The sequence below is a fragment of the Nocardia carnea NBRC 14403 genome, assembly GCF_000308515.1.
Taxonomy (GTDB): Bacteria; Actinomycetota; Actinomycetes; order Mycobacteriales; family Mycobacteriaceae; genus Nocardia; species Nocardia carnea.
Map to the genome: position 1 here is coordinate 1 of NZ_BAFV01000070.1, position 111,223 is coordinate 111,223.

Here is a 111,223-nt window from a genome sequence, read left to right on the forward strand (position 1 = left end):
CGACGGTGACGCCGCGCGCGCCGCGAAGGTCTACGAAGGTATCGACCCGCTCGTCGCCCAGGACATCGCCGAAATCGTCGCCTTCGCCGCGAGCCGGCCCCCGCACGTGAATCTCGACCAGATCATCGTCAAACCCCGCGACCAGGCGGACCCCGGCCGCTTCGCACGGCGTAGCTGACCGCTCGGCAGGCGCGCAGCGGGGCAGTTCCCGCTCGCGCGTAGGCCGGCCGGTGGGCGTCAGATTTCCACGCCGACCGTTACCGGTTCCGGTGTCAGGGTTACGCCGAACCGGTCGGCCACGCCATCGCGCACGGTGCGAGCGAGCGCGACGATATCGGCCGCGGTGGCCGCGCCGCGGTTGGTGAGGGCCAGCGTGTGTTTGGTCGACAGCCGGGCGGCGGCATCCGGGCCCGGGAAGCCCTTGGCGAACCCGGCGCGTTCGATCAGCCAGCCGGCGGAGAATTTCACCCCGTTGTCGGCGGGAAATTCGGGGACCTTCACCTCGCCGAGCTGGTCGCGGATCGTGGCGCGCACCCGGTCCACCCGGTTGTGGGCGATCACGGGGTTGGTGAAGAAGGAGCCGGCGCTCCAGGTGTCGTGGTCGGCGGGATCGAGCACCATCCCTTTCCCGGCGCGCAGGCCGAGAACCGTTTCGCGGACGGCGGCCGCCGGACGGCTCTCGCCTTCCGCTGCGCCCAACCGTTGCGCAAGCTCCCGATAGCGCAGCGGAGCACTGGCCCCGGAGGGATCGAGGACGAACTCCACCGCCAGCACCACCGCGTCGGATCGGTGTTTGAGCCGGCTCGTCCGATACCCGAACCCGAGGTCACCGGGTTCGACCCAGTGGATTTCGCCGCTCACCCGGTCCAGCAACCGCACCCGGCGCAGCAGATCCGCGACCTCCACGCCGTACGCACCGACGTTCTGTACCGGCGTGGCCCCGGCCGACCCCGGAATCCCCGATAGGCATTCCAGCCCCCCGAACCCGGCGCGCACGGTCTTCGCGACCACCGCGTCCCAATTCGCACCCGCATCCGCAGTCACCGAATCGGCTGCGAGTTCGACGCCCTCGGTCGCGATCCGGACCACCACCCCGGGCACCTCCTCGTCGGAGACGAGCAGATTGGATCCGCCGGCGAGCAGCAGCACCGGAACCCCGGCCGCGTCCAGCGCACGGACGGCCGCCACCAGGGCATCGGTACCGGCGCATTCGGCGATCGTGGCCCGGCCCCCGACCCGCAGCGTCGTCAGCTCCGCCAGCGGCACCGCGGAACGCACCAGCGCACCCGTTCCGGCCAGCAGCTGCCGTAGTTCGTCCGCGGGGACAACCCGAGAAGTTCGCACGACCAGACGGTAGCGTGTTCGGTCATGGCTACAGCGCTGGCGTACACGGCTCGCTACTCTCACCCGGTTGCCGCGGTGCGCGAAGCGTTCCGCACCGAGAAGTACTGGCAGGAACGTATCGCCGCGGTGGGCGGGCCGGGCGCCCGGTTCGTTTCCCTGGAACTGGACGGCGAACAGGTTCGTATCGAGGTCGTGCAGTCCATTCCGGCCGATCTGCTGCCGCCCGCCATCACCGCCGTGCATCCGGGCGATCTGATGATTCCGCGCACCGAACTGTGGTCCGGGACCACCGGTAGTTTCGAGGCCCGGGTCGAGGGCGCGCCCGCGGAGGTGCGCGGCACCATCACCGCCACCGACGAGCCCACCGGCGCCGTCGCCGAGATCTCCGGGTCGATCGAGGTGAAGGTCCCGCTGTTCGGTCGCAAGATCGAGGAGGCCATCGGGGAACGTCTCACCGAACTGCTGGCCGAGGAGACCGAGTTCACCAACGGCTGGATCGCCGAACAGGGGTAGCGGCGGCTGCCCGGCCTCCGGGCCGCACCGGTGCAACCGGACGGTAACCTACCGCGCATGGCTCGCCGACTGGACTATTCCGCCCGCTACCCGCTGCACACCACCAAAGAGGTGTACGCGGCGCTGACGAACCGGGATTACTGGGAAGCCCGGATGGTCGAAATGCGGAAGTACTCGCCCAACGAGGTGGTCTCGATCGATGCGAGCGAGGACGGGATCGACGTGGTGCTGCACCATATCCTGCCCCGCGAAATGCTGCCCGAGGTCGCGCAGACGGTGATGCGCAAAGATATGGTCATCACCCGTAAAGAGAGCTACGGCCCGTTCGGCCCGGAGGTCGAGGGCACCTACTCCGCTTCCATCCCGGCCGGCCCCGGCAGCCTCACCGGGACCATGCGCCTGTTCCCGACCGATACCGGCTGCACCATGCGTATCTCCTCGAATGCGAAGGTGTTCATCCCGATGATGGGGCCGCGGCTGGAACAGCTGATGCTGGTGAATCTGGTCGATCTGTTCCGCGCCGAGGCCGAAGTGACCCAGCAGTGGCTGGACGACCGAAAACTCTGACCATCCCCCTCGGCACGGTCACCCGGGGTACCACCGGAACGAACCGGCTCCGCCGCAGTGACCGCCGGCTCGTCCACGATCCACAGATCAACGGTGTACTGCACCGCGCCGCCGACCCGCTCGTCGTGGATCTCGGCTACGGCGCGCAACCGTGGACCACGCTGGAACTGGCCGCGCGCCTGCGCACCGTCCGCCCCGATATCCGGGTGGTGGGCCTGGAAATCGACCCGGGCCGGGTCGTACCTGCCCGCGACGGCGTGCGATTCGCCCGCGGCGGCTTCGAATTGGCGGGCCTGCGACCGAACCTCGTGCGCGCATTCAACGTGCTGCGCCAATATCCGGAATCGGCAGTCGCCGAGGCCTGGGCGACGATCCTGTCAGGACTGGCACCGGGCGGGCTGCTGGTCGAGGGGACCTGCGACGAACTCGGCCGGCGCTGCACCTGGGTCCTTCTCGACGGGTCCGGCCCGCGGAGCCTCACGCTGGCCTGGGACCCGCTGACCGTCGAACGCCCGTCCGACCTCGCCGAACGGCTCCCCAAAGCACTCATCCACCGCAATATCCCCGGCGAACGTATCCATGCACTGCTGTCGGCGGCCGATCTGGCCTGGGCACATACCGCACCGCTGGCCGTATTCGGCCCGCGGATCCGCTGGCGCGCCGCCGCCGAACTGCTGCGTGAACAGGGCTGGCCCGTCCACGACCGGCGCCGCCGGATGCGCGACAACATCCTCACCGTCCCCTGGACCACCGTCGCGCCTTCCTGACATGCGGGCCACGTCGTGTGCTCCATCTCACAAATTCGACCACCCGACCGCCGCTGACGTCGCCACGTTCACCATCTGCCCACACCCGGGCCTCAGAGCCGGCACAGAATAATGCGGAACAATCGCGTGCATGCCCACCAAGAGCCTGTCGGTACCGAAGGTCAGTCGCCGGACCGCGGTCATCGCCGTGATCACCGCCGCCGTACTGGTGGCCGCCGCGCTCATCGGCGGTGAAGCCTATGCGCGGCACCGGATCGCGAGCTGTATCAGCAGCCAGTTCGAGAAAGAGATGGGCTCGCAGATCAACGTCGGCTTCGGCGCCAAACCACTACTCGTCACCATGGTGGACGGGCAGGTTTCGCGGATGGACGTCGACAGCGAGGGAGCCGAATTCGGCCCCGCGGTCGATATGCAGGTACATGCGCAATTCCACGATATCCAGATGCCCGAGGGCAGTAACAGCGGTAGCACGATCGGCAGCTCGAACGCCGACGTCAGCTGGAGCAACGAGGGAATGACCCAGACGCTGAAGGGCCTCGTCAGCGAGGTCCGGTCCGATCCGGACTCCGGGAAACTCACCATGGCGGTCCTGGGCGGGCTGGGCGAACTCCAGATCACGCCGCAGATCGTCGACGGGAAAGTACAGCTGGAGGTCGGGCAGGCGCAGTTCCTGGGGATCGGGGTGCCGGAGGATCTGGCCGAGGGGGTGGTGAACCTGATGACCGAGAGTATGCAGGTCTACCCGCTGGGCCTGGAGCCGACGGAGCTGCGGGTCACCGATAACGGTGTCGAAATCGACCTGAAGGGTGGGCAGGCGGAGTTGCCGGCGCCGCCCGAGGGCAGCACTTCCTGCTGAGTGTGGCTTCGGCAGCGCCGTGCTTATTCGGGAAGGCCGTCCAGGACCGCTCGGCTGCGAGAAAGTCCTAGGCGGGTGGCGCCGGCGGTGATCAGTTCGGCCGCGGCTTCGGCGGTGCGGATGCCACCGCTGGCTTTGATTCCGAGGCGGCCGCCGACGGTTTCGGCCATCAAACGGACTGCATGAGGGTCGGCACCCCCGGCGGGGTGGAAGCCGGTGGAGGTTTTCACGAAATCGGCGCCGGCCTGTTCGGCGGCCCGGCACACCTCGACGATCGCTTCGTCGGTGAGTGCGGCCGATTCGATGATCACCTTCAGTACCGCCCGCTGGTCGATCGCCTCGCGGACCACGATGATATCGGCAAGTACGGCGGCATAATCGCCGGCGACCGCCGCGCCGATATCGATGACCATATCGACCTCCGCCGCCCCCTGATCCACCGCGAGCCGGGCCTCGGCCCCCTTGATCAGCGAATGGTGTTTCCCGGACGGAAATCCCGCGACGGTGGCCACCACCACGCCCGGCGCCCGCACCGGCAGCATGGCCGGCGAAACGCATACCGCGTACACGCCGAGCTCCCGGGCCTCGGCCACCAGGGCGGTAACATCCGCGCTGGTCGCTTCCGGGGCGAGCAGCGTGTGGTCGATCATTGCGGCCACCTCGGACCGGGTCAGCGATACGGAATCGGCCATGGCACGAGAGTCTGGCACACCCGGTCCGAATTCCGTTGCGGGCCTCCGGCCCGTCGGGAACACTCGTATCGCAATCGGGCCCATAGGAGAGGACGACGTTGCTGATCCGTCGCGAACGTGGCGTCGATACCGCCGCTGTGGCCGCCGTACACCGCAGCGCGTTCGCTGCCCAGTACGCCACATCCGGCGGAGGTGGCGCGCAGGATCCGCCCGAAGTGGCGCTCATGGAGGAATTGCGCAGCGATCCCGGCTGGATTCCGACACTGTCCATGGTGGCGGTGGCCGGCGATACGGTGGTCGGCCATGTCTGTGTCACCCGGGCCACGGTGGGCCCGTTCCCGGTGCTCGCGCTGGGCCCGGTCGGGGTGCTTGCCGACCGGCACCACAGCGGTATCGGTTCCGCGCTCATGCATGCCGTGCTCGGCGCCGCCGACGCCCTCGACGAACCTCTCATCGGCCTGCTCGGCAGTCTGGACTACTACCCGCGATTCGGCTTCCAGCCGGCCGAACGCCTCGGCATCACCCCCGACCGGCCCGAGTGGGCCAGTCATTTCCAGGTGCGCCCGCTGACCGCCTACGACTCCCAGATCCTCGGCGAATTCCGCTATGCCGATCCCTTCTACGCCCTCTGAGCGCAGCCGGTCACAGTTGCGGCCCGCGCGCCGAGGCAGCGTCGAACGACTTGGCTAGGCTCACCTCATGGTTTCCGCCGTGTCCGACGATCGCCGATATGTGCTGACCCTGGGCTGCCTCGACCGCCCGGGCATCATCGCCGCCATCACCTCGTTCATCGCCGAGTTCGGCGGCTCCATCCTCGAGGCCGGTTATCACTCCGATCTCGAAACCGGCTGGTTCTTCACCAGACAGTCCATCAAGGCCTCGACCGTGCCGTTCGGGGTCGAGGAACTGCGGGAGCGGTTCGGGCAGATCGCCGATGAGCTCGGCCCGGACACCGAATGGCAGGTGCACGATTCGGGAGTCCGCCGGCGGGCGGTGGTCCTGGTCAGCAAGGAAGGTCACTGTCTGCACGATCTGCTCGGGCGCGCGACCTCGGGGGAACTGCCCGCCACGATCGAGGCGGTGATCGGTAACCATCTGGATCTGGCCGCCATGACCGAGGCGCACGGTATCCCGTTCCATCATGTGCCCTTCCCCAAGGATCCGGCCGAACGCGGCCCGGCTTTCGAGCAGGTCCGCGAACTGGTGGACAAACACGACCCCGACGCGGTGGTGCTCGCCCGGTTCATGCAGGTGCTACCGGAACGACTGTGCGACCACTGGGCCGGCCGGGCGATCAATATCCACCACAGTTTCCTGCCGTCCTTCGTCGGCGCCCGCCCCTACCATCAGGCCTTCGTACGCGGCGTCAAACTGATCGGCGCCACCTGCCACTATGTGACGGCGGAACTGGATGCGGGCCCGATCATCGAACAGGACGTGATCCGTGTCGATCATGCCGACGGGGTGAACGATATGGTCCGCCAGGGGCGCGATATCGAACGGGTGGTGCTGGCTCGCGGGCTGCGCTGGCATCTGGAGAGCCGGGTGCTGGTGCACGGTAAGCGCACCGTCGTGTTCTCCTGAGCGCTCTGCCGCCGGTTGCGCAGTCAGCCCACGGCTTCGGCGGGCGCGCGCACCGAGGCGAGCACCTCACCGAGGATCTCGTTGAAGCGATCGATCGCTTCCACAGTGCCCAGATGCCCGGTGGGCAGCAGCACGAACCGGGCAAGGTTGCCCGATTCCCGTAGCCACTCCGCGATTTGTTCGGCGTGGACGGCCGGCGTCATATCGTCGGCGGTGCCCGCGACGACGGTGGTCGGCACCATCAGTTGACGGGCGGCGTCGCCGAGATCCATCTCCGCCAGCAGCCGGCCGAATTCCGACCGCACCCAGGAGCGGCAGGATCGCGCGATATTCAGCCCGAAGTCGATGGTTTCCGGTTCGGCGTCCAAGCTCATGATCTGCCGTGCGAACACCCAGCGGACAGGTGCGATCGGCGGGAAGACGATCCGGGCACTCAGACCGCCCCGCCCGAGCCACATCGGCAGCGGCACCTTCCGGTTCAGCAGCGGTAGCGGCCGGTTGAAGAACGGCACCACAGTGGTCTCGTCCACCAGGGCATACGGGCCGGTATTGGCCAGCACCACCGCCGCGGCCTGATCGAGCACCCGCTGCGGATACTTACCCGCCCACGCCTGCACCGTCATCGCGCCGAGGCTGTGCCCGACCACCACCGCCCGCTGCCCCGGCCGCAGTACGGCGTCGAGGACCGCGCAGAGATCGTCGGCGAGCAGGTGACAGTCCAGTTGATCGGGATGGCCGAATTCGCTCTCCCCGTGTCCACGCAGATCGAAGGCGATCACCCGGTATTCGCCGGCGAAGGCGTTGATCTGCGGGTTCCAGTATTCGAGACAGCAGGTCCAGCCGTGGATCAACACCATGGGCTGCGCGTCTTCCGGACCGTAGGCGTGCACGCGCAGCCGGGCTCCGTCGGCGGCCCGCACATCGATGACCTGATGTTCCGCGCTCGGCGGGTTGAGCGCGGGGTTGCGGTATCCGCCACGGCTGCGCAGGCCGGCCCGGTGCACCTCGAAGATTCCATCGATCTGATGGGCGAGGGCGCTCCAGCGCTCCGACATCATCGCACGCATCGACACTCCTTTGTGTTACCAACTGACACAGTAACGCGCAGGAGCACACCTCGCCAGCCGGACACGGCAACCCCGGAAGACGCCCGACAGGCGCGCCGAATACCGGCCGGACCGGCACCGGCCACCAGTTGTGAAAGATCGAGACACCCCGCCACCAGCGGGGACCGAGATATCGCGCTACCAGCGCGGACCGCGCTGAACCTCGTCCACCTTCGGCCGCACATCGGCGAGATAGATACCGGTCGCGATGATGGCGACGAAACTCAGTAGCCCCAGCCGAAGCGGAGGCAGCATCAACAGCAGCACGGCCACGCCGAGAATGCCCAGCCAAATCGGTTTCGTCAGTTTGTCGACCGCGGTGAACGCGTCGGAACGCTGGCGCACGGCATGCACCAGCGCGAACACAGTCGCGCTGATTGCCAGTAGCCACAGCGCGGCCATGATCCAAGCGGTCAAGCCATACACCTGCTGCACCCCACCATGATAGGAGCAGCGCCCCCGCGCACCACAGGTGCACGGGGGCGCGAGCCCACATCGGCAGGTCAGACCGACTTCGGGGCGGCTTTCTTGGCCGGCGTCTTCTTCGCGGCGGCCTTCTTGGCCGCGGGTGCCTTCTTCACCGGTTCCGGCGCCGGAGCGGGCTCGGGCGCGGGGGCCGGTTCCACCACTTCGGCGTCGACGACGTCGGGTGCGGACGGAGCCTCGGCCTCCACCACCGGCGCGTCCGCTGCCGGCGCCTTGCCGGGCCGGGCGATCAGGCCCGAAAACCGGTCGATTACTTCCTCGGCCCGGCCACTGGCGTCCTTGTACAGGTTCTCGACCCGGCCCACCTGCTCTTCGACCAGATGGTTCGCGCGCAGCCGCTCCACGGTTTCCTCACCGCGGACGGCCAGATCGGAGTAGATGTCGACTACCTGGCGGTAGTACTGCTCGGCCAGTTTGCGCAGTTCCTCGGAGGTGAACTTCTCGCGCAGCTCGGCCAGATCCTCCGGCAGTTCCGAGGGCAGCTCGGAAAGCCGCGCACGGATCTGCTCGAACTGGGTCTGCACATCGGCGGGCAGACCGGCGAACCGCTCGCGGGCCTCGTCGACACGGCCGTTGACGTCGGTGGCGCGTTCCCGCACCTGGGTCACCGCATCGAGAACAGCGGTGTAGACGGCGTCCGTGGCACCGACGGTGGCGAACAGCGGTTTCACAGTGGTGTTCTTCTCGGTCATTTATCGTTCTCCTGGCGTGGCGGAGCATCGGTGTTCGGTGGTGGAACAACGCTGTCCCGGGCGATCGTTTCCTCCGGCCCGTTCTCCCGGCGGAACGATTCGTAGATGTCCAGGAGCACCTGCTTCTGCCGCTCGCTGATCGCGGAATCGGCCAGCAGGGCATCCCGGACGGGACTGTGCGCCCGCTGCTCTAGGTAGCCGGCGCGCACGTACAACACTTCCGAAGAGACCCGCAGCGCCTTGGCGATCTGCGTGAGCACTTCGGCGGAGGGGTTTCGCAAACCGCGCTCGATCTGGCTGAGATACGGGTTGCTGACCCCTGCCAGCTGGGCGAGCTGACGCAGCGAGACCTGCGCGGCCTCACGTTGCGCCCGGATGAACCCGCCGATGTCCTGCGCCGCGTTCACCACGCGGGCTGCCTTGTCGCCGGCGCCGGCGGTGGCCGCCGGATCGTCGGTGTACTGAGCGGAAACGTGGGGCTCTTCGGCCATTACTCACCTTCTGGCTTGTACGTACGCAACGATAGAACAGGGTGCTAGCAATTGCAAGCACTTCTGCTAGCAGGTTTTCGGGCACTCCTGCGCCGGCGTCATCCGCCGAACATCAGATGCGAGACCGTGTAGATCAACAGGCCCGCGAGACTGCCCACCACAGTGCCGTTGATCCGGATGAACTGCAGGTCACGACCCACCTGGACCTCGATCTTCTTACTGGCCTCCTCCGCATCCCAGCGGGCGACGGTATCGCTGACGATGGTGGCGATCTCGTCGGCGTAGTTGGCGGCCAGATAGCGGGCGCCGCGTTCGATCCACCCGTCCACCTTGGCGCGGGCATCGGTATCGTCGCGCAGCCGCTCACCGAGCTGCTGCACGTTCTCCGCCACCTTCCGGCGCAACGTGCTGTCCGGATCGTCGGCGGATTCCAGGATCAGCCGTTTGGCGGCCCGCCATGTGGCCTCGGCCAGGCCGGTGATCTCCTCCCGCCCCATGATCTGGGTCTTGATCCGCTCCGCCTTGGCGATCATCGCCTCGTCGTACTGCAGATCGTGGGCGAACTCCTCGAGGAACCGGTTCGCGGCCAGCCGGACCTCGTGATCCGGGGTCGAGCGCACCTTCCAGGTGAATTCGACCAGCTCGCGGTACACCTTCTCCGAGAGGAGCACGTTCACGAACTTCGGCGCCCACTGCGGCGCCTCCCCCATGACGATCCGGTCGACCGTCTCCTGACTCCCCAGCGCCCACTGGTGCGCACGCTCGGCCAGCAGGTCGACCAGCGGCAACTGCCGGTTGTCGGCCAGCAGTTCGGCCAGCACCCGGCCGATCGGCGGACCCCACTGCGGTTCGGCGATCCGCTTCACGATCGTGTTATCGATCACCTGCTCCACGTCTTCGTCCCGGAGCACGCCGACCACCGCGCGCAGAATCGTCGAACTCTCGTCCGCCACCCGCGCGGCATTGGCCGGATTCGCCATCCAGCGCCCCACCCGCCACGGGATCTGGGCGGAGTTCACCTTTGCGGTAACCACCTCCGGCGAGAGGAAGTTGGTGCCGACGAAGTTACCCAGACTGGCGCCGAGCTGGTCTTTCTTACGCCGGATGATCGCGGTATGCGGAATCGGCAGGCCCAGCGGATGCTTGAACAACGCCGTCACCGCGAACCAGTCGGCCAGCGCACCCACCATCCCCGCTTCCGACGCGGCCCGCACATAGCCCACCCAGTCACCGGCACCACCGCGTGACTCCAGCCAGCGGCACACCAGGTAGATGATGGTCGCCACCGCCAGCAGCCCGGTGGCCACAACCTTCATCCGCCGCAGGTCACGCCGTTTGGCCGCGTCATCGGTGAGTGTCGAGAAGACGCCCGGTGGTTGCTCCGAACCGCCGGGGCCGGGAGTCGCGGGAGCGGAATCGAGCACCGCACTGCTGCCGGTCGCTTTCTGCATAGCTTCCATTCTGCTGTGTGTTCGGTAGCGGCTCCGGTGGCGCAGGTCGAAGTCCTGCCTACGCGCGAGGTCCGCCTCCGAAGAACCCGATGCGACCAGCGGCGGCGCCGAGTTCAGCGAGACGCGCCAGGTTGGTCCACCCCTGCGGACCGAACGTGACCAGCGGCGCAGCCGAGTCTTACGAGGCCCTTGGAGGTTTTGGCCCGTCCCTGCTGTCAGTGCTCGATGCGATGCGGCGCAGCCGCGAGTGTCGAGTGCTGACAGCAGGGACCAAGGGGGGCCAAAACCCCGCGCGCGCCAGCGCGTAGAAATAACACAGCCTAGAGTGGAGGGCACCGAACCGTACGGACCGAGGAGCCCCACGCTGTCCACCGATGACCTGCTCGATATCGGGAATCCCGCCGATCGATCGGCGCCGGTGCGTGCCCCGCGGACCGATGGGCGGAAACGCCGCTGGCGTCAGCACAAGATCAATCGGCGGGAGGAACTCGTCGACGGCACGCTGGCGGCGGTGCGCACCCGCGGCGGTAGCGCCGGAATGGATGAGATCGCCGCCGAGATCGGCGTCTCCAAAACCGTCCTGTACCGGTATTTCGCCGATAAGAACGATCTGGTCAATGCCGCTATGCAGCGGTTCATCGAGATCACCCTGATGCCCCGGGTGTACGGGGCGATCAGTTTGGACGCCGACGAGTACCAGCTGGTGCGTTCCGCGCTGGCCGAATATGTGGGCGCAGTCGACGAAGACCCCGAGGTCTACCGGTTCATCATGGGCACCGGCTCCGGTGACCCGTCCTCGCTCGCCGATTTCGAGCGGCTGTTCGCCGAGGTGGTGGCGGCGGCCATCACCGAACGCGGGAGCGCCCTCGGTATCGAGACCGAGGGGGTGATGCTGTGGTCGTATGTGATCGTCGGCGGTATCCAGCTCGCCACCCACTGGTGGACCACCAACAAGTCGATGAATCGCGACGAAGTGATCGACTACCTCACCATGATGGTGTGGAGCGCCATCGAGGGGATGGCCCGCGCCGGCGGTTCACGCGACAAGTTCGGCGCACAGGAGCATGTGCTGCCGCCGATCCCCTCCGGCGACCAGGCCGTCTGAGCCACCCGGCTCGCCGGGCTCGACAACCCCGCCGGTTTGGCTAGTCTGATTGCCGTGCGGCGGCGGAGAACCGGCTGAGTTCTCCGGCCACCGTGGGCGCGCGTCGGCACCAACGGAGGTACCTCGATGGCGAAACAAGTGCCGACTTCCCGGCTGGCCCGCGGCACCAAACTGGGTGCGGTGGCAGCGGGGTCGATGGTGCGCACCCAGCGCGCCCGGCTCTCGATGCGCGGCCGTTCGGAGGCCGTGCGGGCGCGGATGGCCGAGGAATCGATCCTGCGCAGTACCGAACAGCTGGTCATGGTGCTGGGCACCATGAAGGGCGTGGCCATGAAGCTGGGCCAGATGATGTCGGTGCTCGATCTCGACCTGGTCCCGCCGGATCACCGCGAACGCTTCCAGAAACGACTGGCGGTACTGCGTAATGCCGCGCCGTCGGTGTCGTTCGAGGCGATGCGCGCGGTGATCGAGGAGGACTACGGGCAGCCGTTGGACGCGGTGTTCGCCGAATTCGAACCGGAGGCCATCGCCGCCGCGTCGATCGGGCAGGTGTATCTGGCCCGGTTGCACGACGGCCGGCAGGTCGCGGTGAAGGTGCAGTACCCGGGGATCGATGCCGCCGTCCGCGCCGACCTGAAGAATCTGACCATGTTCCGGCGGGTCCTGCAGTCGGCCATGCCCTGGGTGACCCCCGCGGTGCTCGACGAATTGCGGCTGAACATGGAATCCGAACTCGACTATCACGTCGAGGCCGAAACCCAGCGCGATATCGCGGCGCTCTACGCCGGCCACCCGTTCATCGTGGTGCCGCAGCCGGTGCTCGAGCACAGTACGCAGCGGGTGCTGGTCACCGAATATCTGGCCGGAACGGCCTTCGAGGATGTTCGTGCCATGCCGCGGGCCGAACGCGACCGCGTCGGCGAGATCATCTACCGCTTCTATGTGGGCTCGCTTTTCACATTCAACGAATTCTGTGGCGACCCGCATCCCGGGAATGTCCTGCTCGCCGAAGACGGCCGCGTCGGTTTCCTGGATTTCGGGCTGTTCAACCGGATGGATCCGGAGCATGTGCGGTTCGAGGCGATCTGCCTGTGCGCGGCGGCCGAGGATCGCGGTGCGGATTTGCGGGATCTGATGGTCCAGCGCGGGGTCATCGATTCGACCGATGAGATCGGCGTCGAGGAATGCCTCGAGTATGTGCTCTCGGCGTCCGAATGGTGCCTGGTGGACCAGGAACTCACCATCACCCCGGAATTGGCCAGCGGCGCGTTCCTCCTCGCCGTCGACCCGCGTTCGAGCGAATTCACCGGCATGAAACAGCAGAACCTGCCCCCAGAGCATTTGTTCTCCCGGCGTGCCGATTTCCTGACCTTCGGGATGCTGGGACAGTTGGAGGCCACGGCGAACTGGCATCGGATCGCCCGGGAATGGTTGTACGGCGACGAGCCGGTCACCGAACTCGGCCGGATCCACCGAGAATGGCTGGACCGGCGCCGGCCGCGTAAACGCGGTAGGCGCCGTACCAGCTGACCGCGTCCACGACAGCACATCCACAAGGGGTTCATTTCATGACCGATACACGTGAATTCGACCTGGTCGTTTTCGGCGCCACCGGCTTTGTCGGCAAACTGACCGCCCAGTACCTGCTGGGCGCTGCCCCCGCGACGGCGCGTATTGCGCTGGCGGGTCGCTCCGAACACAAGCTCGCGGCCGTTCGCGACGAGATCGGCGCGCACGAGTGGGGTTTGGTGGTCGCCGACAGTACAGACCAGGATTCGCTGGACGCGCTCGCCGCCCGGACGACCGCGGTGATCACCACGGTGGGCCCGTATCTGCGTTACGGAATGTCGTTGGTCGCCGCCTGCGCGAAAGCCGGCACGCATTACGCGGACCTGACCGGTGAACCGCTGTTCATCCGGGAAGCGATCGATTCGTATCACGAGGAGGCCGCCCGGACCGGCGCCAAGATCGTGAATTCCTGCGGCTACGATTCGGTGCCTTCGGATCTGAGTGTCTACCAGCTCTACCGGCGTACGGTCGCGGACAACACCGGCGAACTGGGCGATACGACGCTCATCGCCACCCTGCGCGGCGGGGTGAGCGGCGGCACGATCGATTCGGGGCGCGCGATGATGGAAGCCGTCGCCGCGGATAAGTCCAAGGGCGCGATCCTGAGCCATCCGTATTCCCTGAGCCCCGATAAATCCATGGATCCCGATGTCGGCCGGCAGTCCGATCTCGTCCTGGAACGGGCCCGCGAGATCGACCCGAGTCTGGACGGCTGGGTAGGCACGTTCGTCATGGCCGCCCACAACACGAAGATCGTGCGCCGCAGCAACGGCCTGCTCGGCTGGGTGTACGGCAAGAACTTCCGTTACCGCGAAACCATGGGCGCGGGTAATTCGCCGCTGGCACCCGTGGTCGCGGCCGGTATCTCCGGCGGCGTGGTGGCAGGTATGGCGGCCGGTGGCCTGCTGTCCCGGTTCCGAACCGGCCGTGCCCTGCTGGACCGGATCCTGCCCGCTCCCGGCACGGGCCCCGGTGAGCGGACCCGGGAGAACGGCTGGTTCCGGATGCGCACCTACACCCGCACCACCTCGGGCGCACGCTATCTCGCGACCTTCGCCGGCCAGGGTGACCCGGGGTACAAGGCGACCGCGGTCCTGCTCGGCGAGAGCGGGCTGGCGCTGGCGTTCGATCCGAAACCGGAGATCGCGGGCATCCTCACCCCGGCCGCCGCCATGGGCGATGTCCTGACCGAACGCCTGCGGGCCGCGGGAATGACCATCGACGTGGAGCCGCTGTCGTGAACCTCGCCCGGCGCACGATGAACGCCCCGGCGCTGGCGGCGGTGTACGAGCGGGCCTGGCGGCCCACGCTGTTCTACCTCGCCTCGGGTCGCAGCACCGGGGCCGATCGCCGCTTCGCGGTGGACTCGCTGCGGCTCGATACCGCCCGGCGCGTGCTGGATATCGCGTGCGGTCCGGGTAACTTCACGCGCCATCTCAGCGAACACGTTCCCCCGGACGGATATGTGACGGGTATCGATTACTCGCCGCCGATGCTGGCCCGAGCACTCGCCGACAATGCCGGGCCGCGAACGGGTTACGTGCGCGGTGACGCCCGGTACCTGCCGTTCGCGGACGGAACTTTCGATGCCGTCTGCTGTTTCGGCGCGCTGTACCTGATCCCCGACCCCCTGGTCGCGGCCCGGGAGATGATCCGGGTGCTGGCTCCGGGCGGCCGGCTGGCGGTCACCACCAGCTACCGGCCGGATAACGCGTTCGGCGAGTTGACCCGCCGCACCGCGGCAGTCAGCGGGTTGCGGATGTTCGGCGGACAGACCTTCCCCGAACTGTTCGCCGCAGCCGGGCTGACCGATATCGATCAGCAGGTACACCGGTTCCTGCAATATCTCACCGCGGTCAAACCCGCATCGGATACACCGCGGCACAACGGACGGTCCGCCACCTCGAACAGCGGGGTCGGATAAGCGACGACTGCGTCCGAACGCACAATTGTGCAAAGTCCCTGTCCGGTGCGCGATTTCACAGTGCGTTCCCCCGCCACGGCATGTTTCCGCGGGCAGTGTGGGCTACCCGTCGGTAGAGTCACGGGTCGTACCAACGGTCCGGAAGGGGGTTCCAGATGTCGCTCCCGGAACTGGGCCAGGGTGTGGCCCGCCGGTTGTACGCCGCGGCGACGGCCGAGGGCACGGATTCCTTCACCCTCACCGAGGATGTCGCCGTGCGCCTCGCGGCCGCCTGTGATGCGCTCGTCGCGGACCTGGAAGCAGCCCGGGCCGGCGGCCGGCAGCTCGCCGCGGCATCGGGTACCGCCGGTTTCCCCGATCTGCCCACCGGGCACGCTCTCGCCGCCGGTTTCGCCGGTAAGGCCGTCGAATATCTGGACACGCTCACCGCATTGCAGGAAACCGCCCTCCGGTTCAAAGCGGCCTATCTGGCTGCCGGGGGCCGGCTCGCCGAGGCCGACCACGCGAACCGGGCCGCGCTCGCCGTCGCCGCGCAGGCGGAAGGGGACGGAAATGACTGAATTCGCCGAACTGGATCCGCCTTTCGCGCCGGAACGCGAATGCTTCGGCAGCTTCACCCACCAGGAGATCTGGGACCGGGTCCACGAGGTACTCGACCCCGCCGCCCTGGGGGCGTCGGCAGCGGCCTGGAAATCGAACGCCGACGCCGTGGCCGCTGCCTTCGCGACCTTCGCCGATACCGCGCGCCGGGAATTCGGCGGCTGGTCCGGGCATACCGCGACCGCCGCCTGGCAGGCCACCCAGGATTTCATCCGCACCGGCGAGGCGGCCCACGATGTCTGCCGGGCGCTGCAGCGGATCATGACTGGCAATTCCGATGCGGCGCAAACATTGCGGGCCGCTCTGGTCGCCCCGCAACCGTACCGCCCGCTCGACGACCCGGCGGCCGAAGCCGTCCACGGCGGCCGGCGCCGGATGGACCACGATATCGCCTCGGCTGCCGCGACCGCCGACGCGCAGGATGCGATGACCACGATCTACCTCCCCACACTCCCGGCTTCCGGGGATCGGGTGCCCAGGTTCCCCGATACGTCCACCGGCGCCGACCGTGGGAGCCCACACCGGTGAAATGGATATTCACCCCCGACGAATTCACTTATGTCTGGGCCGCCGAGACGGGCCTGGACCGCCGGCCGTACCCGGTGAATCTGGCGCCGGCCAGTGTGGTCCGCACCGAATCCGAACTGGCCGCCCTGCGATTACCTCAGCGGTTCGCCAGACAGGCCGACCCCGATCTGGCAGCCGCGCTCATGCTCTGCGCCCGCCCGGACGCCACCGCCGTCACCCTCTCCGGAGAACGCTCGGTGCTCCCCCGTAACGGCGAATCGCCGGAAACCGAGCAGATTCTCGGCTTCGCCGCCGTGATAGAGCACCACGCCGCCGTCCTACACGCCACCACCACCAGGGTCACCGTGCAGATGTGCCACGCACACGATCTCGGGGACCGGCTGGTCGCGCTGATCGGTTCGGCCCGCCGCGGCACCCACGGACCACTGTGCGAACCACAGGATGCAGTACTCACCGATGCGCCGATTCCCGGTTGCCGCGCGGCCGGTGATGCCGCGCTGTTCCGGAAAACACTGCGCGAACCGGTGGATTCCCGCGGTTTCATCACCGTCACCGTCGCCCCGGACGATCCGATGTCGCCGCCCACCCGGCATCGCAGCTGGCTGGATATCCGCGGGGACGGACGCTATCTGCTGACCACCGCCGACGTCCTGCTCCTGGACCCGGTGGGCGATACCGAATTCGCCGGCAAACTGCTCGGTCTGGCCGGGATCCGCACCAGAGCGCCCCGCCTGTGATACTGCTCCGATGGCCGAGTACTGGAACGAACCCGCGAGTCGGGCACTGCGCGCCGACGGCCTGCGGATCGCCGACCTCGACACCTCCGCCCGTCCCGGTTTCCGGGGCGATAAGCAGGCGGGTAAACGGCTGCTCACCGAACGCGGCCGGGTACTGGCCGGGGAACAGGAGAAGCTCTACGCCAACGGGCGCTCCGGTGACCGTCGCAGCGTATTGCTGGTCCTGCAGGGTATGGATACTGCCGGCAAAGGCGGCATCGTCCGCCACGTGATCGGTTCGGTGGACCCGCAGGGTGTGGACCACGCCGCCTTCGGGGTGCCCACCGAGGAGGAGAAACAACACCACTTCCTGTGGCGGATCCGGCGCGCCCTGCCCCGCGGTGGGCAGCTCGGGGTGTTCGACCGATCGCACTACGAGGACGTTCTGGTCGCCCGGGTGCACGGACTGGTCCCCGAGGAGGTCTGGCAGGGACGCTACGCGGAGATCAACCGGTTCGAACAGGAACTGGTCGACAGCGGTACGACGCTGGTGAAGGTCGCGCTGTTCGTCTCCCTGGACGAACAGAAGGCCAGGCTGCGGCAGCGCCTGCAGCGACCGGAAAAATACTGGAAGTTCAGCCCCGGCGATATCGACGAACGTGGCTACTGGCCCGCCTACCAGGAGGCCTACCAGGCGATACTGGACCGCACCGGCACCGAGCACGCGCCCTGGTACGTGGTACCGGCCGATGCGAAATGGTACGCCCGGCTGGCCGTCACCGAACTGCTGATCGCAGCCCTGCGCGGTCTCGACCTGAACTGGCCGGCGGCCACGTTCGACCCGGCGGCCGAATTACGGCGCCTCGAGCGGGCGTGACCGGCCCGTACGCGGCGGGTTGTGGAAACTCTCAGCAAGCCGGGCAATGATGGGGGGGCGGCGCGCCGGATATCCCGGCCGCCCCCGCCGGGCCTACCACCGGGTGGGGCATCCAGGTAGCGAAAGGCGTGGTGAACGCACGGTGAGCAAGAAACCCGGGCGGCCGAATCCGCTGGCGGCGGCCCAGCGCGCGGAACGCAAGCGCAAGATCGCGATACAGGTGGGCGTCACCGCGGTCCTGGTGGCGCTGGTTGCCGCGATCGGGATCGGGCTGGCCGTGCGCAACTCCGGTTCCGACTACGAAGGGGCGGTACCGGCAGCGGCCACCGATAACGGCGCCATCCGGATCGGGCAGCCAGAAGCTCCCGCGACGGTGCGTATCGTCGCCGATATGCAGTGCCCGGTCTGCCAGCTGTTCGAAGCCGATCACGGCGAGCTGCTGCGCCAGTCCGTCGCCGACGGCAGTGCGCAGATCGAATACAACATCGTCGGCTTCCTGGACCAGATGTCGAGCACCAACTACTCCACCCGGGCCGCGAACGCGTCTTATTGCGTAGCCGACAGCGGCACCGACAAGTACCAGGACTGGCTGGAAGTGATGTTCCAGAAGCAGCCCCCCGAGCGCGGTGCCGGTCTGACGGATGAGGAACTGATCTCCATAGCTCATGAGGTCGGCTACACCGACCCGGCGGTGGACAAGTGCATCGCCGACGGAACCTATGAAGGTTACGTCGCTGCGATGTCGGATGAAGCACTGTCCGAAGGGATCGACGGAACACCGACTGTGTTCGTCAACGGTGAGCAGGTAGATCTGCGGTTCAACCAGCAGCAGCGTTTCGATACCGCGCCCTTGGCCGACGCTATCCAGGCGGCTGCGGGCCGGTGATCACGACCTCGCCGCGGGCCGCCTGGATCATGCTCCTGACCGGCCTGGCCGGCTGGGTGGCGTCGCTGGTCCTGCTGGTCGAAGATTTCAAACTGCTCAGCGAGCCCGGGTACGTACCGTCGTGCAGCCTCAATCCGGTGCTGTCCTGCGGGTCGGTGATGGTCACCGATCAGGCGCAGGTTCTGGGGTTCCCGAACCCGATCATCGGCGTGGTCGGGTTCTCGGTGGCCGTCACGCTGGCGGTGCTCTCGGTCGCGGGAGTCGGCCTGCCCCGCTGGGTCTGGGCGGGGCTGTGGCTGGGTACGGCGGCGGGCACACTGTTCATCTGCTGGCTCGTCTTCCAGAGCCTGTACCGGATCAACGCGCTGTGCCCGTACTGCATGGTTGTCTGGGCGATCATCACCCCGCTGCTCGCGGTGCTCACCGGACAGCTGTGGGGTAACGACCGCGGGGCCCTGCGGGTGGTCGCGGAATGGCGCTGGACCTTCGTGGCGGTGTTCTACGCGCTGGTGCTGGTGCTGGTGTTCCTGCGCTTCCAGGACTACTGGCTGTCGCTGTTCTGATTGCCGGGCGGCCGCGGACGGGGCTCTATCCGGGCGCCAACCGCACCGAGACGACCCGCTTGTCACCGTCGGTTTCCAGTACCCCCAGCCGCACCACGTCGGCCGGCCGGCGGGTATCGATGGCCGTGCGCAGGGCACGGGCGCTGGTGACCGCCCGGCCGTCGATCGAGGTCACGATCTCGCCGCTGGCCAGCCCTGCGCTCTGGCCGGGTAGTCCCGGGATGGCCATATCGATGCGCGCACCGCGCGGGCTCGCATCGGAGATCACCACACCGAGGGTCGCGGCGGGGCCGATATGCACCGATTCGGTGGACGTTCCCGACCGGATCTGGCGTACGACCCGCATGGCCGCATCGATCGGGACGGCGTACCCGTTCGGTGGATCGGCGGCATCTCCCGGCGGTGGGTCCTGTTCCCCGGAGGCCGCGGCGATCACGCCGACCACCGCACCGGTGTGATCGGCCAGCGCACCGCCCGATTGCCCGGAACTGACGGGCGCCTCGATTTCGAGCATTCCGGTGAGCGCCTGGCGCGAAAAATCCTGTTCGTTCACCGCCATGATCGTGCTGTCCAGATCACTGACCCGGCCCGGGACGGCGGTGGCGGCGCCGCTGCCACCGGCATTGCCGATCGCCACGACCTCGTCCTGGAGCCGAAGATCGGACGAGCTGCCGATCCGGGCGGCTGTCAGGCCTGCGGCTCCGGTGAGCGATAGCAACGCAATATCGGCGCGAGCGTCGTACCCGAGGACCTGGGCGTTGTACACCGCCCCGCCGGCGACCCGGCTGACCTGGACCGCTTTCGCGCCCTTCACCACATGATGGCTTGTCAGCACCTGGCCGTCGCCGGTGAGAACGATCCCCGATCCGGCCGCTGCCGCTCCGAACGCCCGGGTGGTGGCGGTGATGTTCACCAGAACAGGTGAGACGTCCCGGGTGACATCGTCGGCGTCCAACGGCGGCCGCGGCATCGGCCGCGCCGGAGCCACCGCCACCTCCGCTCCCGGCCGGGCGAGCCCGGGCAGCTCTCCCCGGTATCCCAGAAGAGCCCCGAGTGCCAGCACGACGGCGAGCACGGTGACGAGCACACGCCCGCCGCCACCCGGCTGCCCGGGACCGGTGCCCTGCCACTGGTCGTCCAACGAGCCTCCTGTGCTTATTTGCGCCGACTCCGTCGGCGCGGGTTTCGGCCCCCCTTGGTCCCTGCTGTCAGCGCTCGACACTCGCGGCTGCGCCGCATCGCATCGAGCACTGACAGCAGGGACGGGCCAAAACCTCTCAGGGCCTCGCTGAACTCGGCACCACCGTTGGTTACGTTCGGTTCGGGCGAAGCCATACCGTCAAGTGTCTCCCAAGTCGGCGGCGGCCGGGAGGATTTATTCGGTCGAGCCGCCCGGCGACCTGCAGGTGGAGAAGTTATCCACAGGCTTCCCCAGTTATCCACAGGGTGCGTGACACCTGGGCACAACCTGCCGCCTGACCTGTGGATTCGTTATCGCGACGCCGGTCACGGTCACGGCCGCGTCACAACGGTGCCCGGCCGAGCGCGGCGACGAGTGCGAAAACAACCCGCTGACAGGTCGTTTTCCGGTACGGAAAACGAAAAAAGCCGGAGCGGAAATCGCACCCCGGCTGTTATCCATCGGTCACCGAATCAATAGATTCGCGGTATCGATCATCGAATGCCCTCGGAAATCCATCCACAACTACCCCCGGCCATCCACAAGCCCGCCGGAGTTTTCCACAGGCTTCTCCACATGCGGAAAAGGGCCTCCGCGAGCGGCACAGTTTGTTCGACAGTGATCGATCCAGGCGGCCCGGGCCCGGCCGAATTCACTCCGGGCAGGGGATCATATGGTCGCGGTATCGATCACGAACCGGTACCGCACATCGCTGGCCACAACCCGCTCATAGGCACCGTCGATCTCATCCGCGGAAATAACCTCGATTTCCGCACCGATTCCGTGCGCGGCGCAGAAATTCAGCATTTCCTGTGTTTGCGCGATACCGCCGATCATCGACCCCGACAGCGACCGCCGCCGCCCGGCCAGCACCTTCGGCTGCACCGCCAGTGGCTGCTCCGGCAGCCCCAGCACGACGAGCGTGCCGTCCAGGCGCAGCAGTTTCATATAGTCGTTGATCGGCAGATCGGCGGAAACGGTGTTGATGATCAGGTCGAAGTGGCTGCGCAGTTCCCGGAAGATCTGTTTATCGCTGGTGGCGTAGTAGTGCTGGGCGCCGAATCGTTTCCCGTCTTCCTGTTTGCTCAGGGAATGGCTGAGAACCGTCACCTCGGCACCGAGGGCCGCGGCAATCTTCACGGCCATATGCCCGAGGCCGCCCATTCCGATAACCGCGACCCGCTTACCCGGCCGGGCACCCCAATGCCGCAGCGGCGAATACACGGTGATCCCGGCGCACAGCAGCGGCGCGGCCACCGACAGGTCGATCCCCTCCGGAATTCCGAGCACGAAGTTCTCGGTCACCACGATCTGGGTGGCGTAGCCGCCCAGGGTGTGCCCGCCGGGCTGCACCTCTTCGGAGACGCGGCTGTTGTAGGTCATCACGGCACCGCGCAGGCAGTACTGTTCCTCCTCCTGGAGGCACGGTTCGCACACCCCGCAGGAATCGACCATACAACCGACACCCACCCGGTCACCGACCTGATGACGGCTCACCGCCGAACCGACCGCCGCCACCGTACCGGCGATTTCGTGCCCCGGAACGCACGGATATCCGGCTCCGCCCCATTCGTTGCGCGCGGTGTGGATATCGGAATGACAGATCCCGGCATAAGCGATATCGATCAGCACATCGTGCGGACCGAGTGCCCGGCGCTCGATGGTGACCTTCTCGAACGCGGCATCGGGGCCGGCCATGGCATACGCGGCAACACTACTCATGAGTCCATGCCTACAGTATTTTTGGCGCGCCGGCGCGCGCGGGGTTTTGGCCCCCTTGGCGTGGTACCACCGTTGGTTGCGTTGGGTTTCGGGTGGGCCCCTCCGTGGCTGTTATCTGAAGGGCTCACAGGCCTGCGCACGCCGCAACCATTGCCCGTCGCAATACGACCCCCATGCGGCGGCGGGCAGCTTGCTACTGCCCGGTTTCCCGTAACCGGCGCCGGACGCGACGGGCGGCGGCGACCATATTGCGCAGGGCCGGATCGAGCTGCCAATGGTGGCGGGTTTTCAGGCCACCGTCCGGGTTCGCCCACAGACGCTCGGGGCCGACGGCGGCTGCCGCGGCGGTGAGCAGTTCGTCCAGTTCGTCGATATCGGGGATCCGGGCCGAGCGGCTCTCGTACACACCCGGGCCGACGCCGTGGCTGAGACCGTGCCCGGAGGCGTAGTCCTCCTCCAGCGCCTTGAGCACCCATTCGATGGACCGTGTGGCGACAATCGCGGTGACATCGGCGTCGAGCTGGTCGATGGCCTCCACGATCTCGGTGCGGCCCGAGTACGGGATATGAGTGTGGATCTGGGTGTCCGGCCGCACCCCCGAGGTCGCCAGCCGGAACGCCCCGATCGCCCAGCGCAGATATTCGGTGCGGCCCTCGGGCCGGGCCGGCCACAGTTCGCGCAGGGCGGGCTCGTCGACCTGGATGATGCCGATACCGGCGCGTTCCAGATCCACCACCTCATCGCGGATGGCGAGCGCCACCTGGTCGGCGGTCTCGTAGAGCGGCTGGTCCTGCCTGACGAAGGAACGCGCCACCATGGTGACCGGGCCGGTGACCATACCCTTGACCGGTTTTTCGGTGAGCGATTGAGCATAGGTGGTCCACTCCACCGACATCGGGGCCGGCCGGGACACATCGCCGTAGATGATCGGCGGCCGCACGCAGCGCGAACCGTACACCTGCACCCAGCCGAAATGCGTGGTCGCGAAACCGTCCAGCAGTTCGGCGAAGTACTGGATCATATCGTTGCGTTCGTGCTCGCCGTGAACGAGCACATCGAGGCCGATATCTTCTTGCAGCGCGATGGTCGCGGCGATCTCCGATTCGATTTTCTTGCGGTATTCGTCGTAGGAGATCCGCCCCTCGCCCAGCTGGTGGCGAGCCTGTCGAGCTTCAGCGCTCTGCGGGTACGAACCCAAGGTGGTGGCGGGCACCGGCGGTAATTGCAGCTTCTCCTGCTGCGCGGCCCGGCGCACCGAATAGGGTTCGCGTTCGCGCATCTGCGGAGTGATCGCATACACCCGCTGACGCACCGCATGCTTCTGTTTGAAATGCACTTCGCCGGGGCGTTTACGCCATTTGTCGGACGGACCCTCGGTGAGCGCTTTCGCCAGCGAAACGACCTCGCCGACCTTCTGCTTCGCGAAAGCGAGCCGGTCGGCCACATTCCCGGCGATATCGTATTCGGCGAGCACGTCGTAGGGCACGTGCAGCAGCGTCGTCCCGGTGGAGACCACCAGGTCCGGGCACACCTCGGCGAGCTCGTTGAGGTATTCCAGGGTGACGTAGCGGTCGGCCCGCCACACATTCGTCCCGCTGATCACGCCCGCGTACAGCCGTTTCCGCCGGATACCGGGGATGGCGGCCAGCACCTCGGGACGGATCCGGTAGGAGGCCAGATCGAGGCCGATCGCCTCCACTCCGGAGGCGGCGAGAATGGTCAGCGCCTCACCGAAATCACCGTACTGTCCGGTGACCAGGATCCGCGGCCGCAACGGGGCCTTCGACAGCCGTTCGTAGGCGCGTTCGAACGCGGCGAGTTCGGCCGGCGAACGCTCGGCGGTGAAACACGGTTCGTCGAGTTGAATGCACGTGGAACCGCGCTGCGCCAGGATCGCGAAGAGTTCCTCGTACACCGGCAGCAGTTTGTCCAGCAGTTCGATGGTGTCGAAACCCGCGGATTCGCCGGGCACACTACCGGCCTTGGACAGCAGCAGCAGCGATACCGGCCCCAGCACCACCGGGCGCAGCTCGATATCGGCCGCCATCGCCCGATCCCATTCGTCGAGCAATGCCTCGGGATGCAGCGAGAATTCGGTATCGGCATCGAGTTCGGGCTGGCGGTAGTGATAATTCGTACCGAAGAAACGCACCAGTTCCAGCGGCGGCAGATCCGGGCGGCCCCGCGCCATCAGGAAATAGAAATCCAGCGGGTCCATATCGTTGCGGTATTCGGCGAACCGGGAAGGTACCGCACCGAACAGCAGCGCGTTGTCGAGCACATGATCGTAGAAGGAAAAGGTGTTACCGGGAACCTGGGTGAGCCCGGTGGCCGCCAGTTCGTGGAACTGCTGCTCTTGGATATCGCGCGCGACCGCACGCAACTCCTGTTGAGTGATCGCCTTCCGCCAGTACGCCTCGAGCGCTCGTTTCAACTCACGATGCGGACCGATCCGGGGGTATCCGAGCACACTCGACCCGTACCCCTCGCTGACGTTGACCATTGCCGACCTCCGTGTCATTTGGGGCCATTACCACCGACGGTACGACCTTGCCCCTGCCCTACCCCGAATCGAAGCTGCCGTTTCCGGCACCATGAACTGCCTACCCCGAACCACCCACATAACCCCCGACCGCCACACCTATCGAGTTCGCCGTTCAAACGTGCCCCGGACTCCACCGACCCGAGAACCAAACGCCGAACGATCCCCTCGCCAACACCGAACCCAACGCAACCACGACGGCGCCGAGTCTTACGAGGCCCTGAAAGGTTTCGGCCCGTCCCTGCTGTCAGTGCTCGATGCGATGCGGCGCAGCCGCGAGTGTCGAGTGCTGACAGCAGGGACCAAGGGGGGCCGAAACCCGCGGCGCCGAAGGCGCCGCAAATAAACACAGCGGCGCCAATATTTCAGTACTGGTAGAAGCCGGCGCCTGTCTTTTTGCCGAGCAGGCCGGCCTCCACCATGCGCATCAGCAGCGGCGGAGCCGAGTAGAGCGGTTCCTTGAATTCCCCGTACATCGAATCGGCGATGGATTTGACCGTATCGAGTCCGACGAGGTCGGTGAGCGCCAGCGGACCCATCGGATGGGCGCAACCGAGGACCATCGCCTTGTCGACGTCTTCCTTGGTGGCGAACCCGGACTCGACCATCCGGATGGCGGACAGCAGGTAGGGCACCAGCAGGGCGTTGACCACGAAACCGGAACGGTCGGAGGAACGCACGACCTCTTTGCCGAGGATTTCGGCGGCGAATTTCTCGGCGCGCTCGGAGACGGCGGCGCTGGTTTTCAGGGTGGTCACCAGCTCGACCAGCGGGAGCACGGGTACCGGGTTGAAGAAGTGCATACCGACGACCCGCTCGGGAGTGTTGGTCGCGACGGCGATCTTCATGATCGGAATGGAGGAGGTGTTGGAGGCGAGCACCGCATTCGGGTCGGTGACCACCTTGTCCAGTTCGGCGAAGATCGAGGTCTTGACTTTCTCGTCTTCCAGAACTGCTTCCACCACCAGCTGGCGGTCGGCGAAATCACCCAGGTCGGAGGTGAACCGCAGCCGCCAGGCCGTCTGCTCACGCTCACGTTCGGTGATCTTGCCGCTGCTCACGCCGCGGTCGAGCGACCGCAGGATGCGCGAACGGCCGGCGGCGGCGAGCTCACGGGTCTGCTCGTACACCAGCACATCGACATGCGCGCGGGCGCACACCTCCGCAATGCCGGCGCCCATCTGTCCGGCGCCGATGACACCGACGCGCTGAATCTTCTCGCTCACAATCCCGCTCCTGTATCTTTGGCGCCGCCTTCGGCGGCGCGGGGTTCGGGGCCCTGTGCCTATTTGCGCCGCCTCCGGCGTCGCGGGTTCGGGCCCCCTTGGTCTCGTTCTTCACTCCTCCGCTCCTCCGCTTCGCTCCCCCGCTCCGTCGCTCCAGAACGAGACGGGCCCGAACCATTGAGGTTGGTCGTACGGAATGGATGCTGGCGGAGTGCGTCGGTGACAAGAGGGTGTGCCGGGTTTGTTCGGGGTGAGTCCTGTGTTGTGTTTCCTGATCCACCGTAGAGGCACCGAAGCCCCCTCGCCGGGCTGTTGCGAGGGGGCGGCGGGTACACCCCTACCGAGGTAGTGGTTGCCGGTATCCGTCACGGATACCACGTCCGGCCCGGGCGAACCCGGAACCGGGCCGGTGGGGTTGTGGCTCTCGCGAGCGAAATCCACAACCCCGCGGCCGATGGCTCAGTGGAACTGGCCCTCTTCGGTCGAACCCTTCAGCGCCGCGGTGGAGGTGTTGGGGTCGACGGTGGTGGCGATGGTGTCGAAGTAGCCGGCACCGACCTCACGCTGGTGCTTGATGGCGGTGAAGCCACGCTCGGCGGCGGCCTTGAACTCGCGCTCCTGCAGGTCGACGAAGGCGGTCATACCCTCGCGGGCGTAGCCGTAGGCCAGGTCGAACATGCCGTAGTTGAGCGAGTGGAAGCCGGCCAGGGTGATGAACTGGAACTTGAAGCCCATGGCGCCCAGCTCACGCTGGAACTTCGCGATGGTGGAATCGTCCAGGTGCGCCTTCCAGTTGAAGGACGGCGAGCAGTTGTAGGCCAGCAACTGGTCCGGGAACTCGCTGCGGACGGACTCGGCGAACTTCCGCGCGACCTCGAGGTCCGGCACGCCGGTTTCCATCCAGATGAGGTCGGCGTAGGGGGCGTAGGCCTTGGCACGGGCGATGCAGGGCTCGATGCCGTTCTTCACGCCGAAGAAGCCTTCGGCGGTGCGGGTGCCGTCGAGGAACTCGCGGTCACGCTCGTCGACATCCGAGGTGATCAGGGTGGCGGCCTCGGCGTCGGTGCGGGCGATGATCACCGAGGGCACCTGGGCGACGTCGGCGGCCAGCCGCGCGGAGGTCAGGGTGCGGATGTGCTGCTGGGTGGGGATCAGCACCTTGCCACCGAGGTGGCCGCACTTCTTCTCCGAGGCCAGCTGGTCTTCCCAGTGCACACCGGCGGCGCCGGCGGCGATCATGGCCTTCTGCAGTTCGTAGGCGTTGAGCGCGCCACCGAAGCCGGCTTCGGCGTCGGCGACGATCGGGGCCAGCCAGTTCGCGACGGAGGTGTCGCCTTCGACCGCGGCGATCTCGTCGGCGCGCAGCAGCGCATTGTTGATGCGGCGGACCACGTTGGGCACGGAGTTGGCCGGGTAGAGGCTCTGGTCCGGGTAGGTGTGCCCGGAGAGGTTCGCGTCACCGGCGACCTGCCAGCCCGACAGGTAGATGGCCTTGAGACCGGCGCGGACCTGCTGCACCGCCTGGTTACCGGTGAGGGCGCCCAGGGAGTTGATGTAGTCCTCGTTGTTCACCAGGTCCCAGAGGATCTCGGAGCCACGCCGCGCGAGGGTGTGCTCTTCGACGACGGTGCCCTGCAGCTTCGACACCTGCTCGGCGGTGTAGTTGCGGGTGACGCCCTTCCAGCGGGGGTTGGTGTCCCAATCCTTCTGGATTTCCTCAGGGGTCTTCGGGGTGCCGGTGGTCGACATCTTCGACTCCACTTCCTTGGTCGGTCGGTCCGTCGGGCCGCGTCGACGATGCGTTTCCGCACCGCACTGCTGGATCGACGATTTGCAGGCTTGCAATGCCCAGCGGGGGTACTTGCACACCATGGCACACGATCAAAACGTCGTCTACCTGTTGCTTCTGTGAATCTGAGCTAGGATCAGCCACAAGATTGTTAAGTCTGCAAAAGTAGCCAGCACATTGCCCCCGGGAAATCTACTGACCAGTAGCGCTGACATGGGATTTCAGCGTAACGCCCGTACTGTTAGCCGAAGCATCGATCCGGCCCCACCCCGACCGGCCCCGACATCCGCTGTGAGGACGTTCATAACTGAGGTCGCTCGCCGTCAGTTCCGGCGGAGTAGGCGCGTAAATTTTTGCCGCCCATTCATATGCCCGCCGGACGAGATTTTCGTAGCCGTGCCAAATTCTTACCGAACAACGCTAGGGTGTCCGTCACGTGCGCGGTCATCGGTGACAGGTGCCGATGGTGAGCGCCTGCCCTCCGCAGCACGGTGGGATCGGAGCTGTTGATGCGCGACATCGTCGACGACCTGCTGCAGGTGTGGCATTCGGGCCGGACCGGCGGGCTGGCCACCATCGTGCGCACGGGCGGGTACGTGGATATTCCGGTGGGAACGGCGATGCTGGTGGACCCGGACGGAATGATCTACGGATCCATGGCGTCCACCGGTATCGAGGACACCGTGTACGAGGCCACGGTTCAATCGGCCCGAACCGGTCAGCGCGCTTTACACCGGCTCACCGTGCCCGGCGCCGAATCGGCGGGCGACGGCGGGATCATCGATGTGTTCACCGAACCGTTCTCGCGCGGCCATTTCCCGGAATTTCCGGCCGTGGCCACCGAAATAGCCGAACATCGGCGGATAACGGTTTTCACCGTGGTCTGGAATCCGGAGCCCGGAATGATCGGGCAGCATCTGATCACCGATAAACGACACGCGACCGAGCTGGTATCGCTACCGCAGTCCGATATCTTCGTCGCGTCGTTCGCCCCGCCGCCGCTACTGGTGATCTTCGGCGCCAATACGACCACCGCAGCACTCGCCTCGCAGGCCCAGCTACTGGGCTACCGGGTGGCCATCTGCGACCCCCGTCCCGCATTCGCCGTACCGGAATCCTTCCCGGGCGCGGAGGTGGTCTGCGATTGGCCGCACCGGTATCTGAACGTGCTCGTCGCGGAGGGGGAAGTGGACGCTTCGACCGGAATAGTGCTGGCCACCCACGATCCGCAGTTCGAGATCCCACTGCTCACGGTGGCGCTGCGCCTACCGGAGATCGGCTATATCGGGGTGACAGGATCGGCGCTCACCTGCGCTCGCCGCCTCGACGAGCTACGTGCCAGCGGCTTCGACGAAGCGATGCTGGCGCGCTTGCACACACCGGCCGGTATGGATATCGGCGCCGCCACCGCCACCGAGACCGCACTAGCGGTGGCCGCGGAGATGGTGGCAGCCCGCAACGGCCGGCTGGGCCGCATCACCGTCGCATTCCCCGCGGAGGCGGCGATCTGATTCCGTACTCGTGCCGGAGCCGCGGCGCCCGGCCACCGACCTCATCCGCGCCCGCCGTCCGCCCGGATTTGCGGCGCGCCGACTCTCGTGGACAGTGGTTCTCGTGATCCTCACCGTGACAATGAATCCCGCATACGATGTGACCTACCGGGTCGAGAATTTCACCTGCGGCCGGACGCATCGGGTCCGGTCGGTGGAGCAGCGTCTCGGCGGCAAGGGCATCAACGTGACGCGGGTGCTGAATCAGCTGGGCCATTACGCCCGCGCCACCGGTTTCGCGGATCATGCGTTCGCTGCCGCGGCCGAAGCCGAGATGCCGGTGGATTTCGTGCACGCCCTGCCATGGGTGCGGCGCACCGTTGTGATCAGCGAATCCGATACCGGCACCGCGACCGCGCTGCGTGAACCGGGCGCCCGGGTCGCCAACCCGCATGCTTCCGAACAGCTCGAGGTGCGGGTTTCGGGCATGCTGCCGCATATCTCGGGGCTGGTGATCGCCGGATCGCTACCCGAAGGTATCGATCCGGGCCTGCCCGCCCGGATCGCCCAGGAGGCGCTGGAGGCCCGGGTTCCCACGGTATGCGACCTGGACGGGCCCGCGCTGCGGATGGCATCGCGGGTGCCCGGTGTGGTGCTGCTGCCGGGGCTCGCGGAGTTCGAGGAACTGACGAAATCGGGTGCCGAGACGACGGCCGCGCTGGTCGCCACGGCCCGGCCGCTGGTGGATCGCGGAGCGGGGGCGGTGATCATCACGCGCGGCCCGCTGGGCATGGTCGCGGTGACCGCCGACGGCGCCTGGGATGCCCACCTGACCGAACCGCTCACCGGAAATCCTACGGGCGCAGGCGATACCGTAGCGGCGGCGGTGATCGCCGCCCTGGCGAACGCGAACCCGCCCGAATGGCCGGCGATCCTGGTGGACGCGGTCGCCACTTCGGCGGCCTCCGTGGTCATACCGGTGGCCGGCGAAATCGACCGCCGCCTACGCGGTCACCTCACCCCCACCGTCGTCGTTTCCGAATTGGAAACGCCGAGTTCTGAATCGCCCCGGACCTGAACATCCGCCGGCAGGCGACTCGGTACGGCCCGTCGGCGGGTTATTTCAGCACATAGGGTGATACCGAGCTGCGGTGTTCGCTGATATCGAGGGTTTTGCCCAGCGGCGGGAAGGCGCGTTGCGGGCAGTTGGCGCGGTCGCATACCCGGCAGCCCGCCCCGATCGGAGTGGCATTGACCTCGCGTGTATCGATTCCGTCCGCGTACACCACGCGCGCGGCGTGGCGGATTTCGCAGCCCAGGCCGATGGCAAAGGTTTTACTCGGCTGCCCATAGCGGGTGGCGCGGCGTTCGACGGTGCGGGCCACCCACAGGTATTTGCGGCCGTCGGGCATCTGCGCGATCTGTGTCATGATCTTGCCGGGAAAGGTGAAGGCCTCGTACACATTCCACAGGGGGCAGGTGCCGCCGCTGGAGGAGAAGTGGAATCCGGTGGCGGACTGCCGTTTCGACATATTGCCGGCGCGGTCCACCCGTACGAACGAGAACGGCACACCGCGTAGTTCCGGTCGCTGCAGGGTGGAAAGCCGGTGGCAGATCGTCTCGTAGCTCTGGGTGAAGAACGCCGAGAGCCGTTCGATGTCGTAGCGGAAGTCCTCGGCGACCTCGTGGAAGTAGGTGTAGGGCAGTACGGTCGCGGCCGCGAAGTAGTTCGCCAGGCCCAGTAGTGCCAGCCGGCGGGCGTCCGGGCCGGAGAAATTTCCCTCGTCCACGAGTTTGTCCAGTAAGGGGCCGCATTCGAAGTAGGACAGTTCGGCGGCGAGTTTGAACAGGCGCTGCCCGCCCGAGAGATGCGGGGCGATTTCGAGCACCTGGTTCTCCGTGTCGTATCGGTGCAGTACCCCCTCGCCGAGGTCGATCCGTTCCATGATCCGCACGCCGTGGCTGCGCAGCACCTTGGGGATCTCGCTGTGCGCATCCCCACCGTGGAAGCGAATCCGGTTGGCCAGTTCCTCGGCGGCGGTATCGAGCTCATGAATATAGTTCTGCCGCTGGTAGAAGTAGTCGCGTACTTCCTCGTGCGGTTTGCTGATCGTGGCGCTGCCCGAACCGTCGGCGAACCGGTCCTCGGTGGCCGCGGCGAGCTGGGCGCTGGTGTTGCGGTAGCGGTTGTGCATATTCACCAGCGCGCGGGCCATGCTCGGATGGGCGGAGACCATTTCCGCGATTTCCCGGGCATCGGCTTCGATACCCAGTTCCTGGTCCATCACGACTTCCTGCAGTTCGGCGATGAGCCGGGTGTCGTCCTGCGGGGAGAAGAAGGTTGCCTCGACACCGAACACCTCGCTGATGCGCAGCAGTACCGGCACGGTGAGCGGACGGACATCGTGCTCGATCTGGTTCAGATAGCTCGCCGATATCTCCAGCTGCTGGGCCAGCGCCACCTGGCTCAGCCCGCGTTCGGTGCGCAGTTGCCGGAGCCGGGCGCCGACATAGGTCTTGGCCATATGTCCAGTTTAGAAGATGTTCGCAAGCTGCGATAGCAGGGTTAGCAACTTCGCGAGCGGGGCGCCGGGCTCATTCCGGCCAGCCCGGCGGATCCAGGCGGGACAGCACGCGCTGCACATCGGTATCGGACGGCATCTCATCGGTGACCTTGGTGATCATCACGCGGATATCGATACGGTCCATCCGGTGCGCGGGAGAATTCAACACCTCGGCCGCGATCTGCTCGACCTCCTCGTCGGTGAGCCGCCGCCGCAGCAGCGCGACCAGCGGAATGTAATCCGCCTCCGGCACCCCGTCCGGATACCCGCGCCGCAACCAATCGATCACGGCGTGCAGCATCCGGGGCATCATTGCGGCTCATCCCCCGGCGCCGGTGCGGCCAGCGGCCATCCGCCGGCGGCCAGATGCGAAGCCACCCGCGCGATATCCTCGTCACCGGCCTGTTCCTTGGCCACCCGCTGCACAGCCGCCTCGATATCGGCGTGCGTGATCTCCTGCCGCTCCACCCGGTCGCGCAGTACCTCCTCGGCCACCAGCAACACCTCGTATTCGGTGAGGTTGCGATGCAGTACCGCGAACAGCGCGACATAGTCGTTCTGCGGCACACCCTGCGGGTATCCGGCCCGCAACCAGCCCACGATCCGCGACAGCAGGCCCGGCCGCGGCGGCTGCGCCTCGCCGGTGGCCATCAGGACTCCCCGAACAGGTGGATACCGAGCCGGTCGGCGAGGAAGCCCTTGGCGACGAACAGCACCCCGGCGATCACCACTGTCAGCACGATCAGCAGGCAGAGACATGCACCGGCCGAAGCGGCCGGGTTACGCCGGACGGTCCCGTCGGGGCCGGTCACCTCGGCGCCCGACCACCAGCGCACCCCCAGGGCGAACAGCATGGGTACGGCGGCACCCAGGACCAGCGCTGCCACCGTGACGTCGAGCAGTGCCCGCAGTTGGGTCAGCAGATTGGACATCTCATGCCTCCTCACCGGCAGGGGTCCGGAACTCGGCCCGCGATTCGGACGCCACCGGTGCCGCGCCGGGCGAGGGCGTCGAGGGCGGTGCCGGATCGTTGACATTGTGGCTGGAGACCCGGTCCCGCAGCGAACGCCGGTACATCAGGCTCGCCAGGCCCGCCAGCAGCGCGAATACGATCAGTACCCCGGCGAGCCCGCCGATGTAATGCGCCAGTGCCCAGCAGATCGCGCCCACGATCCCGGCGGCCGGCAGGGTGAGCAGCCAGGCCACCGCCATCCGGCCCATCACGCCCCAGCGCACCTCGGCGCCGCGCCCCAGCCCGGTGCCCAGGATCGCGCCGGTGGTCGTCTGGGTGGTGGACAGCGGCAGCCCGAAATTCGCGGAGGTCAGGATGATCGCCGCCGAGGCCGATTCGGCCGAGAATCCCTGCGGGGATTCGATCTCCACCAGGCCTTTGCCCAGGGTGCGGATGATGCGCCAGCCGCCGAGGTAAGTGCCGGCGGCGATGGCGAACGCGCAGGCGGCTATCACCCAGATCGGGATCTCGGTATCGGCGGTGACCGTACCGTGCGCGACCAGCGCCAGGAAGATCACGCCCATGGTTTTCTGCGCGTCGTTGGTGCCGTGGGCCAGCGATACCAGTGACGCCGAGCCGATCTGTCCCCAGCGGAAACCGGTGGTCACCTTGCCGGGGTCCGCGCCGCGGGTGATCCGGTACACCGACCAGGTGCTGAGGGCCGACACCATTCCCGCGATCACCGGTGAGAGCAGGGCGGGCAGGATGATCTTGTAGAGCACACCGCCGTCCTCACCGGCCCAGACCACCCCGCTCCAGCCCAGTGATGCCAGGGTCGCGCCGATCAAACCGCCGAACAACGCGTGCGACGAACTGGACGGCAGGCCGAACAACCAGGTGAGCAGGTTCCACAGGATGCCGCCCACCAAACCGGCGTACACGATGATGAGCAGATCGTGCCCGGAAACCGCGTCGAGCCGGACGATCCCCTCGGCCACCGTCGCCGCCACCGCCACCGACAGGAAGGCACCGACGAGGTTGAGGACCGCGGACAAGGCCACGGCGATTTTGGGGCGCAGCGCCCCGGTGGCAATGGATGTCGCCATCGCATTGGCGGTGTCGTGGAATCCGTTGGTGAAGTCGAAAGCCAGCGCGGTGACAATGACGACAAGCAGGATCAGCAGCTCAACTGTCACATCAGGCATTGTGCACGCCGGATGGCGAAGCACCGGAAACCGGTACGGTGCCGTTGCCGAAGTGTTCGGATATCGGCTGGTGCCTCACCGGCCGTGGCCGGGCCGTGATGGTATCCCCGCCGGGAACCGGAAGCGCGGTTCATGCGTCGGCGAGGTGACGTTCGGGTTCGGGAACCGGGCCGGCGGTACGCGCCATCAGCCGGGCGACCATACCGAGTACGACGGCGACCAGGATGCACACCGCCATCGGGATGCCGGTGCCGGGCCCGGCCAGGCCGACGATCGGCGAGACCAGCGCGCCGAGACCGAACTGCAGCGCACCCATCAGAGCCGAGGCGCTACCGGCGGCGTGGCGGGCGCGGCCGATCGCCAGCGCACTGGCGGTACCCATGACCATCGGGGCGGAGACAACGGTCAGGAAGAGCACCGGCAGTACCACCGCGGCGGGTGCACCGGCGACCAGCAGTGCCAGCAGCGCGAGCCCGCCGACCAGGGTCACGGCCTGCCCGGTCCGCAGAATCGGCTCGGGCCCGAGCCTGCCGATCAGCCGGGAGCTCACCATCCCGACCGTCACCATTCCGGCCGCGTTGATCGCGAAGATCAGCGTGTACGCCCGGTTCGACATTCCGAGTACGTTCTCCACCACGAACGGTGAAGCCGAGATATAGGACATCAGCGCGGCGAACCCGAACGCGAACGTGAAGATATAGCCGAGGTAGCCGCGGTCGGCCGTCAGCTTGCCGATGGTCCGCAGCGTCCCGGCGAATCCGGCGGTGTGCCGGTTCTCCGGTGGCAGCGATTCCGGAACCACCAGCAGGGCGCCCAGGAACATCAGCGCGAAGATCACGCTCAAGGCCCAGAACTCGGCCTGCCAGCCGAAGGACACCAGGGCCCCGCCGATCAGCGGCGCGATCACCGGCGCGATGCCACCGATCGCCGAGAACAGGGTGAACAATTTGGCGGTGGCCGCGCCCTCGGTCCGGTCGGCACCGACCGCACGACCGATCACCAGGCCCGATGCGGCCGACAGCCCCTGGACGAACCGCATGGCGATCAGCAACCAGATATTGGGCGCCAGCGCGCACACCACGGTCACCACCACCGTGACCGCGGTCGCCAGCACCAGCGGCTTACGGCGGCCGAACCGGTCCGACAGCGGACCGATGAACAGCTGTCCCACGGCCAGGCCGATCAGGAACGTGGTCAGCGTGAGCTGGACATTCGCGGCACCGGTGTCCAGGTCGTCGGCCAGATCGGTGAAGGCCGGCAGGTAGATGTCGGTGGCGAACGGCGCCGCAGCCGACAGCAGCGCCAGAACCACCAGCAGCAGGCCGGAGACTCCGGGGCGGGTCGTTGTCGGCATATCGGCACACCTCCTACAGGTACTTACTTATGCGAACATAAGTTACCTGTCGGCCGACCCGCCGCCCGGTGCCTGTCGACCGGAGATCAGAAAGCGTCCTCCGGTAGCGCCATGATGTCGGTATCGAGGTTCTCGATCACCGTTTTGGTCGAGCTCAGCGTGGGCAGGACGTTCTTCGCGAAGAAGCTCGCCACCCCGACCTTGCCTGTATAGAACGGCCGGTCGCGGTCCTCGGCGGCGGCGGCCAGCGCGCCCGCGGCCACCTCCGCCTGCCACAGCAGCAACCACCCGATCAGCAGATCGCCCACCGCCAGCAGGAAGCGCACCGAGCCCAGGCCCACCTTGTACAGCTCCGCCGGCTCGGTCTGGGCTGCCATCGCGTACCCGCTCAACGCCGCGGCCATCCCCTGCACATCGCCCAGCGCGGTGCGCAACAGGTCGCGCTCGGCGGTCAACCGCCCGCCGGGCGCGTCCAGGAATTCGTTGATCTTGGTGAAGATCTGCCCGGCCGCGACCCCGTTGTCCCGGATGATCTTGCGGAAGAAGAAGTCCTGCGCCTGGATGGCGGTGGTGCCCTCGTACAGCGAGTCGATCTTGGCGTCGCGGATGTACTGCTCGATCGGGTAGTCCTGCAGATACCCGGAACCGCCCAGGGTCTGCAGCGATTCGGTGAGGTACTGGTAGGCCCGCTCGGAACCCACACCCTTCACGATCGGCAACAGGAAATCGTCCACCCGGTGCGCGGTATCGGCGTCGACACCCGAAACCAGTTCCGCGACATCGGCATCCTGGTGGACGGCGGTGTAGAGATACACCGCACGCAAACCTTCTGCGTACGCCTTCTGAGTGGCCAGGCTGCGCCGCACATCCGGATGGTGGGTGATGGGGACCCGCGGCGCGGCCTTATCCGACATCTGGGTGAGATCCGCGCCCTGGACACGCTGTTTGGCGTATTCCAGCGCGTTCAGATATCCGGTCGAGAGGGTGCCGCTCGATTTGACGCCCACCATCATGCGCGCGTTCTCGATCACCTTGAACATCTGGGCGATCCCGTTGTGGGTATCGCCGACCAGCCAGCCGACGGCCGGCTTTTCACCGCCGAAGGTGAGCTCACAGGTCGGCGACGATTTCAGGCCCATCTTGTGTTCGACATTGGTGACGTACACACCGTTACGTTCGCCCAGTTCCAAAGTCTGCGGATCGAATAGGTACTTCGGTACGTAGAACAGCGACAGGCCCTTGGTGCCGGGTCCGGCGCCCTCGGGCCGGGCCAGTACGAGATGGAAGACGTTCTCCGCGGTATCGCCCACATCGGCGCCGGAGATGAACCGTTTCACGCCCTCGATGTGCCAGGTGCCGTCGGGCTGTTCGATCGCCTTGGCCCGGCCCGCGCCGACATCGGATCCCGCGTCGGGTTCGGTGAGCACCATCGTGCCCTGCCAATGCCGTTCGAAACCGGCGGCCGCCCAATGCTTCTGCTGTTCGTTTCCGATCCCGTACAGCACCTGGGCCATGGCGGCACCCATATCGAAGAAGATCGCGGCGGGGTTGGCGCAGGTGATCATTTCGCTGACCGCCCAGATCAACGCGGCGGGTGCGGGCATCCCACCCATTTCCTCGGGTTTACCCAACCGGTTCCAGCCGGCCTCGCGGATCGCCAGGATCGTCCGGGTCAGCGGTTCACCGACGTCGATGGAATGGGTTTCCGGCCGGAATTCCACCGGCTCCCGATCTGCGGCGGCGAACGATTCCGCGACGGGCCCCTCGGCCAGCCGTTTCACTTCGGCCAGTATCTCGCGGGCGGTATCGGTATCGAGATCGCCGTACGCGCCGGCATCGAGAAGTTTGCCGAGTTCGAATACTTCGAACAGGTTGAATTCGATATCGCGCAGATTTGCCTGGTAGTGGCCCACCGGTCGTCCTCCTGGTCGATTCCCTGGCGGCCGGACGGACCGCTTGGTTACAGGCGTTTGGACATCGTACAAACCGCAGCCTGCCGGACCGCACAACGGCTACGCAACCGTAGCCTTACCACCCGGCGGCCACCCCGGACCGGACATTTTCGGCCTGCTCAGCAATCCGTCTGCAGCGGCCAGCACTCCGCCGGACCGGTCGGCGGCGGCACGGTCGGGTCGACACTGCTCGGGTCGGCACCTGTACTGGGCGCCGCAGGTTCGGCGGCGGGACCATCGGCGATCAAAGAACCGGCGATCGCGGCCAGCACGATGAGCATGCCGAATACCGCAACCGCCAGGACCCCCCACCCGATCAGATCGTGGGCCCGCCGCGAATCCGGGCGCCGCAGCGGCCAGGTGCGGGGTTTCTTCGGCGGCTCCGGCAATTTGTCCTCGAACCCGGCCGCGATCAGTTCACCGCGGTCGGGCGCCCAGCCGGTGAGCGCCCGGGTCGCCGCGCAGACCCGGCCGAGCGTCCAGCGCGGCGGACCGGGAGCGAAATTCTCCAGGAAGATCCGCAACTCGGTGGACTCGGCGGTATTGCCCACCACCACATCGAGACCCGGCCGCAGCGTCTCGCGCGCCGGACGTAACACCGCCCCCCGGTACGGGATCAGCGCCACCGCACCGCACAGATGACCGGGGTCGTAGGAGGCACGTTCGAAGGTGAACTGCACCTCCCGCAGGGCGCTCTCCACGCGGCGCACCGGATCGGCCCCGAGTTCCAGATCCAGATCGGCGGCGGTATCACCGACCCGCCAGGGACGTTCGGTGGATACGGTCAGCATTCCGCTCTGTTTGCTGCGGAAACCGATCACCTCCACCACGAGTATCCCCTGCGGAGTCCAGACCACCGCACCGATCTGGCGGGTGCCGCGCTGGGTCCCCACTCTCAGGTCGACGATCGCCAGCCCGGTCGACGGCAATTGCCGCAGGCATTCCACGAATTCCCGCTCGGCGGCGGAAAGTTCCGCCCGATCGTCGACCTTCACCAGCATCGTGTTCCACCTCTGCTGCGTGCCGTTGCTCCCGGTGCCACCACTGACCCCCGCTGTCGATCTTCACCCACCAGTCCCTTTCGTACCACTCATATGCGCTACGGCTCGGGTGAATCACCAATCAGTGGCCGATGTTCCGGGTTATCCGGCCGGTCGGCGATCAGTCGACCCACTGCACCAACTGGTAGACGATCCCGTTCGGATCCGTTGTCTGGAAATAGCGCTCACCCCATTCTTCGGTCTCGATCGGCGTGACGATCGGTGCGCCCGCGGCCTGGAGACGCGCGTATTCGGTATCGATATCGGCCACCACGAACACCACGAGCAATCCATCGCCCGCCGCCCCGGCGATACGGGCGGGTTTGAACGTGGACAGTCCGGTGCGCAGGTAGATGAGGTTGATACCGGCATCGGGATGGGTCAGCGAGACGAATCCATCGGCCGACATCTGCTCGGTGAATCCGAAATGCGCCGAGACGAATCCCGCCGAGGCGGCCGGGTCGGCGACATTGAGGGAAATGGCGGTTCCGGTTGTGTGCATGCGGCCTCCACGAGTGCGTCGTTTAACTTCGTACATCGTACGTAGTTCTTTATAGCCGACGGGTCACCGCGTTACACCGTGATCTGCTTCACACGCCAGGCGGCCGGGCGTGCAGCATTGCCGCGAGCCGCCGAACCCGAGCGTGCGGTCCGGTTGTTGGCTAACCTGCTGCCATGCCCGACGCCGTATCGCACCGAGAAACCACCATCGCCCTGGTACTGGGAGGCGGTGGGCCCGTCGGAATAACCTGGCTGGCCGGCCTCACCCATGGATTACGGTCGGCCGGAATAGATTTGGCGCGTGCCGATCGCATCATCGGCACCTCGGCCGGTGCGGTGGTGGGCTCGGCCATCGCCGCCGGTACGGACCTGTCCACCCTGCTCACCCCACGCCCCGAGTCGGCCGAACCGCCCACCGCGGCGCCCGCGCACGACTACGGCGTACTGCTCGAGATCACCACCCTGCTGCGCGCCGTCGACCAGGACCGCGACCTCGTCCTGCAGCGCGTGGGCGAACTGGCACTGGGCGCGGATACCGGCGACCCCGCCCAGCACCTGAAGCGGATCGGCGCACTGGTGGATTTCGCCGAATGGCCCGACCACGATCTGCTGGTCACCTCCATCGATATCGGTTCGGGCTCGCTCACCGCCTGGACCCGCAACGACGCCGCCACCCTCGTGGAGGCACTGGGGGCCAGCACCGCCGTACCGGGAGTCTTTCCGCCGATCGAGATCGCCGGACGCCACTACATCGACGGCGGGGTGCGCTCCACCATCAATGCCGATCTCGCCGCCGGCTACGACGCGGTGGTGATCCTCGAACCGCTCGCGCACCTGTACCCCCGGACCCGCGCCGATCGGGATCTCGGCGCGGCCCGCGAGATCACGATCGCGCCGGACGAGATCGCGATCGCCGCCTTCGGACCCGACCTGTTCGGCGCGGCCGCACTGGTCCCGTCCTACGACTCCGGGCTGCGTCAAGCTGCCGCGGCCGCCGAGGAGCTACAAGACTTCTGGCCGGGGGCCTGAGCCCGGTACGTCATACGAGTCAAAGAGTCCGCGGGCCGCGAGCTGCCCGCATGGCGGTACGCGTTTCCCTACGGCCTTCCGGCGGCTGCCCGCGCGGCGTATCCACACCGATTCGCCGCGCGAACTCGATGAGGCCGGGGGTGCCCTGATCCATGCTGAGCAGATCCACAGTCGTGGACCGCACCGAACGCTGCCGGGCAAGGTATTCCGGAGCGAGCGTCTCCACATCGAGGAGCAGGGCCAGCGCACGGTCCGGCCGGCGCCGCTGCGCCCAAGCCCGGGCAGTATCGACCAGCAGCCGGGCGCGCTGGAAATCCGGGAGGCGACCTGTATCGATTCCGGCGGCCAGCCGGATCGCGAACCCCGCGTCACCGAGTTCCACCGCGGCGGCGACCTCGTACAGGGCAACGGCGGTCGGGCCGAATTCGATCCGGTACTCCTCCCTGTCGGCCCCGACAGCGCTCGCCGCCTTGCGGGCGCTGTCCAGCAGCTCGCGAACTCGTTCGGCATCGTCCACCCGGGCAGCGATGATCGCGGACTGCAGGGTCAGCGCACCGTAGACGACCAGTGCCTGCGATGCCGGTTGGTCCAGCAGTACCTCCAGGGCGGCCCGCGCACTGTCGGCTGTCTGCCGGGCGAGGTCGAGATGCTGCCCGCGCTGGAAAACAATGATGCGCCGGTATGCGCACGCCGCCATGAGCACCGGATCCGCGCGACGCTGCGCCACCCGCATCGCACGTTCGGCGGCGGCCCAGGCGGCATCGAACTGCTGCAGTTCGGCCAATGCGACCGCCCACACCTGGCATGTTTCGGCCAAGAGTTCGTCGGACCGACCGGACTCCCTTGTCGTGGAAGCCATTTCGAGGTGCGGCAGCAGACCTTCGAGCAGCGTGTGCAGTTCGGCGTAACGCGCCTGGCGTGCGCAGGTCCAGACCTGGTCGACCTGTTCGGCAAGCCGGTCGAGATCGGGCCGCGCCGCCGGCTCGGCCACCGCCGCCGCCAGGGCATGATCGGTGACCAGCAGCAGACGCAGGGCCCGGGTATGCGCCGGCATCGGTTCGACCCGGGCAGTGGGCGCGCTCGGCGCCAGCTCCGCGACCGGCATATCCAGTACGTCGGCGATGCGCTGCAGCACATCGAGCGCCTTGACCGGCCGCACCCCGCGCTCCACCTGTGACACCCACGCCTCGGACCGTTGGATCAGCGGTGCGAAATCACGTTGCGACAATCCTTTTCGGGCACGGTAATAAGCAATCCTGCGCCCGATACCGGATTCGTGATCACTCATCAGTGGGATGCGCCTTTCGCTGCGACCGGACGCACTCTCCGGCCCTGGGCCGATAGTAGGGCCATCACCACGGCCGGGTACCGATCGGCGGTAACGGTTTTCCGCATCGGGACGGTGGGAATGCGGTTTTTCCGGGCCGGGCCCACAGGAATGCGTTTTTTCCGTACAGCCAACCGGGATTACGGAGATATTCGGGCACGCGAAGTGGCGGTCGGCATGTCCCGGCCACTCCGGAGGGCAAGATGTTCGTGCGTACCGCGGCCACGGCCTGGGCCGACGCGGCAATCGCCGACGGCGACGACCCGGCCCTCGCACAACAGGGCGCCGAGGCAACACTGGCGTTCTACACCACTGTCCCGGAGGAAGACCAGCAGTCCTGATGTCGAGTCCTGTTCCGGCCGCCGTATTCGAGGCACTCGCCGACCCGGTCCGGCGCACCATCCTGGCCCTGGTGGCCGCCGGTGAACAGCCGGCCGGTGCGCTCGTGGCCGGGGTCCGGGCGCATACCCCGATTTCCCAGCCCGCTGTCTCGCAGCATCTCAAGGTTCTCCGCGAGGCCGGGCTGCTGCGGGTACGACCGGCGGGGACCCAGCGGATCTACACGCTGGACCCGGACGGTATCTCCGCCGCCCGGGATTGGCTGACCGCCCTGCTCGATCCGATGGCGCCGTTCGCGCAGCCGCTCGATGCGCTCGCCACCGAGGTCGCGCGCGGTAAACGCGAACGCCGCCGGCCGCGCCCCGGCACCGGCGAAACAGACCGCGATACCCGGTCCGCTTGAACCCCCGGTCCCGGCACCGATGGGTGCACGACCACCCGGCTTTCCGACTGGTTGGCCCGCAACTCTCCTGGTATATAGCTTTGATGCGACGGTGGATGATCTGGGCAGCGCTCGGTCTGGTGACGGCACTGGTGGTGCTCGCCGGCGGGTACTTCCTGATGAATTCCCGCACCTACCAGCTGGCCGGCCAGTTGGTGGACCGGGTGGAAACGGACGAAAAAGTAGTCGCGCTGACCCTGGACGACGGTCCCGGCGAGCACGCCGGTGAAGTACTCGATCTGCTCGCCGCCGCCGATATACCCGCGACCTTCTACCTCAACGGCCGCGATCTGGCCGCCCGCCCCGAACTGGGCCGGGCTATCGCCGAAGCCGGCCACGAGATCGGTAACCACACCTACAACCACCGCCGCATGGTGCTGGTCTCGTCGGCAACGGTCGCCGACGAGGTGGAACGCACCGATACCGAGATCCGCAAGACCGGCTACCAGGGCGACATCACGTTCCGTCCGCCGTACGGCAAGAAACTGTGGGCGCTGCCGAAATACCTGTCCGACCACGACCGCACCACGGTCACCTGGGATGTGGAACCGGAAGCCGGGAACAGCTCGGCCGATGCGATCGTGGCCGCGACCGTCGACCAGGTCCGGCCCGGATCGATAATCCTGCTGCACACCATGTTCGGCAGCGGTGCGGCGTCCCGGGCGGCGATCGGCCCGATCGTCGAGAAGCTGCGGGCCGACCGCTACCGGTTCGTCACGGTCTCGGAGCTGATGGTCGGCGCCGATTCCGGCAAACCCTGATCCGCCCGGACGGGTAGGTTCGCAGACATCCGCGTACCGCCGGGCGCGGCAGACAACGACTTCCACCCGAGAGGGGCAGATTGATGGTTTCGGCGTCGCAACCCCGGATCGCCCCCGGCCGCCTGCGCGAGCTGGGACCGATCAACTGGGCCGCCTGGCAGGTGCTGTCCCGCGCCTCGGGCACCTCGGACGCGCAACTGTTCAGTACCCTCGGCCGCACCGGCCGCCTGTTCCGCGGCTGGCTGCATTTCTCCGGAATGCTGATGCCGGCCGGCCGCTTGCGCCGCCACGACAGCGAACTGGTGATCCTGCGCGTCGCCCACCTACGCGACTGCGCCTACGAAACCGACCACCACATCCGCCTCGGCCGCCGCGCCGGAATCACCCCGGAAACCCTGGACCGGATCCGCCAGGGCGCGGGCGCCGACGGCTGGACCGATAAACACCGAGCCCTCCTGACCGCCGTCGACCAACTGGTGCAAACCCGCGATATCGACGACTCCACCTGGGACCACCTGGCGACCTACTACGACGATAAACGCCTGATCGAAATCGTTCTCCTGGTCAACCAGTACGAGGGCCTCGCCGCCACCATCCACACCCTGCGCATCCGCCGCGACGATTTCTGAGCCGGCCGCTCACCGCCTGGGGAACGTGACCGGACGGGCCGGTCAGCCCCGCCGCCGCGCATACACCACCTGTTCCCAGCTCGCACCTCGCCACCGCTTGTCCACTGGAGCTACGGGTACGCAGTATCTCGTGCCGCAATCGAACCCGAACCGAACCTTGTCGTCCACCGATGGGCGCGACGACCGGTTCAGAGGCGCCCATTGCCCGGGACGCAGAAGGCCCGGAGCGGTGGGTACCCGCTCCGGGCCTTCCGGCCGAATCGACCGGGAAACGATCAGAAGTTGATCATATGGCCGGCCAGGCCGTGAATGGCCTCCTGCAGCGCCTCGCTCAGCGTCGGGTGCGTATGCACGTTCCGGGCCAGCTCGTTCACCGTCAGATCCCACTTCTGCGCCAGGGTGAGTTCCGGCAGCAGTTCGGAGACGTCCGGGCCGATCAGATGTCCGCCGATCAGCTCACCGTATTTGTTGTCCGAGATCAGCTTGACGAAACCGGTGGCATCGCCCAGGCCGTGCGCCTTGCCGTTGGCGGTGAACGGGAAGGTCGCGACCTTCACGTCGTAGCCCTCGTCGCGCGCCTGCTGTTCGGTGAGCCCGAAGCTGGCGACCTGCGGCTGACAGAAGGTGGCGCGCGGCATCATCCGGTAATCGCCGAGGGTGAGGGTTTCCGCGCCGCCGATGGTCTCGGCCGCGACCACACCTTGGGCTTCCGCGACATGCGCGAGCTGCAGTTTGGCGGTGACATCGCCGATGGCATAGATATGCGCCACATTGGTGCGCATATTGTCGTCGATATCGATGGCGCCGCGCTCGGTCAGCGCGACCCCGGTGTTCTCCAGCCCATAGCCCTCGACGCGGGGCGCGAAGCCGACGGCCTGCAGCACCTTGTCGACCGTCACCGTCTCCACCTGGCCGGATTTGTTGTCCTTGATGGCAACGGTGACCTTGGACCCGTCGTCGTCGATGGACTGCACGGCCGCGCCGGTGCTGATGGTGATCCCCAGCTTCTTGTACGCCTTGGTGATCTCCTTGGACACATCGGCGTCCTCGTTGGGCAGCGCGCGGTCCAGGAATTCCACGATCCGCACGTCCACGCCGTAGTTGCGCAGTACGTAGCCGAACTCCATCCCGATGGCGCCGGCGCCGACGATCAGGATCGAACCGGGCAGGTCACGGGTGAGGATCTGCTCCTCGTAGGTGACGACGTTGCGGCTCAGCGAAGTACCCGGCAGCAGTTTGGTCTCGGTGCCGGTGGCGATGATGACATTGTCGAAGGTGATCGACTCCGTGCCGCCCTTGCCGAGTTCCACCGCGATGGTGTTGGGGTCGGTGAACGATCCCTTGCCGTCGTATTCGGTGATCTTGTTCTTTTTCATCAGGAAGTGGACGCCCTTGACCCGGCCGTCCGCGACCTTACGGCTCCGGTCGAACGCCGCCCCGAAATCGAAGGACGCCTCCCCGGTGATACCGAAGGTTTTGGCTTCCTTGGTGAAGATATGAGCCAGCTCCGCATTGCGCAGCAGCGCCTTGGACGGGATGCAGCCCACGTTCAGGCATACGCCACCCCAGTATTTCTGCTCGACGATCGCTGTTCGCAGGCCGAGTTGAGCGGCGCGGATCGCGGCGACGTAACCGCCGGGACCAGCACCGAGAACGACGACATCGTAGTGGGAAGTCACGGTGTCGAGCCTAACTCTCTCCCCACGGCCGGGCCCACCCCACCCGTGCCGGGTTTCAGCCCAGGAGGAAAGCGACCAGAAAACCCGCCGCGGTCGCGATACCGACCCACCAGCCGCCCTCGCGGTAGGCCTCGGGCATGAGGGAATCGGCGAGGACGGCGACCGTGGCGCCACCGGCGAAGGCCTGGATGGCGCTGATGGGGGTCGCGCCGAGATGTTCGGCGAGCATATGCCCGGCCACGGTGACCACGACCAGCGCCACTCCCGTCGAAACCCACAGACCGAACGCCTTCCGGGTGGAAACATCACGGTCCCGGCGCAGCAGCGCGGATCCGCCGATCGCCTCGGGCACGTTGCCGACCGCGATGGCCACCAGCAGCGCCGGCCCGCCACCGGACCCGAGCGTGACCCCCAGCGCCGTGTTCTCCGGAACGCCGTCGAGGACGGTTCCGAGCATGAGGGCCCAGCCGACGGCCGCGCCGCCGCCCTGCCGTTCGAGGAATCGGTTGGCCACCACGTAGACGGCGGCGCCCAGGAAGAGTGCGGCGCCGGCGGTGACGGCACCGGCCTGGAGGAAGGCGGGTTCGAACAATTCGTTGGAGACCGCGGCGATCATGGTGCCCGCGCCGAAGGCCATGAGGGAGGCGAGCAATGGTTTGGGCAATGTGGTGCGCAGCCCGATCGCCGCACCGATCACCAATGGAATTGCCGTACCGAGTCCATACAGGAGTGCGGTTCCCATAGCGTCGACACTATGTGTTTCCCGGTTATTACCCGGACTTCACACGGCCACCGAGAATTATTCTATTATTTCCCTCTAAAATCCGGCATCCGGGCCGGAACCGAGTACTGTCCGATTTGGCGGTTTTTCCGGTGACCATGCCTGCGAGCAGCCAACTTTCGGCAAACCCGCGGGCACCTGCCGGTGCGCTGCGAAAGGCCCGATCGATGACGAGGGGATCGGGCTTTTCGGTATTGTTCTGCGCGATGTCACAGGAAGCGAATTCGGGACGAAGGTATGCCGGCCAGCCCGTAGAAGATCGGCAACGTGAGCGACGCGCACGATTTCTCGAATCCGGCCTGACGGTTTTTGCCCGCGATGGGTACGCCAATAGCTCGGTCGGTGCGATTTGCAAAGACGCGGGACTGTCCTCGCGTCAGTTCTACGAGGAGTTCACCGGCCGCGAATCCTTACTTCTCGAACTCTTCGCCCTCATCGACCGCGAATCCCGGTCGTCGGTACTGGCATCGCTGGACCACAGCGCCGAGCAGAGCTCGATCCAGCGGATCGACGCGGCCGTCCGCGCGTACGTGCATTCCATCGGATCCGATATGCGGCGGGCCCGGGTCGTGCTGGTCGAGGTGGTCGGCGCGGGCCCCAAGGTGGAGAAGATGCGCACGGAATCGCGCCGTGCCTGGAGTGCCGTACTGGCTCGCGCCGCCGAGGACGCCGCCCTGCACGGCGAGATCCCGACCGGCGACTACGACCTGCGCATGCTCGCCATCATCGGCGCCGTGAACTATGTGATCGAGGAGTGGAGCGGAAACGAACCCCAGCGGCCGCTGGACGAGGTCATCCGCGTGCTGAGCCGCATCATCATCGGCGCCATCCGGGCCTGACCACACAGCCCGCGGCCGGGCCGTCGATTAGCGTTGACGCCGTGGAAACCGTTGCCATCCAGATGCCGGACGGTAGCACCGTCCCGGTGCGGCTGGTCCCCGCCACCGGACCGCATCGGCATCCGATCGCCCTCGATCGCCCGCGCCCCGTGCTCGTGTTGATCCCCGGGCTCGGCGTGCCCGGAGAGTACTACCTGTACTTCGCCCGGGAACTCGCCCGCCGGGGGGTGGATGTGGCGGTCGGCGAACTACGCGGTAACGGTGCCGGCACACCGAAACCGAGCGCGACCAGTTCCTACGGCTACCACGAACTGGCCGCGGTCGATTTCCCGGCGATTTTCGAAGCGGTCCGCACCCGGTTCCCGGACAGCACCCCGTACCTGCTGGGCCACAGCATGGGCGGACACCTCTCGGTGCTGTACGCGGCGCGGATCCGCGGGCGGCTCGGCGGGCTGATCCTCGTTGCCTCCGGGACCCCGTACTACCGCAGATTCCGCGGCATCCTGGGGCCGGGGCTACTGCTCGGCACCGCCGCCGTCTCGCTCACCGCGAACCTCGCCGGTGTCTGGCCCGGTGACAAACTCGGCCCGAACGGGTTCGGCCGCCAATCCAAGGTGCTGATCTCGGATTGGGCGCGGCTGGCCCGCACCGGCCGGTTCACCCCGGCCGGTGCCGATATCGACTACGAGGAACGGATCGCCCGGCTGAAGTTACCGGTCCTGTCGATCACTCTCGCCGGCGACGAACTCACCCCGCCGGCTTCGGCCCGTCACCTGCTGGAAAAACTGCCCGCCGCCGACCAGACCAGCCTGCACGAGCCCCGGCAGCTGGGCCACAACGGCTGGATCTCCGATCCCGCCCCGGTGGCCGACCATATCGAGAAATGGCTGCACGACCGGTGACCGGCTATTTCGCAGTACGGCCTTCGACCAGCATCTGGGTGAAGAATTCGTAGATCAGGGCCGCCTGGAACGCCGACTGTTTGTTGTCCGCGGCACCGCCGTGCCCGCCTTCGATATTCTCGTGATACCAGACGCGATGCCCCTGATCCTCGAGCAGCGCCGCCATTTTCCGTGCATGCCCGGGATGCACCCGGTCGTCGCGGGTGGAGGTGGTGAGCAGAATCGGCGGATATGTCGCGCCCGCACCGTTGTCCATCGCCTTCTGGTAAGGCGAATAGCGGCTGATGTACGCCCATTCCTCGGGTATATCGGGGTCACCGTATTCCGCGACCCACGAGGCCCCGGCCAGCAGCAGGTGATAGCGGCGCATATCGAGTAGCGGAACCTGGCAGACGATGGCACCGAACAATTCCGGATACCGGGTGAGCATCACCCCCATCAGCAAACCGCCGTTACTACCCCCGACCGCCCCCAATTGCGGTGCGGTGGTGATCCCCCGTTCCACGAGATCCCGCGCGATCGACGAGAAATCCTCGTACACCTTGTACCGGTTCGCTTTCTGCACCGAGGTATGCCATTCGGGCCCATATTCCCCGCCACCGCGGATATTCGTCATCACCCAGGTGCCGCCCTGTTCCAGCCAGCCCATACCGGAAGCCCCGCTGTATCCGGGTGTGCGGGAAACCTCGAATCCGCCGTAGCCGGACATCACCGTCGGCGCGGGCCGGCCGCGATTATCGCGATGCCGGATCACGAAGTACGGGATCATGGTGCCGTCGTCGGAGCGGGCGAAGAACTGTTCGGTATCGATCCCGGTCGCGTCGAAGAAGGCGGGCGCCTGCTTCAGCTCGGTCGCCGGTGCACCGACCACACCCGACAGCAACGTTGTCGGCGTGGTGAAACCGCTGGTCATCAGCATGAAGTCGTCGCCACCCTCGAGCGGGTCGAGATTCATGACGCTCGTGGTGGCCATGGCCGGGGTATCGGCGAGGGGCTCACTGCGCCAGCCACCGTCGCCCGGGGTGAGGACGTACAGTTTGGTCTGCACATCTTCGAGGGTCACCAGAAGCAGATGATTCTCGGTCCAGCCGTAACCGTGCAGCGCGGTATGCGCATCGGGTTCGAACAGCACCTCGAAATCGCGTTCCCCGGAAAGGAAACGGTCGAAATGGGTCACGATCAGTGATCCGGCGGCGTACGTGCGGCCACCGGTCTCCCACGGCGATTTCAACCGCACCAGCAGCCAATCCTTGTACCAGGATTCGTCGGCGTCGGACGGAGTTTCGAGCCGGACCCGGGAACCGTCCGCCTGCAGCAGGTACACGTCCTCGTTGTAGAAATCGGTGGCCTGACCGACATAGTGGCGTTCGTAACCGGGCGTGCGATCGTATCCGGCGCTGATCGCGACATCCGTCGCCGCGCCCTCGAACACCGTTTCCGCGGTTTCGAGTGCGGTACCGCGACGCCAGCGTTTCGCGATCCGCGGATAACCGGAATCGGTGAGCGATCCGGGCCCGAAATCCGTGCCCACATACACCGTGTCGATATCGATCCAGCTCAGCCGGGATTTCGCCTCGGGCAGGAAGAATCCGCCGTCCTCGGCCGCGATGAATTCCCGCGTCCCGAGATCGAATTCGCGCACGACCTTGGCATCGGCCCCGCCCCGGGAAAGACTTATCAGGGCGCGGGATTGCTCCGGCCGCAACACCCCGGCCCCGCCCCATACCCAGTTCTCGTCCTCGGCCGCGGCGACCGCATCGAGATCGATGAGGACGTCCCATTCCGGTTCCGGCTTGCGGTACTCGGCGAAGGTGGTTCGCCGCCACAGGCCTCGCGGATGTTGCGCATCACGCCAGAAGTTGTACAACCATTCCCCGCGCCGGCCCGGAAACGCGATCTTGGCATCGGTATCGAGCATGTCCAGGATCCGCCGCTGCAACCGGTCGAATCGGTCATCCGCGGCGAACCGCTGCATCACCACTTCGTTGTTCGCCCGGGCGAAATCCAGCGACCGCTCGCCGGTGACCTCTTCGAGCCACAGATAGGGATCGATTCCGCTGTCCTGTTCGCCGCCACTCATCCGACCATTGTCACCCAGCCCGCCGACCCGTGAGTCACGCAGGGACGTGTACTCGCTCGGCGTCGATCCGGGCGATACGGTCCATACCCCAGAGGCCGAGCGGCTCGAGCGCCGCGTTGAGCGCCGTCCCGTCGGCGGTCAGCGAGTACTCGACCCGCGGCGGCACCTCCCGGTACACCTCGCGATGCACGATGCCGTCTTCGGCCAGCTCGCGGAGTTGCTGAATGAGCATTTTCTCCGAGATACCGGGCAGCCCGCGTTTGAGCTCACCGAACCGCCGGACGCCTTTCGCGTGCAGCTCCCACAGAATCAGCGATTTCCATTTGCCACCGACAACGTCCATCGCGGCGTCGATACCGCAGAAGTACGGACCGCATCGTTTATCGCCCATCATCCGACCTCACTACCTGATTACATACCTTTTGGTGAGTACCAGACAAAAAAGTAGGTACTTGCTGTAGCAACAGTACCGGGGGACGCTCGGTGCATGCACGGACGACGTGCCACACCAATGCTCGAAAAGGAGTCATTCCCCATGGGACAACCCGTACCGACCCCGGTCACCGTGCTCGGGCTCGGCGTAATGGGCAGCGCCCTCGCAGCCGCTTTCGTGAAGGCCGGCCACCCCACCACCGTCTGGAACCGAACCCCCGGTAAGGACGCCGAACTGATAGCGGCCGGCGCCCGCGGCGCCGATTCGGTCGAAACAGCGGTCGCGGCCGGAGACCTGGTCGTCGCCTGCCTGTTCGACCACGCCTCGGTCCACGAAACCCTCGACCCGGTGACCGGAATACTGGCCGGGCGCGACCTGGTGAACCTCACCAGCACCGAACCCGCCGGCGCCCGCGAGCTCGCCGATTGGGCTGCCCGGCACCGGATTCCATTCCTGGACGGTGGAATCATGGCGACCCCGCCCATGATCGGTCAGCCCGGTTCCGCCTTGCTGTACAGCGGCTCGGCCGAGGTTTTCGACCGGCACCGGCAGACTCTCGAACTACTCGGCTCCGCAGAGTATTTCGGGGCTGAACCCGGCAAGGCCTCGCTCGTCGATTTCGCACTGCTGTCCGGGATGTACGTGATGTTCGCCGGCTTCTACCACGGCGCCGCGATGGTGCGCTCCGCCGGTATGTCCGCAGCCGAATTCGCCCTACGCGCCGAAGCGTTGCTGGGTGCCGTCCTCTCGACCCTGCCCGCGGCAGGCGAACAGATCGACAGCGGTGACTACTCGGTACCCTTCCAGAACCTGAACTTCACCAAAGCCGCCGTCGACGCCATCGTTTCCGCCAGCCGCGAAGCGGGCGTGGACCTCGACATCATCGGCCCGGTGAAAAACCTCATCGACCGCCAGGTCGCCGCCGGCTACGGTCACGAAAGCTCCGAGCGGATGTTCGAAAGCCTGCATCCTCCGGCCCGACCGGCCGGATAACCCTCGCCGCTGCGGCCGGTCGACGCGGACACCGTGGGCAGGCCGGTCGGCGGCGACGATTACCCAGGATGCGGCAGGCGGCTACTGCCTGGCCACCGGCGGCAGCGGATGCTCCGGATCCAGCGCGGGCAGGCCGTCGATGCTGTGCCCGTTGTCGCCGGAGATCCGCCCGGCGTACTTCTCCGCCGGCTGCCGGGCGTGATGGGCGTCGAGCACCGGGCGTTCGCCGACGAGATCGTAGTAGGGCACCGAGTACCCGCACGAGTCCGCTATGCGATCCACCGTGATCACGATGGCCATCCGGACGCCCGGGTGATCATTCCCGAAATGCTGCCGCAGGCTTTCGAACTCCGCTTCGTCGGGCCGTACAACCCGGCCGGTACCGAACAGACGCAGAATTCGCGAGTTCCGGGTGAACGAGCAGAACATGATGGTGATCCGCCCGTTGTCCCGCAGGTGCGCGATGGTCTCCACGCCGCTACCGAACAGATCGAGGTAGGCCACGGTGTGCTCGTCGAGCACAGCAAAGGTGTCGCGGTATCCCTTGGGCGATAAGTTCACCCGCCCACCGTCGGACGGTGCGGTCGCGACGAAGAACATCGCCTGCTTTCCGATGAACTCCCGCAACGACTCATCGATATGCGAAAACACCTTGGCCACCGCGCTCGCCCTTCCCTCGTCCGACCCGGACTCGCCCGAGCCTATCCACACGGCTCAGCATCTGCTGTTACCCCGGTCTCCATCCAGGCCGGCTCTTCCGGCACCGAAGCGAAAGCGCCGGTGCGATCGGGCAGCGTCGGTGGACCGATAAAAGCTGCGGCCACGGAGTCCGGTCGCCGGAGTTCGTGCTACTCGCTGGTGGTGTAGTAGACCGTCATCGAACGGTCCACGTCGCCATCATCAATCGGCGGGTTGAAGACCACAGTCTCGATCGTCGCATCGCCGAGGCAGCCGACAGTCTCGTCTGCGAACTTCTTCAGAAGGTGCGCTGTCCCGGCCCGGCCGGTACCCGCCGGATGAGCCTGCGAAGCGTGGTAGACGATATTCGAGCCCGCCGGGACCGGACCGGCGACCTCGACGTCGTTGCCGAGGGCGTAGTACACATCGATCATCGGCCTGAATTCGGCGTTATCGGTGAGCACCGTGTGAATGTCATGTTCAAGACCGTGATCTCGCCCAACTCGTCCATGGCGTTCGCGGTCTCTCGGAGAAGGTCGGAGAGCCGTCCGGCCTCCTCACCCGAGGCCCGGAAGTGCAGCTGCTTCCACTTCGGGATTCTCTCCACAGTTCGCCCAATCCTGATAGTAAGTGTCGGTCGGCCGCGCGCCCTCGCTGGACGGCGCATCGCGTCTCAGTCGTCGAGCAGTGTCTCCCACCGCGAATAAGCTTCGAAGTCACGGAAGTGGCGCGAATACAGGACCCCACCCTGTGAGAGGTCATCGGTCAGCGATGCGGCGACGTCGATGATCGCGGTGGGCGTGACGGTGATCGTGTCGCCTGCTTCATTCTTATAGGCCCCCTCGTCGCTTCGGAAGTTCGTTTCTGCGAGTTCCGGCGCTTCAGCTTCGGATTCCGCGTAGACGAGGGTCGTATCGTCCCTGTACGAGGGCACATAATCGGCGGCATCGGAAGTGAATTTGAACAGTGTGATGGCAATGTAAGGCTTTTTGGCCATCATCAACTACTCCTTACCTGCGCTTCGGACAACCGACTGCCGGAGCGCCTGCCGGAGTTGGGACACATCGGTGACAACCGCCGAGGGACGTCGTGCTGTCAGCCGCGCGAGCTTACTGGGTTTGTTGGCGAATGCGATTGTCGGAATCCCGGCGGCCTGCCCCGCTTCGATATCGGCGATCGAATCGCCGACGAACACGGCGTGCGCCTCGTTGCACCGCTGGTCGTTTAGAGCTGCGGTGAGCAGATGCGGTGCCGGCTTCAGTAGCGAGACATCAGCGGAGGTACGAGCATAGACACCAGCGATATACGCCGCGTAGTCGTCGGCCGCCAAAAAAGTGCGAATGGCAGCTTCCGAGTTGTTGCTTACAATAGCTACCGCAATCCCTGGAAGTTCGGCCGCTTCGCGGATGAACTCCAGTGCATGTGGTGTCGAATCAGCGCACATCACGGCCTGAGTCTCGAGATCCGTGAACCGGCGCTCGACGTCCGCGGCCAGTTCGGGTCGGGACTCGGCGGCGTATTCGAGCACCCGGAAAGGGTCCTGCGCTCCAATGAGCGCAAGCGGCGGATCACCGATCACGCCCAACAGTTCTTGCGCCACAACATCGCTGGGAATCCCGCTGAATACGCTGCATATCGGCCCATCGAAATCGAGAAGAATCAGCCACCGGCCACCCAGCAACGTCCCCAGCGCCGTCACGGCCGGTAGTCCCGGGCAACCGAGTTCCAGATGCTGTCGAACCAAACCTGCGACTGGTCGACGAACTGACTACTGCTGGAATCGGGATCGGCGTCGCGCGAGTACTGGAAGAGCATGGCGTCCTTGCCCATCAGGTCCCAGATCGCCGTCGACTCGCCGTCGAGCTCGAGCTTGCTTTCCCGCACAGGGTAGTAGCCGAAGAACACACGCTCCCGGTTCAGAACGTAGAGCTTGAAAAGTGGAGTCGCAGGATACGAACGGACCTGCGCTGCCGCAGAGGCAACGAGCCCCAACCGGCCGAGTTCATCTACCGCATCGACGATAGCCAGCGCGTGCCGCTCCATGATGCGGGTAGCACGGCGACGAAACGCGGGACTGTCGGCCAAGTCGTCCACCCGCGCCGGGAGCGTCCACGGCGAGGATGTATCCGGAACGAGCATTCGCACCGTGCAGTGTCTCCCCGGAGAATCCGGCGAAGTCGATCGTGACCGTGGACGATCCGAAGGACTGTTCGATATGCGGACGCAATCCGACCGGCCGCTCCGTACGCTCCCGAACATAGACACCGCTCCCCTTTCGGGACACAACCAAGCCCTCGTCGCGCAGGATGCGAACGGCCTGCTCCGCCGTGGCCTTGGCGACGCCGAACCGTTCCCTGAGTTGCGGACCCGACGGCAATCGCTCGCCCGGGGACAGTTTCCGGGTCAGAATCGCCGCCCGGAGCACGTTTGCGATCTGCTGCGAAGGTGGCCGGGGGTCATCCGGGTCGATCGGGTCCATTCGACCACAGTAGCCAATCTACCTAGGTACGCCAGGACCTCTTGCTCACCCTGGGCAGCTTCACCTATCGTTATTTACCTAGGCAGGTTGGGTATGTTGCGGCGGGGTCGAAGGTCCCGCAAGCACTCCCCGTCCCGCCACGGAGGCGAGCCGAACCCCCTGTCGCGATCTGTGAAGGAGAGCTTTGAACAATGAGCACGCCCCGCGTCCGCACATCCCCTCGAGATCTCCACTGTCACAAAGGTCGATAGATGCCGCGTTGAATCTGTGGCGCGAGGGTGAGTGCTACGACTGCGCCACACTGGAACGAATCGCAGCAGGCCTGCGAAGCCTTGACACACCTCTCGATGGGCCCGAACTACGCACCCAATATGAGATCGATGGTGTCATCGCACGCTGGAAAGCCGCACGTCAAAGGAATACTCGGTGACCGCGCACTCGGACCGGGTACCGGCGATCGCATATATCCGCACAGATCTGTGTGGAGCATCTCGGCGGCTGGACGGGCAACGCCTGCACCGACTATCCCTTCGCCTGGGATATGAACTACAGGAAACGATTCGGACCGACACCACAGTTCCCGACCGGTTGGCGCTACTCGAGGACCGCATCCGAAACCATCAGGCCGAAGCGGTATTCGTGCCCACAGCCGACCACCTGGATGGACAGTTGGCCCGGATTGTCGTAAAGGCCGACGTGATAGAGCAGGATGGGCGGACCCATGCGAGGTGGTCGCCATTTGCGAACTTACTCGACGAAACCGCTATTGCACGACTAACGCAACGGTGGATCGATGAGCGACACCGAATTCGCAACCACACCGAATGAACTGACCCCGGTCGCTGCCCACGAAAATGCCGATTCTGCGCAGAATCACTTCACCGGCCTCGACTCGCAGTTCGCCGCACGCAGCACGATCAGGTCTCCCGGCCGGGCAGAGGCCCTGCCGTCGTCGCTATCGACGACCATCGACCCCGCCGTAACAATCCATACCTCCTCGTAGGGGGCTACGAGCGGCGCCCGCGTACCGGCGTCCAGCTGCGTGAAGCCGACGCTCATCCGGCCGTACCCCTCTCCGCCACCACGGAGCCGAACCGGATCCCGCCCTCGATATGTTCCCAGGTCCGCACATCGGCGGGCGGGAAAGCCGGATCGGCCGCGCGGACACACCGGGCTCGCTCGTCTTATCATCGTAGGTCGGCAAAGAGTTTCTCCCGCGTAGGTTTCGACTTCCCCGGCGGATTCCAGACCGTCACCGGCGACGCCTATCCGTCTGCTTGGGATGTCCGGCCCCGGCCTGTGTTATCCACACCGTCCGGGACTCGTCGTCGATCGCATACCAGACACGACCGCCACCGGTGACCTCGTATTGCCACTGCTCTAGTTCGATAGCATCGATCTTCACTCTGGCCAGGTCGTACTTCAACGGATGCTGCCGGGCTGGTTCGTCACGGCACCGCGGATCGGCAGTCAGTGCAAGCCAGGCGCGGTCCAGATTCCCTGGAACCTGAGACCGAAGCGCTGCCCATCCGATCGCTGCCTGCCGATCGACCACCCGCACCACCCAGCCGGTCGGGCGGCGGACTTCGTCACCACGCCCCAGCTTGTCAGTCATCACCACCACCGGGCCGCTCCACTTCCGCAGACCCGGTTGTATCGAACGGCCCGCGTAGGCGCGTGGCCAGATCTGGATCGGAGTAGATCTCGGCGGTCGACTGCCATTCGGTGAACGCCCGCGCAAAAGGCAACAGCAGTCCAGTTGCCGCACCGGCGAGTAGGTGATCGAGAAGTTCAGTGACACACTGCGGCCGCGCTTCGACAGGGAGCCACTTCAGCCAGGGTAGTTCCTCGGCGAAGACCTCTTCCGCAAGTGCTCGGTTGCTCTTGGCGATGATGGCCAGCGACCGAGCGGCCAGACCGAGCCCCTGGACCAGCGCATCAAAGCGCTCGGAGCGCATGAGCACCAGATTCTCCGCGTCACGACGCTCGAGGATCACATCCGCATCCTCCAGCGCGGGGAAGACACTGGTCTGCTTGTTGATCAGCGTCGAGAAAGCGAAGGTCCGAGTAGCCATGCCATCATGGTACCCGAACTTCGAAAGTAGTTCAGTTACAGTAAGCGGGAGCTATCGGCGGTAGGCCGTCTTGTTGCCGAGAAATTCGTCGAAGTCACCGGTCGGTTGTAGACGTCCAGGATGCCCCACCAGCCGGTATCAACACAGATGTGGAACGACCGAGGGCCGGTCCACCTGACGGTGGACCGGCCCTCGGTTCGAAAAGGGTTGCCGGGAGGCTGGACTCAGAAGTCCATGCCGCCCATGCCGCCGGTGGGATCGGCCGGGGCGGCCGAGGCCTTCTCCGGCTTATCGGCGACAACGGCCTCGGTGGTCAGGAACAGGGCCGCGATGGAGGCCGCGTTCTGCAGGGCCGAGCGGGTGACCTTGACCGGGTCGGCGACACCGGCGCCGAGCAGGTCTTCGTAGTCACCGGTCTGGGCGTTGAGGCCCTGGCCGGCCGGAAGGTTGGAAACCTTCTCCGCCACCACGCCGGGCTCGAGGCCGGCGTTGAAGGCGATCTGCTTCAGCGGAGCCGACAGCGCCACGCGGACGATGTTCGCGCCGGTCGCCTCGTCACCTTCGAGCTTCAGGTCGTCCAGAGCCGGAGCCGACTGCAGCAGGGCCACGCCGCCACCGGCGACGATGCCCTCTTCGACGGCAGCCTTGGCGTTGCGCACGGCATCTTCGATGCGGTGCTTGCGCTCCTTGAGCTCGACCTCGGTCGCAGCACCGGCCTTGATGACCGCAACACCGCCGGCCAGCTTGGCCAGGCGCTCCTGCAGCTTCTCGCGGTCGTAGTCCGAATCCGAGTTCTCGATCTCGGTGCGGATCTGCGCGACCCGGCCCTGGATGGCCTCGGCATCGCCGGAGCCCTCCACGATGGTGGTCTCGTCCTTGGTGACGACGACCTTGCGGGCCTGGCCGAGCAGCTCGATGCCGGCGGTCTCCAGGTTGAGGCCGACCTCTTCGCTGATGACCTCGCCACCGGTGAGGATGGCGATATCGGCGAGCTGGGCCTTGCGGCGGTCACCGAAGCCCGGAGCCTTGACGGCGACGGACTTGAAGGTGCCGCGGATCTTGTTCACGACCAGGGTCGACAGGGCTTCGCCCTCGACGTCCTCGGCGATGATCAGCAGCGGCTTGCCGGCCTGGATGACCTTCTCCAGCAGCGGCAGCAGATCCTTGACGGTGGAGACCTTCGAGCCGACCAGCAGGATGTACGGATCCTCGAGGACCGCTTCCTGACGCTCGGGGTCGGTGACGAAGTAGCCCGAGATGTAGCCCTTGTCGAAGCGCATACCCTCGGTGAGCTCCAGCGACAGACCGAAGGTCTGCGCCTCTTCGACGGTGATGACGCCTTCTTTGCCGACCTTGTCCATGGCCTCGGCGATCAGTTCACCGATGGACGGGTCGCCCGCGGAGATACCGGCGGTGGCGGCGATCTGCTCCTTGGTATCGATCTCCTTGGCGGAGTCGAGCAGCTTGGCGGTGACGGCCTCGACGGCCTTCTCGATACCGCGCTTCAGGCCCAGCGGGTTCGCGCCGGCCGCGACGTTGCGCAGACCTTCGCGCACCAGCGCCTGGGCGAGCACGGTGGCGGTGGTGGTGCCGTCGCCCGCGACGTCGTCGGTCTTCTTGGCGACTTCCTTGACCAGCTCGGCGCCGATCTTCTCGTACGGGTCCTCGAGCTCGATCTCCTTGGCGATGGACACACCATCGTTGGTGATCGTGGGGGCGCCCCACTTCTTCTCGAGCACGACGTTGCGGCCCTTCGGCCCCAGCGTCACCTTGACCGCGTCGGCGAGGGCGTTCAGACCCCGCTCGAGGCCGCGACGGGCCTCTTCGTCGTACGCAATTGTCTTGGCCATTGCGGTGAGATCCTCCAAATGATGAGGCTGACACACAGGATGACCGCCTTGTCGGGTCACCCTTAGCTACGCTGTGGCCAGGCTCGGTGCCCGCGACGGACGACCAGGGGTGTCGTGTACCCGATCTCACCGTCCCGACCTAGCACTCTCCGTTCGAGAGTGCCAAAGCCATTTTTAGCACTCGCCGATAGCGAGTGCAAGGTAGATGCTCGTGAAGACCGCGAGAACCCCACCGCTCGACCTACCGGAAATACCTCACAGGCTGTCCGTCACACGGAGGGCGAGCGCCAGGAAGGCGTCCGCGCGCCGCTCTTCCGGACTCCGGGGTTCCCCCTCGTCGATGGTGACGAATTCGGCATCGTGCAGGAGAAGCTCCGCTTCGACCCGCATGATCGCGCGGATGAACGGCGGCGCGACCTCGGGTGGCAGATCACCGTTGACCACGTAGCTGCCGTCGGACAGGGATTCGGTCGAAACATAGGTGAGTGCGCGCAGCAGATCGTCCCGGTGTTCCCCGGCGACCAGATCGGGGTCCGTTTCATCCGCCATTGCTATAGGTTACCGGGACTACCGCCCCCGCCGGGAGCGCCGGCGCGAACACCGGGGACACGCCACAGCGCCCCCGACCACAACAACGGTGCGCAGCACTGCCCGGTTTCCGCTGCTCAGGGCGACTATCGGGCGGACCGCAGCGCGGCGGCCTATTACTTACCGGCGACGATCTGCTGAAGGATCTCGATCAACCGCGCTTCGAGCGCATCCTTGCGCAGACCCGCATCGGACAGGACGCCCGTCCCGTTCTCCTGCTCCAGAATCGCCAGCAGGACGTGTTCGGTGCCGATGTAGTTGTGACCCAGGCGCAGCGCTTCCCGGAACGTCAGTTCCAGCGCCTTCTTGGTTTCGGCATCGAAGGGCACGAGCCCGCTCATCTTGCCGCTGGAGGTAGCGGCCTTCAATTCTTCGGGCGAGATCGCCGCGCCCGGTTCCGCACCCGATACCGCGATGGCGGCGGCCGCGAGATCGGCCGGCGAGACGTCCTGGTCGGCGATGAGCCGGACCGCCAGGCTGTCGGACTCACTCAGCAGGCCGAGGATGAGATGGGGCAGGTGAATCTCGGCACTACCGGCGCCGCCGGCTGCTTCTTGAGCGGCGACGACCATCGTCCGGGCCCGTTCGGTGAATTTGGCGAAGCCCGCGTTGGGGTCCATTTCGGCGGATGGATCCCCGGGCGCCTTGGGAACGAAACGTTTCTGCGCGGCCTGTTTGCTGACGCCCATACTCGTGCCGATATCGGTCCAGGAGGCGCCCGAGCGGCGCGCCTGATCGACGAAGTGGCCGATCAGATGGTCGGCCACGTCGCCGAGGTGTCCCGCGGCGACCACCGCGTCGGACAGCTGTTCCAGGGCATTGTCGGGGCGAGCTTTTTTGATGACCTCGATGAGGTCGTCCAATCGCACTGGTGAGTTCATGCGTCAACTATAGGTTGACGAATTCGCTATCGTCAACCGAAAGTTGACGATCTCAGTTCCGGCCGCTCGGCCGCCGCAACCGCAGGCGGGAATCCCCACGCAGCACCGGGCGCCGGATCTCCGGCCGGCGCAGTACCGGCAACCGCCGATCGGCCCGGCGCTGAGCCCGCCGCTCGGACGGTTTGTACTGCCAGGTCTCGGGCCGGGCAGCCACCCACCGCTGCGAGTACCAGGCGAACGGGATATGCCCGATATACATCACGATGAGCACCAGCAGCAGCACGATCGGATAGGTGATCAGCGCGGCACCGGCCACCGCGACCAGCACCAGCAGCCCCGCGGCGGCCTGCGGGGCCACCGAAACCGATTTCATGGCCAGCGTCGGGATCGTGCTCACACACAGCGCCGCGGTGAACACCGTCCAAGCCGCCACGATCGGAAAACTGGTCCACCAGCCCTCGCCGAACTGGACGAACAATGCGATCGGCGCCATGGCGATGAGCGCACCCGCGGGCGCGGGTACGCCGACGAAGTACTCCCGCGCCCAATCGGGCCGGGTGTCGTCGTCCATCAGCGTGTTGAACCGCGCCAGCCGCAGCACGATGCTCACCGCGTACAGCAGGGCGATGATCCAGCCGGCGCTACTGCTCTCACCGTCGAACAGCACGACATAGATCACCAGCGCCGGCGCCACCCCGAACGAGATGGCATCGGATAGTGAATCCAGCTCCGCACCGATCTTGGTGGTGGCCGACAGCAACCGGGCCAGCCGGCCGTCCAGGGTGTCGAGCACCGCGGCGGCGCCGATCATGGCCAGCGCGATCTTCAGTTCGCCTTCGAGACCGAATTTCACCGCGGAAAGCCCCGAGCACAGCGCCAGGATCGTGACGATACTCGGCAGCAACCTGATGGACCGGCGCCGCCTGCCTTCGATGACCTGCTCCATTACGACCCCGCCGACGGCAGAACCGCCAGCACCGTCTCCCCTCCGATCGTCCGCTGCCCGATATCGACGAGCAGTTCGGTACCGGCCGGGAAATACGTGTCGACCCGGGAACCGAAACGGATCAGGCCGTAGGTATCGCCGATGGTGATCCGGTCGCCGGGGGCCGCATCGCAGACGATCCGCCGGGCCAGCAGCCCGGCGATCTGGACGACCACGACCTGTTCCCCGGTTGCGGTATCGATCACCATGCTGTTGCGCTCGTTGACCGCGCTGGCTTCGGGGAGGTCGGCGGATTTGAAGCTGCCGCGCTGGTATTGCACCTCGCGGACCACACCGGAGACCGGTGTCCGCTGCACGTGCACGTCCAGGACGGACAGGAAGATGCTCACCCGCGGCAGCGGCCGATCCCCGAGGCCGAGCTCGGCGGGCGGGGTGGCGGTATCGACGAGCGCCACCTCACCGTCGGCGGGCGCCACCACGACGCCCGGCCGGTTCGGCGGAACCCGGTGCGGATGCCGGAAGAATGTGGCACTCGCCGCGGCGGCGGCCAGTCCGGCCCGCCGTAGCCAGGGGCGACGCCGTCCCGCCAGCGCCACGGCCAGCGGCGCGGCCACGAACGGCAATCCGGCCGGATGCATCGGCGGGACCGCTTTACGCACCAGATCGGCCAGATGGCCCGGCCCGGTACGTTCCGGGGTACCGGGCGGAGTGGGACGGCGTGCCACAGATTCCTCTTTCATACTCGATTCGATCCACTCGGACCGACGGTACGGTCGGACACCCATGGCGTCCCGGCCGATCCTGTCGGCGCAAGCGTTCACACCTTACGCCGAGCAGGGGTATTCGTGCCGGGTGTCGCCGCAGGCTTACCTCCTGACGACCAACTTCACCAGGAACAACAGGATGACCGCGCCGGCCAGGCAGGTGAAGAAGCTGAACCACCAGCCGCCTCCCGCGACGTCGACCCCGAAGGCCGCGAGCAGGAAGCCGCCGAGCAGACCACCGACGACACCGACCACGATATTGAGCAGGATCCCCTGTTGTGCATCGGTTTTCATGATCTTACTGGCTATCCAGCCGGCGATACCGCCGATGATGACCCAGCCGATGATTCCGAGACCGAGCATGAGTATTCCTCGCTATCTGTTCGGTTGCGCGCTCACGGTGGCGAACGCCTATGCGGGCGATACCCGGGCACCGCCGGGATAACCCCTGGAGGAAAATCGGATATGAGCTGCCATCGCGCGAACACCGAGCTAATATGAGGGTGCCTCATGTCTTCGGATTGCCCGGCAGACGTCAGCCGACGCCGGGCGAGGAATCCACATCGAATCGGGTCAACCCTCGCGGCGATGCCGCCGCAGGTACATAGGAGAAGCACCATGGCTACTCAGATCGCCCAGACGACCGGGGCGCAGTTCACCGCGATCCTGGGACTGGGCGTCTATCGCCCGGCGCGCGTCGTCACCAACGACGAAGTGGCCGGGCCGATCGATTCCAGCGATGAGTGGATCCGCACCCGCTCGGGTATCCGCACCCGACGATTCGCCGACGATTCCGAAACCATCCACTCGATGAGTGTCGCGGCCGCGCGCGGCGCCCTCGAATCCGCCAAGATCGCCGCCGACCAGGTCGACTGCGTGATCGTGGCGACCTCTACCCACCTGCTGCTCACCCCCGCCGCGGCGCCCCGGATCGCCACCGAACTGGGCGCGGGCGGCGCTGCGGCCTTCGATATCTCCGCCGGCTGCGCCGGTTTCTGCCACGGCCTGGCGATGGCCTCGGACCTCGTACGTGCCGGTACGTCGTCGCGGGTGCTGGTCATCGGCGTGGAGAAACTGACCGACACGATCAACCCGGCCGATCGCAGCACCGCATTCCTGTTCGCCGACGGCGCGGGCGCGGTAGTGGTCGGCCCGGCCGACGAACCGGGTATCGGCCCGACCGTATGGGGATCCGACGGCACCCAGCACCAGGCGATCCGGCAGGACAAGGACTGGATCGAGTTCTTCACCGAGATCGAGGAGAAGGGTCTCGACGCCGTCCGCCCCTACCTCGCGATGGAGGGCACGGCGGTGTTCCGGTGGGCGGCGCATTCGCTGGAGAAGGTGTGCCGCGACGCGGTCGATCGGGCCGGGCTGGCCATGGACGACCTGAACGCCATGATCCCGCATCAGGCCAACGGCCGGATCATCGAGATCATGGCGCGGGTGCTGAAACTCCCGGAGAACTGCGCGCTGGCCAACGATATCGAGGAGGCCGGCAACACTTCGGCAGCCTCGATTCCGCTGGCCATGGAGACCCTGTTACGAACCGGCCAGTCGAAACCCGGCGATACCGCACTGCTGATCGCCTTCGGCGCCGGACTCTCCTACGCGGCGCAGGTCGTGAAGCTGCCGGAGTTCAGCTCGCCTCAACCGCTTTCTTGATCTGCGCCAGCGATTCGTTCATCCCGCGGACCAGACTCTCCTCGAAGGCTTCCTCGCCGCCGAGCACCGCGTTGATCAGGGTCCGTGAGACCCAGGTGGTGCCGTTGGGGGCGTCGCGGCATTCGGTGAGCCGGGTTCCGTCCGCGGTCTCCTCGAGCGTGTAGGTCCAGATGGTGCGGTTCTGGCTGACCCGGAACGCCAGTGCGCTGTTCTTTTCGTAGCGCAGGATGCGGGACGTGGTCGGCCAGAACTTCCAGCCGTCGCGGTTGAGGTTGACGGTGATCACGCCCGCCCTCGGTTTGCCGATCGGGATCATGCGCACACATTGCGGGCTGAACTCCGGCATCCGGCGCGGATCGGCGAGCACCGCCCAGACCCGGTCGGGCGCCGCGGCGATTTCGATACTGGCTTCCAAGTTCTTCGGCACCATTGCCTCCAGATAGCTGACACTCCAAGTATCAGAAAGAGTAGCGATCGGCTTCGTCTCGGTCACATTTTCCCGGCCGGCATATCGATAGCGTGGATCCGGAAGCAGAATCGAGGTGTAGGACCCACCGGTTCAGTTAACGCCAACGCAAGGACGACACGACGCCAGCAAACACTCAGCTACGGTAAGGTGATGGGCCGTGAACCTTCGCTCGCTATTACGCCGCCAGAACTCTGAGGGGCTACCCAAGTTGCCCGCGCTCGAACCGGATGACGCCGTCGGCGACGACCGCGTCGACGAGCGGCTGGAACGCCTGCTCACCCCCACCGAACTCGATATGGTGCGCAGACACCGCGTCTGATTTCCCCGGCGGTTCCAGTACGCTGCTGGTCGCGCCGGAGGCTCCGGCGTGGCTGATCTCGGGGAATGCGTTATGAAGCGAATTTCAACTGCTGTCCTGGCCGCTACCGCCACCGCGGCACTGATGCTGACCGGTTGCTCGTCGGAAGACCCCGCCGAAGCATCCGGGCTCCGGAAGAACACCGCTACCGGCCAGACATCGCCGCAGACCGAATCCGAGACCGGCGTCCCGGACGAAACCCCCGCACCGGACGCGAGCGCCGAAGCCTCCGAGGCGCCCGCACAGACCTCCGCCGCCGAGGAGGAAACCCCCGCATCCGGACGAGCGTCCGACACCACATGCGCCCAGTTCGCCCAGCTCGACGAACCGGAGCAGCAGCAATTGGTGCAGACGATCCTCGCCGAGAACCCCGACTCCACCTTCGTCGGCAACCCCAATGCGGCCCTCGGCACCGCAAAGCTGGTCTGCAATTCCAGCAAACTCGCCGATCAGAAGGTCGCCATGGTCGCCGGGATCGTCGTCAACGGGTGAGGCACCTTTCTCCGCGCGCAGAATAGACACTGTGGCTGAACTGGCTTTGACCGTCCGAATGAATTCGTCCGCCGCGGATGCCCGGCGGGGGGTGATCCGGCTGCACCCGGAAGTGCTGACCGCGCTGGGGCTACGCGAATGGGACGGGATCACGCTGGTCGGCGCCCGCCGGACCGCCGCCGTGGCCGGGCGCGCCCCGGCCGACACCCCGGCCGGCACCGCCCTGCTCGACGATGTGACCCTGTCCAACGCCGGTTTGCGGGAGAACGCCACCGTGGTGGTATCGCCCGCGGCGGTGCACGGCGCCCGGCATATTTCGGTGAGCGGGTCCCGGCACGCCACCCAGTCGATACCGGCCGCCACCCTGCGGCAGGCTCTACTCGGCAAGGTCGTGACCGTCGGCGATACGGTCTCGCTACTGCCCCGCGATCTCGGCCCGGATATTCCGTCGTCGGCGGCCAGCCAGGCCCTGTCCCGGGCGTTCGGCATCGCCTGGACTTCGGAACTGCTCACAGTGGTCGCCACCGAGCCGCCCGGCCCGGTGAGTGTGCAGCCGAATTCGGCGGTCGAATGGACCGCGGGCGCGGGAAGCCAGCCGGCGGTGGTGCGGGTCAACGGGCAGGGCGGGCCGGACCAGCCACTGGTACCGAGCCATCTCGACACCGTCTGCGAGACCGATCTGCCGGGAGCCGTCCCGGTGACCAGTACACCCGCCACCGGAATCCGCGTGGAAGAACTGGCCGGCGCGCGCCAGCAGGCCGCCAAACTCGAGGAATGGCTGAGCCTGGCGCTCGACGAACCCGAGTTACTGAAAGCGCTGGGCGCCGCACCTCACCTGGGTGTTCTCATCACCGGACCGGCCGGGGTCGGCAAGGCCACGCTGGCGCGGGCGGTGGCCGCACCGCGCCGGGTGGTGGAGTTGGACGGCCCCTCGGTGGGTGCCGCCGAGAGCGGCGCCCGGCTACGGGAGGTGGCGGCTGCTGTCGCCGCGACCTCGGGTAAGGGCGGCGTACTGCTCATCACCGATATCGACGCCCTGCTACCGGAACCGGCCGAACCGGTGGCGACTCTGATCCTGGATCAGCTACGCGCGGCGGTGGCCGAACCGTGTGTGGCATTGCTCGCGACCACCGCACACCCCGCGGCGGTCGATTCCCGGCTGCGCGCACCGGACCTGTGTGATCGCGAACTCGCACTGGCCCTGCCCACGGCAGCCGTTCGTAAGGCGCTGCTCGAGCAGTTGCTGGCGAAGGTGCCCACCGGGGAACTCCGACTCGAGGAGGTCGCCGCGTCCTCGCCCGGTTTCGTGGTCGCCGATCTCGCGGCGCTGTGCCGGGAGGCAGCGTTGCGGGCGGCGGCGCGGGCCAGCCGGGACGACAGCACCGAGCCCCGGCTGGAGCACGAGGATCTGCTGGGCGCCTTGGAGGTGATCCGCCCGCTGTCCCGGTCGGGAACCGAGGAACTGGCGATCGGCAGTCTCGGCCTCGACGATGTCGGCGATATGGCCGAGACCAAACAGGCGCTCACCGAGGCGGTGCTGTGGCCGCTACGGCATCCCGATTCGTTCGCCCGGCTGGGGATCGAACCGCCGCGCGGAGTTCTGCTGTACGGCCCGCCGGGATGCGGGAAGACTTTCCTGGTCCGCGCGCTGGCGGGTAGTGGGCAGCTGAGTGTGCACACCGTCAAGGGCGCCGAGCTGATGGACAAATGGGTCGGCTCGTCGGAGCGTGCGGTACGGGAACTGTTCCAGCGCGCCCGTGACTCGGCGCCGTCGCTGATCTTCCTGGACGAAGTGGATGCGCTGGCCCCGCGGCGCGGGCAGAGCTCCGATTCCGGGGTCGGTGATCGTGTGGTCGCGGCCCTGCTGACCGAATTGGACGGGGTGGAACCGCTGCGCGATGTGGTAGTGCTGGGCGCCACGAACCGTCCGGAACTCATCGACCCGGCGCTGCTGCGGCCGGGCCGCCTCGAACGGCTGGTTTTCGTTCCACCGCCCGATGCGCAGGCTCGCGAGGCGATTCTGCGGACGGCGGGACGTTCGGTCCCGCTGACCGAATCGGTGGACCTGACCCGGCTGGCCGCCGACCTGGACGGTTTCTCCGCCGCCGACTGCGCCGCACTCCTGCGCGAGGCCGCGCTCGCCGCGATGCGCCGGGATGTGCTGGCTGCCGATGTCACCGCCGACGATATCGCCGCCGCCCGTCAGGCTGTCCGGCCTTCGCTCGACCCGGCTCAGGTCGAGGCGCTACGCCGCTACTCCGAAAGGTGAGCACGGCTCGCGGCGCGACAGCTCCGGCGCCGCGGCCCCCTGCCCGTTATGTCTGACCTGCACAAATCGTTGCCGAACGGTAGCCGAATACGGACCGAGGTCCGCATACGTGTACGATTGTGCCAGTTCGTGCTCGCATATGATGAGCGCGCAATACCCCGCCGCCCCTGATTCCGACGGAGGTACGCTTGCTCGCCATCCTGCTTGCACACGCCCTGGCCGCGCTTGTCGCGCCCGCAGCCGTGCGAGCAGTAGGGCGTAACGCGTTCTACCCGCTGGCACTGGTACCGCTGATCTCCCTCGGTTGGGTGATTGCCGGATGGAACGACGTCCAGCAGGTCAGCTACGCCTGGGCGCCCACCATCAACCTGTCGCTGGAGCTGCGGTTCGACTCGCTCGCCACCGTGATGAGCGCACTGGTTCTGGGTATCGGCGCGCTCGTGCTCGCCTACTGCGCCCGCTACTTCGACGACGACGAACCGAAACTCGGGTCCTTCGCCGCCTGGCTGGTCGCCTTCGCCGGTGCCATGTTCGGGCTGGTGACCAGCGATAACATGCTGCTGCTCTTCGTCTTCTGGGAGATCACCACGGTGCTCTCCTTCCTACTGGTCGGGCACAACTCCGACAGCGCGGCCGGGCGCCGGGCCGCGCTCCAGGCGTTGCTGGTCACCGGCGCGGGCGGACTGGCCATGCTCGGCGGCATCGTCGTACTCGGACAGGCCTACGACAGCTACCTGCTCTCCGACCTGCTCGCCCGCGAATCGCCGGGCGGGATCGCGGTGCAGGTCGGGCTGGTGCTGGTACTGATCGGCGCGCTCAGCAAATCGGCCATCGTCCCACTGCATTTCTGGCTGCCCGGCGCAATGGCCGCGCCGACCCCGGTCAGCGCGTACCTGCACGCCGCAGCCATGGTGAAGGCCGGTGTCTACCTGATCGCCCGCCTCGCGCCCGCGTTCGCCGACGAACCGGTGTGGCGGCCGTTGATCCTCACCCTCGGCCTTGCCTCGATGTTGCTGGCCGGCCTGCGCGCCATGCAGGTCACCGACCTGAAATTGGTCCTCGCCTTCGGCACCGTCAGCCAGCTCGGCTTCCTGGTGATCATGGTCGGCCTCGGCACCCCCGATGCGGCACTGGCCGGTGTGGGACTTCTCCTCGCCCATGCCCTGTTCAAGGCCTGCCTGTTCCTGGTGGTCGGCATAATCGACCACGGGGCAGGAACCCGCGATATCCGCGAACTGTCCGGTCTGGGGCGCCGTGCGCCCGTCCTCCTGGGCACCACTGTCCTGGCGGCGCTCAGTATGGCCGGAATTCCGCCCCTCTGGGGTTTCGTCGCCAAGGAGTCGGCCCTGGCCGCCGAACTCGCCGCGGATCCACCCCTGAGCGGTACCGGAAAATGGCTGCTCCTCGCCGGTGTGGTGCTCGGATCCATGCTCACCGTCGCCTACAGTGCGCGTTTCGTCTGGGGTGCCTTCGCCGACAAACCCGGGATCCGGGTTCCGGACTGGCACGCTCCCGGACCGGCGTTCATCGCCGCTCCCGCACTGCTTGCGCTCGGCTCGCTCGGCGCCGGTCTCGCTGCGCCCTGGGTGGACGGTTTGCTCGCGCCGTACGCGCAGACGCTGCCGGGAGAGCTGACCGGGCACCTGCAACTGTGGCACGGTCTGACCTGGCCCCTGCTGCTCACCGTGGTGATCATCGCCGTGGGTGCCCTGTTCTTCTTCCGGCGGGCCTGGTTCGGCGAGTCGACGACCCTGCTCGGCAACGCCGACCGCGGTTACGATGCCGCCCTGCGCGCCATGGACCGGGCGTCGCTCCGGATGACCGGCTCGGTACAGCGTGGTTCCCTTCCGCTCAACCAGGCCGTCATCCTGGGCACCCTGGTGATCCTCCCGGCGACCGTTCTGGCCCTGGGCACCCGCACCGGAGTCGAGCTACGGCTCTGGGACCGCCCGCTGCAACTGGTAATCGGCGCGATCATGATCGCCATGGCCCTGGCCGCCACCGTTCTGCGCAACCGCCTGGCAAGCGTGCTGGTGGTCGGGCTCACCGGCTACGGGTGCGGCGTGATCTTCGCCCTGCACGGCGCACCCGATCTGGCGCTGACCCAGTTCCTGGTGGAAACCCTGACACTGGTGGCCTTCGTCCTGGTCCTGCGCGCTTTCCCGGCCGAGATCGGGCCGGAACAGCAGGCCGGCTTCCAGATCGGCCGGGCCGCGATCGCCATCGCCGCCGGTATCACGGTGCCGGTGCTGGCGGCCTTCGCCACGGCCGCGCGCAGTACCGAGCCGATCTGGGAACGGATCCCCGCGGCCGCCTACGAATTCGGCGGCGGCAAGAACGCGGTCAACGTACTGCTGGTCGATATGCGCGCCTGGGACACCCTCGGCGAGATATCGGTGCTGCTGGTGGCCGCCACCGGCGTGGCATCGCTGGTTTTCCGCAGCCGCCGGTTCGGCCTGCCGCCGCGGGCGGCCGACGCCCCGAACTACAGTCCGGGGAAAGTGGGCTGGTTGCCCGCCGGCCGGCTGGTCGACCGCCGGGACCGGTCGATGGTCCTGCAGATCACCACTCGCCTGGTATTCCCGACGATGATGGTGCTGTCGGTCTACTTCTTCTTCTCCGGCCACAACGCTCCCGGCGGCGGTTTCGCCGGCGGGCTCATCGCCGGCCTCGCGCTGGTCCTGCGCTATCTGGCCGGCGGACAGTACGAACTGGGTGAGGCGCTGCCTGTCGACGCCGGTCACCTGCTGGGCGCCGGCCTGATCCTGGCCGCCGGCACGGCCACCGTTCCGCTGCTGTTCGGAGCGTCTCCGCTGCAATCGGTGATCCTGGAGGCCACTCTGCCCGTGCTCGGCCACGTCAAGCTGGTGACCTCGCTGTTCTTCGACCTCGGGGTCTACCTGATCGTGCTCGGGCTGGTCCTGGACGTACTGCGCAGCCTCGGCGCGCGACTCGACGACGAGCTGGTGCAATCATGAGCGCGAACCTCACCCTGCTGACCGTCGTCGGAGTCCTGGTGGCCTGCGGTGTCTACCTGCTGCTCGAACGCACGGTCACGAAGATGCTGCTCGGCATCCTGCTGGTCGGCAACGCCGTCAACCTGCTGATCCTCACCATGAGCGGCCCGGACGGTGCGCCGCCGATCCAGGGCGCGACCGATACCGTGCGCGACACCATGGCCGACCCGCTCGCCCAGGCACTGATCCTGACCGCCATCGTCATCACCATGGGTGTCGCCGCATTCGTCCTCGCCCTCGCCTATCGCTCCTACATCCTGACCACCAGCGAAAAAGTCGAGAACGACCCTGAGGATGTCGGGATCGCCGAGCGCGAGCGGGAGGAACCCGAAGAATGACCCTGCCGCAGACCCTGCTTCCCGTCCTGGCACCGCTGCCGGTGCTCATCCCCCTGCTCACCGCCGCCGCGACCCTCATCGTCGGCCGCCGGCCCCGCTTCCAGCGAGCCGTCGTCATGGTCGCGCTCACTGCCGCCGTCGTGGTGTGCGCCTTCATGCTGTACCTGGCCGATCGCGACGGTACGGTCGCGGTTCAGGTCGGCGGGTGGGAGAGCCCGATCGGCATCACCATCGTGGTGGACCGGCTGTCGGCCGCCATGCTGCTGGTATCGCAAATCGTGCTGCTCGCCGTCGCCGCCTACGGTGCCGGCCAGAACATCGGCGACAGCCGGGTGCGCCAGCCCACCTCGATCTTCTGGCCCACCTATCTGGTGCTCAACGGCGGTGTCTCGATGGCCTTCCTCGCCGGTGACCTGTTCAACCTGTTCGTGGGCTTCGAAATCCTGCTGGTGGCCTCGTTCGTCCTGTTGACCCTCGGCGCCACCGCCGAACGGATCCGGGCGGGTGTGTCGTATGTGATGGTGTCGATGGTGTCGTCGCTGATCTTCTTGATCGGTATCGCCGTTGTCTACGGGGCCACCGGAACACTGAATTTCGCGCAACTGGCGATGCGGATGGATACCGTTCCCGACGGTATCCGCCACGCGGTCTACGCCGTTCTGCTCGTCGCGTTCGGCATCAAAGCGGCGGTGTTCCCGCTGTCCAACTGGCTGCCCGACTCCTATCCCACCGCGCCCGCACCCGTCACCGCGGTCTTCGCCGGCCTGCTCACGAAAGTGGGTGTCTATGCCATCCTGCGCACCGAGACCCTGCTTTTCCCCGACGGCGGTTTCGACAATCTGCTGCTGGTCGCGGGCCTGCTCACCATGCTGATCGGCATATTCGGCGCGATCGCCCAGAACGATATCCGCCGGCTGCTCTCGTTCACGCTGGTCAGCCATATCGGCTACATGTTGTTCGGGGTCGGGATCTCGAGCAAGATCGGCCTGGCCGGTGCGGTGTACTACATCGCGCACCATATTCTGGTGCAGACCGCGCTCTTCCTGGTGGCCGGTCTGATCGAACGACAAGCGGGGTCGACCTCGTTGCGCCGGGTGGGCGGAATGGCGGCCGCGAGCCCGATCCTGGCCGCGTTGTTCCTGATACCCGCGCTCAACCTCGGTGGAATACCGCCCTTCTCCGGTTTCCTCGGGAAGGTCGCACTCCTGCAGGCAGGCGCTCAGGACGGCAGTGCGCTGGCCTGGATCCTCGTCGCCGGCTCGATCGTGACCAGCCTGCTCACGCTGTATGTGATGGCACGGGTGTGGAGTAAGGCGTTCTGGCGGCCGCGGGAACAGGCGCCGGACGGACATCTGGTGTCCGCGACACTGCCCTCACTGGTCGAGGACAACACCGACATGCTTTACGACGAACGCACCGACCCCGGCCGACTACCCGCCATGATGGTGCTACCGACCGCCGCACTGGTCGCGGTGGGGGTCGCGCTCACGGTCTGGGCCGGGCCGGTGCTCGGTATCGCCGACCGCTCCGCCGCCGAACTCCAGGACCGCGGCATCTACATCGGCGCCGTCCTCGGCGGGGGAACGAAATGACCCGGCTGCGGCTGGCACTCAGCCGCGACAACATCCATCGCCTCGGCGTACTGGCCTGGCTGACAGTCGTGTGGGTCGCGCTGTGGGGCCAGATCAGCCCGGCCAATGTGCTGGCGGGTCTGGCGGTCGGCGCGGTGATCATGGTGGCGCTGCCGCTGCCCCGGATCCCGGTGCGCGGCCGGCTACGCATCTGGCCGCTGCTGAAACTGCTGGGTGTGAGTATGTACTCCGCGATCGAATCGAGTCTCCAGCTCGCCTGGTTCGCGCTACGTCCCGGGTCGGCACCCGTATCGGGTGTGCTGGAGGTGGCGTTCGCATTCCGCTCGGATTTCGTCATGGTGATCTGCGCCAACCTGCTGAATCTGATCCCCGGCACCATGGTGCTCGAAATCGACCGGGAACGGTGCGTGGCCTTCGTCCACGTCATCGACGTCGGTAGCGATAAGGCCGTCACCAGCTTCTACCGCACCATCCGGCAGATCGAGGCACTGCTGATCGCGGGACTGGAGAACCGCGCAACCCCGCTGCCCACTCAGGAGGTGAAGCCGTGATCGTCGTAGCCGTAGTGGCCGGCATCCTGCTCTCGGCGGCCGCATTGATCACCGGATACCGGATCATCGCCGGCCCCGGCACCCTCGACCGTGTGGTCGGCATCGACTCGATCATCGCGATGGCGATCTGCGGTCTGGCGGTATGGGCCGCCTACAGCCGCGACACCTCAGTGGTGCCCGCCATCGTCGCACTCTCCCTGGTCGGGTTCCTGGGATCCGCGGCCGTCACCCGCTACCGGGTCCGGGACGACCGATGAGCACGATACTGAACTGGCTGTCGGGCACCCTGATCATCATCGGTGCGCTGATGGCGCTCACCGCGGCAATCGGGATCGTCCGCTTCCCCGACACCCTGCTGCGTATGCACGCCGCCACCAAACCGCAGGTGATCGGCCTCAACCTGGTTCTGGCCGGTACCTGCCTGCGGGTCTACGAGGACCCGAACGTCTGGATGCTGGTACTGGTGGGCCTGTTCACCCTGCTCACCGCCCCGGTGATCGCCCACCTCATCGGCCGCACCGCCTACCGGGAACGCCGCTACCGCGCCGACCTGCTCGTGGTCGACGAACTCGGCGACAAACTCGAAGAGTAGCTGTGTCTTTTGGCGCCGACTCCGTCGGCGCGAGGTTTCGGCCCCCCTTGGTCCCTGCTGTCAGCACTCGACACTCGCGGCTGCGCCGCATCGCATCGAGCACTGACAGCAGGGACGGGCCGAAACCTCTCAGGGCCTCGTAAGACTCGGCTGCGCCGCTGGTTACATTGGGGTTCGGTACGGTTCGAATCGACTGCTATGAGGATCGCGAGTCGGCTGGGTGACCCGCATAGGCAGGCACGGTTCACTCAGCGTGATTCGACGGGCTCGACCGGCGAAACCGGTTCGACAGCGGAGACGTCCGGCCGCATTCCGGGAGCGTCCTCCCGGACAACGGGGAGTTTCTTCTTTATGGATACCGCGCTCGGTCGGGAGGTCCAGGGGTCGGCCGGGGCGGTCAGGAACCGGTCCGTTCCGGCCGCGTCCGAGCCGGCGGCCAAGGGGACACCGGCACGGCGGCGTGCGAACCAGGTCGCGTGGAAACCGGCAGCCACCGCCGCCAGCAGGGCCAGCACGATCGAACCCGCCACCACCGGATGGTCGGCCATCTGCACCGCGAGATACCGGTAGCCGAGCAGCAGCGTCAGCAGGACCAGCAGCCCGCCGCCTACCAGGCGCACCCGGAACCAGCCCCAGCCGCGTTCGGGATCACGCAGCGCCGACTCCACAGTCAAGCAGAGCACCGCACCGGCGACCAGGTCGACGCCGTAGTGGTAGCCGAAACCCAGGGTCGCGGCCAGCGTGCACAGCAACCAGAATGTGCCGCCCCAGCGCAGCCAGGTGGGAGCCAGGGTGCCGTCGGCCCGCCGACGCGTGTGCAGGAACAGGGCCAGCGCCCAGGCAGTGTGCATCGAGGGCATGCAGTTGCGTGGGGCCTGATCGGAGAACAACAAGGCCTCGGGACTGCGGTCCAGCGGCGGCACGACACCGGGCCAGAAGTTGCCCAGCTGGAAACCGTTACCGTCCACGCCGTAGACGAACATGGGACCGACCACCGGGAACAGGATGTACACCAGCGGACCCACCAGCCCCAGCACCAGGAAGGTGCGCACCAGATAGTGGCCGGGCCACCGGCCGCCGCCGGCCACGCCGCGCAGCTGCCATACCGCCACCACGATCGCCGCCGCGGGCAGTTCGATGTACACCCAGTGCAGAACGGCTTCGGGAATCGGCCCCAATACGTCCAGGACCCGGCCCATCACCCAGGCCGGATCGCCGAGCGCATGGTCGGCGAGCATCACGTACTGGTCGAGCACGCGGGGCCGCAGATCGACGGTGACATGCAACCAGACATCGCCGACCTTGGTCGCCAGGATCAGCAGCGCCCCCAGCGCCGCCGCGCGTAATGCGGTGCGCCGCGGCCGGCCCGACCAGCGCCACCAGGCCAGCACCGCCAGCCCGGTGAGAACCAGCACCGGACCGTTGCCGACAGTGAACGGGCCGCCCAGCGCCAGCCGCACCCCCGCGTAGACGAGATCGATCGCCACGGCCGCCGCGAGCGCGATCACCCGAGGCCTGTTCCCGACCCCCACCAGCGCGAGAACCAGCCCGGCCCAGGGCACGGTCATCGACTTGGGGGTCCCGGCATAGTCGCGGAACAAACTCTCCAGCGGGCCCTCGTAACCCCGCCAGTGCGCAACCCCCTGCAACGCCACCAGTAAAACGGGCACCGCCAGCACGGCGAGCACCCGAACCCGGCGGCGCGCGAACACCCGAACCCCCCGGTGCGGCGCAGATCTTCGCGCCGCGGCTCCAGCTCCCATATTCGGGTTTTCGACTAGCACCCGCACATCGTAAACGGCACATGAACGGAACCCCCACGGGCTGTTGAACAGCAGCTGTGTTCATGGCGCCGCCTCCGGACAGGTCACCGACCTCGAGACGCGGAGCGTCTCCAAAATTACAGCCCCGCCTTCGTCGACGGTCCACCCGCGGTGAACTACAGCGAGCAGTTCAGGCACATACAGACCGGTGCCGGGGTCAGGGCAGATCCGAGAAGGGCCCCGAACCGTTCAGCTCTCGTACCAGAGCATCTACTACGGCGATCAGGTCTCCCTGTGCCGCGGCGGCGGTTTGGCGTTGGCGTTGATAGTTCGCGCCGCGGCGTGGGATATCCGCCACAGCCCGGAGTTCGTCGGCGCAATTCAGCCGCCGCGCGGTCGGTTCCAGCCGGTTCAGCAGATCGTCGAGGTCCTCGGTGACCAGGCGTTCGGTGTTGTCCGAGCCGACGATCACAATAGCGTCCAAGCCGTATCGGGCTGCCCGCCATTTGTTCTCCTGCACATGCCAGGGCGGCAGGGTCGGCAGGTCTTCGCCGCGTTCCACTCGTTCGTCGAGATGCACGATCAGGCAGTGGATCAGCGCCGCCAGCGCCGCGAGTTCACCGCGGTTGGAGATTCCGTCGCAGATCCGTACCTCGATGGTTCCCCATTTCGGTGCGGGCCGGATATCCCAATGCATACCGCCGAGCTGTTCGAACACACCGGTTTTCATCTCGTCGTGCACGTAATGCTCGAACTGGGTCCAGTTCTCGAACTGGAACGGCAGGCCCGCCGTCGGCAGCTGCTGGAACATCAGCGCCCGGTTGCTCGCGTACCCGGTATCCGAACCGGACCACATCGGCGAGGACGCCGACAGCGCCAGCAGATGCGGGTAGGACAGCAGTAGCGAGTTCAGGATCGGGAAAACCTTCTCCCGGTGCGATACTCCGACGTGCACGTGCACGCCCCAGATCAGCATCTGCCGGCCCCACCACTGGGTGCGTTCGATCAACTCGTCGTAATGCACCGAACGCGTGAGCTGCTGGGTCGACCATTGCGCGAACGGGTGGGTTCCGGCGCAGAACAGGTCCACGCCGAGTTCGTCGGCGGCCCGGCGCACGGTATCCATGGTGACCGACAGGTCCTGCACGGCCGCCCCGACGGTTTCGTGCACCCCGGTGACCAATTCCACGGTGTTGCGCAGCAGTTCCTTGGTCACCTGCGGGGTGCCGTCGTGGGCGCGGAGTTCACCGACGGCGTCGAAGACGGCGGCCGCGGTATTGGACAGGTCGCGGCTCGCCTTGTCGACGAGCGCTATCTCCCATTCGATACCGATGGTCGGCCGGGGTGAGCCACGGAAAGGTACCGGGTCGATCCGTGCCCCACCCATACACGCCTCCGTCGCGGGTCGACAGCTACCCGATGACGCCGCAGCCGACGCGGCCACCCGCGTCACCGGTGCTCATCGTCTGCTCGTCCGGGCCGGTGCCACCCTCGCGGCTGTAGCGGTCCGGAATATTGGCGAAGTTGTCCGAGCCGGCATGGATGATGATGGCCTTGCCCTGGATATCGGACATGGTGACCTGAGAGGTGGTGGTGACCAGGTAGCCGTGGCCGTCCTCGCGCACCTGCAGCGAGCTCAGGTCACCGCTGGCCGGATGCCCGGTGGCACCGCCGACCTGGAGATGCCCGCCTGCGGACAGGAAGTCGCCGGGCGCGCCACCGGCGGGCGGCGCGGAATTGGCCTCGCATTTGCCTGCCTGGTGGATATGCAATCCGTGGAAGCCCGGCGTCAGGCTGGTGGCGTCGACCGTGACGCGCAGATGATTGCCCTCGTCGGTGAAGTTCGCGGTACCGATGTTCGCGCCGCTCGGCGACTTCAGTTCGACCTCCGTACCGGAACCGGCCGGGGTGTCCTGCTCTTCGCCGTGCCCACCGTGCTCGCTTTCACCGGCGGGGGCGGGCGAGGAGGTGAAGACCGGCGGAGTCGTTCCCGTCACGTCGCTGGATTCCTGGCTGTTCGTGCAGGCAACGAGGCCGAAAGCCGCGACAGCCAGCACCGGGGTCACGCTCCGCCAAGACGGGCGACGAGATGTGGACGGTGCCATCAGGGAACTCCTTTACGAGTACCGAGTTTACGGGTAGAGCGTTTCGACAACGATCATTCGACGCAGATGATGATGCCACGCCTGCCGTATCCGCCGGGGACGCCCCCGACCTCCGGCCGTCCGGCTCACCGGCCGGTGACCACGACGACCACGCCCGCGCTTTCGCCCAGACCGGGCGGCATGGGTGCGGTGGTGGCACCGAGATCGGCGGCGACCGCGGCCGCGGCGGCCTCGTCGGCCGGGGCGGAACCGTAGTAGACCGTGGTGGCCGCGAGGGTGTTGGCGGCGTAGTTACCGGTCGAGGTGTTGGTCCAGCCGAGGGCCGTGAGTTCGTCGGCCGTGGTGGCGGCCAGACCGGCGACCAGGCTGTTGTTGAGCACGCGGACCGGGGTGGCGCGGTCGACCGCACCGGCGGGGGATGTGGTGGTCGCGCCAGGTGTCGTGGTCGCGCCGGCGCTGGTGGTGGCGCCCGCGGAGGGTGCGCCGACGGCGGCTGTGGTGGGCGCCGCCGCGGTGGTCGTGGCACGCGGGGTGGTCGGCGCGGCGGATGCCGACGTGGTGCCGGCGCCCTCGGCGTTGTCACTGGTGTCGGAATCCGCACTCGACAGCGACATCGCGCCCAGACCGGCGAAAACGATCGCCAGGGCGATCAGAACCATTGCGGTCGCACGCAGCGGCGGACCACCGGAGCCAGGGTTCGAATTGCTCACCCGCCCGAGCCTAGCGGGAGGCGGCTACCGCGCGCTTCCGGCGCGCGGGTTCGGCGCCTCGCGAACAGCACACAGGTGCGTGAGTGGGGTTTACACCTGGAAGCCGAGGCGGCGGGCGGCCCGGGATTTCTGGCGGCCGGCGCGTAGCCGGCGCAACCGTTTCACCAGCATGGGGTCGGCGGCCAGGGCTTCGGGCCGGTCGATGAGGGTGTTGAGGACCTGGTAGTAGCGGGTGGGGGAAAGCGCGAAGAGTTCGCGGATCGCCTCTTCTTTGGCGCCCGCGTATTTCCACCACTGCCGCTCGAAGGCCAGGATCTCGTGTTCGCGGCGGCTGAGGCCGCTCTCGGGATCATGGGCCGGTTCGGGGAAGGTATTCGTATTGGCCGGAGGACTGCCCTGGGTTGCGGAAAGCTCCCGCGCTGCTGCGCCGTCCATCTTGCTCCTCGCCGAGTTACCACCGGATGCGATCGAATCCTGACCGAACGCGTCACCGTGTTACTGCCTTGCGATATTCAACCACGACACCCGGCCGGCCGCTGCCGAGTCCACCCGGGCGTGTCCGGTACGCCAGTACCAGAAATTCGGGCGTCGACGGCCGGTCCGGCCGCCGGCAGGCCCGCGCCGCCCACCGACAGGCCCTTTTCCGGCCGCGGTACGCGTCCCCATAAGCTCGTAACCATGTCAATCCTGCCCATCGTGATCGTCGGTGATCCCGTACTGCATCGCCCGACCGAGCCGGTCACCGAAACACCGGCCGAACTGGCCGGGCTGATCGCCGATATGTACGAAACCCTGGACGCCGCCAACGGCGTGGGCCTGGCCGCCAACCAGGTCGGAGTGTCCAAGCGGCTCTTCGTCTACGACTGCCCCGACCCGGCGGCGGACGGCACGGTGGCACGACGCCGCGGGGCCGTGATCAACCCCGTACTGGAGACCTCGGCGATCCCGGAGACCATGCCGGATCCCGACGACGACGAGGAGGGTTGCCTCTCCGTCCCCGGCGAGCAGTTCCCCACCGGCCGTGCCGACTGGGCGAAGGTCACCGGCACCGACGAGCACGGCGAACCGGTCGAGATCGAGGGCACGGGCTTCTTCGCCCGGATGCTGCAGCACGAGGTCGGCCATCTGGACGGCCACCTCTACATCGATGTGCTCATCGGCCGGCACGCGCGAGGGGCGAAGAAAGCGGTGAAACGCAACGGCTGGGGAGTTCCCGGACTGACCTGGCTGCCCGGTACCGATCCGGATCCGTTCGGATATGACGACTGAACGGCCGGAACCCGAACAGCACCCCGCCGAACCGGATATCCCGGTCGGTGAGCGGGTCGTTGTCCGGTACCGGCTACCGGACGGCAGCGAACCGCCACTGACCGATGTGATCGGCGAGGTCGTTTCGACCAACCCGCTCACCGTCATGGGCGCCGACGGCCATCCGGTGCTGATTCCGGCCGCCCGGGTGGTCGCGTTGAAAACACTGGGTCCCAGGCCCATTCGCACCTCCGAGATCCGCACCTTGGAATCCGCCACTGCCTACGGCTGGCCGGGCACCGAGTACGCCTGGATGGACGGCTGGCTCCTGCGCGCGGGACACGGCTACACCCGCCGCGCCAATTCCGCTGTACCCATCGGTGATTCCAGCGGACCGGCGCGCGTCGAGGCGGAAACGCTGCACCGTATCGGCGCCTGGTACGCAGCCAAAGGGCTACCGCTGCAACTCGCGCTCCCGGACCGGCTGGCGACCGTACCGCCGGGCTGGAACAGCTGGGGTGAAACCCGGGTACTCGGCATAGATCTGGAGAATTTCGTTCTCCCGCAGGGGCCGTCCATGGTCCGGATCGCCACCGAACCCGATATCGCCTGGCTCGAGATCCACCGCCACCGCGGCGACGAACCCAGCGGTCATACCGCCACCGTTCCCCTTCCGGAGGTGCTGTGCGCGGTGCACGAGGGACAGCTGGGATTCGCGTCCCTGGGCCTGCCCAGCCCCATCGCGATCGCCCGCGGCGCCCTCACCACCGCCTCGGACGGCCGCCGCTGGATCGGCCTGTCCTGTGTGGCCGTGCTGGCCGCGCACCGCCGCCACGGACTGGCCGCACTGGTCTGCGGAGAACTGCTGCGCTGGGGTCACGACCGTGGCGCAACACACGCGTACGTGCAGGTCGAGGCCGGTAATGTGGAGGCACTGGAACTTTTCGGCGAGCTGGGTTTCCTCGACCATCACAGCTACCGCTACGCCGTACCCGGCGGTTCCGTACCGGCGCCGTAGCCTCGGCGCGCATCTCAGCAAAGACGGGAATTCAGTTGCGACTGGCCACCTGGAATGTCAATTCGATCCGCTCCCGGCAGGATCGCGTGCTGGCCTGGCTGGACCGCCAGGACATCGATGTCGTGGCATTACAGGAAACCAAATGCCGTGACGACCAGTTCCCGTTCGAACGGTTCACCGAGGCCGGCTACGAGGTCGCGCATGTGGGGCTCAACCAGTGGAACGGGGTGGCGATAGCGTCGCGGGTCGGGCTGGACGATGTGGAGATCGGTTTCGCGGATCAGCCCGGATTCGACCGGGATGCCGCGGAGGCGCTGATCAGCACGCCCACGGTCGAAGCACGCGCGCTCGGTGCCACCTGCGGTGGTGTCCGGGTGTGGAGCCTCTATGTGCCCAACGGCCGCGCCCTGAACGATCCGCATTACGAGTACAAACTCGCCTGGCTCGCAGCCCTGCGCGATAACGCCGCCCGCTGGCTGGCCGAGAACCCGGAAACCGAGACCGCCCTCGTCGGCGACTGGAATATCGCGCCGACCGACGACGATGTGTGGTCCACCGAGTTCTTCACCGGTAAAACCCATACCTCTCAACCGGAACGTGATGCGTTCACGGCCATCACGGCGACCGGGTTCAGCGATGTGATGCGGCCCTTCGCACCCGGACCCGGGGTGTACACCTATTGGGATTACACGCAGCTGCGGTTTCCTCGGAAAGAAGGGATGCGTATCGATTTCGTCCTCGCTTCCCCGGCGCTGTCGGCGACCGTGGTGGATGCGGGGGTGGACCGGGAGGAACGCAAAGGTAAGGGTGCGAGTGATCACGCGCCGGTGATCGCGGAGTTCGATATTCGGCGCGGGCCGTCGCGGGAGTCAGGTCCAGTCGAGTAAGGCGTCGGTGGCAAGGATGACGTTCAGTGGTTCGGGGATTTCTATATCGGTGCCGAACGGGAGGGTTACCCGGGAGGCATAGCGCCCGTCGTCGGGTTCGCTGAGGATGTTGATCTCCGCGGAACCGCGGTCGATGAGCAGGTAGAGCGGTATACCGGTCGCGGCATAGAGGAACGGTTTGTCGAGGCGGTCCCGGAGTTCGGTGTGCTGCGCGCGGGAGGTGACCTCGATGGTCATCAGCACCGGCTGCGGATCCGACCATTCACCTTCCCCGGCGAACGCCGAGGCGGGCGCGAGAATCGCGTCCGGGCGTACCCGGCTGCCCCCGCCGCGACCGGCCCGGAGGCCGCGGTCGGCGAAAAGCCACAGTTCCGACCTGCGCGGTACGAGGAAGCGAGCCAGCCACTGGATGACCCGGCTGTGGTTGGCGTCGGGGCGCGCCTTCGCCGCGAGCAGGCCGTTGAGGTATTCCAGCCGCAGCCCGTCGGATATGCGCTGGGCCGCGGCATCGAGTTCTTCGAACTCGTCCGCGGTCATCAGCGATCCATGCGAGAGCGTCACCGTTCGACCCTATCGCCCGGATCCGCTGGAACCCGCACCGAACACCCGGGCGAAGAAGTTCGCAACCGACCCGCGCGCCGGAGGCGACGCCATGAATGCAGTATGGTCGGCGGCGGAAAATTCCATACCCACGGGGGCTCGCACCAGCGGGCTGAGAGGACGGCTAGCCCATCCGGGCGTTCAGGGCCGTCGACCGTATGAACCTGACCGGGTAATGCCGGCGTAGGGAGTAAAAATGACGGTTACACCTGTCGATTCCGTGACAACGGGCCCGATCGAGGGCAGCGTCAAGCACTATCTGGAAGTGGACGGTCTCCGGGTACCGGTGCGCCGGATCACCCTGACCAACGGTGAGCATTTCGATGTCTACGACACCTCCGGGCCGTATACCGACACTTCGGCGGCCATCGATCTGGAGGCCGGCTTGCCGAAGCTGCGCGATACCTGGGCGAAACCGGATGTTCCCGGCCCGCGTACCCAGTTGACGTGGGCACGGGCCGGGGTCGTCACCGACGAGATGCGTTTCATCGCCGCGCGTGAGGGCGTCGAGGCGGAGGTGGTACGTGCGGAGGTCGCTGCCGGACGCGCGGTGATCCCGGCCAATAACCGGCATCCGGAGCTCGAACCGACCGTTATCGGCAAGAAATTCCTCGTGAAGATCAATGCCAATATCGGTAATTCCGCGGTGTCGTCGTCGATCGCCGAGGAGGTCGAGAAAATGGTGTGGGCCACCCGCTGGGGTGCCGACACCATCATGGATCTGTCCACCGGTAAGAACATCCATGAAACTCGCGAATGGATTCTGCGGAACTCACCCGTCCCGGTGGGGACGGTGCCGATCTATCAGGCGCTGGAAAAGGTGAACGGTGATCCGGCCGCGCTCACCTGGGAGCTGTACCGCGATACCGTGATCGAACAGTGCGAGCAGGGCGTCGACTATATGACCGTGCACGCCGGGGTGCTGCTGCGGTATGTGCCGCTCACCGCGAAACGGGTCACCGGGATCGTTTCGCGCGGCGGGTCGATCATGGCCGCGTGGTGTCTCGCCCACCACCGGGAGTCGTTCCTGTACACGCACTTCGAGGAATTGTGCGAGATCCTGGCGCGTTACGACGTGACCTTTTCCCTCGGCGACGGTCTGCGGCCCGGTTCCATCGCCGATGCGAACGACGAGGCGCAGTTCGCCGAACTCCGCACGCTCGGTGAGCTGACCGAGGTGGCGAAATCGCACGGTGTGCAGGTGATGATCGAGGGCCCGGGTCATGTGCCCATGCACAAGATCGTGGAAAACGTGCGACTGGAAGAGGAGCTGTGCGCAGAAGCCCCCTTCTACACTCTCGGCCCGCTGGCCACCGATATCGCACCCGCCTATGACCACATCACCTCGGCCATCGGCGCCGCGATGATCGCGCAGGCCGGGACGGCGATGCTGTGCTACGTCACGCCCAAAGAGCATCTCGGCCTGCCGAACCGCGACGATGTGAAGACCGGGGTCATCACCTACAAGATCGCCGCACATTCCGCCGATCTCGCCAAAGGGCATCCGCACGCACAGCGACGCGACGACGAATTGTCCAAGGCCCGTTTCGAATTCCGGTGGCGGGACCAGTTCGCGCTGTCGCTGGATCCGGATACCGCCCGCGAATACCACGACGAGACGATGCCCGCGGAACCGGCGAAAACCGCGCACTTCTGCTCGATGTGCGGCCCGAAGTTCTGTTCGATGCGAATTTCGGCGGATGTCCGCGAATACGCAGAGCGCAACAATCTGACCGATACGGCCGCCATCGAGGCGGGGATGGCCGAGAAATCGGCCGAATTCGCCGATTCCGGGAATCGCGTGTACCTGCCGATCACCAGCTGACAAGGGTCCCGGGGCCCGCACCGAGCCGGGTGCGGGCACCGGACCGTACGGCAGTCCGGACGCTCTGCTTGCCGGGCCGGGGATCCCGGTGTTCTCGTGGACCGGTGATCGATCCACGGTTCGTCTTCCTCGGCGCGGCTCTCAGTATGGTGGGAACGCTCAGTTATGCACTGCTCACGCTGCGCGGCGAGGTGAAACCGAACCGCCTCTCGTGGTTCCTGTGGGCCGCTGCGTCGCTGACCGGGTTCGGCGCCCAACTCGACGAGGGTGTCGGCTTGCCCGCGGTCCTCACTTTTTCGATGGGCGCCGGCCCGGCGGTGGTGTTCCTCGCCTCGTTCGCGAACAGGTCGAGCTACTGGCGGCTGTCGTTCGCCGACCTGCTCTGCGGGGCAGCTTCGGTGATGGCGCTGGCGATATGGCTCGCGTGGGATGATCCGCAGACGGCGGTGATCTTCGCCGTGCTCGGCGATCTGGCCGCGGCGATCCCGACCTTCCGTAAGGCCTGGTCGGCGCCCGGCACCGAGAATCCGCTCGTCTTCGGTCTCGTCGCGGTGAACGGCATCATCACCTTGCTCACTATCACCGTGTGGGAGCCCGCGGTATGGGCCTTCCCGGTCTACGCGACCACGTTGGGCGTCGGGCTCTGCTCGATCATCGTGGTCCGGCAGCGCATGGTCCGGAGCCCGAACAGGCTCGCCTAAATGAAAATGGTTATCATTTGCTGGTGACCAGTTCTGTGCTTCCCCACCCGCTGCCGGTGACCGTGCTGTCCGGATTCCTCGGCGCCGGTAAGACCACCCTGCTGAACCACATACTCGCCAACCGCGAAGGGCGCAGGGTCGCGGTCATCGTGAACGATATGAGTGAGGTCAACATCGACGCCGCCCTCGTCGCCGGTCAAGGCCATCTGGACCGGACGCAGGAAAAGCTGGTCGAACTCACCAACGGCTGTATCTGCTGCACCCTGCGTGAGGATCTGATCGAGGCGGTGGGAAAGCTCGCCCGCGAGGGGCGATTCGATCAGTTGGTGATCGAATCCACCGGCATCTCCGAACCGATGCCGGTGGCGGCGACCTTCGAATGGGAATTCGAGGACGGCTTCTCCCTCGGCGAACTCGCCCGCCTCGACACCATGGTGACAGTGGTGGACGCGTCCACATTTCTCACCGAGATCACCCGCGGCGAAACCCTGGCCGCCCGCAATCTCGAAGCCGGCGAGGGCGACGAACGCGGTATCGCCGATCTCCTCGCCGACCAGGTGGAATTCGCCGATGTCCTACTGATCAACAAAACCGACCTGGTGAGCCCCCAGATCGTGGGCGCCGTGGAAGCGGCTGTACGCCGGATGAACCCACGGGCCGAACTGATTCGCACCAGCAACGGCATCGTGGATCTGGGCGAGGTACTCGGCACCGGCCGCTACGACCCGGTGGCCGCGGCGAGCACCGAGGGCTGGGCGGAGGAGCTGGCGGGTGGGCATATACCGGAAACCGAGGAATACGGAATCAGCAGTATGACCTACCGCGCCGACCGGCCGTTCCATCCGCAGCGCCTGGCCGACGCGCTGGCCCAGGTGCGCCGCCTGTTGCGCAGCAAAGGCTTCTGCTGGATTGCCAGCCGGCCCGGACTCGCGGCCATCTGGTCGCAGGCCGGCCCCAACCTCACCTTCGAACCCGCCGCCTGGTGGTCGTCGCTGGAGATCCCGGCAGGTCAAGAAATCGTTTTCATCGGAGTGCGTCTCGATCGCGCCGGCCTTCGGGAAATGCTGGACGGTGCACTTCTCACCGATACCGAATACGCAGCCGGGCCGGGCATTTGGACCACCTACCCGGACCCGTTCCCCGCATGGGATGCCGTCCACGAACACTCCTGACCCCGCGAGTCCGACGGCGGCGCGGGCCACCGATACCGGTGGCCCGGCACGGCTGCGGCCACCGGGCAACCGCCGGACACGACAGCGGGTGCGGTGCACTACAGCCGAGTTCAATTGGACAGGCCCGGAGCCCGGTGCACATAGGTGCGGTCGGTGACCTGATCCAGCAAGAAGTCCGCGATATCGGCCCGCGCGACCTTCAGCTCGAGACCGGCTTCGTTCGGGCCGAATCCGTGGCGGTAGGTACCGGTGCGGGGGCCGTCGGTGAAAGCGCTGGGGCGCACGATGGTCCAATCCAGGTCACTGGCCCGGACATAAGCCTCCTGTTGCTGATGGTCGGCGTAGGCAGGGCGCAGCAGCAGGCCGAACATGATGTATTTCCACAAGAAGTTCAGGTTGGCGCGGCTGTCACCGGCGCCGAGGGTGGACTGGCAGATGAGCCTTTTCACCCCGGCCCGGTTCATCGCCTCGATCACCGTCCGGGTGCCCTCGGCCCGCACCACCCCCTTGCGACCGTTGCCGAGCGCCACCAGGACCGCGTCCTGGCCGGTGACTGCTCGTTCGGCCGCGCCGGGGTCGAGTACATCGCCTTCCACGATGTGCAGTCGTTCGTGGACCCGGCTGATCCGGGTGGCGTCCCGGGTGAGCGCGGTGACCTCGTACCCGCGTTCGAGCGCCTGGTCGACGATATGCCGGCCGACAGTGCCGGTGGCTCCGAAAATCGCGATTCGCATATTCCGCTCCTGGTCGAAAATTGTTGGCTGATGACTGAATCCAGTACAGCCGCCGGAAGCGAGACGGAACATCGCTCGAACGCTCTTCTACATAAGCGAGCGTCTACAGGTGGTGCTACAGCGTGCGGAAGGCCTGCGCGGTCGCCTCGTCCGCCGGGTAGAAGGCCTCGATATGCAGTTCGTCGATCGTCACATCGGTGGCCGACATCGCCGACGTGGCGACGCTGAAGAAGGAGAACTCCGTATCGCCGATGCCGAGCCGCAGCGGCACCACCACATCCGCCCGCGCCGCTGTCCCCGTATCCCGGCACGGGTAGGCCGACACCTCCTCCAGCAGTGACCGCAACCGCGGATCCCCGGTGGCGGCCAGCCGGGACCGGACCTGGCTCAGCAGATGGCCCCGCCACTGGCCCAGGTTGCGGATCCGCGGCGCCAGGCCGTCCGGATGCAAGGAGATACGGATCGCATTGACCGGCGGTTCCAGCAGTTCCGGGGCGCAGCCCTCGAGCAGCACATCGGTGGCGGTATTGCGATCGACCACGTCCCAGCAGCGGTCCAGCACCAGCGCCGGATGCGGGAGGTGCGCGTCGAGCAGAGTCCGGAAGGCGTCCATCACCGCGCGCAATTCCGGTGCGTCCGGGTCACGCTGGCCGTAGCGCGGTGCGTAACCGGCCGAGAGCAACAGTTCGTTGCGTTCGCGCAGCGGTACGTCCAGGTGCGCGGCGAGCCGCTCGATCATCTCCCGGGTGGGTCGTGACCGGCCGGTCTCCACGAAACTCAGATGCCGCGTGGACACCTCCGCCTGCGCGGCCAGCTGCAACTGGCTCAGCCGCCGCCGCTCCCGCCATGCGCGGATCAGGCCGCCTACCTGGGATTCGGTGTCCAATGTCGCCACATTTCACAGGCTAGCCGTTCCGGTAGCCGATCCCATTACCTCCGAGGTAATCGTCAGGACGCCGGTTCGTGGCGATGCTGGGAGCACAACATCGCCCCGACCCGGAAGGATCACCCGATGAACGATATCGTCCGCACCTACCTGCAGACCTGGAACAGCACCGACCCGCAGGCCCGCACCGCCCTGCTCACCGAGCACTGGGCGCCGGCGGCCACCTACACCGACCCGCTCGCCGACGCGGCGGGCCGCGATGCCATCGCCACCACCATCGGCGCCGTGCACGAACAGTTCCCGGGCTTCGTTTTCAGCCAGGTCGGCGAACCGGACAACCACCACCGGCAGGTCCGTTTCCAGTGGGGCCTGGGGCCGGCCGGCGCGGAACCGGTGATCATCGGATTCGACGTCCTGGTCACCGATGAACAGGGTCGTATCGAAACGGTGCTCGGGTTCCTGGACAAGGTCCCGGGCTGAGATCCCAGGGCGCCCCGGGGGCGGGTGACGGGACGGTCGCAGGAGCCGCCCGCAGCCGGGGCAGCCGTTCCTGGGCTGCAATGAGAGTGCCGATCACCGCGTCGGCCGTGAAAAGGCGGCGCGTGCCGGAATATCCTGTTCCCGGGCGGGAACAGGGCAACTCAGGGCGGATCGAGACGGCGCAGACGGGCGTTCAGATAACGCTGTTCCGGCAGGCTTGCCGTGAGTGCGGCGGCACGGCGGTAACTCGCCCGCGCCGCCTCCGGATCGCCGGCCATTTCGAGCAGATGACCCCGGACCGCGTAGGTCCGATGGTGGCGTCGCATCGCCGGTTCGTCGAGCAGCGGCTCGGTCAGCCGTAGCCCGGCTTCCGGGCCCGCCACCATCGCGACCGCGACTGCCCGGTTGAGGGTTACCGCGGGGCTCGGCGCCACTCGGTCGAGCATGGCATAGAGCACGACGATCTGCCGCCAGTCGGTGCTCTCCCAGGTGCGAGCTTCGGCGTGCACAGCAGCGATCGCAGCTTCGAGCTGGTAGCGGCCGATATGCCCGCGCGGCAGGACACGTTCGAGAATGCCGATTCCCTCCGCGATCGCGTTGCCGTCCCACCGGCTGCGGTCCTGCTCCACCAGCGGCACCAGTTCTCCGCGCGTATCGGTTCGGGCGGCGGCACGGGCGTGGGTGAGCAGCATGAGTGCCAGGGCACCGGCGACCTCGTCGTGGTCGGGGACCGCCCGATGCAGAATCCGGGTCAACCGGATCGCTTCCTGCGCCAGGCCCGGATCGTGCACGGACGCACCGGCGCTGACGGCGTGTCCGGCCGTGAACATCAAGTGGCAGGTGTCGAGGACCGCGGCCAGCCGGTCCGGCAGATCCGCCGGTGCGGGTAGTTCGAACCGGGCGCCCGCTCGGCGCAATATCGCTCGCGCCCGGGTGAGTCGCTGCGTCATCGTACGTTCGGGGACCAGATAGGCGGCCGCGATGCGACCGGCCGGTATACCGGCCACCGCGTGCAGCGTCAGCGCCACCTGGGACGACCGGGTGAGGCTCGGATGACAGCACAGCAGGAAGAGCCGCAGCGTATCGTCGGCGGACTCGGATCCGGGACGGTCGGCGGCGGGCGCGAAACCGGTATCGGCCGGCTGCGTCACGGCCACTGTCACTTCGCGCCCGGCCCGCGCACGCTCGGCACGTACCCGGTCGATGAGACGCCGCGATGCCACCCGGATCAGCCACCCGCGCGGGTTGTCCGGTACTCCGTCCCGGGCCCACTGCACCGTGGCCGCCTCGGCCGCGTCCTGCACGGCGTCCTCGCATTCGCCGAGGTCGCCATGGCGGCGCAGCAGCGCGGTGAGGATATGCGGTGCCTCCCGGCGCCACACCTCGGCCACGGTATCGCCGGTCACCTGTCGTCGCCGCCCGGCCACATGGTGGGCCGCAGTTCGACTGTTTCGCCTGGTCCCGCGAACACCGCCGCGATCTCCTCGGCCCGCGCATGATCCTCCACATCGATGAGAAAGAACCCGGCCAGATGCTCCTTGGCCTCGGAGTAGGGACCGTCACCCGCCACCGCCCGGCCCGCCTCCCACCGATACAACCGCGCGGCGTCGGGCGACCCCAGTGCCTCACCGCCCAGCAACTCCCCGTTCTCCTGCATCTCGGTGAGCAAACGCTCGAAATCACCGCTGATACGGTCGCGCTCCTCCTTCGGCAATGCCTGGAATTCGGCCAGGTAGTCGCCGGTCGGATGGCCCCATGGTTGGGGGTTCGAATGGATCAGGATCACGTATTTCACGGCCTACTCCTCACTCGGTGGTGGATGGACCCGTCCGATCCATCCTCACCGGGAACGTCGGAGCCGTGCCCACGTAGTCGACATCGATCCGGCCCCGATTTCGCGACCTACTCCCCGGCGCGGTACTTGTCGAAGAACACGGTGATCTCCTCGGCCATGAGCGCGGGCGCGGCATGGTGCAGGTAGTGGCTGGGCACATCGTGGGTCCGCCAGGACACCACATTGTGGTCGCGTTCGGCGAAACGCCGGATACCGTGGAAATCCCCCGTCGAGCCCGACAACGCGAGTGGGACGGTGCTCGGTTCGGTGGGCTGCTCGGCCTTGTCCTTCTCGTAGTAGTGCCGGATCGCCGAGCCGGCGGTTCCGGTGAACCAGTGGATCGCGATATTGGTGACGACGAATTCGTCGTCCAGATCGGGGCCGAGCAGCTGACTGTTCCAGCCGAGCAGACCGGCCGGAGAATCCGTGAGGGCATGCGCGAGAGTCTGCGGCTGCTGTGATTGCAGGACGTTGAAGCCCATTTTGTTCTTGACGAACCAGTCCAGCGTCGCCATGGCCTGCTGCTCATCGGCACTGAGATCGGCCAGTTCGGCGGGATCACCGGACGGGAACGAATACACCTGCGCGACATGTATTCCCACAACCTGTTCGGGAGCGTATCGGCCCAGTTCCGCGGATATGGCCGAACCGCCGTCGTTGCCCACCGCGCCGTAGCGGTGGTAGCCGAGGCGGCGCATCAGCTCCGCCCAGGCACGGGCGATCCGGGCGTCGTTCCAGCCGGTTTCCGTTGTCGGCCCGGAGAAACCGTAGCCGGGCACCGAGGGGATGACCAGGTCGAAACCGGCCGCGGTGAGCGGCTCGACGAGAGCGAGGAATTCGACGAAGGTGCCGGGCCAGCCGTGGGTGAGGATCAGCGGGAATCCCTGCGCCCCGGTGGACCGGATATGCAGAAAGTGGATCAGCTGGCCGTCGATTTCGGTACGGAACTGCGGGTAGGCGTTCAGTTTGCGCTCCTGGGCGCGCCAGTCGAGCGAGTGCCAGACATCGGCCAGATGGCGTACGCGGTCGACGCTCACGCCGTACTCGTCACCGGAGCCGGGGATCTGATCCGCCCAGCGGGTGCGCTCCAGGCGGGCGCGCAGCTCGTCGATCTCGACGGCGGGGATTTCGATACGGAAGGGCTGGATGGCGGTCATATCAACTCCTATTGGAACGGAATGCATTGTTCTGTTCGAACAGTAGCAGAACGGATCATTCCGTTTCAAGTGTTACCCTCGGGACATGCCCGGAACAGCCGAAACCCCCGCCGCCAAACCCCTACCCGGCCGCAAAGCGCAGGCCGCCCGCAACGACGGACTCATCCTCGACGCCGCACGAGCGGTATTCCTCGCCGACGCGACCGCGCCGATCTCGGCCGTCGCCGAACGAGCCGGAGTCGGTATCAGCGCCCTCTACCGCCGATACCCGAGCAAAGACATCCTGCTGCGCACCCTCTGCCACGACGGGCTACGCCGCTACAACTCCGAAGCCGATACCGCACTGGCCGAACCCGACGGCTGGCAGGGCCTGGTGCGGTTCCTGGAGCGCGTGGTCGACGCCGATGTGCACTCGCTGACCGTCCACCTCGCCGGCACCTTCACTCCCGACGAGTCACTGCTGCCCGATGTCCGGCATTCCGAAAAGGTGAACAACGAACTCGTCCGGCGAGCGAAACAGTCCGGACAGCTGCGCAGCGACGTGACCCCGCAGGATCTCGGCCTCGTACTGGAGGCGTGCGCGGCGGTATCGACCCCCGACGCCGAGCGCACCGGACAGTTGCGCCGCCGGATCCTCGCCGTTCTACTCGCCGGACTGCGCGCCGACGGAGAACTGCCCGGCCCGCCACCCCGCCCCGGGGAATTCGCCTGGCGCTGGAAACGTGCCCCGGGACCCAGCGCGCCGAAGCCCGCTACCGGCAATTGAGCAGACCCCGCGTCGCCACCGGCCGGCCGGCGCACCACAACGAACACCCGGTGCGCCGCACAAAGAACGACAGTGGCACACAGTGCACCGATCAATGCGCGGACTCCACGGTCGGCTTCCGCGAGCCGTCGGCACCGAACGGCACACGGCACTTGATCGGCGATAGCGGTGGGTCCCGGCTGGATTCCGGCGATCGGCCGCGTCAGCCGCGACCGAGAGCGAGAGTGACGTTGTGCCCGCCGAAGCCGAAGGAGTTCGTCAGCGCGTACTCGCAAGCCTGCGAGCGCGCGGAGCCGTGCACGATATCGAGGTCGGCGTCGGAGTTGTCGAGGTTGAGCGTGGGCGGGACGACCTGTTCACGCAAGGTGAGCGCGGTCAGGATCGTTTCCAGCGCACCGACCGCACCGATGGAATGCCCCAGCGCCGATTTGGGTGCATAGACCGAAGCTTCCGGTGTCACCGCGCCGATAGCCGCGGCCTCGGACGCATCGCCGATCGAGGTCGAGGTGGCGTGGGCGTTCACATGCCGGATATCGGTGGGCCGCAATCCAGCTGTCGCGATCGCTTTACGCATGGCCCGGGCCGCGCCCGCACCGGCGGGGTCGGAGGCGACGATGTGGTAGGCGTCGGAGGTGATACCCGCGCCGAGAATCCGGGCGTGGACGCGGGCGCCGCGAGCACGGGCGTGCCGCTCCGATTCGAGGACCACCAGGGCGCCGGCCTCACCGAACACGAAACCGTCACGGTCCCGGTCGAACGGGCGGGAGGCCCGCCCCGGTTCGTCGTTACGGGTGCTCATCGCGCGCATCATGGCGAAGCTTGCGATCGGCACGGCGTGGATATGGCCTTCCACACCGCCCGCCACCACGACATCGGCCTCCCCGGTGGCGATCAGCCGCCAGGCATGAGCGATCGCCTCGGTTCCCGAGGAGCAGGCGGAGACCGGGGCGAAAACGCCGGCTTTCGCGCCGATTTCGAGGCTCACCGTCGCCGCCGGACCGTTCGGCATGACCATCGGCACCGACATCGGCGAAACCTTGCGATACCCGCCCGCCCGCATGGCGTCCACCGCGTCGATGAGCGCGTCGCCGCCGCCGAGCCCGGTGCCGATACAGACCGCGAGCCGCTCCCCCTCCACCTCGGGGCGACCCGCCGCAGCCCAGACCCGCCGGCCCAGTACCAGGGCGAGCTGCTCGACATACGAGTGCCGCCGCTGTTCGAGCCGGGTGAGCTCGGCGCCGGGATGCGATTTCAACTTGCCGCCGATACGTACCGGCAGGTCGTACTCGGCGACGAAATCGTCGTCGAGGGTGGTGATACCGGTTTCGCCGCGGAGCAGTGCGGCCCAGGTGTCGTCCATATCGTCGGCCAGCGAGGTGGCTCCCGCGTAAGCGGTGACAACCACTTGGGTGGACGCCGGCCGAGTTTCTGAAGCGATCGGTACATTCACGGGGTTCATCAATACCTGTAGCGTTCGCTACAGTCAACCCATGGCCCGCCCCCTCGACCACGCCAAACGCGCCGAACTCCTCGACGCCGTGGTCCGCTATATCGCCGAACACGGCCTCGCGGACCTCTCTCTCCGCCCCCTGGCCGCCGCACTCGGCACCAGCTCCCGCATGCTGATCTACTACTTCGGCACCAAAGAAGAGCTGCTGGTCCAGGCCCTGTCCACCCACCGCCCCGACCTCAACGCCGTATTCGCCGATATCCACGACGCCACCGCGCTCCGCGAACGCCTGTGGAACTTCTATCGCTCCAACGCCACCGGCCCCGAAGCCGTCAGCAACACCGTGATGTTGCAGGTCCTCGGCGCGGCCTGCGCCCCCGCAGCCCCGTACGCCCGCTACGCCGACGAGGCCATCGCAACCTTCACCGCCGCCCTGACCGCCCGGCTGCGCGAACTGGTTTCGCCGGACGACCCCGAAGTCGTCGCCACCCTGCTGATCTCCGGCCTCCGCGGCATCCTCCAGGACCGCCTCATCACCGGCGATACCGAACGCACCGACCGCACGGCCCGCCGCCTCATCGACCAGACCATCCGCTGACGGGAGAAATCATGACTACCGAGGAGTTCGAGGAACTCGCCCGGTTGGCCGGTCGGGTGTCAGAGGGGATTCGACTGGAGTTCATCGACGCGCGACTGGGGGCGAAGGCGTTGGCGGACGGCGACCACGGGCGGATCCTGCAGTGGCTTGTCCGTGTGTTCATCCTGGCGCGCCCCGAACTGTTCCTCAGCATCGAGCAGGGCTTGCAGGTCGAGGCATACCGCAAAGGCAGGGCCCGGCCGGACGGTGTGCTCGCCGATGCCGACGCATTCGTCGGGCAGGGCGAGTGGGCCGACCCGGCTCCGGTCCTGATGACCGTCGAGGTGACTTCCCACGACCGTGACACCGAGCACCGGGATCGCCGCGAAAAGCCCATCGCGTACGCGGCCACCAACATCCCGGTTTACCTTCTGGTAGACCGGGAGCGCGCCGAGATAACCGTGTTCAGCCAGCCGGTGAATGATCGCTACCAGCGGCGTGTGACGGTGTCGATCGGCGATCGTGTCGAACTGCCCGACCCGGTCGGACTCACCCTCGACACCGAACCGATCAAGGCCTGGGTCTGACAGGTCCCGGCACCAGGCCGGTGTCCGGTGGCACTGCGATCAGCTGGTTTTCCACCGGCTCGGGTGCACCGTCGACACCGAACCTTGTCGCGACCGGGCCCACGTAAGGTGACTGCGTGAAGTTGTTGCCGTTGACCCCGCCGGGACAGACCCCGGTGCGGGTACTCACCATCGCCGGAACCGATTCGGGTGGCGGCGCCGGGATCCAGGCCGATACTCGCACCATGACGCTGTGCGGTGTGCATGCGCTGGTGGCGATTGCCGCGGTGACCGTGCAGAACTCGGTGGGGGTGAGCGGGTTCCACGAAGTCCCGCCGCAGGTGGTGGCCGATCAGGTGCGGTCGGTGGCCGGCGATATCGGGATCGGGGCTGCGAAGACGGGGATGCTCGCCTCCAGCGCCATCATCGAGGCGGTGGCCGCGGTCTGCCGGGAGGTCGGGATCGGGCGCGACGGCTCGGCACCGCTGGTGGTGGACCCGGTCGCGGCGTCCATGCACGGCGACCCGCTCCTGCACACCGAGGCCCTGGACGCGGTGCGCTACACATTGTTTCCACTGGCCACGATCGTCACCCCGAACCTGGACGAGATTCGATTGCTGACCGGGGTCCAGGTCACCGATGCGGCCTCGGCGCGGACGGCGGCCGAGGCGCTGCACGCGCTCGGCCCGCAATGGGTGGTGGTGAAGGGCGGACATCTACGCACCTCCGCCGACAGCACGGACCTGCTGTTCGACGGCGAACGTTTCCTGGAATTCCGGGCGCCCCGTATCGCCACCGGTAACGACCACGGCGGTGGCGACACTCTGGCCGCCGCGCTGGCCTGCGCCCTGGCCAACGGCTACTCGGTACCCGACGCGTTCGAATTCGCGAAGGAATGGACCCGCCGCTGCCTCGAAGCCGCCTACGACCTGGGCAGAGGGCACGGTCCGGTCTCCCCGCTGTGGCGGCTGCACTGACCCGAACATGTCGGTGCCCGCGCGCATACTGAGGGCGTTACGGAACAACACCACAACGGCGTGGAGCGAACAACGAGGTTCCGGTTGGTCCGTGGCCGAACCGCCGATGCATCGGCACTTCCGGCAACCGAAGCGCAGGCCGGGACGAACTCTTCCTCGGCCTTCGCAGCCTGTTGCCCGGAAAGGACATCGCAAGCACAGCGACTCCGCGTTGCCGGGGCCTGGGCCCCGGCCTGCGGGTCGACCCCTGGATCAGCCGGCGAAAACCTCGGTGAGGTCGCCGTAGAGGCGCTGTTCGGTGATCTTGTTGTCCGCGTTCACCGTCGCGTACACCGCACCCGGGATATCGACCTCTTTACCGCTCTTCAGCCAGTAGTGGATCCGGATCTCGAACATCACCTCGGTGACACCGTCGGTCGCCGGGTGCGGTTCGATCCAGTGCACCACCTTGTGTTCGATCTTCCTGGTCTGGTCGAGTACGTACTGGATGGACGCGGTCGCCGCGTCCCGGCCGGTCACCGGTTCGGCGTTCGCGAAGGTCAGTTTCACGTCATCGGTCATCAGCCCGGCCGCCTCGTCCAGCCGCCCGGAGTCGATGAGCCCGTAGTATTCCTCCGCCAGCTTCCGTACCGCCATCAACCACTCCTTGCCGAGTTACCCACGTAGGTAACGCTTTTCCGTAATGCGTGCCCAGGGTAGTCCAACACCGCGGTCCGCGCGCCCGATGAGCGCAACTCGGGACCCGCTCTTCACGTACCGGAGAGGTCGCCCGCCAGATCCGCGAGCCGGACGTTCCCTCGCCCAGATACGGCAGCGGGCCCCGACTTCGAGGCACGGAGTACCTCCGAAATTCAGCGCACGGCGTAGCAGGTGTAGGTGATCCCGGACCGGAAGGATTTGCTGTCGGCGAGCCGCAGCGCCGGGTTCGTGTAGCCGTCCGGGAAGAGCCTGCGTCCCCGGCCCTGGACCACGGGGTAGGTGAACAGCCGGTACTCGTCCACCAACCCGGCCGTGATCAACGTATGGCACAGCGTGATACTGCCGGTGACAACGATATCGGCCCCGGGACGCTGTTTGAGCGCGGTGACCTCGGTGACTGCGTCGCCGGTCAGGATCGTCGAGTTCTCCCAGCCCGGGTCGGCGAGAGTCGAACTGACCACATACTTCTGGACCGTGTTCAGGTATTCGGTGATGCCGGTGGGATCCTCGCGCTGCTGCGGCCAGTAACCGCGCAGGTCTTCGAAGGTCTGCCGGCCGACCAGAAATCCGTCGGCGGCCCGGTCCTGGCGGTGGGTCTCGGCGAGTAGTTCCTGGTCGTCACCCTGTTCCTGTGGATCGAACCAGTCGTCGAGCATTTCGATCGCACCGTCCACGGTGATGTTCTGGGTGATCGCGAGCGTGCGCATGCCACCTCCGAGCAGCGGTTGTACATCGGATACCAGGACAACCCGACGCAACGATTGCCCTCATCGAATGCCGACGAGGCCGGGAGCCGGAAATAATCGCCGACCGGGCAATACTCATCGATGGGGCGTCAGGAGTTCGGCGACAGGAGTTCACTGTGGCGTTGTCCGATGGCCGGACTGCGCTGTCAGAGTGGGCCGGTATGAGCGTTCTGCGTCGGGCCGCGTCCGGTTGCGCTGTCGCGTTGAGTGTCGTCCTACTGGCCGGGTGTTCCGGGAGCGGCGAACCGGCCCCGCCCGGCGCTGTACCGCTGGTTTCCACCGGCGATCTGCCCGCGGCCGAGCCGGGTGAAGTGCATCTGTTCGGTTTCAACGATTTGCACGGGCACCTGCAACCGCCGGAGGCGAGCAACGGCCTGATCGGTGACTACCCGGCCGGCGGGGCCGCCTACCTCTCGACGCATCTGGACCGGTTGCGCGCGGCCTACCCGGACAGCGCCGTCCTGTCGGCCGGGGACAATATCGGTGCCAGTCCCCTGGTTTCCTCGCTTTTCCACGACGAACCGGCCATCGCGTTCCTGAACGAGATCGGTACCGAGGTGTCAGCGGTGGGCAATCACGAACTCGACCATGGCGTACTGGAACTAGCGCGGCTCAGCAAGGGTGGTTGCGCACCCGATGGCTGCTCCCCGGGTGAACCGTTCACCGGCGCAGATTTCGGTTTCCTGGCCGCCAACCTGACCGACGCCCGCGGCGAGCTGCCGCCGGAGGTCCGGGCCTGGACCATGCTGGAGGTGGGCGGGCACAAGATCGGGGTGGTGGGCACGGTAACGCCCGACACGGTGAACCTCGTCTTTCCGGAGGGAATCCGCGGTTACACCTTCGGTGACCAGGCGGAAGCCATCAACAGGTACGTGCCCGAGATGAAGAAGGCCGGTGCGGAGACCGTGGTCGCGCTGGTCCACGACGGGGGTGCTCAGGGCACTCCCGCGAAGACCACCGACTACAACGGATGCGCCGAGATCAGCCCGGATGTCCCCGCGCTCGCCGCCGGCACCGACCCGGCTGTCCAGGTCATCCTCACCGCCCACAGCCATCAGCCCTACATCTGCGAATTCGACGGCAAGGTGGTGACCCAGGGCTCCTCCTACGGCCGGCTCATCACCGATATCACCCTGCGTTTCGACGACGGCCGGGTCACCGCCGACGCCGTGAACCGCGTGGTCACCCGTGATGTCGAACCCGACCCCGCAGTCACCGGGCTGGTCGATTTCTTCGCCGGTCAGGCCGCTCCGCGCGCCGGGCGAGTGGTCGGAACCGCCACCGCTCCCCTGGCGAGGGCGAGCGCGACCGGCGAATCCCCGCTGGGCGCAGTGATCGCCGACGCCATGCTCGAAGTCACCGAACCCGCCCGAGCGGTGGCGGCGTTCATGAACCCGGGCGGGGTCCGCGCCGATATCGACGCCGGGCCCATCACCTACGGGAACATCTACGAAACCCAGCCTTTCGGCAACCAGGTCGTCACCCTCACTCTCACGGGCCGCCAGATTCTCGACCTGCTCGAACAGCAGTGGGCCAACGCGAGCAAACCCGCAGTACTGTCCGTATCCGGCCTGTCCTACATCTACGACGACACCGCCCCGCCCGGTGAAAAGGTGATCGCCGATTCGGTCCGCATCGGTGACAAACCACTGAACGAGGTCGCGGTCTACCGGGTGAGCACCAACAATTTCCTCGCCTCCGGCGGCGACGGTTTCACGACCTTCACCCACGGCACCGACACCACGGTCGGCCCCACCGACCTCGATGCCCTGGAAACCTACCTCCGCGCCCGCGGCCCGGTGCCACCACCCGAACCCCGAGTCCAGCGCCGCTGACCCAGTCGGGATACCAAAATCATAACGTCCCTCGTTAATAACGAGGGACGTTATATTATGTCTGTGATCGCATCGTTCGCAGACAAGGAGACAGAACTCGTGTTCCACCGGGTTGTGTCCACGAAGTTGCCGCAGGACATCCAGCGCACCGCCCGCCGCAAGCTACTTCTCATCGATGCGGCAACCGATGTCAACGACCTTCGGATACCGCCCGGGAACCGGCTCGAAAAGCTCAGTGGCAACCGTGCGGGCCATTACAGCATCAGGGTGAACGACCAGTACAGGACCTGTTTCGCCTGGCATACCGGCGCTGCACATCGTGTCGAAATAACCGACTACCACTGACCGCACCCACCCATGAGGTACACGAGATGAACAATCCACTGGCTACGCCCATCCACCCCGGCGAGGTCCTGGACGCGGATTTCCTGGAGCCGTTCGGAATCACCCAGCACCGGCTGGCCGTCATCATCGGAGTTCCGCCCCGCCGGATCAACGAGATCGTGCACGGCAAGCGTTCCATCACTGCCGATACCGCGCTGAGGCTCGGAAAGGTGTTCGGTAACAGCGCTCAATTCTGGCTCAACCTGCAGGATCGCTACGACCTCGACGTAACCGCCGACAAGCTCGGGGATTCGCTGGACCGAATAGTTCCACTGTCGGCCTGATCGGCCCAGCATTCCGGGGTCGAGAGTGAATCAGGCGTGACCGACTGCCGTTCGAGCTGTCCGGCGAAGCCGCAGAATCGCGGTCACCGCGCCTCGGCGGTCACGGCTCCGCGGCGGTGTTCACGGTGCGATAGAGGCACGGAGAACGGCTGGTGGCAGCGGCTGTAGGACGGTGCCGATCGCGGCCAGCGCGACCGGTTCGGCGACCAGGTCGGGCCACGGCAGAGCCCGGGTGGTCCGGGTCAGGAATTCCACGGCACGGATCAGATGGCGGGGTTCGTAGTTGTGCACACCGGTGACGGTCAGCCAGCCGCGGACCACGGCTTCCGGGTCGAGTGCGATGGCGGGGCCGGGGGTCACCGAGCCGGCCAGTACCAGCCGTCCGCCGAGGTCGAGGCGGGCGAGGGCGCCTGCTACGGCGTCGGGTGAACCGGAGAAGTCCAGCGCTATATCCACCGCCCCGCCGGGGTCGGGGGCCGCGCCGAATCGTGCCGCGAGTTGCTGTCGCTGCGGGTGCGGGTCACTGATCAGCACCTCTGCACCCAGTTCTGCGCAGGCACCCACAGCGGTGACGCCGAGCATGCCCGCCCCGCAGATCAGGACGCGGCGACCGGCGATATCCCCGGCCGCCTCGAGCACGGCCACAACGGTCGCGGTAGCGCATCCGGCGGGTGCGGCGACCGCGTCGGGAACCTGTTCCGAAACCGTAGCGGTGGTGACACCGGCGGGGAGCAGAATGTGTTCGGCGTATCCGCCCGACAGCGGCCAGTCCCCCGTGAACGCCTCGTGCCCGACCTTGCGCACGTGTTCGCATTTGGCGGTGAAGCCGCGCCGGCAGCGCCCGCAGCGGCCGCAGGTCGCGGTGACCGACCAGACGATCCGCTCACCGATCTCCCGATCGGCTCCGGACCCCACGGCCACCACATGGCCGACCGCTTCGTGCCCGAGGATCGACGGTGATGGCGCCGGGCGCCGCCCCGAGACGGTGTGCAGATCACTACCGCACACGGTGGCCAGATCCACGCGGACCAGCAGCTCCCCGGGGCCTGGTATGGGCAGCTCGACGTCGCAGACCCGGACCCCGTCGGCGGACCAGACGGCGGCGCGGGTCAGACGACGAGTGAGCGTATCCATCCGGAAAGCCTTTCGATGGTGTAGACGATGACGAAGACGACCAGGACGATCGCGCCCGCGATATCGAAGTTCAGTGTCCGGATGGCTTCGAACAGCAGGTATCCGATACCGCCCGCACCGACGATGCCCAGCACTGTCGAGGTGCGGATATTGACGTCGAGCAGATACAGGCTGGAACCGATCAGTGCCGGGACAGCCTGCGGGACGACCGCGGCGAACAGGGTTTTCCACCAGCCGCCGCCGACCGCGCGCACCGCTTCGAGCGGCCCGGGGTCGATCTCTTCGACCGCGTCGGCGACGAGTTTGCCGAGGAAACCGATGGAGCCGATGGCCAGCGCGCAGGTTCCGGCGATCGGGCCGAGGCCGAGCGCAGCGACGAACACCACCGCGATGATGAGTTCCGGTACCGCCCGCACCACCAGGATCCAGGTTCGGGCCAGCCAGTACAGCGTCGGATGTGGTGCGACATTGGCGGCACCGAGGATTCCGAGCGGTATAGAGAGCACCACCCCGATCGCGGTCGCTACCAGGCCGATGGCGATGGTCTGGAGGGCGGCGTCGAACAGGTCGGCGCCGAGCGCACCGAAGTCCGGCGGGATCATCCGGCCGAATACCTCGAACGACGGCCACGGCCAGGTGAACAGCGCGAACGGGTCGATATCGAGGACCACAAGCGAGGCGAGGCAGGTGAATACGAGGAGTGCGCCGAAGGCGAAGCTTGTCTGCCGGTCTCGGCGCGGACCCGCCTTCGACGGCGTCAGCAGGGTGCGGCGGATGACGATGGTGAGGACTTCCATGGCCGCGATGATCACCAGGATCACGGCGACGATGCCGAGGGCACGCGGGTAGATCAGACCGCGTAGCGCATCCTGGAGGGCGAAGCCGATCCCTCCGGCGCCGACGAAACCGAGTACCACCGACATCCGCAGGTTGATATCGATGCGGTACACAAAAGTACTGATCCAGGATGGGATTACCTGCGGGACGACGGCGTTCAGCATCTCGCGGAAGTATCCGGCGCCGGTCGCGCGCACCGCTTCGCGCGGACCCGGATCGGTCTGCTCGATGGCATCGGCGAACAGTTTGCCGAGCATCCCGATCGAATGCAGCGCCAGCGCCAGGATGCCGGGCAGCACACCGATTCCGAGCGCGCGGACGAACAGTGCCGCGAACAGCAGATCCGGCATGGCCCGGCAGAACGTGATGACGGCCCTCGCCGCACCGTAGACCACGGGATGAGGGGTGGTGTTACGGGCGGCGAGGAACGCCAGCGGCACCGAGACCAGCGCGGCGAGCACGGTGCCGAGTATCGCCATCAGCAGGGTTTCGACGGCGAGCGAGGAGATGCGGCCGGGGTCGTCCAGCCGCGGCGGCAGCATCCGTTCGAGGAGCGCGGCGATATCGTCGAGACCGTCGATCAGGGTGGCCGGCGCGAACTCGATGTACCAGGCGCCGGCCAGGGTGGCCAGTACCGCCGCCGCGGCGCACGCCCGCAGCAGCACGGTGCGAATCGAGTTCGGTACCGGTGGTTTCGCGGCCGGCCGGGACGGGACGAGCAGTGCACTCATCGTGGTTCGACCGCGTTCGACCCGGCCACCGCCGGTTCGACCCGCTGATAGATCTCCATGACCTCGTCCCGGGACAGACCCACCGCGGGGCGGTCGAGCACTTTCGCCCCACCCCGTAACCCGATCAGCCGGTGCGCCCACCCCATCGCCAGATCCACCTGATGCAGCGTGCACAGCACCGTCAGTTTCTCCTCGATGCACACCCGGAACAGCAGGTCCATCACCACACCCGCGTTCTCGGGGTCGAGGGAGGCGACGGGTTCGTCGGCGAGCAGCACCTTGGGTTGTTGCATGAGGGTGCGCGCGATTGCGACCCGCTGCTGCTGGCCACCGGAGAGCGTATCGGCGCGGCGTTCGGCGAGATCGGCGAGCCCCACCCGGTCGAGATGCTGGAGCGCCTCGGCCCGCATCCGTTTCGGGTAGGTGAGTGCCCCGTAGCGGGGCAACGCGATCCGGCCGAGCCCGCCGATGAGCACGTTCTCCAGGCAGCTGAGCCGCCCGACCAGGTTGAACTGCTGGAAGACGAATCCCACATCACGCCGTAGCGCGCGCAGGCGGGCGCCCGAGGCGAGGTCGACGCGGGTTCCGTCGACCTCGACCCGCCCCGAGCTCACCGGGTGCAGACCGTTCAGGCAGCGCAGCAGAGTCGATTTGCCGGAGCCGGAAAGGCCCAGCAGCACGACCATTTCGCTGCGGTGCACCTCGAACGACACATCGTCGAGCGCGGTGGTTTCGCCGAATTTCTTGGTGATCGACTGCGCGGAGATGACGGTGTCGTCGCCGGCGACGGTCGGACGGTGCGGCGCGGGAGGCATCGAATCAGCCCTTGCACTTCTCGGAGCCGGTTACTTCACAGACGTGGCGCACGCCGTTGTAGTCGGCGTCGGTAGCGGGGACGACACCCCACACCCGTTCGTCGGTGATCCGGCAGTCGCCGGTGCACAGACCTTCGCCGAGCATGTAATCGGCGTTGACCTTCTCGGTGAAGATGGTGCGCAGTTTGTCGACGGTTTCGGTGCCGAGGTCGTTGTTCGCGGCGAACAGGGAGCCGGCGATGGTTTCCGATTTCCACACCGTCTTCAGCTGTCCCGGTTTCAGGTCGCCCTTTTCGATCAGGGTTTTGTCGACCATCGTGTCGAACGCGAACCCGGCGTCGCAGTCACCGGCCGCGATGGCCAGCGCGGAGGCGTCGTGGCCGCCGGCGTAGATGGGCTGCACACCCGCGGAAAGGTCCGCCTCCGCTCCGGACTCGATCACCTTGTTCTCGATCAGTCCGGCTGTGGGATAGAGGAATCCGGAGGTCGAACCCGGGTCGACGAAGCAGGCCTTCTTGTCCTTGAAGTCGGCGAGCTCGTCGACCTGGTCGTTGTCCGCACGGGCGAGGCCGTAGGACTGGTAACCGGGCGGTGTGCCCTTGTCCTGCACAACCGCACCCAGCGGGGTCATCTCCGCGCCGTTCACCCCGGCCACGACGTAGGCGAACGGGCCGAAGAAGGCGAGGTCGACATTACCGGCGATGAGTCCCTCGACCACCCCCGCGTAGTCGGAGGCCTGCACGAAGTCGATCTCCGAGCCGGTTTCGCGCTCCAGCAGGGCGATCACCGGTTCGTAGCTGGCTTTAAGGTCGGTGGAGTTCTCGGCCGGGATGGCGGCGAGCGTCAGGGTTTCGGGATAGCCCTGTTCGTTCAGCGCCTCGGAATCGGAGCCGGAACAGGCGGACAACGTGAGTGCCAGGCCGGCGAATACGGCGGCCACGGTATGACTTCGGCGGAAGAACATGGAACGTCCTCGGAGGAGTCGGGGTCGAACGGGATCAGGCGGATAAGAGCAGGTCGGGGAGTTCGGCAACGGTGTCGAGGAGGTGGGTGGCGCCGGCCTCGCGCAGGGTCTGCGCGTTGTGCGCGCCGGTGAGGGTGCCCGCGACGATGGCGGCGCCGGCGCGGAGGCCGGAGGTGATATCGCTGGCGGTGTCGCCGACGACCGCCACCCGGCGGACGTCGTCGACCTCGGCCCGCAGCAGTGCGGTGAGCACCAGGTCGGGGTAGGGACGGCCGCGACCCGCGTCGGCGGGGGCCAGCACCAGATCGGCTACTTCGGTCCAGTCGAGGGCGGTGAGAATGCGGCGTTGGGTGGAGCGGCTGAATCCGGTGGTCAGCGCGACCTGGATACCGCCCGCACGCAGTTTCGCGATGGCTTCCTCGGCACCGGGAATCGGCTTTATCGCGCCTTCGTCGACGTAACGCTGGTAGGCGGATTCGAAGGCCGCGTTGGCTTCGGCAGCCTTGTGTTCGGAACCGAACAGTGCACGGAAAACCACGATTTTGGATTGCCCCATCGTGTCGAGCACGTAGCGGCGTGCGTTGTCGCGCTCGGGCCCGGTCGCCGGCAGTCCCACCGCGGTGGCGGCATCGTCGAAGGCCGCGATCACGGCGCCGTCGTCGGCGACCGTGGTTCCGGCCATATCCATTACTGCCAGGGCGATATCGCTGTTGTCTTGCACGGGACCGAGAATGCCATGCTGGTATAGACCAGGGGACTGCCGTTGAGCGAACCTTGGGTTAACAGCTGGTATAGACCACCTTCGCGGTAGGGTTGGACCGTGACGTCGACCGTCGAACCCCGGGTTCTCAAACACCAGATCGTGCGCGCGAGCATCGAAGAACTGCTCGACGGGCTGGAAGTCGGCGATACCGTCCCCTCCGAACGCGATCTCGCGGTGCGCTTCGACGTGGCCCGCGAAACTGTGCGACAGGCGCTGCGCGAACTACTCGTCGCCGGCCGGATCGAACGCCAGGGCAGGACCACCCTGGTCGCCGGCCCGAAACTCGTTCTCCCCCTGGCTCTCGGCTCCTACACCGAAGCCGCCCGCATCGAAGGCCACACCGCCACCCGAATTCTCGTCGGCTGGACCCGGCTCACCGCAGACGCGGACCTCGCCGGTCAACTCGCCATCGCCCCGGGCGATCCGGTGGTCCAGCTGGAGCGCGTCCTCACCACCGACGGCGTACACCTCGGCCTCGAAACCACCCGGCTCCCCGCCTACCGCTACCCCGAACTGATCGACACGTTCGACTACACCCAGTCGCTGTATGCCGAAATCGCGCGCCGTGGCATAGCTTTCGCCAAGGCAGTGGACAGTATCGAAACAACTCTCCCCGACGCCCGTGAAGCCGCCCTGCTCACCGTCGACACCCGCACCCCGATGTTCCTGCTCAATCGCGTCTCCTACGACCCCGCCGGGCTCCCCATCGAACACCGCCGCTCCCTCTACCGCGGCGACCGCATGACCTTCACCGCCATCCAAACCCCCTGACCGCATGAGAGACCGCGGCCGAAGAACGATATCGACCACTTGTCGGTGTGCCGATCCAGGTTCGACCGCGACGTGACCACACGGTGCCGTGCACGCGCCCGAGATGGAAGACCCACATGCCGATCAGCAACCCGCAAGTACTGGCCCACCCATTCCTCGCCTCCCTCTACGAGGACGACTACTACCCGGACCATGTCGTCGACCGCGGTAAGGCGATTCTGGAACGGTTGTGCGAGCGCATCGAAGCCGAACAGCCGACCGGCCTGGTTGGGCTGTATGCGCTGACGCACGCGGCCACGGAGGAGTTCAACGACCTCGAATCCGAATTCGAGGAGGCCGGCAGCGAGCTCGAGACGGTGGCGCGTGAGGCGATCGGTGAGGATTTCTGGTTCGTGGCCGGCGCCTACGGTTTCCGCGATGCGGACGCCGAGGAGCTGATCGCTACCCGCGATTGGTGAATACCCGCACTTCGGCCGGATACCGATCGAACACCGCTCTCCCCCGCTCACAGTCGGCCAGATAACCCTCCCTGCCATCCGAACTCCGTAATCCAACGAGTGGCCCACTCCCGTCTACCGCGTGCGCGGTATGGCTCGATGCGCAGGTGCCGACCGTGCCGATGGGTCCCGTCACCGGGTCCGATGCCGCACGGTGGCAGCCCGTTGACAAGCCCGCTTATCAGCCGGCTCACAAATTCCTATTGAATGTGCCGTTATCTAGCGGTACGGTACTGAATGTATCGATAGCCGCTCCCGAGGGTGTAATAGCCCGAGGCACACGGGGCGCGACGAGTGAGGACTCCACCGATGAACCGAAACCCCGAACAGCGCACCCGCCGCATCGCCGCCCGGATCGCCGCGATCGCGGTCATCGCCCTCGCGCCGCTGGCCGTCGCCGGCACCGCACTCGCAGACCCAGCAGGCGCGACACAGATCAGCGACCGCGACTCCCATAGCTCCGGCGGCCGCGACAACGACGGCGGCCACAACTTCGGCGACAACCGGCTCGGCGACAGCAAACCCGGCGACTACGGCATCGGCGATAACGACTTCGGCTGGGATGACAACGGCCACTATGGATATCGCGACCACAACCGGCAGAACTACGACGGCTGGAACGACCAGTTCAACAGCGGGCACACCGACCGCGGGAACCGCGATTCGCACGCCGGTTACGGTGGCGGCCGCGACCACGACGGCCCGGCCGGCCATGGGCACAGCAACGGCGGCGGCACCCAGAACCAGACCTGGAACATGCCCAACCCCTACATCCCGCCGCCCCCGCCCGCACTGCTGCCGGCAATCCCCGCGCTGCACTTGCCGTCACTGCCGCACCTGCCCCTGCCGATGGCCGGACTTCCGGGTATGCCCGGCACCGGCAGTGCGTTCTGACATTCCATATCGTGCCGTTGGACAACGGTTCGTCTGCCGATGACCCTCTCGGAACACACGGCCGGGTCCTCTGACCGAGGCCCCGGCCGAAGCCCGATACAGACAGGCGCCGAGAGTGATCCCAGCGAGATGACCACCGACATATCGGCACCTCGGACCGCTCTACCGGGATCCGGCGACCTGACCTATCAGCGCCGGCCGGCTCGAATTCATCATGGTTTCGAAACACGACCGCAGATTCAGCCCGGTTACTCCGGCTCGAGTCTCAACCGTTGTTTCAACGATACGATTCACATGCATGAACCGAGCCGCACGGAAGACCCAGCCCATATCGACCGAGGCCCGAGCCGTGCTGTATCCGGCCATCACCGAGGCGGCCCGCCGGGTGAGCGCGGACGCTGTCGGGTTGATCGATGCGGGCTGCGGTGCCGGTTTCGATCTGACCGTCGACCGCGTCGGCATCACCTACCGCAACGGACACCCGCTGGGCGACCCACATTCACCTCTCCAGCTCTCGTCCGCGATCGTCGGCCTCCGTCCCGTCCCGGTGCAGACCATGCCGCAGGTCGTCACCCGGATCGGTATCGACAGCGATCCGATAGACGTGACCGATCCGGCTGCGGCCCAACGGCTACGAGACTCCGCCCCGCCGGACCGGCCCGAACTTTCGGCTCGACTGGACGCCGATATCGCGTTGACCTCCGCGACCGCCCCACAACTGCTGCGCGGCAACGCCCTCGACCTACTACCCGACGCCATCGCCCAGGTCCCCGCGGACGCCCTCCCTGTCATCACCACGACCTGGGCCCTATCCCGCTTCCCACGCGAACACCGCCTGCGTTTCCTGCACCGGCTGGACGAATCGGCCGCCGGTCGCATGGTGGCCTGGGTGTCGGTCGAAGGCGTCGGCGTGGCTCCGGCCATACCGACATTCGGCGACCGGCACGCTTCCGGCCACAGCATCATCGGCCTGGCAATCTTCGACGGTTCGACCCTGCATACCGAGGCCATCGGCCGTTGCTGGTCCCGCGGCCGCATGCTGAGCTGGCTGACGAACTCCTGATATCAGCTGTTCCAGTCGCTCCACACCGGTGCCGGGCCGATGAAGAACACACCGTAGTCCTCCAGGACGTTGGTGTTCGCGTCGTCGTGGCGGGCGTCCGCCGAACCGACCGCGGTGAAGTACCCCTCCAGCGCGCCCGGGGTGTTACCGATCAGCACCTCGGCGGTGTCGGTGATCGTCTGAAAGGTGTGCGCAACATTGCGCGGGCCGAATACGAAGGCGCCGGGGTCGGCTTCCTGTACCGCGCAGGTCTCCAGGGTCGATCCGCCGAGCCAGAACCGCACCCGGCCCGATACCACCGTCCAGAATTCGTCTTCCCGGGTGTGGAAATGTAGTGGGGGCGCGGATTCGGGGTTGAGGGTCATCCGCATCATGGTCAGTTGACCGGCGGTGTCCTGTTCGGTGAGCGACTGCTCGAATCGAGTGTTGTAGTAACCGTATGTCGGCTGCGTCCACGGATTGCGGACGCCACCACGACCGATCGCTGTCATGGTCAGCCCTCTTTCAGCTTGCAGCACCGGCGATTTCGCCGACCGCAGCGATTTTAGTGGGCCGTCGGCGAGACGGCAGGCGAACGCGGATCGCCCCGGTGGAACCGCAGGCCCGCGCGTCTTCGCGGTCTCGTCCGCACGCGATACCGGTGAGTCGAGCATCGACGAGCGGACACCGATAGTGACAACGGCTGCCCTGCGCGAACGCCGCTACCGGCGAATGCCGACACCGATCAAGGTGGTGGCGTCGAGCTCGCGGATTCCGGCGGCGTCGAGAGAGGCCAGGTAGGCATCGCGGACCGCAGCTCGTTGCGACTCGTCGAGTTCGGTGAGGGCGCCCGCAAACCCGGAGCCCGTGACGAGCAGCCACGCGATCTCAGGGGTCATCGAGACCCGGAGTTCGTGCTCGGCTACGGCGACATCGGTGAGTCCGCGTGCGCCGAGCCAGTCGCGGAACGGGGCCGGCTGGTTGAGCTCGTCGACGAGATGCGGTGGCCGCGGCGGCGGCGGTGTCGCGCCGGTGACCGCGGCAACCGCCGCCCCGAGATGCTTACCCGCGGTTTCGACGGCACCACGCCGCCAGATCGTGAACCCGGCCCGGCCGCCCGGACGCACCCGGCTGATCAGGTGTTCGGTTCCGGCGGTCATATCCGGGAAGAAGAAGATCCCCAGCACGACCTGCACCAGGTCGTAGCCGTCGTGCGGCCAGGCGGTGACATCCCCGATATGCGGGTGCAGCTGAGGGTGGCCGGACGCCCGCTGCCGCAGGACATCGATCAGTGCTCCCGACAGATCGACCGCATCCACCTGCCCCGCCGGCCCGACGCACTCCGCGGTGGGCAGCGCCGACGCACCGGTACCACAGCAGGCGTCGAGCACCCGCTCACCGGAAGCCGGGGCGGTGCTCGCCAACGTCGCCGCGGCGATCGGCCGCCACAGATACTCACCGAGGCGGTCGAAATCGGTAGCGGCGGTATCGAAGGCCCGAGTGGAGCGGTCGTTGACAGACATAGCCGTAACGGTAATGGTTTTCAACTATTCCGGCTACACCTCGCAGCAGCAGACCGTGCGAACCATGGACGATCACACAGACACGCTGGCGTTCCACCTATGGATTCGGACGAGCACATGCCGTTGACTAGCTGCTATGAGCGACGACTCCGCCCACCTCACCGCCGCCGATCTCGAATTCCTCGCACGCCCCCTGCACGGATTCCTGTCCGTCGCCGGAGCCACACAGCCGCCACAGCCCCGGCCCGTATGGTTCGAGGCCACCACGGAAGGAACTATCCAGCTCTTCACGGAACCGGACTCGCTGAAGGTGCGCCGGCTGCGCCGCGATCCCCGCGCCTCGCTCGTCGTCGCGGCCCCGGTAGGCGAACTCGAACGCTGGGTGTCCATCACCGGCCACACCACCATAGAGTCCGACGGCGCGCACGACCTGTGTTCCCGGCTCGCCCCGCGCTATTGGGACCTCGACGATCAGTCCCGAGCCGACACACTCACCGAGATACTCGGGGGTGAACTGCTCCGCGTCGTCATCCACCCGGAAAAAGTGCATCGGTACGCTCTCTGATCACGCGCCTGCCTGAGCTGGAGGAACCGTCGACATCGTCGTCGGCTCAGTGACTGAATGAGGCCGTCCACCGCGCGCCACGATAGTATGCAGATGTACTATCCGGTGTATGGTGGGTAAGTGAGCTTTCGACTGGAGATGGTCGATGACGTGCGTGAATGGTTACATCGACTGAGACATGAAGACAGAGCAAGCGCCCTTCTCGTAGGCCAGGCACTCACCGCTCTATTGGACGAAGGTCCTGCACTGGGTCGGCCGCTGGTGGACCGGATCAAGGGCTCACCACTGCTGCATAACCTCAAAGAACTACGTCCGGGATCGACCGCCGCCAGCGAGATCAGAATTTTGTTCGTTTTCGACCCGGACCGCAATGCCGTACTACTGGTAGCAGGCGACAAAGCCGGGCGATGGACCAACTGGTACCGAGAGGCAATACCGGAAGCCGAGCTACGGTACGCCGAGTACTTGGAAGGTAGGAAACGCTCATGAGCACACATTCTTATGACAAGGAGAGCTTCCTGGCCGAGTTCTTCCCCGATGAGAACGATCGAGTCGAGGTCGAGGAAGGCGCTCAGCACATGGTCGCACTCAGCCGCGCTACCCGGCTCGCGGAAATGCGTAAACGCCTGGGACTCACTCAAGCCCAAATCGCGGACCGGATGCACGTTCGCCAGGAACGGGTTTCCGCTTTGGAGCGCGCGGATATCACTGCCAGCGAGCTGCGGACCCTCGCCGCTTACATCGAAGCTCTCGGCGGACGAATGGAGATAGTCGCAGACTTCGGCGGAGAGCGCCTCGTCGTCGGCTGATCCGGGACAGCGGCTCGCGGGCTCGCTGCGTCGATATCGACGACCGCAACAGAGAGATCGCATCCGCTGACTCGGGCACGGGTCAACCCCGGACCTGCCGTATCCGAACGGGTACGGTTTCGACGACCGGGCGCTAACAGCAGCGATCTTGACCGAACATCTGCCGGCCGAACCGGACATGATCGTCGAGCGTCATAGATCAGACGGCTGTCAGGGCAATCGACCGAAGCTGCCGGAACGCGCATGTGCGGTAAAGGCAGCCCATTCACCTGCAGCAAAAACGAGCGCCGGTCCTGTCGCGTTCTTGGAATCGCGGACGCCGACCCTTCCATCCTGTAACCACGCCACTTCGACGCAAGCACTCTGGCTACCACTACGGCTGCTCTTGAACCAGGACGCCCCGGATAGGTCAACGTTTGTCACGATCGAACTCCCTCATGGCCCGGCGAATCAGCTCCCGGGTTCGACTTTCATCCAATGACGCGCTTCTGATGGCAGCCGCAAGTTCACTATAGAGCCGTACTTCGTCGGGCTTCTCGAGATATACATCCTGCGCCGGGCCTCCTTCCATGAAGACGATCGGCGGTTCGATCACTTCACCACGACCACCGGCACCGAAGGCCAGGATTGTAAACATGCCGTATGGCATCCCCCAGGTCATGCCGGCCGAGTACGGGTGCACACGAACGATGACGTTGTCGAGCTTCGAAACCTCAGCCAAATGCCCCAGTTGCCGCGCCATAACCCTTGGGCTGCCGATCACCCGATGTAACGCCGACTCATGGAGCAGGACTTCCAGTATCACCGGATCAGTCCTACGAGTAACGATTCGCTGTCGCTTCAGCCGGTGCTCCACACGGCGTTCCACGTCCTCACCGGAGGCGAAGCCTGGATAGGCACCGATAACAGCGCGCGCGTACTCGGGAGTCTGAAGCAGGCCCGGAACGTGCTCGTGATATGTCACTTGCTGTTGCGCGGCCGCCTCCAATCCGACGTACATGTTGTAGGCATCGGAGTACAACCCGCCGTAGGCGTGATACCAGCTTTGAGCCCTGGCAAGTACCGCCAGATCCATTGCCGCTCGGGTGTCGTCGTCACTGACGTCGTACAACTCACAGAGGGCGCGAACATCTTGCTTGCGCACCTTCTGGGTCTGCCCGGCCTCGACTCGCTGGAGCGCCGAAGGCGAGAGATCTACCAGTTTCGCGGCAGCGGCGATGGTGAAGCCGTTGGCGTCGCGCCTGTCGCGAAGAAACCTGCCGAGCTGGCGCCGGGGCAGCGTCGAGGTCGGCACCGGATCCGCGTCGTCATCGAACTCTGTCACGTTGAACCCCCTTGTTGCGGAATCGGATCAGATCAGTCGCGCAATCGGTTCAGTTCTACCCGACCTTCGAATACCTTCGTGGACTTTCGGATGAATTGCTATCGGGTATCCGATTTTTGTTGGCCCGGAAATACGCACATGGTGTGCTGAGTGTGCCGTCGGACGCCGCCCGAGCTGCATAGACCGCCCAACTGAGGCACCGCCCCAACCTGATCCACGACCCTCCTCAAAGCCGGCCGGCCGCCCCTGGCCGATGACACTGCGCGGGTCACCGGTTCGGCCGTTTCGCCCATCGATTGCGTTCCGGAGGAAACATGCTCTTGCCACACACAGCGCCAACTCGTCCCGACATGCCTACCGCTATCGGATTCGTTCGCACCGAGCTGTCCAGGCAGCACTCCCTACGTCACGCTGACGAAATACACCGGCACGCCCGCACTTCCGGCTACCGCTACGTCTACACCGTCCGTCCGCCGGT

124 protein-coding genes and 1 pseudogene (1 of these 125 cut by a window edge) are annotated in these 111,223 nt (G+C 66.6%); 60 read left to right on the forward strand and 65 right to left on the reverse strand.

The features are described from left to right. A pseudogene (locus ON22_RS38130) lies at positions 1-178 on the forward strand (SDR family oxidoreductase); the annotation flags it as partial. Positions 179-237: 59 nt separating this feature from the next. Here ON22_RS38130 and ON22_RS23980 read toward each other — a convergent pair. Further along, complete coding sequence (locus ON22_RS23980; protein ID WP_086007803.1) at positions 238-1,278, reverse strand: UDP-N-acetylmuramate dehydrogenase; 1,041 nt, start codon at positions 1,276-1,278, stop codon at positions 238-240. 90 nt (positions 1,279-1,368) lie between these two features. Here ON22_RS23980 and ON22_RS23985 point away from each other — a divergent pair, with 90 nt between their 5' ends. From ON22_RS23985 to ON22_RS24000, 4 genes are all read left to right on the forward strand, one after another. Continuing rightward, complete coding sequence (locus ON22_RS23985; protein WP_033246314.1) at positions 1,369-1,857, forward strand: DUF2505 domain-containing protein; 489 nt, start codon at positions 1,369-1,371, stop codon at positions 1,855-1,857. A 57-nt stretch (positions 1,858-1,914) separates the two neighbouring features. Beyond that, entirely contained in the window at positions 1,915-2,424 is a 510-nt protein-coding gene (locus ON22_RS23990) for a DUF2505 domain-containing protein (RefSeq protein ID WP_033246315.1), read from the forward strand. Next, entirely contained in the window at positions 2,400-3,191 is a 792-nt protein-coding gene (locus ON22_RS23995; protein ID WP_033246316.1) for a methylase, read from the forward strand. Before ON22_RS23990 ends, ON22_RS23995 begins: the two co-directional genes overlap by 25 nt. Positions 3,192-3,321: 130 nt before the next feature. Next, positions 3,322-4,047 (forward strand): LmeA family phospholipid-binding protein, encoded by a 726-nt coding sequence (locus ON22_RS24000; protein WP_033246317.1) that lies wholly within the window; start codon positions 3,322-3,324, stop codon positions 4,045-4,047. A gap of 23 nt (positions 4,048-4,070) precedes the next feature. On the opposite strand, the gene deoC is transcribed toward ON22_RS24000, so the two are convergent. Continuing rightward, positions 4,071-4,739 (reverse strand): deoxyribose-phosphate aldolase, encoded by a 669-nt coding sequence (deoC, locus tag ON22_RS24005; protein ID WP_033246318.1) that lies wholly within the window; start codon positions 4,737-4,739, stop codon positions 4,071-4,073. 98 nt (positions 4,740-4,837) lie between these two features. Here deoC and ON22_RS24010 point away from each other — a divergent pair, with 98 nt between their 5' ends. After that, the gene (locus tag ON22_RS24010; protein ID WP_033246319.1) at positions 4,838-5,371 is read left to right on the forward strand and encodes a GNAT family N-acetyltransferase; all 534 of its coding nucleotides are present in this window, start codon (positions 4,838-4,840) and stop codon (positions 5,369-5,371) included. A 67-nt stretch (positions 5,372-5,438) separates the two neighbouring features. Beyond that, the gene (gene purU / locus ON22_RS24015) at positions 5,439-6,323 is read left to right on the forward strand and encodes a formyltetrahydrofolate deformylase (RefSeq protein ID WP_033246320.1); all 885 of its coding nucleotides are present in this window, start codon (positions 5,439-5,441) and stop codon (positions 6,321-6,323) included. A gap of 23 nt (positions 6,324-6,346) precedes the next feature. Here the strand turns inward: purU and ON22_RS24020 are convergent, their stop codons facing one another. The 5 genes from ON22_RS24020 to ON22_RS24040 form a co-directional block, all read right to left on the reverse strand. Next, positions 6,347-7,390: an alpha/beta fold hydrolase gene (locus ON22_RS24020; protein WP_033246321.1), complete on the reverse strand. Its 1,044-nt coding sequence runs from the start codon at positions 7,388-7,390 to the stop codon at positions 6,347-6,349. A 177-nt stretch (positions 7,391-7,567) separates the two neighbouring features. After that, the gene (locus tag ON22_RS24025) at positions 7,568-7,864 is read right to left on the reverse strand and encodes a DUF2516 family protein (RefSeq protein WP_033246322.1); all 297 of its coding nucleotides are present in this window, start codon (positions 7,862-7,864) and stop codon (positions 7,568-7,570) included. Between the two features lie 68 nt (positions 7,865-7,932). Further along, positions 7,933-8,607: a hypothetical protein gene (locus ON22_RS24030; protein WP_033246323.1), complete on the reverse strand. Its 675-nt coding sequence runs from the start codon at positions 8,605-8,607 to the stop codon at positions 7,933-7,935. Then, the gene (locus ON22_RS24035) at positions 8,604-9,098 is read right to left on the reverse strand and encodes a helix-turn-helix domain-containing protein (protein WP_033246324.1); all 495 of its coding nucleotides are present in this window, start codon (positions 9,096-9,098) and stop codon (positions 8,604-8,606) included. The genes ON22_RS24030 and ON22_RS24035 overlap by 4 nt, the downstream gene beginning before the upstream one ends. 98 nt (positions 9,099-9,196) lie before the next feature. Next, positions 9,197-10,549, reverse strand: coding sequence for a DUF445 domain-containing protein (locus tag ON22_RS24040; RefSeq protein WP_086007800.1), 1,353 nt, complete (start codon positions 10,547-10,549; stop codon positions 9,197-9,199). Between the two features lie 418 nt (positions 10,550-10,967). On the opposite strand from ON22_RS24040, the gene ON22_RS24045 reads away from it, so the two are divergent. The 10 genes from ON22_RS24045 (at position 10,968) to ON22_RS24090 (ending at position 19,317) form a co-directional block, all read left to right on the forward strand. Continuing rightward, the gene (locus ON22_RS24045) at positions 10,968-11,654 is read left to right on the forward strand and encodes a TetR/AcrR family transcriptional regulator (protein ID WP_081595813.1); all 687 of its coding nucleotides are present in this window, start codon (positions 10,968-10,970) and stop codon (positions 11,652-11,654) included. 126 nt (positions 11,655-11,780) lie between these two features. Further along, on the forward strand, positions 11,781-13,184 hold the full coding sequence (locus ON22_RS24050) for an ABC1 kinase family protein (protein WP_033246326.1): 1,404 nt from the start codon (positions 11,781-11,783) through the stop codon (positions 13,182-13,184). 38 nt (positions 13,185-13,222) lie between these two features. Then, positions 13,223-14,464, forward strand: coding sequence for a saccharopine dehydrogenase family protein (locus ON22_RS24055; RefSeq protein WP_033246327.1), 1,242 nt, complete (start codon positions 13,223-13,225; stop codon positions 14,462-14,464). Beyond that, a complete protein-coding gene (locus ON22_RS24060; protein WP_051158019.1) occupies positions 14,461-15,147 on the forward strand; it encodes a methyltransferase domain-containing protein in 687 nt (228 codons plus the stop codon). The genes ON22_RS24055 and ON22_RS24060 overlap by 4 nt, the downstream gene beginning before the upstream one ends. A gap of 155 nt (positions 15,148-15,302) precedes the next feature. Continuing rightward, positions 15,303-15,707, forward strand: coding sequence for a hypothetical protein (locus tag ON22_RS24065; RefSeq protein ID WP_033246328.1), 405 nt, complete (start codon positions 15,303-15,305; stop codon positions 15,705-15,707). After that, positions 15,700-16,275 (forward strand): hypothetical protein, encoded by a 576-nt coding sequence (locus ON22_RS24070; protein ID WP_033246329.1) that lies wholly within the window; start codon positions 15,700-15,702, stop codon positions 16,273-16,275. The genes ON22_RS24065 and ON22_RS24070 overlap by 8 nt, the downstream gene beginning before the upstream one ends. Then, positions 16,272-17,012 (forward strand): ESX secretion-associated protein EspG, encoded by a 741-nt coding sequence (locus tag ON22_RS24075; RefSeq protein WP_033246330.1) that lies wholly within the window; start codon positions 16,272-16,274, stop codon positions 17,010-17,012. Before ON22_RS24070 ends, ON22_RS24075 begins: the two co-directional genes overlap by 4 nt. A 10-nt stretch (positions 17,013-17,022) precedes the next feature. Beyond that, positions 17,023-17,868, forward strand: a complete 846-nt coding sequence (locus ON22_RS24080; protein ID WP_033246331.1) for a polyphosphate kinase 2 family protein — start codon at positions 17,023-17,025, stop codon at positions 17,866-17,868. Positions 17,869-18,010: 142 nt separating this feature from the next. Continuing rightward, the gene (locus ON22_RS24085) at positions 18,011-18,754 is read left to right on the forward strand and encodes a DsbA family protein (RefSeq protein ID WP_033246332.1); all 744 of its coding nucleotides are present in this window, start codon (positions 18,011-18,013) and stop codon (positions 18,752-18,754) included. Next, complete coding sequence (locus tag ON22_RS24090) at positions 18,751-19,317, forward strand: vitamin K epoxide reductase family protein (protein WP_174375628.1); 567 nt, start codon at positions 18,751-18,753, stop codon at positions 19,315-19,317. Before ON22_RS24085 ends, ON22_RS24090 begins: the two co-directional genes overlap by 4 nt. Positions 19,318-19,342: 25 nt before the next feature. On the opposite strand, the gene ON22_RS24095 is transcribed toward ON22_RS24090, so the two are convergent. The 5 genes from ON22_RS24095 to aceA all read right to left on the reverse strand — a co-directional run bounded on the left by ON22_RS24095 (position 19,343) and on the right by aceA (position 27,736). Then, a complete protein-coding gene (locus ON22_RS24095; protein ID WP_033246333.1) occupies positions 19,343-20,458 on the reverse strand; it encodes a S1C family serine protease in 1,116 nt (371 codons plus the stop codon). A 708-nt stretch (positions 20,459-21,166) separates the two neighbouring features. Then, entirely contained in the window at positions 21,167-22,219 is a 1,053-nt protein-coding gene (locus ON22_RS24100) for an NAD(P)-dependent alcohol dehydrogenase (protein ID WP_033246334.1), read from the reverse strand. Positions 22,220-22,412: 193 nt separating this feature from the next. Then, entirely contained in the window at positions 22,413-24,722 is a 2,310-nt protein-coding gene (metE, locus tag ON22_RS24105; protein WP_033246335.1) for a 5-methyltetrahydropteroyltriglutamate--homocysteine S-methyltransferase, read from the reverse strand. 404 nt (positions 24,723-25,126) lie between these two features. Then, positions 25,127-25,990, reverse strand: a complete 864-nt coding sequence (locus ON22_RS24110) for a 3-hydroxybutyryl-CoA dehydrogenase (protein ID WP_043740575.1) — start codon at positions 25,988-25,990, stop codon at positions 25,127-25,129. A gap of 456 nt (positions 25,991-26,446) precedes the next feature. Beyond that, entirely contained in the window at positions 26,447-27,736 is a 1,290-nt protein-coding gene (gene aceA, locus ON22_RS24115) for an isocitrate lyase (protein ID WP_033246336.1), read from the reverse strand. A 549-nt stretch (positions 27,737-28,285) separates the two neighbouring features. Here aceA and ON22_RS24120 point away from each other — a divergent pair. Both ON22_RS24120 and ON22_RS24125 read left to right on the forward strand, forming a co-directional pair. Continuing rightward, positions 28,286-29,287: an XdhC family protein gene (locus ON22_RS24120; protein ID WP_033246635.1), complete on the forward strand. Its 1,002-nt coding sequence runs from the start codon at positions 28,286-28,288 to the stop codon at positions 29,285-29,287. A gap of 94 nt (positions 29,288-29,381) precedes the next feature. Beyond that, entirely contained in the window at positions 29,382-30,344 is a 963-nt protein-coding gene (locus ON22_RS24125) for a hexose kinase (RefSeq protein ID WP_231508720.1), read from the forward strand. Positions 30,345-30,384: 40 nt separating this feature from the next. Here ON22_RS24125 and ramB read toward each other — a convergent pair whose 3' ends face one another. The 9 genes from ramB to ON22_RS24170 form a co-directional block, all read right to left on the reverse strand. Beyond that, entirely contained in the window at positions 30,385-31,791 is a 1,407-nt protein-coding gene (ramB, locus tag ON22_RS24130) for an acetate metabolism transcriptional regulator RamB (RefSeq protein ID WP_033246337.1), read from the reverse strand. Positions 31,792-31,861: 70 nt separating this feature from the next. Further along, positions 31,862-32,143 carry a DUF3349 domain-containing protein gene (locus tag ON22_RS24135; RefSeq protein ID WP_306306618.1) on the reverse strand — a complete coding sequence of 94 codons (282 nt, stop codon included), beginning with the start codon at positions 32,141-32,143 and terminating at the stop codon, positions 31,862-31,864. Next, positions 32,140-32,481 (reverse strand): DUF3349 domain-containing protein, encoded by a 342-nt coding sequence (locus tag ON22_RS24140; RefSeq protein ID WP_051158020.1) that lies wholly within the window; start codon positions 32,479-32,481, stop codon positions 32,140-32,142. The genes ON22_RS24135 and ON22_RS24140 overlap by 4 nt, the downstream gene beginning before the upstream one ends. Beyond that, on the reverse strand, positions 32,481-32,762 hold the full coding sequence (locus ON22_RS24145) for a hypothetical protein (RefSeq protein ID WP_033246338.1): 282 nt from the start codon (positions 32,760-32,762) through the stop codon (positions 32,481-32,483). The genes ON22_RS24140 and ON22_RS24145 overlap by 1 nt, the downstream gene beginning before the upstream one ends. Position 32,763: 1 nt before the next feature. Then, positions 32,764-33,978, reverse strand: coding sequence for an inorganic phosphate transporter (locus ON22_RS24150; protein ID WP_033246339.1), 1,215 nt, complete (start codon positions 33,976-33,978; stop codon positions 32,764-32,766). 139 nt (positions 33,979-34,117) lie between these two features. Then, entirely contained in the window at positions 34,118-35,341 is a 1,224-nt protein-coding gene (locus ON22_RS24155; RefSeq protein ID WP_231508722.1) for a multidrug effflux MFS transporter, read from the reverse strand. Positions 35,342-35,427: 86 nt separating this feature from the next. Then, positions 35,428-37,254, reverse strand: a complete 1,827-nt coding sequence (locus ON22_RS24160) for an acyl-CoA dehydrogenase (protein ID WP_043740579.1) — start codon at positions 37,252-37,254, stop codon at positions 35,428-35,430. Positions 37,255-37,412: 158 nt separating this feature from the next. Continuing rightward, the gene (locus tag ON22_RS24165; RefSeq protein ID WP_051158021.1) at positions 37,413-38,294 is read right to left on the reverse strand and encodes a nuclease-related domain-containing protein; all 882 of its coding nucleotides are present in this window, start codon (positions 38,292-38,294) and stop codon (positions 37,413-37,415) included. Positions 38,295-38,454: 160 nt separating this feature from the next. Continuing rightward, entirely contained in the window at positions 38,455-38,835 is a 381-nt protein-coding gene (locus ON22_RS24170) for a VOC family protein (protein WP_033246341.1), read from the reverse strand. Positions 38,836-39,008: 173 nt separating this feature from the next. Between ON22_RS24170 and ON22_RS24175 the strand changes: the two genes are divergently transcribed. Then, the gene (locus ON22_RS24175) at positions 39,009-39,863 is read left to right on the forward strand and encodes a patatin-like phospholipase family protein (protein ID WP_051158022.1); all 855 of its coding nucleotides are present in this window, start codon (positions 39,009-39,011) and stop codon (positions 39,861-39,863) included. 19 nt (positions 39,864-39,882) lie between these two features. Here ON22_RS24175 and ON22_RS24180 read toward each other — a convergent pair whose 3' ends face one another. Further along, entirely contained in the window at positions 39,883-41,151 is a 1,269-nt protein-coding gene (locus ON22_RS24180; protein WP_051158023.1) for a helix-turn-helix domain-containing protein, read from the reverse strand. Between the two features lie 242 nt (positions 41,152-41,393). Here ON22_RS24180 and ON22_RS36850 point away from each other — a divergent pair, with 242 nt between their 5' ends. The 4 genes from ON22_RS36850 to ON22_RS24195 all read left to right on the forward strand — a co-directional run bounded on the left by ON22_RS36850 (position 41,394) and on the right by ON22_RS24195 (position 43,361). Further along, positions 41,394-41,531 carry a hypothetical protein gene (locus ON22_RS36850; protein ID WP_156052383.1) on the forward strand — a complete coding sequence of 46 codons (138 nt, stop codon included), beginning with the start codon at positions 41,394-41,396 and terminating at the stop codon, positions 41,529-41,531. Beyond that, complete coding sequence (locus ON22_RS24185; RefSeq protein WP_033246342.1) at positions 41,531-41,932, forward strand: ArsR/SmtB family transcription factor; 402 nt, start codon at positions 41,531-41,533, stop codon at positions 41,930-41,932. Before ON22_RS36850 ends, ON22_RS24185 begins: the two co-directional genes overlap by 1 nt. 83 nt (positions 41,933-42,015) lie before the next feature. Further along, positions 42,016-42,732 (forward strand): polysaccharide deacetylase family protein, encoded by a 717-nt coding sequence (locus ON22_RS24190; protein WP_033246643.1) that lies wholly within the window; start codon positions 42,016-42,018, stop codon positions 42,730-42,732. 83 nt (positions 42,733-42,815) lie between these two features. Beyond that, positions 42,816-43,361 (forward strand): carboxymuconolactone decarboxylase family protein, encoded by a 546-nt coding sequence (locus ON22_RS24195; protein WP_033246343.1) that lies wholly within the window; start codon positions 42,816-42,818, stop codon positions 43,359-43,361. Between the two features lie 275 nt (positions 43,362-43,636). On the opposite strand, the gene lpdA is transcribed toward ON22_RS24195, so the two are convergent. Continuing rightward, positions 43,637-45,040, reverse strand: a complete 1,404-nt coding sequence (gene lpdA / locus ON22_RS24200) for a dihydrolipoyl dehydrogenase (protein ID WP_033246344.1) — start codon at positions 45,038-45,040, stop codon at positions 43,637-43,639. A 55-nt stretch (positions 45,041-45,095) separates the two neighbouring features. After that, entirely contained in the window at positions 45,096-45,782 is a 687-nt protein-coding gene (locus tag ON22_RS24205) for a ZIP family metal transporter (protein ID WP_033246345.1), read from the reverse strand. Between the two features lie 245 nt (positions 45,783-46,027). On the opposite strand from ON22_RS24205, the gene ON22_RS24210 reads away from it, so the two are divergent. Further along, positions 46,028-46,660, forward strand: a complete 633-nt coding sequence (locus tag ON22_RS24210; protein WP_033246346.1) for a TetR/AcrR family transcriptional regulator — start codon at positions 46,028-46,030, stop codon at positions 46,658-46,660. 41 nt (positions 46,661-46,701) lie between these two features. Then, on the forward strand, positions 46,702-47,562 hold the full coding sequence (locus ON22_RS24215; protein WP_033246347.1) for an alpha/beta hydrolase family protein: 861 nt from the start codon (positions 46,702-46,704) through the stop codon (positions 47,560-47,562). Between the two features lie 4 nt (positions 47,563-47,566). Here ON22_RS24215 and ON22_RS24220 read toward each other — a convergent pair whose 3' ends face one another. Then, positions 47,567-49,642 (reverse strand): prolyl oligopeptidase family serine peptidase, encoded by a 2,076-nt coding sequence (locus tag ON22_RS24220; RefSeq protein WP_033246348.1) that lies wholly within the window; start codon positions 49,640-49,642, stop codon positions 47,567-47,569. 34 nt (positions 49,643-49,676) lie between these two features. Continuing rightward, positions 49,677-50,033 carry a winged helix-turn-helix transcriptional regulator gene (locus ON22_RS24225; RefSeq protein ID WP_081595799.1) on the reverse strand — a complete coding sequence of 119 codons (357 nt, stop codon included), beginning with the start codon at positions 50,031-50,033 and terminating at the stop codon, positions 49,677-49,679. 144 nt (positions 50,034-50,177) lie between these two features. On the opposite strand from ON22_RS24225, the gene ON22_RS24230 reads away from it, so the two are divergent. Beyond that, positions 50,178-51,068, forward strand: a complete 891-nt coding sequence (locus ON22_RS24230; RefSeq protein WP_033246350.1) for an NAD(P)-dependent oxidoreductase — start codon at positions 50,178-50,180, stop codon at positions 51,066-51,068. An 81-nt stretch (positions 51,069-51,149) separates the two neighbouring features. Here the strand turns inward: ON22_RS24230 and ON22_RS24235 are convergent, their stop codons facing one another. The 7 genes from ON22_RS24235 to ON22_RS38135 form a co-directional block, all read right to left on the reverse strand. After that, complete coding sequence (locus ON22_RS24235) at positions 51,150-51,728, reverse strand: pyridoxamine 5'-phosphate oxidase family protein (protein WP_033246351.1); 579 nt, start codon at positions 51,726-51,728, stop codon at positions 51,150-51,152. 188 nt (positions 51,729-51,916) lie between these two features. Beyond that, positions 51,917-52,210 carry a hypothetical protein gene (locus ON22_RS24240; RefSeq protein ID WP_156052384.1) on the reverse strand — a complete coding sequence of 98 codons (294 nt, stop codon included), beginning with the start codon at positions 52,208-52,210 and terminating at the stop codon, positions 51,917-51,919. 209 nt (positions 52,211-52,419) lie between these two features. Continuing rightward, positions 52,420-52,746, reverse strand: coding sequence for a DUF4288 domain-containing protein (locus ON22_RS24245; RefSeq protein ID WP_033246353.1), 327 nt, complete (start codon positions 52,744-52,746; stop codon positions 52,420-52,422). A gap of 3 nt (positions 52,747-52,749) precedes the next feature. Next, entirely contained in the window at positions 52,750-53,445 is a 696-nt protein-coding gene (locus ON22_RS24250; protein ID WP_051158024.1) for an HAD family hydrolase, read from the reverse strand. Beyond that, positions 53,442-53,840, reverse strand: a complete 399-nt coding sequence (locus ON22_RS37620) for a hypothetical protein (RefSeq protein WP_197039729.1) — start codon at positions 53,838-53,840, stop codon at positions 53,442-53,444. The genes ON22_RS24250 and ON22_RS37620 overlap by 4 nt, the downstream gene beginning before the upstream one ends. Then, on the reverse strand, positions 53,749-54,225 hold the full coding sequence (locus ON22_RS38620; protein WP_197039722.1) for a winged helix-turn-helix domain-containing protein: 477 nt from the start codon (positions 54,223-54,225) through the stop codon (positions 53,749-53,751). The genes ON22_RS37620 and ON22_RS38620 overlap by 92 nt, the downstream gene beginning before the upstream one ends. Before the next feature lie 594 nt (positions 54,226-54,819). Further along, complete coding sequence (locus ON22_RS38135; RefSeq protein ID WP_255218555.1) at positions 54,820-54,948, reverse strand: hypothetical protein; 129 nt, start codon at positions 54,946-54,948, stop codon at positions 54,820-54,822. Positions 54,949-55,018: 70 nt separating this feature from the next. Between ON22_RS38135 and ON22_RS36855 the strand changes: the two genes are divergently transcribed. Continuing rightward, on the forward strand, positions 55,019-55,228 hold the full coding sequence (locus ON22_RS36855; RefSeq protein WP_156052386.1) for a hypothetical protein: 210 nt from the start codon (positions 55,019-55,021) through the stop codon (positions 55,226-55,228). A gap of 249 nt (positions 55,229-55,477) precedes the next feature. On the opposite strand, the gene ON22_RS24265 is transcribed toward ON22_RS36855, so the two are convergent. The 8 genes from ON22_RS24265 to ON22_RS24300 all read right to left on the reverse strand — a co-directional run bounded on the left by ON22_RS24265 (position 55,478) and on the right by ON22_RS24300 (position 61,692). Then, entirely contained in the window at positions 55,478-55,840 is a 363-nt protein-coding gene (locus tag ON22_RS24265) for a hypothetical protein (RefSeq protein WP_033246645.1), read from the reverse strand. After that, the gene (locus tag ON22_RS24270; protein WP_033246355.1) at positions 55,833-56,300 is read right to left on the reverse strand and encodes a hypothetical protein; all 468 of its coding nucleotides are present in this window, start codon (positions 56,298-56,300) and stop codon (positions 55,833-55,835) included. Before ON22_RS24270 ends, ON22_RS24265 begins: the two co-directional genes overlap by 8 nt. 224 nt (positions 56,301-56,524) lie before the next feature. Next, positions 56,525-58,150, reverse strand: coding sequence for a chaperonin GroEL (gene groL / locus ON22_RS24275; protein ID WP_033246646.1), 1,626 nt, complete (start codon positions 58,148-58,150; stop codon positions 56,525-56,527). A 255-nt stretch (positions 58,151-58,405) separates the two neighbouring features. Next, positions 58,406-58,699 carry a DUF222 domain-containing protein gene (locus ON22_RS24280; protein WP_033246356.1) on the reverse strand — a complete coding sequence of 98 codons (294 nt, stop codon included), beginning with the start codon at positions 58,697-58,699 and terminating at the stop codon, positions 58,406-58,408. A gap of 155 nt (positions 58,700-58,854) precedes the next feature. Further along, a complete protein-coding gene (locus ON22_RS24285; RefSeq protein WP_033246357.1) occupies positions 58,855-59,619 on the reverse strand; it encodes a Clp protease N-terminal domain-containing protein in 765 nt (254 codons plus the stop codon). Positions 59,620-59,671: 52 nt separating this feature from the next. Beyond that, on the reverse strand, positions 59,672-60,565 hold the full coding sequence (locus tag ON22_RS24290; RefSeq protein WP_033246358.1) for a CDP-alcohol phosphatidyltransferase family protein: 894 nt from the start codon (positions 60,563-60,565) through the stop codon (positions 59,672-59,674). After that, a complete protein-coding gene (locus ON22_RS24295; protein WP_033246647.1) occupies positions 60,565-61,290 on the reverse strand; it encodes a phosphatidylserine decarboxylase in 726 nt (241 codons plus the stop codon). Before ON22_RS24295 ends, ON22_RS24290 begins: the two co-directional genes overlap by 1 nt. Before the next feature lie 141 nt (positions 61,291-61,431). After that, a complete protein-coding gene (locus ON22_RS24300) occupies positions 61,432-61,692 on the reverse strand; it encodes a GlsB/YeaQ/YmgE family stress response membrane protein (protein ID WP_033246359.1) in 261 nt (86 codons plus the stop codon). A 255-nt stretch (positions 61,693-61,947) separates the two neighbouring features. On the opposite strand from ON22_RS24300, the gene ON22_RS24305 reads away from it, so the two are divergent. Beyond that, positions 61,948-62,994: a beta-ketoacyl-ACP synthase III gene (locus ON22_RS24305; protein WP_033246360.1), complete on the forward strand. Its 1,047-nt coding sequence runs from the start codon at positions 61,948-61,950 to the stop codon at positions 62,992-62,994. Here ON22_RS24305 and ON22_RS24310 read toward each other — a convergent pair. Beyond that, positions 62,969-63,421: an SRPBCC family protein gene (locus ON22_RS24310; RefSeq protein WP_086007804.1), complete on the reverse strand. Its 453-nt coding sequence runs from the start codon at positions 63,419-63,421 to the stop codon at positions 62,969-62,971. The two genes, ON22_RS24305 and ON22_RS24310, sit on opposite strands and share 26 nt — an antisense overlap. 199 nt (positions 63,422-63,620) lie before the next feature. Between ON22_RS24310 and ON22_RS36860 the strand changes: the two genes are divergently transcribed. From ON22_RS36860 to mnhG, 9 genes are all read left to right on the forward strand, one after another. Then, a complete protein-coding gene (locus tag ON22_RS36860) occupies positions 63,621-63,782 on the forward strand; it encodes a hypothetical protein (protein ID WP_156052387.1) in 162 nt (53 codons plus the stop codon). Positions 63,783-63,854: 72 nt separating this feature from the next. After that, positions 63,855-64,313 (forward strand): hypothetical protein, encoded by a 459-nt coding sequence (locus ON22_RS24315; protein WP_033246361.1) that lies wholly within the window; start codon positions 63,855-63,857, stop codon positions 64,311-64,313. Between the two features lie 58 nt (positions 64,314-64,371). Next, complete coding sequence (locus ON22_RS24320) at positions 64,372-66,582, forward strand: AAA family ATPase (RefSeq protein WP_033246362.1); 2,211 nt, start codon at positions 64,372-64,374, stop codon at positions 66,580-66,582. 188 nt (positions 66,583-66,770) lie between these two features. Then, positions 66,771-69,560 (forward strand): Na+/H+ antiporter subunit A, encoded by a 2,790-nt coding sequence (locus ON22_RS24325; RefSeq protein ID WP_033246363.1) that lies wholly within the window; start codon positions 66,771-66,773, stop codon positions 69,558-69,560. Further along, positions 69,557-69,937 carry a Na(+)/H(+) antiporter subunit C gene (locus tag ON22_RS24330; protein ID WP_033246364.1) on the forward strand — a complete coding sequence of 127 codons (381 nt, stop codon included), beginning with the start codon at positions 69,557-69,559 and terminating at the stop codon, positions 69,935-69,937. The genes ON22_RS24325 and ON22_RS24330 overlap by 4 nt, the downstream gene beginning before the upstream one ends. Further along, on the forward strand, positions 69,934-71,529 hold the full coding sequence (locus ON22_RS24335; protein ID WP_033246365.1) for a Na+/H+ antiporter subunit D: 1,596 nt from the start codon (positions 69,934-69,936) through the stop codon (positions 71,527-71,529). Before ON22_RS24330 ends, ON22_RS24335 begins: the two co-directional genes overlap by 4 nt. After that, entirely contained in the window at positions 71,526-72,080 is a 555-nt protein-coding gene (locus tag ON22_RS24340; protein ID WP_051158026.1) for a Na+/H+ antiporter subunit E, read from the forward strand. Before ON22_RS24335 ends, ON22_RS24340 begins: the two co-directional genes overlap by 4 nt. Then, on the forward strand, positions 72,077-72,337 hold the full coding sequence (locus tag ON22_RS24345; protein WP_033246366.1) for a monovalent cation/H+ antiporter complex subunit F: 261 nt from the start codon (positions 72,077-72,079) through the stop codon (positions 72,335-72,337). Before ON22_RS24340 ends, ON22_RS24345 begins: the two co-directional genes overlap by 4 nt. Further along, positions 72,334-72,672: a monovalent cation/H(+) antiporter subunit G gene (mnhG, locus tag ON22_RS24350; protein WP_033246367.1), complete on the forward strand. Its 339-nt coding sequence runs from the start codon at positions 72,334-72,336 to the stop codon at positions 72,670-72,672. Before ON22_RS24345 ends, mnhG begins: the two co-directional genes overlap by 4 nt. A 248-nt stretch (positions 72,673-72,920) precedes the next feature. Here mnhG and ON22_RS24355 read toward each other — a convergent pair whose 3' ends face one another. The 5 genes from ON22_RS24355 to napA all read right to left on the reverse strand — a co-directional run bounded on the left by ON22_RS24355 (position 72,921) and on the right by napA (position 77,685). Beyond that, positions 72,921-74,435, reverse strand: coding sequence for a phosphatase PAP2 family protein (locus ON22_RS24355; RefSeq protein WP_081595800.1), 1,515 nt, complete (start codon positions 74,433-74,435; stop codon positions 72,921-72,923). Positions 74,436-74,652: 217 nt separating this feature from the next. Beyond that, positions 74,653-75,822, reverse strand: a complete 1,170-nt coding sequence (locus ON22_RS24360; protein WP_033246368.1) for a glutamate--cysteine ligase — start codon at positions 75,820-75,822, stop codon at positions 74,653-74,655. Between the two features lie 25 nt (positions 75,823-75,847). After that, a complete protein-coding gene (sodC, locus tag ON22_RS24365; protein ID WP_033246369.1) occupies positions 75,848-76,540 on the reverse strand; it encodes a superoxide dismutase[Cu-Zn] in 693 nt (230 codons plus the stop codon). 125 nt (positions 76,541-76,665) lie between these two features. Beyond that, positions 76,666-77,250: a LytR C-terminal domain-containing protein gene (locus tag ON22_RS24370; protein WP_033246370.1), complete on the reverse strand. Its 585-nt coding sequence runs from the start codon at positions 77,248-77,250 to the stop codon at positions 76,666-76,668. A gap of 90 nt (positions 77,251-77,340) precedes the next feature. Continuing rightward, entirely contained in the window at positions 77,341-77,685 is a 345-nt protein-coding gene (gene napA, locus ON22_RS24375) for a nucleoid-associated protein NapA (protein ID WP_033246371.1), read from the reverse strand. A gap of 243 nt (positions 77,686-77,928) precedes the next feature. Between napA and ON22_RS24380 the strand changes: the two genes are divergently transcribed. The 3 genes from ON22_RS24380 to ON22_RS24390 are packed head-to-tail and all read left to right on the forward strand — an operon-like array spanning position 77,929 to position 80,403. Then, positions 77,929-78,519 (forward strand): peptide deformylase, encoded by a 591-nt coding sequence (locus ON22_RS24380; RefSeq protein WP_033246372.1) that lies wholly within the window; start codon positions 77,929-77,931, stop codon positions 78,517-78,519. Then, positions 78,509-79,516 (forward strand): N-acetylglutamate synthase, CG3035 family, encoded by a 1,008-nt coding sequence (locus ON22_RS24385; RefSeq protein WP_033246373.1) that lies wholly within the window; start codon positions 78,509-78,511, stop codon positions 79,514-79,516. Before ON22_RS24380 ends, ON22_RS24385 begins: the two co-directional genes overlap by 11 nt. Before the next feature lie 35 nt (positions 79,517-79,551). Continuing rightward, a complete protein-coding gene (locus ON22_RS24390) occupies positions 79,552-80,403 on the forward strand; it encodes an exodeoxyribonuclease III (protein WP_051158027.1) in 852 nt (283 codons plus the stop codon). Here ON22_RS24390 and ON22_RS24395 read toward each other — a convergent pair. Then, on the reverse strand, positions 80,386-80,964 hold the full coding sequence (locus ON22_RS24395) for a Uma2 family endonuclease (RefSeq protein ID WP_231508724.1): 579 nt from the start codon (positions 80,962-80,964) through the stop codon (positions 80,386-80,388). The genes ON22_RS24390 and ON22_RS24395 overlap by 18 nt on opposite strands. A gap of 235 nt (positions 80,965-81,199) precedes the next feature. On the opposite strand from ON22_RS24395, the gene thiC reads away from it, so the two are divergent. The 3 genes from thiC (at position 81,200) to ON22_RS24410 (ending at position 84,701) form a co-directional block, all read left to right on the forward strand. Then, entirely contained in the window at positions 81,200-82,828 is a 1,629-nt protein-coding gene (thiC, locus tag ON22_RS24400; RefSeq protein ID WP_033246375.1) for a phosphomethylpyrimidine synthase ThiC, read from the forward strand. A 104-nt stretch (positions 82,829-82,932) separates the two neighbouring features. Then, on the forward strand, positions 82,933-83,529 hold the full coding sequence (locus ON22_RS24405; RefSeq protein ID WP_033246376.1) for a hypothetical protein: 597 nt from the start codon (positions 82,933-82,935) through the stop codon (positions 83,527-83,529). A 23-nt stretch (positions 83,530-83,552) separates the two neighbouring features. Continuing rightward, positions 83,553-84,701, forward strand: a complete 1,149-nt coding sequence (locus ON22_RS24410) for a GTP-binding protein (protein WP_051158045.1) — start codon at positions 83,553-83,555, stop codon at positions 84,699-84,701. 110 nt (positions 84,702-84,811) lie between these two features. Here ON22_RS24410 and ON22_RS24415 read toward each other — a convergent pair whose 3' ends face one another. Then, on the reverse strand, positions 84,812-85,435 hold the full coding sequence (locus tag ON22_RS24415) for an NAD(P)-dependent oxidoreductase (protein WP_033246377.1): 624 nt from the start codon (positions 85,433-85,435) through the stop codon (positions 84,812-84,814). Between the two features lie 115 nt (positions 85,436-85,550). Next, a complete protein-coding gene (locus ON22_RS24420) occupies positions 85,551-86,330 on the reverse strand; it encodes a helix-turn-helix domain-containing protein (protein ID WP_033246378.1) in 780 nt (259 codons plus the stop codon). 117 nt (positions 86,331-86,447) lie between these two features. On the opposite strand from ON22_RS24420, the gene ON22_RS24425 reads away from it, so the two are divergent. After that, positions 86,448-86,801 carry a nuclear transport factor 2 family protein gene (locus ON22_RS24425; protein ID WP_033246379.1) on the forward strand — a complete coding sequence of 118 codons (354 nt, stop codon included), beginning with the start codon at positions 86,448-86,450 and terminating at the stop codon, positions 86,799-86,801. Positions 86,802-86,962: 161 nt separating this feature from the next. On the opposite strand, the gene ON22_RS24430 is transcribed toward ON22_RS24425, so the two are convergent. From ON22_RS24430 to ON22_RS24440, 3 genes are all read right to left on the reverse strand, one after another. Then, entirely contained in the window at positions 86,963-88,207 is a 1,245-nt protein-coding gene (locus ON22_RS24430) for an RNA polymerase sigma factor (RefSeq protein WP_033246653.1), read from the reverse strand. Beyond that, entirely contained in the window at positions 88,204-88,596 is a 393-nt protein-coding gene (locus ON22_RS24435) for a YciI family protein (RefSeq protein WP_033246380.1), read from the reverse strand. The genes ON22_RS24430 and ON22_RS24435 overlap by 4 nt, the downstream gene beginning before the upstream one ends. A 107-nt stretch (positions 88,597-88,703) precedes the next feature. Continuing rightward, positions 88,704-89,792: an epoxide hydrolase family protein gene (locus tag ON22_RS24440; RefSeq protein WP_033246381.1), complete on the reverse strand. Its 1,089-nt coding sequence runs from the start codon at positions 89,790-89,792 to the stop codon at positions 88,704-88,706. Between the two features lie 85 nt (positions 89,793-89,877). Here ON22_RS24440 and ON22_RS24445 point away from each other — a divergent pair, with 85 nt between their 5' ends. Next, positions 89,878-90,558: a TetR/AcrR family transcriptional regulator gene (locus ON22_RS24445; RefSeq protein ID WP_033246382.1), complete on the forward strand. Its 681-nt coding sequence runs from the start codon at positions 89,878-89,880 to the stop codon at positions 90,556-90,558. 202 nt (positions 90,559-90,760) lie between these two features. Here ON22_RS24445 and ON22_RS24450 read toward each other — a convergent pair whose 3' ends face one another. Continuing rightward, positions 90,761-92,017: a KasA/KasB family beta-ketoacyl-ACP synthase gene (locus ON22_RS24450; RefSeq protein WP_051158028.1), complete on the reverse strand. Its 1,257-nt coding sequence runs from the start codon at positions 92,015-92,017 to the stop codon at positions 90,761-90,763. A gap of 31 nt (positions 92,018-92,048) precedes the next feature. Between ON22_RS24450 and ON22_RS24455 the strand changes: the two genes are divergently transcribed. The 3 genes from ON22_RS24455 to thiD all read left to right on the forward strand — a co-directional run bounded on the left by ON22_RS24455 (position 92,049) and on the right by thiD (position 94,128). Then, positions 92,049-92,606 carry a TetR/AcrR family transcriptional regulator gene (locus tag ON22_RS24455; protein WP_033246383.1) on the forward strand — a complete coding sequence of 186 codons (558 nt, stop codon included), beginning with the start codon at positions 92,049-92,051 and terminating at the stop codon, positions 92,604-92,606. A gap of 11 nt (positions 92,607-92,617) precedes the next feature. Further along, positions 92,618-93,172: a Uma2 family endonuclease gene (locus ON22_RS24460; RefSeq protein ID WP_033246384.1), complete on the forward strand. Its 555-nt coding sequence runs from the start codon at positions 92,618-92,620 to the stop codon at positions 93,170-93,172. Between the two features lie 116 nt (positions 93,173-93,288). After that, positions 93,289-94,128 carry a bifunctional hydroxymethylpyrimidine kinase/phosphomethylpyrimidine kinase gene (thiD, locus tag ON22_RS24465; protein ID WP_033246385.1) on the forward strand — a complete coding sequence of 280 codons (840 nt, stop codon included), beginning with the start codon at positions 93,289-93,291 and terminating at the stop codon, positions 94,126-94,128. 252 nt (positions 94,129-94,380) lie between these two features. Here the strand turns inward: thiD and ON22_RS24470 are convergent, their stop codons facing one another. Together ON22_RS24470 and ON22_RS24475 are read right to left on the reverse strand one after the other, a co-directional pair. Beyond that, entirely contained in the window at positions 94,381-94,764 is a 384-nt protein-coding gene (locus tag ON22_RS24470) for a nuclear transport factor 2 family protein (RefSeq protein WP_033246386.1), read from the reverse strand. A 215-nt stretch (positions 94,765-94,979) separates the two neighbouring features. Continuing rightward, positions 94,980-95,534 (reverse strand): dihydrofolate reductase family protein, encoded by a 555-nt coding sequence (locus tag ON22_RS24475; RefSeq protein WP_033246387.1) that lies wholly within the window; start codon positions 95,532-95,534, stop codon positions 94,980-94,982. Between the two features lie 200 nt (positions 95,535-95,734). On the opposite strand from ON22_RS24475, the gene ON22_RS24480 reads away from it, so the two are divergent. The 3 genes from ON22_RS24480 to ON22_RS24490 all read left to right on the forward strand — a co-directional run bounded on the left by ON22_RS24480 (position 95,735) and on the right by ON22_RS24490 (position 98,076). Then, positions 95,735-97,408, forward strand: a complete 1,674-nt coding sequence (locus ON22_RS24480; RefSeq protein ID WP_033246388.1) for a bifunctional metallophosphatase/5'-nucleotidase — start codon at positions 95,735-95,737, stop codon at positions 97,406-97,408. Positions 97,409-97,471: 63 nt separating this feature from the next. After that, positions 97,472-97,753: a type II toxin-antitoxin system RelE/ParE family toxin gene (locus ON22_RS24485; RefSeq protein WP_033246655.1), complete on the forward strand. Its 282-nt coding sequence runs from the start codon at positions 97,472-97,474 to the stop codon at positions 97,751-97,753. 26 nt (positions 97,754-97,779) lie between these two features. Further along, positions 97,780-98,076 (forward strand): HigA family addiction module antitoxin, encoded by a 297-nt coding sequence (locus ON22_RS24490; RefSeq protein ID WP_033246389.1) that lies wholly within the window; start codon positions 97,780-97,782, stop codon positions 98,074-98,076. Between the two features lie 120 nt (positions 98,077-98,196). Here the strand turns inward: ON22_RS24490 and ON22_RS24495 are convergent, their stop codons facing one another. From ON22_RS24495 to ON22_RS24515, 5 genes are read right to left on the reverse strand one after another with little or no spacing between them, the layout of a single operon-like run. Beyond that, positions 98,197-99,210, reverse strand: a complete 1,014-nt coding sequence (locus ON22_RS24495; RefSeq protein ID WP_033246390.1) for a zinc-binding dehydrogenase — start codon at positions 99,208-99,210, stop codon at positions 98,197-98,199. Beyond that, positions 99,186-100,778 carry a phosphonate ABC transporter, permease protein PhnE gene (gene phnE / locus ON22_RS24500; protein ID WP_033246391.1) on the reverse strand — a complete coding sequence of 531 codons (1,593 nt, stop codon included), beginning with the start codon at positions 100,776-100,778 and terminating at the stop codon, positions 99,186-99,188. Before phnE ends, ON22_RS24495 begins: the two co-directional genes overlap by 25 nt. Beyond that, positions 100,775-101,593 (reverse strand): phosphonate ABC transporter ATP-binding protein, encoded by an 819-nt coding sequence (gene phnC / locus ON22_RS24505; protein WP_033246392.1) that lies wholly within the window; start codon positions 101,591-101,593, stop codon positions 100,775-100,777. The genes phnE and phnC overlap by 4 nt, the downstream gene beginning before the upstream one ends. Positions 101,594-101,597: 4 nt before the next feature. Next, positions 101,598-102,557 carry a phosphate/phosphite/phosphonate ABC transporter substrate-binding protein gene (locus ON22_RS24510; protein ID WP_033246393.1) on the reverse strand — a complete coding sequence of 320 codons (960 nt, stop codon included), beginning with the start codon at positions 102,555-102,557 and terminating at the stop codon, positions 101,598-101,600. A 34-nt stretch (positions 102,558-102,591) separates the two neighbouring features. Beyond that, positions 102,592-103,278 (reverse strand): phosphonatase-like hydrolase, encoded by a 687-nt coding sequence (locus tag ON22_RS24515; RefSeq protein ID WP_255218556.1) that lies wholly within the window; start codon positions 103,276-103,278, stop codon positions 102,592-102,594. A 99-nt stretch (positions 103,279-103,377) separates the two neighbouring features. Between ON22_RS24515 and ON22_RS24520 the strand changes: the two genes are divergently transcribed. The 4 genes from ON22_RS24520 (at position 103,378) to ON22_RS24535 (ending at position 106,545) form a co-directional block, all read left to right on the forward strand. Then, positions 103,378-104,091 carry a GntR family transcriptional regulator gene (locus tag ON22_RS24520; protein WP_033246395.1) on the forward strand — a complete coding sequence of 238 codons (714 nt, stop codon included), beginning with the start codon at positions 103,378-103,380 and terminating at the stop codon, positions 104,089-104,091. Positions 104,092-104,207: 116 nt separating this feature from the next. Next, positions 104,208-104,549: a DUF5713 family protein gene (locus tag ON22_RS24525; protein ID WP_033246396.1), complete on the forward strand. Its 342-nt coding sequence runs from the start codon at positions 104,208-104,210 to the stop codon at positions 104,547-104,549. A 348-nt stretch (positions 104,550-104,897) separates the two neighbouring features. Continuing rightward, complete coding sequence (locus tag ON22_RS24530) at positions 104,898-105,482, forward strand: hypothetical protein (protein ID WP_033246397.1); 585 nt, start codon at positions 104,898-104,900, stop codon at positions 105,480-105,482. A gap of 298 nt (positions 105,483-105,780) precedes the next feature. Further along, positions 105,781-106,545: a DUF2332 domain-containing protein gene (locus tag ON22_RS24535; RefSeq protein WP_033246398.1), complete on the forward strand. Its 765-nt coding sequence runs from the start codon at positions 105,781-105,783 to the stop codon at positions 106,543-106,545. A gap of 2 nt (positions 106,546-106,547) precedes the next feature. On the opposite strand, the gene ON22_RS24540 is transcribed toward ON22_RS24535, so the two are convergent. Together ON22_RS24540 and ON22_RS24545 are read right to left on the reverse strand one after the other, a co-directional pair. Continuing rightward, positions 106,548-107,036, reverse strand: a complete 489-nt coding sequence (locus ON22_RS24540; protein WP_033246656.1) for a cupin domain-containing protein — start codon at positions 107,034-107,036, stop codon at positions 106,548-106,550. 210 nt (positions 107,037-107,246) lie between these two features. Continuing rightward, on the reverse strand, positions 107,247-108,047 hold the full coding sequence (locus ON22_RS24545; RefSeq protein ID WP_033246399.1) for a class I SAM-dependent methyltransferase: 801 nt from the start codon (positions 108,045-108,047) through the stop codon (positions 107,247-107,249). Positions 108,048-108,183: 136 nt separating this feature from the next. On the opposite strand from ON22_RS24545, the gene ON22_RS24550 reads away from it, so the two are divergent. The 3 genes from ON22_RS24550 (at position 108,184) to ON22_RS24560 (ending at position 109,421) form a co-directional block, all read left to right on the forward strand. Beyond that, positions 108,184-108,612 carry a pyridoxamine 5'-phosphate oxidase family protein gene (locus ON22_RS24550; RefSeq protein WP_033246400.1) on the forward strand — a complete coding sequence of 143 codons (429 nt, stop codon included), beginning with the start codon at positions 108,184-108,186 and terminating at the stop codon, positions 108,610-108,612. A gap of 120 nt (positions 108,613-108,732) precedes the next feature. After that, entirely contained in the window at positions 108,733-109,101 is a 369-nt protein-coding gene (locus ON22_RS24555; protein ID WP_231508726.1) for a type II toxin-antitoxin system RelE/ParE family toxin, read from the forward strand. Beyond that, positions 109,098-109,421, forward strand: coding sequence for an XRE family transcriptional regulator (locus ON22_RS24560; protein WP_033246402.1), 324 nt, complete (start codon positions 109,098-109,100; stop codon positions 109,419-109,421). Before ON22_RS24555 ends, ON22_RS24560 begins: the two co-directional genes overlap by 4 nt. A 210-nt stretch (positions 109,422-109,631) precedes the next feature. Here ON22_RS24560 and ON22_RS35940 read toward each other — a convergent pair whose 3' ends face one another. Next, positions 109,632-109,844: a DUF397 domain-containing protein gene (locus ON22_RS35940; protein ID WP_174375630.1), complete on the reverse strand. Its 213-nt coding sequence runs from the start codon at positions 109,842-109,844 to the stop codon at positions 109,632-109,634. Next, entirely contained in the window at positions 109,831-110,745 is a 915-nt protein-coding gene (locus tag ON22_RS24565) for a helix-turn-helix domain-containing protein (protein ID WP_051158029.1), read from the reverse strand. The genes ON22_RS35940 and ON22_RS24565 overlap by 14 nt, the downstream gene beginning before the upstream one ends. Positions 110,746-111,095: 350 nt before the next feature. On the opposite strand from ON22_RS24565, the gene ON22_RS24570 reads away from it, so the two are divergent. Beyond that, positions 111,096-111,223 carry the 5' end (the start) of a hypothetical protein gene (locus ON22_RS24570; protein WP_033246403.1) on the forward strand. Its footprint extends 202 nt past the window's final position, so only the first 128 of its 330 coding nucleotides appear in the window; it begins with the start codon at positions 111,096-111,098; its stop codon lies off the right edge, out of view.

Bases quoted from the DNA above. Each gene is read 5' to 3' on its own strand.
- ON22_RS23985 (WP_033246314.1), top strand. From the start codon at position 1,369: ATGGCTACAGCGCTGGCGTACACGGCTCGCTACTCTCACCCGGTTGCC.
- ON22_RS23990 (WP_033246315.1), top strand. From the start codon at position 1,915: ATGGCTCGCCGACTGGACTATTCCGCCCGCTACCCGCTGCACACCACC.
- ON22_RS24000 (WP_033246317.1), top strand. From the start codon at position 3,322: ATGCCCACCAAGAGCCTGTCGGTACCGAAGGTCAGTCGCCGGACCGCG.
- deoC (WP_033246318.1), bottom strand. From the start codon at position 4,739: ATGGCCGATTCCGTATCGCTGACCCGGTCCGAGGTGGCCGCAATGATC.
- purU (WP_033246320.1), top strand. From the start codon at position 5,439: ATGGTTTCCGCCGTGTCCGACGATCGCCGATATGTGCTGACCCTGGGC.
- ON22_RS24020 (WP_033246321.1), bottom strand. From the start codon at position 7,390: ATGCGTGCGATGATGTCGGAGCGCTGGAGCGCCCTCGCCCATCAGATC.
- ON22_RS24030 (WP_033246323.1), bottom strand. From the start codon at position 8,607: ATGACCGAGAAGAACACCACTGTGAAACCGCTGTTCGCCACCGTCGGT.
- ON22_RS24035 (WP_033246324.1), bottom strand. From the start codon at position 9,098: ATGGCCGAAGAGCCCCACGTTTCCGCTCAGTACACCGACGATCCGGCG.
- ON22_RS24040 (WP_086007800.1), bottom strand. From the start codon at position 10,549: ATGCAGAAAGCGACCGGCAGCAGTGCGGTGCTCGATTCCGCTCCCGCG.
- ON22_RS24050 (WP_033246326.1), top strand. From the start codon at position 11,781: ATGGCGAAACAAGTGCCGACTTCCCGGCTGGCCCGCGGCACCAAACTG.
- ON22_RS24055 (WP_033246327.1), top strand. From the start codon at position 13,223: ATGACCGATACACGTGAATTCGACCTGGTCGTTTTCGGCGCCACCGGC.
- ON22_RS24065 (WP_033246328.1), top strand. From the start codon at position 15,303: ATGTCGCTCCCGGAACTGGGCCAGGGTGTGGCCCGCCGGTTGTACGCC.
- ON22_RS24070 (WP_033246329.1), top strand. From the start codon at position 15,700: ATGACTGAATTCGCCGAACTGGATCCGCCTTTCGCGCCGGAACGCGAA.
- ON22_RS24080 (WP_033246331.1), top strand. From the start codon at position 17,023: ATGGCCGAGTACTGGAACGAACCCGCGAGTCGGGCACTGCGCGCCGAC.
- ON22_RS24100 (WP_033246334.1), bottom strand. From the start codon at position 22,219: ATGAGTAGTGTTGCCGCGTATGCCATGGCCGGCCCCGATGCCGCGTTC.
- metE (WP_033246335.1), bottom strand. From the start codon at position 24,722: ATGGTCAACGTCAGCGAGGGGTACGGGTCGAGTGTGCTCGGATACCCC.
- aceA (WP_033246336.1), bottom strand. From the start codon at position 27,736: ATGTCGACCACCGGCACCCCGAAGACCCCTGAGGAAATCCAGAAGGAT.
- ON22_RS24120 (WP_033246635.1), top strand. From the start codon at position 28,286: ATGCGCGACATCGTCGACGACCTGCTGCAGGTGTGGCATTCGGGCCGG.
- ramB (WP_033246337.1), bottom strand. From the start codon at position 31,791: ATGGCCAAGACCTATGTCGGCGCCCGGCTCCGGCAACTGCGCACCGAA.
- ON22_RS24135 (WP_306306618.1), bottom strand. From the start codon at position 32,143: ATGATGCCCCGGATGCTGCACGCCGTGATCGATTGGTTGCGGCGCGGG.
- ON22_RS24140 (WP_051158020.1), bottom strand. From the start codon at position 32,481: ATGGCCACCGGCGAGGCGCAGCCGCCGCGGCCGGGCCTGCTGTCGCGG.
- ON22_RS24145 (WP_033246338.1), bottom strand. From the start codon at position 32,762: ATGTCCAATCTGCTGACCCAACTGCGGGCACTGCTCGACGTCACGGTG.
- ON22_RS24155 (WP_231508722.1), bottom strand. From the start codon at position 35,341: ATGCCGACAACGACCCGCCCCGGAGTCTCCGGCCTGCTGCTGGTGGTT.
- ON22_RS24165 (WP_051158021.1), bottom strand. From the start codon at position 38,294: ATGCTGGTGAAGGTCGACGATCGGGCGGAACTTTCCGCCGCCGAGCGG.
- ON22_RS24170 (WP_033246341.1), bottom strand. From the start codon at position 38,835: ATGCACACAACCGGAACCGCCATTTCCCTCAATGTCGCCGACCCGGCC.
- ON22_RS24175 (WP_051158022.1), top strand. From the start codon at position 39,009: ATGCCCGACGCCGTATCGCACCGAGAAACCACCATCGCCCTGGTACTG.
- ON22_RS24180 (WP_051158023.1), bottom strand. From the start codon at position 41,151: ATGAGTGATCACGAATCCGGTATCGGGCGCAGGATTGCTTATTACCGT.
- ON22_RS36850 (WP_156052383.1), top strand. From the start codon at position 41,394: ATGTTCGTGCGTACCGCGGCCACGGCCTGGGCCGACGCGGCAATCGCC.
- ON22_RS24185 (WP_033246342.1), top strand. From the start codon at position 41,531: ATGTCGAGTCCTGTTCCGGCCGCCGTATTCGAGGCACTCGCCGACCCG.
- ON22_RS24190 (WP_033246643.1), top strand. From the start codon at position 42,016: ATGCGACGGTGGATGATCTGGGCAGCGCTCGGTCTGGTGACGGCACTG.
- ON22_RS24195 (WP_033246343.1), top strand. From the start codon at position 42,816: ATGGTTTCGGCGTCGCAACCCCGGATCGCCCCCGGCCGCCTGCGCGAG.
- ON22_RS24205 (WP_033246345.1), bottom strand. From the start codon at position 45,782: ATGGGAACCGCACTCCTGTATGGACTCGGTACGGCAATTCCATTGGTG.
- ON22_RS24210 (WP_033246346.1), top strand. From the start codon at position 46,028: ATGTCACAGGAAGCGAATTCGGGACGAAGGTATGCCGGCCAGCCCGTA.
- ON22_RS24220 (WP_033246348.1), bottom strand. From the start codon at position 49,642: ATGAGTGGCGGCGAACAGGACAGCGGAATCGATCCCTATCTGTGGCTC.
- ON22_RS24225 (WP_081595799.1), bottom strand. From the start codon at position 50,033: ATGGGCGATAAACGATGCGGTCCGTACTTCTGCGGTATCGACGCCGCG.
- ON22_RS24230 (WP_033246350.1), top strand. From the start codon at position 50,178: ATGGGACAACCCGTACCGACCCCGGTCACCGTGCTCGGGCTCGGCGTA.
- ON22_RS24245 (WP_033246353.1), bottom strand. From the start codon at position 52,746: ATGATGGCCAAAAAGCCTTACATTGCCATCACACTGTTCAAATTCACT.
- ON22_RS38620 (WP_197039722.1), bottom strand. From the start codon at position 54,225: ATGGACCCGATCGACCCGGATGACCCCCGGCCACCTTCGCAGCAGATC.
- ON22_RS38135 (WP_255218555.1), bottom strand. From the start codon at position 54,948: ATGGGTCCGCCCATCCTGCTCTATCACGTCGGCCTTTACGACAATCCG.
- ON22_RS36855 (WP_156052386.1), top strand. From the start codon at position 55,019: ATGAGCGACACCGAATTCGCAACCACACCGAATGAACTGACCCCGGTC.
- ON22_RS24265 (WP_033246645.1), bottom strand. From the start codon at position 55,840: ATGACTGACAAGCTGGGGCGTGGTGACGAAGTCCGCCGCCCGACCGGC.
- ON22_RS24270 (WP_033246355.1), bottom strand. From the start codon at position 56,300: ATGGCTACTCGGACCTTCGCTTTCTCGACGCTGATCAACAAGCAGACC.
- groL (WP_033246646.1), bottom strand. From the start codon at position 58,150: ATGGCCAAGACAATTGCGTACGACGAAGAGGCCCGTCGCGGCCTCGAG.
- ON22_RS24280 (WP_033246356.1), bottom strand. From the start codon at position 58,699: ATGGCGGATGAAACGGACCCCGATCTGGTCGCCGGGGAACACCGGGAC.
- ON22_RS24285 (WP_033246357.1), bottom strand. From the start codon at position 59,619: ATGAACTCACCAGTGCGATTGGACGACCTCATCGAGGTCATCAAAAAA.
- ON22_RS24290 (WP_033246358.1), bottom strand. From the start codon at position 60,565: ATGGAGCAGGTCATCGAAGGCAGGCGGCGCCGGTCCATCAGGTTGCTG.
- ON22_RS24300 (WP_033246359.1), bottom strand. From the start codon at position 61,692: ATGCTCGGTCTCGGAATCATCGGCTGGGTCATCATCGGCGGTATCGCC.
- ON22_RS24305 (WP_033246360.1), top strand. From the start codon at position 61,948: ATGGCTACTCAGATCGCCCAGACGACCGGGGCGCAGTTCACCGCGATC.
- ON22_RS24315 (WP_033246361.1), top strand. From the start codon at position 63,855: ATGAAGCGAATTTCAACTGCTGTCCTGGCCGCTACCGCCACCGCGGCA.
- ON22_RS24320 (WP_033246362.1), top strand. From the start codon at position 64,372: ATGAATTCGTCCGCCGCGGATGCCCGGCGGGGGGTGATCCGGCTGCAC.
- ON22_RS24330 (WP_033246364.1), top strand. From the start codon at position 69,557: ATGAGCGCGAACCTCACCCTGCTGACCGTCGTCGGAGTCCTGGTGGCC.
- ON22_RS24335 (WP_033246365.1), top strand. From the start codon at position 69,934: ATGACCCTGCCGCAGACCCTGCTTCCCGTCCTGGCACCGCTGCCGGTG.
- ON22_RS24340 (WP_051158026.1), top strand. From the start codon at position 71,526: ATGACCCGGCTGCGGCTGGCACTCAGCCGCGACAACATCCATCGCCTC.
- mnhG (WP_033246367.1), top strand. From the start codon at position 72,334: ATGAGCACGATACTGAACTGGCTGTCGGGCACCCTGATCATCATCGGT.
- ON22_RS24355 (WP_081595800.1), bottom strand. From the start codon at position 74,435: ATGGGAGCTGGAGCCGCGGCGCGAAGATCTGCGCCGCACCGGGGGGTT.
- ON22_RS24360 (WP_033246368.1), bottom strand. From the start codon at position 75,822: ATGGGTGGGGCACGGATCGACCCGGTACCTTTCCGTGGCTCACCCCGG.
- sodC (WP_033246369.1), bottom strand. From the start codon at position 76,540: ATGGCACCGTCCACATCTCGTCGCCCGTCTTGGCGGAGCGTGACCCCG.
- napA (WP_033246371.1), bottom strand. From the start codon at position 77,685: ATGGACGGCGCAGCAGCGCGGGAGCTTTCCGCAACCCAGGGCAGTCCT.
- ON22_RS24380 (WP_033246372.1), top strand. From the start codon at position 77,929: ATGTCAATCCTGCCCATCGTGATCGTCGGTGATCCCGTACTGCATCGC.
- ON22_RS24385 (WP_033246373.1), top strand. From the start codon at position 78,509: ATGACGACTGAACGGCCGGAACCCGAACAGCACCCCGCCGAACCGGAT.
- thiC (WP_033246375.1), top strand. From the start codon at position 81,200: ATGACGGTTACACCTGTCGATTCCGTGACAACGGGCCCGATCGAGGGC.
- ON22_RS24415 (WP_033246377.1), bottom strand. From the start codon at position 85,435: ATGCGAATCGCGATTTTCGGAGCCACCGGCACTGTCGGCCGGCATATC.
- ON22_RS24425 (WP_033246379.1), top strand. From the start codon at position 86,448: ATGAACGATATCGTCCGCACCTACCTGCAGACCTGGAACAGCACCGAC.
- ON22_RS24440 (WP_033246381.1), bottom strand. From the start codon at position 89,792: ATGACCGCCATCCAGCCCTTCCGTATCGAAATCCCCGCCGTCGAGATC.
- ON22_RS24445 (WP_033246382.1), top strand. From the start codon at position 89,878: ATGCCCGGAACAGCCGAAACCCCCGCCGCCAAACCCCTACCCGGCCGC.
- ON22_RS24450 (WP_051158028.1), bottom strand. From the start codon at position 92,017: ATGAACCCCGTGAATGTACCGATCGCTTCAGAAACTCGGCCGGCGTCC.
- ON22_RS24455 (WP_033246383.1), top strand. From the start codon at position 92,049: ATGGCCCGCCCCCTCGACCACGCCAAACGCGCCGAACTCCTCGACGCC.
- ON22_RS24460 (WP_033246384.1), top strand. From the start codon at position 92,618: ATGACTACCGAGGAGTTCGAGGAACTCGCCCGGTTGGCCGGTCGGGTG.
- ON22_RS24470 (WP_033246386.1), bottom strand. From the start codon at position 94,764: ATGGCGGTACGGAAGCTGGCGGAGGAATACTACGGGCTCATCGACTCC.
- ON22_RS24475 (WP_033246387.1), bottom strand. From the start codon at position 95,534: ATGCGCACGCTCGCGATCACCCAGAACATCACCGTGGACGGTGCGATC.
- ON22_RS24480 (WP_033246388.1), top strand. From the start codon at position 95,735: ATGAGCGTTCTGCGTCGGGCCGCGTCCGGTTGCGCTGTCGCGTTGAGT.
- ON22_RS24490 (WP_033246389.1), top strand. From the start codon at position 97,780: ATGAACAATCCACTGGCTACGCCCATCCACCCCGGCGAGGTCCTGGAC.
- ON22_RS24495 (WP_033246390.1), bottom strand. From the start codon at position 99,210: ATGGATACGCTCACTCGTCGTCTGACCCGCGCCGCCGTCTGGTCCGCC.
- phnE (WP_033246391.1), bottom strand. From the start codon at position 100,778: ATGAGTGCACTGCTCGTCCCGTCCCGGCCGGCCGCGAAACCACCGGTA.
- phnC (WP_033246392.1), bottom strand. From the start codon at position 101,593: ATGCCTCCCGCGCCGCACCGTCCGACCGTCGCCGGCGACGACACCGTC.
- ON22_RS24510 (WP_033246393.1), bottom strand. From the start codon at position 102,557: ATGTTCTTCCGCCGAAGTCATACCGTGGCCGCCGTATTCGCCGGCCTG.
- ON22_RS24525 (WP_033246396.1), top strand. From the start codon at position 104,208: ATGCCGATCAGCAACCCGCAAGTACTGGCCCACCCATTCCTCGCCTCC.
- ON22_RS24530 (WP_033246397.1), top strand. From the start codon at position 104,898: ATGAACCGAAACCCCGAACAGCGCACCCGCCGCATCGCCGCCCGGATC.
- ON22_RS24535 (WP_033246398.1), top strand. From the start codon at position 105,781: ATGAACCGAGCCGCACGGAAGACCCAGCCCATATCGACCGAGGCCCGA.
- ON22_RS24540 (WP_033246656.1), bottom strand. From the start codon at position 107,036: ATGACAGCGATCGGTCGTGGTGGCGTCCGCAATCCGTGGACGCAGCCG.
- ON22_RS24545 (WP_033246399.1), bottom strand. From the start codon at position 108,047: ATGTCTGTCAACGACCGCTCCACTCGGGCCTTCGATACCGCCGCTACC.
- ON22_RS24550 (WP_033246400.1), top strand. From the start codon at position 108,184: ATGAGCGACGACTCCGCCCACCTCACCGCCGCCGATCTCGAATTCCTC.
- ON22_RS24560 (WP_033246402.1), top strand. From the start codon at position 109,098: ATGAGCACACATTCTTATGACAAGGAGAGCTTCCTGGCCGAGTTCTTC.